The 111388-nt window shown below is 66.3% G+C and carries 116 protein-coding genes, 1 tRNA gene and 1 pseudogene (1 of these 118 cut by a window edge); 66 read left to right on the top strand and 52 right to left on the bottom strand.

From position 1 onward, the window contains the following. Positions 1-494, top strand: partial view of a chromate efflux transporter gene (chrA, locus tag NMQ09_RS07145; protein WP_255193909.1) — the 3' portion only. It extends 931 nt beyond the left edge of the window; the window shows 494 of its 1425 coding nt (coding positions 932-1425); the start codon falls outside the window, past its left edge; the stop codon is at positions 492-494. A gap of 45 nt (positions 495-539) precedes the next feature. Beyond that, positions 540-1721: a threonine synthase gene (gene thrC / locus NMQ09_RS07140; protein ID WP_255193908.1), complete on the top strand. Its 1182-nt coding sequence runs from the start codon at positions 540-542 to the stop codon at positions 1719-1721. Positions 1722-1773: 52 nt separating this feature from the next. Here thrC and NMQ09_RS07135 read toward each other — a convergent pair whose 3' ends face one another. Both NMQ09_RS07135 and NMQ09_RS07130 read right to left on the bottom strand, forming a co-directional pair. Beyond that, complete coding sequence (locus NMQ09_RS07135) at positions 1774-1983, bottom strand: hypothetical protein (protein WP_255193907.1); 210 nt, start codon at positions 1981-1983, stop codon at positions 1774-1776. A gap of 86 nt (positions 1984-2069) precedes the next feature. Beyond that, complete coding sequence (locus NMQ09_RS07130) at positions 2070-2504, bottom strand: universal stress protein (protein WP_255193906.1); 435 nt, start codon at positions 2502-2504, stop codon at positions 2070-2072. Between the two features lie 167 nt (positions 2505-2671). Between NMQ09_RS07130 and NMQ09_RS07125 the strand changes: the two genes are divergently transcribed. The 3 genes from NMQ09_RS07125 to NMQ09_RS07115 all read left to right on the top strand — a co-directional run bounded on the left by NMQ09_RS07125 (position 2672) and on the right by NMQ09_RS07115 (position 4859). Continuing rightward, positions 2672-2881 (top strand): hypothetical protein, encoded by a 210-nt coding sequence (locus tag NMQ09_RS07125; protein WP_255193905.1) that lies wholly within the window; start codon positions 2672-2674, stop codon positions 2879-2881. Positions 2882-2971: 90 nt separating this feature from the next. Then, the gene (locus tag NMQ09_RS07120; protein WP_255193904.1) at positions 2972-3847 is read left to right on the top strand and encodes an ABC transporter permease; all 876 of its coding nucleotides are present in this window, start codon (positions 2972-2974) and stop codon (positions 3845-3847) included. Between the two features lie 4 nt (positions 3848-3851). After that, on the top strand, positions 3852-4859 hold the full coding sequence (locus NMQ09_RS07115; RefSeq protein ID WP_255193903.1) for an ABC transporter ATP-binding protein: 1008 nt from the start codon (positions 3852-3854) through the stop codon (positions 4857-4859). Positions 4860-4989: 130 nt separating this feature from the next. Here the strand turns inward: NMQ09_RS07115 and NMQ09_RS07110 are convergent, their stop codons facing one another. The 5 genes from NMQ09_RS07110 to NMQ09_RS07090 form a co-directional block, all read right to left on the bottom strand. Further along, a complete protein-coding gene (locus NMQ09_RS07110; RefSeq protein WP_255193902.1) occupies positions 4990-5580 on the bottom strand; it encodes a 50S ribosomal protein L15e in 591 nt (196 codons plus the stop codon). Between the two features lie 201 nt (positions 5581-5781). Then, complete coding sequence (locus NMQ09_RS07105) at positions 5782-7488, bottom strand: DUF7519 family protein (protein WP_255193901.1); 1707 nt, start codon at positions 7486-7488, stop codon at positions 5782-5784. Further along, the gene (locus NMQ09_RS07100) at positions 7485-8738 is read right to left on the bottom strand and encodes a DUF58 domain-containing protein (RefSeq protein WP_255193900.1); all 1254 of its coding nucleotides are present in this window, start codon (positions 8736-8738) and stop codon (positions 7485-7487) included. The genes NMQ09_RS07105 and NMQ09_RS07100 overlap by 4 nt, the downstream gene beginning before the upstream one ends. Further along, positions 8735-9445: a DUF7269 family protein gene (locus NMQ09_RS07095; protein WP_255193899.1), complete on the bottom strand. Its 711-nt coding sequence runs from the start codon at positions 9443-9445 to the stop codon at positions 8735-8737. The genes NMQ09_RS07100 and NMQ09_RS07095 overlap by 4 nt, the downstream gene beginning before the upstream one ends. After that, entirely contained in the window at positions 9442-10554 is a 1113-nt protein-coding gene (locus tag NMQ09_RS07090; RefSeq protein ID WP_255193898.1) for a DUF4129 domain-containing protein, read from the bottom strand. The genes NMQ09_RS07095 and NMQ09_RS07090 overlap by 4 nt, the downstream gene beginning before the upstream one ends. A 117-nt stretch (positions 10555-10671) precedes the next feature. On the opposite strand from NMQ09_RS07090, the gene NMQ09_RS07085 reads away from it, so the two are divergent. Further along, complete coding sequence (locus NMQ09_RS07085; protein ID WP_255193897.1) at positions 10672-11709, top strand: M48 family metalloprotease; 1038 nt, start codon at positions 10672-10674, stop codon at positions 11707-11709. Positions 11710-11732: 23 nt separating this feature from the next. Here the strand turns inward: NMQ09_RS07085 and NMQ09_RS07080 are convergent, their stop codons facing one another. The 3 genes from NMQ09_RS07080 to NMQ09_RS07070 form a co-directional block, all read right to left on the bottom strand. Beyond that, positions 11733-12971, bottom strand: coding sequence for a trans-sulfuration enzyme family protein (locus NMQ09_RS07080; protein WP_255193896.1), 1239 nt, complete (start codon positions 12969-12971; stop codon positions 11733-11735). Between the two features lie 355 nt (positions 12972-13326). After that, positions 13327-14223 (bottom strand): serine/threonine-protein kinase RIO2, encoded by an 897-nt coding sequence (locus tag NMQ09_RS07075; RefSeq protein WP_255193895.1) that lies wholly within the window; start codon positions 14221-14223, stop codon positions 13327-13329. Between the two features lie 265 nt (positions 14224-14488). Then, a complete protein-coding gene (locus NMQ09_RS07070) occupies positions 14489-15832 on the bottom strand; it encodes an ISH6 family transposase (protein ID WP_255191950.1) in 1344 nt (447 codons plus the stop codon). A 179-nt stretch (positions 15833-16011) separates the two neighbouring features. Between NMQ09_RS07070 and NMQ09_RS07065 the strand changes: the two genes are divergently transcribed. From NMQ09_RS07065 to NMQ09_RS07055, 3 genes are all read left to right on the top strand, one after another. After that, positions 16012-16299, top strand: coding sequence for an AbrB/MazE/SpoVT family DNA-binding domain-containing protein (locus NMQ09_RS07065; protein WP_255193894.1), 288 nt, complete (start codon positions 16012-16014; stop codon positions 16297-16299). Then, positions 16296-16709: a putative toxin-antitoxin system toxin component, PIN family gene (locus tag NMQ09_RS07060; protein WP_255193893.1), complete on the top strand. Its 414-nt coding sequence runs from the start codon at positions 16296-16298 to the stop codon at positions 16707-16709. The genes NMQ09_RS07065 and NMQ09_RS07060 overlap by 4 nt, the downstream gene beginning before the upstream one ends. Before the next feature lie 111 nt (positions 16710-16820). Further along, complete coding sequence (locus NMQ09_RS07055; protein ID WP_255193892.1) at positions 16821-17042, top strand: hypothetical protein; 222 nt, start codon at positions 16821-16823, stop codon at positions 17040-17042. Between the two features lie 217 nt (positions 17043-17259). Here NMQ09_RS07055 and NMQ09_RS07050 read toward each other — a convergent pair whose 3' ends face one another. Beyond that, positions 17260-18258: a transposase gene (locus tag NMQ09_RS07050; RefSeq protein ID WP_255193891.1), complete on the bottom strand. Its 999-nt coding sequence runs from the start codon at positions 18256-18258 to the stop codon at positions 17260-17262. A 182-nt stretch (positions 18259-18440) separates the two neighbouring features. Continuing rightward, positions 18441-21062 carry a GLUG motif-containing protein gene (locus NMQ09_RS07045; protein ID WP_255193890.1) on the bottom strand — a complete coding sequence of 874 codons (2622 nt, stop codon included), beginning with the start codon at positions 21060-21062 and terminating at the stop codon, positions 18441-18443. Positions 21063-21442: 380 nt separating this feature from the next. Between NMQ09_RS07045 and NMQ09_RS07040 the strand changes: the two genes are divergently transcribed. The 5 genes from NMQ09_RS07040 to NMQ09_RS07020 all read left to right on the top strand — a co-directional run bounded on the left by NMQ09_RS07040 (position 21443) and on the right by NMQ09_RS07020 (position 25794). Next, entirely contained in the window at positions 21443-22171 is a 729-nt protein-coding gene (locus tag NMQ09_RS07040; protein ID WP_255193889.1) for a protein sorting system archaetidylserine decarboxylase, read from the top strand. Continuing rightward, positions 22164-23168, top strand: a complete 1005-nt coding sequence (locus tag NMQ09_RS07035; protein ID WP_255193888.1) for a hypothetical protein — start codon at positions 22164-22166, stop codon at positions 23166-23168. Before NMQ09_RS07040 ends, NMQ09_RS07035 begins: the two co-directional genes overlap by 8 nt. Positions 23169-23267: 99 nt before the next feature. Beyond that, the gene (locus NMQ09_RS07030) at positions 23268-24254 is read left to right on the top strand and encodes a metal-dependent hydrolase (RefSeq protein WP_255193887.1); all 987 of its coding nucleotides are present in this window, start codon (positions 23268-23270) and stop codon (positions 24252-24254) included. Positions 24255-24400: 146 nt separating this feature from the next. Then, complete coding sequence (locus tag NMQ09_RS07025) at positions 24401-24763, top strand: hypothetical protein (protein WP_255193886.1); 363 nt, start codon at positions 24401-24403, stop codon at positions 24761-24763. A 53-nt stretch (positions 24764-24816) separates the two neighbouring features. Beyond that, entirely contained in the window at positions 24817-25794 is a 978-nt protein-coding gene (locus NMQ09_RS07020) for a DUF5787 family protein (RefSeq protein WP_255193885.1), read from the top strand. 28 nt (positions 25795-25822) lie between these two features. Here the strand turns inward: NMQ09_RS07020 and NMQ09_RS07015 are convergent, their stop codons facing one another. From NMQ09_RS07015 to NMQ09_RS07005, 3 genes are all read right to left on the bottom strand, one after another. Next, positions 25823-26647 (bottom strand): MBL fold metallo-hydrolase, encoded by an 825-nt coding sequence (locus NMQ09_RS07015; protein ID WP_255193884.1) that lies wholly within the window; start codon positions 26645-26647, stop codon positions 25823-25825. A 105-nt stretch (positions 26648-26752) separates the two neighbouring features. Next, the gene (locus NMQ09_RS07010) at positions 26753-27124 is read right to left on the bottom strand and encodes a DUF2237 family protein (RefSeq protein WP_255193883.1); all 372 of its coding nucleotides are present in this window, start codon (positions 27122-27124) and stop codon (positions 26753-26755) included. Positions 27125-27192: 68 nt separating this feature from the next. After that, a complete protein-coding gene (locus NMQ09_RS07005; RefSeq protein WP_255193882.1) occupies positions 27193-28593 on the bottom strand; it encodes an ATP-binding protein in 1401 nt (466 codons plus the stop codon). A gap of 169 nt (positions 28594-28762) precedes the next feature. Between NMQ09_RS07005 and NMQ09_RS07000 the strand changes: the two genes are divergently transcribed. The 3 genes from NMQ09_RS07000 to NMQ09_RS06990 all read left to right on the top strand — a co-directional run bounded on the left by NMQ09_RS07000 (position 28763) and on the right by NMQ09_RS06990 (position 30047). Beyond that, positions 28763-29131 (top strand): universal stress protein, encoded by a 369-nt coding sequence (locus NMQ09_RS07000; protein ID WP_255193881.1) that lies wholly within the window; start codon positions 28763-28765, stop codon positions 29129-29131. Positions 29132-29133: 2 nt separating this feature from the next. Next, complete coding sequence (locus NMQ09_RS06995) at positions 29134-29700, top strand: GNAT family N-acetyltransferase (RefSeq protein WP_255193880.1); 567 nt, start codon at positions 29134-29136, stop codon at positions 29698-29700. An 80-nt stretch (positions 29701-29780) separates the two neighbouring features. Beyond that, complete coding sequence (locus tag NMQ09_RS06990) at positions 29781-30047, top strand: hypothetical protein (RefSeq protein WP_255193879.1); 267 nt, start codon at positions 29781-29783, stop codon at positions 30045-30047. A 37-nt stretch (positions 30048-30084) separates the two neighbouring features. On the opposite strand, the gene NMQ09_RS06985 is transcribed toward NMQ09_RS06990, so the two are convergent. Further along, complete coding sequence (locus NMQ09_RS06985) at positions 30085-30633, bottom strand: SprT family zinc-dependent metalloprotease (RefSeq protein ID WP_255193878.1); 549 nt, start codon at positions 30631-30633, stop codon at positions 30085-30087. A 128-nt stretch (positions 30634-30761) separates the two neighbouring features. Here NMQ09_RS06985 and NMQ09_RS06980 point away from each other — a divergent pair, with 128 nt between their 5' ends. Then, positions 30762-31682 carry a purine nucleoside permease gene (locus NMQ09_RS06980; protein ID WP_255193877.1) on the top strand — a complete coding sequence of 307 codons (921 nt, stop codon included), beginning with the start codon at positions 30762-30764 and terminating at the stop codon, positions 31680-31682. Positions 31683-31792: 110 nt separating this feature from the next. Here NMQ09_RS06980 and NMQ09_RS06975 read toward each other — a convergent pair whose 3' ends face one another. The 4 genes from NMQ09_RS06975 to trpC are packed head-to-tail and all read right to left on the bottom strand — an operon-like array spanning position 31793 to position 35521. Further along, entirely contained in the window at positions 31793-32587 is a 795-nt protein-coding gene (locus NMQ09_RS06975) for a 2-amino-3,7-dideoxy-D-threo-hept-6-ulosonate synthase (protein WP_255193876.1), read from the bottom strand. 26 nt (positions 32588-32613) lie between these two features. Then, positions 32614-33438, bottom strand: coding sequence for a tryptophan synthase subunit alpha (trpA, locus tag NMQ09_RS06970; protein ID WP_255193875.1), 825 nt, complete (start codon positions 33436-33438; stop codon positions 32614-32616). After that, positions 33435-34718 (bottom strand): tryptophan synthase subunit beta, encoded by a 1284-nt coding sequence (trpB, locus tag NMQ09_RS06965; RefSeq protein WP_255193874.1) that lies wholly within the window; start codon positions 34716-34718, stop codon positions 33435-33437. The genes trpA and trpB overlap by 4 nt, the downstream gene beginning before the upstream one ends. After that, positions 34715-35521 carry an indole-3-glycerol phosphate synthase gene (gene trpC, locus NMQ09_RS06960; protein WP_255193873.1) on the bottom strand — a complete coding sequence of 269 codons (807 nt, stop codon included), beginning with the start codon at positions 35519-35521 and terminating at the stop codon, positions 34715-34717. The genes trpB and trpC overlap by 4 nt, the downstream gene beginning before the upstream one ends. Positions 35522-35616: 95 nt before the next feature. On the opposite strand from trpC, the gene NMQ09_RS06955 reads away from it, so the two are divergent. After that, the gene (locus NMQ09_RS06955) at positions 35617-36087 is read left to right on the top strand and encodes an MGMT family protein (RefSeq protein ID WP_255193871.1); all 471 of its coding nucleotides are present in this window, start codon (positions 35617-35619) and stop codon (positions 36085-36087) included. A 338-nt stretch (positions 36088-36425) separates the two neighbouring features. Continuing rightward, positions 36426-37181, top strand: coding sequence for a hypothetical protein (locus tag NMQ09_RS06950; RefSeq protein ID WP_255193868.1), 756 nt, complete (start codon positions 36426-36428; stop codon positions 37179-37181). 225 nt (positions 37182-37406) lie between these two features. Here the strand turns inward: NMQ09_RS06950 and NMQ09_RS06945 are convergent, their stop codons facing one another. The 3 genes from NMQ09_RS06945 to lonB form a co-directional block, all read right to left on the bottom strand. After that, the gene (locus NMQ09_RS06945; RefSeq protein ID WP_255193866.1) at positions 37407-37754 is read right to left on the bottom strand and encodes a hypothetical protein; all 348 of its coding nucleotides are present in this window, start codon (positions 37752-37754) and stop codon (positions 37407-37409) included. 133 nt (positions 37755-37887) lie between these two features. Then, positions 37888-38835 carry a CPBP family intramembrane glutamic endopeptidase gene (locus tag NMQ09_RS06940; RefSeq protein WP_255193864.1) on the bottom strand — a complete coding sequence of 316 codons (948 nt, stop codon included), beginning with the start codon at positions 38833-38835 and terminating at the stop codon, positions 37888-37890. Next, positions 38836-41025 (bottom strand): ATP-dependent protease LonB, encoded by a 2190-nt coding sequence (gene lonB / locus NMQ09_RS06935; RefSeq protein ID WP_255193861.1) that lies wholly within the window; start codon positions 41023-41025, stop codon positions 38836-38838. Positions 41026-41189: 164 nt separating this feature from the next. Here lonB and NMQ09_RS06930 point away from each other — a divergent pair, with 164 nt between their 5' ends. Both NMQ09_RS06930 and NMQ09_RS06925 read left to right on the top strand, forming a co-directional pair. Continuing rightward, positions 41190-41726 carry a nicotinamide-nucleotide adenylyltransferase gene (locus NMQ09_RS06930; protein WP_255193859.1) on the top strand — a complete coding sequence of 179 codons (537 nt, stop codon included), beginning with the start codon at positions 41190-41192 and terminating at the stop codon, positions 41724-41726. Between the two features lies 1 nt (position 41727). After that, positions 41728-42543, top strand: coding sequence for an SAM hydrolase/SAM-dependent halogenase family protein (locus NMQ09_RS06925; protein WP_255193857.1), 816 nt, complete (start codon positions 41728-41730; stop codon positions 42541-42543). 33 nt (positions 42544-42576) lie between these two features. Here NMQ09_RS06925 and NMQ09_RS06920 read toward each other — a convergent pair whose 3' ends face one another. Together NMQ09_RS06920 and thsA are read right to left on the bottom strand one after the other, a co-directional pair. Beyond that, positions 42577-42951, bottom strand: coding sequence for a HalOD1 output domain-containing protein (locus tag NMQ09_RS06920; protein ID WP_255193855.1), 375 nt, complete (start codon positions 42949-42951; stop codon positions 42577-42579). Positions 42952-43067: 116 nt separating this feature from the next. Continuing rightward, complete coding sequence (thsA, locus tag NMQ09_RS06915) at positions 43068-44627, bottom strand: thermosome subunit alpha (protein WP_255194565.1); 1560 nt, start codon at positions 44625-44627, stop codon at positions 43068-43070. A gap of 179 nt (positions 44628-44806) precedes the next feature. On the opposite strand from thsA, the gene NMQ09_RS06910 reads away from it, so the two are divergent. The 5 genes from NMQ09_RS06910 to NMQ09_RS06890 all read left to right on the top strand — a co-directional run bounded on the left by NMQ09_RS06910 (position 44807) and on the right by NMQ09_RS06890 (position 49172). After that, positions 44807-45628 (top strand): amidohydrolase family protein, encoded by an 822-nt coding sequence (locus NMQ09_RS06910; RefSeq protein WP_255193853.1) that lies wholly within the window; start codon positions 44807-44809, stop codon positions 45626-45628. Positions 45629-45757: 129 nt separating this feature from the next. After that, a complete protein-coding gene (locus tag NMQ09_RS06905) occupies positions 45758-46645 on the top strand; it encodes a basic amino acid ABC transporter substrate-binding protein (protein ID WP_255193851.1) in 888 nt (295 codons plus the stop codon). A gap of 4 nt (positions 46646-46649) precedes the next feature. Beyond that, positions 46650-47384 carry an amino acid ABC transporter permease gene (locus NMQ09_RS06900; RefSeq protein ID WP_425607267.1) on the top strand — a complete coding sequence of 245 codons (735 nt, stop codon included), beginning with the start codon at positions 46650-46652 and terminating at the stop codon, positions 47382-47384. Further along, positions 47384-48178: an amino acid ABC transporter ATP-binding protein gene (locus NMQ09_RS06895; protein ID WP_303842905.1), complete on the top strand. Its 795-nt coding sequence runs from the start codon at positions 47384-47386 to the stop codon at positions 48176-48178. The genes NMQ09_RS06900 and NMQ09_RS06895 overlap by 1 nt, the downstream gene beginning before the upstream one ends. Next, positions 48168-49172: an amino acid ABC transporter permease gene (locus NMQ09_RS06890; protein WP_255193847.1), complete on the top strand. Its 1005-nt coding sequence runs from the start codon at positions 48168-48170 to the stop codon at positions 49170-49172. The genes NMQ09_RS06895 and NMQ09_RS06890 overlap by 11 nt, the downstream gene beginning before the upstream one ends. Positions 49173-49278: 106 nt before the next feature. Here NMQ09_RS06890 and NMQ09_RS06885 read toward each other — a convergent pair whose 3' ends face one another. Then, the gene (locus NMQ09_RS06885; RefSeq protein ID WP_255193845.1) at positions 49279-50640 is read right to left on the bottom strand and encodes an adenylosuccinate synthase; all 1362 of its coding nucleotides are present in this window, start codon (positions 50638-50640) and stop codon (positions 49279-49281) included. Between the two features lie 227 nt (positions 50641-50867). Here NMQ09_RS06885 and NMQ09_RS06880 point away from each other — a divergent pair, with 227 nt between their 5' ends. After that, positions 50868-51173 (top strand): hypothetical protein, encoded by a 306-nt coding sequence (locus NMQ09_RS06880; RefSeq protein WP_255193844.1) that lies wholly within the window; start codon positions 50868-50870, stop codon positions 51171-51173. 273 nt (positions 51174-51446) lie between these two features. Here NMQ09_RS06880 and NMQ09_RS06875 read toward each other — a convergent pair whose 3' ends face one another. From NMQ09_RS06875 to NMQ09_RS06860, 4 genes are all read right to left on the bottom strand, one after another. Then, the gene (locus NMQ09_RS06875) at positions 51447-53897 is read right to left on the bottom strand and encodes a DUF7527 domain-containing protein (protein WP_255193841.1); all 2451 of its coding nucleotides are present in this window, start codon (positions 53895-53897) and stop codon (positions 51447-51449) included. 289 nt (positions 53898-54186) lie between these two features. Then, on the bottom strand, positions 54187-54465 hold the full coding sequence (locus tag NMQ09_RS06870; protein ID WP_255193839.1) for a UPF0058 family protein: 279 nt from the start codon (positions 54463-54465) through the stop codon (positions 54187-54189). A 73-nt stretch (positions 54466-54538) separates the two neighbouring features. Beyond that, positions 54539-55180: a DUF998 domain-containing protein gene (locus NMQ09_RS06865; protein WP_255193837.1), complete on the bottom strand. Its 642-nt coding sequence runs from the start codon at positions 55178-55180 to the stop codon at positions 54539-54541. Continuing rightward, positions 55177-56658, bottom strand: a complete 1482-nt coding sequence (locus NMQ09_RS06860; RefSeq protein WP_255193834.1) for a hypothetical protein — start codon at positions 56656-56658, stop codon at positions 55177-55179. The genes NMQ09_RS06865 and NMQ09_RS06860 overlap by 4 nt, the downstream gene beginning before the upstream one ends. A gap of 88 nt (positions 56659-56746) precedes the next feature. On the opposite strand from NMQ09_RS06860, the gene NMQ09_RS06855 reads away from it, so the two are divergent. The 4 genes from NMQ09_RS06855 to NMQ09_RS06840 all read left to right on the top strand — a co-directional run bounded on the left by NMQ09_RS06855 (position 56747) and on the right by NMQ09_RS06840 (position 59373). Further along, complete coding sequence (locus NMQ09_RS06855; RefSeq protein WP_255193832.1) at positions 56747-57097, top strand: VOC family protein; 351 nt, start codon at positions 56747-56749, stop codon at positions 57095-57097. 116 nt (positions 57098-57213) lie between these two features. Continuing rightward, positions 57214-58029, top strand: a complete 816-nt coding sequence (locus tag NMQ09_RS06850; RefSeq protein ID WP_255193830.1) for a proteasome subunit alpha — start codon at positions 57214-57216, stop codon at positions 58027-58029. A 2-nt stretch (positions 58030-58031) separates the two neighbouring features. Then, positions 58032-58787, top strand: a complete 756-nt coding sequence (locus NMQ09_RS06845; protein WP_255193828.1) for an archaeal proteasome endopeptidase complex subunit alpha — start codon at positions 58032-58034, stop codon at positions 58785-58787. 112 nt (positions 58788-58899) lie between these two features. Beyond that, positions 58900-59373: a hypothetical protein gene (locus NMQ09_RS06840; protein WP_255193826.1), complete on the top strand. Its 474-nt coding sequence runs from the start codon at positions 58900-58902 to the stop codon at positions 59371-59373. 7 nt (positions 59374-59380) lie between these two features. Here the strand turns inward: NMQ09_RS06840 and NMQ09_RS06835 are convergent, their stop codons facing one another. The 5 genes from NMQ09_RS06835 to NMQ09_RS06815 all read right to left on the bottom strand — a co-directional run bounded on the left by NMQ09_RS06835 (position 59381) and on the right by NMQ09_RS06815 (position 64065). After that, entirely contained in the window at positions 59381-60202 is an 822-nt protein-coding gene (locus NMQ09_RS06835) for a helix-turn-helix transcriptional regulator (RefSeq protein ID WP_255193824.1), read from the bottom strand. A gap of 46 nt (positions 60203-60248) precedes the next feature. Beyond that, entirely contained in the window at positions 60249-61274 is a 1026-nt protein-coding gene (locus tag NMQ09_RS06830; protein WP_255193822.1) for a DUF7351 domain-containing protein, read from the bottom strand. A gap of 120 nt (positions 61275-61394) precedes the next feature. After that, positions 61395-62168, bottom strand: coding sequence for an ABC transporter permease (locus NMQ09_RS06825; protein WP_255193820.1), 774 nt, complete (start codon positions 62166-62168; stop codon positions 61395-61397). Next, positions 62165-63109, bottom strand: a complete 945-nt coding sequence (locus NMQ09_RS06820) for an ABC transporter ATP-binding protein (RefSeq protein WP_255193819.1) — start codon at positions 63107-63109, stop codon at positions 62165-62167. The genes NMQ09_RS06825 and NMQ09_RS06820 overlap by 4 nt, the downstream gene beginning before the upstream one ends. Before the next feature lie 71 nt (positions 63110-63180). After that, positions 63181-64065 (bottom strand): DUF7351 domain-containing protein, encoded by an 885-nt coding sequence (locus NMQ09_RS06815; RefSeq protein ID WP_255193818.1) that lies wholly within the window; start codon positions 64063-64065, stop codon positions 63181-63183. Positions 64066-64183: 118 nt separating this feature from the next. Here NMQ09_RS06815 and NMQ09_RS06810 point away from each other — a divergent pair, with 118 nt between their 5' ends. Further along, positions 64184-65275 carry a geranylgeranyl reductase family protein gene (locus tag NMQ09_RS06810; RefSeq protein WP_255193817.1) on the top strand — a complete coding sequence of 364 codons (1092 nt, stop codon included), beginning with the start codon at positions 64184-64186 and terminating at the stop codon, positions 65273-65275. A gap of 30 nt (positions 65276-65305) precedes the next feature. Here the strand turns inward: NMQ09_RS06810 and NMQ09_RS06805 are convergent, their stop codons facing one another. From NMQ09_RS06805 to NMQ09_RS06790, 4 genes are all read right to left on the bottom strand, one after another. Continuing rightward, positions 65306-65743: a PIN domain-containing protein gene (locus NMQ09_RS06805; RefSeq protein WP_255193816.1), complete on the bottom strand. Its 438-nt coding sequence runs from the start codon at positions 65741-65743 to the stop codon at positions 65306-65308. Next, a complete protein-coding gene (locus tag NMQ09_RS06800) occupies positions 65740-66045 on the bottom strand; it encodes an AbrB/MazE/SpoVT family DNA-binding domain-containing protein (RefSeq protein ID WP_255193815.1) in 306 nt (101 codons plus the stop codon). The genes NMQ09_RS06805 and NMQ09_RS06800 overlap by 4 nt, the downstream gene beginning before the upstream one ends. A gap of 62 nt (positions 66046-66107) precedes the next feature. Further along, complete coding sequence (gene thiL / locus NMQ09_RS06795; RefSeq protein WP_255193813.1) at positions 66108-66977, bottom strand: thiamine-phosphate kinase; 870 nt, start codon at positions 66975-66977, stop codon at positions 66108-66110. 162 nt (positions 66978-67139) lie between these two features. Further along, a complete protein-coding gene (locus NMQ09_RS06790) occupies positions 67140-68096 on the bottom strand; it encodes a sensor histidine kinase (RefSeq protein ID WP_255193811.1) in 957 nt (318 codons plus the stop codon). Between the two features lie 177 nt (positions 68097-68273). Between NMQ09_RS06790 and NMQ09_RS06785 the strand changes: the two genes are divergently transcribed. From NMQ09_RS06785 to NMQ09_RS06735, 11 genes and pseudogenes are all read left to right on the top strand, one after another. Beyond that, a complete protein-coding gene (locus NMQ09_RS06785) occupies positions 68274-69113 on the top strand; it encodes a lipoate--protein ligase family protein (protein WP_255193809.1) in 840 nt (279 codons plus the stop codon). A 115-nt stretch (positions 69114-69228) separates the two neighbouring features. After that, positions 69229-69870, top strand: a pseudogene (locus NMQ09_RS06780) (hypothetical protein); the annotation flags it as partial. Positions 69871-70450: 580 nt separating this feature from the next. After that, the gene (locus tag NMQ09_RS06775; RefSeq protein WP_255193807.1) at positions 70451-71440 is read left to right on the top strand and encodes a phosphate/phosphite/phosphonate ABC transporter substrate-binding protein; all 990 of its coding nucleotides are present in this window, start codon (positions 70451-70453) and stop codon (positions 71438-71440) included. A 39-nt stretch (positions 71441-71479) separates the two neighbouring features. Further along, entirely contained in the window at positions 71480-72283 is an 804-nt protein-coding gene (locus NMQ09_RS06770) for a phosphonate ABC transporter ATP-binding protein (protein ID WP_255193805.1), read from the top strand. After that, complete coding sequence (gene phnE / locus NMQ09_RS06765; protein ID WP_255193803.1) at positions 72280-73386, top strand: phosphonate ABC transporter, permease protein PhnE; 1107 nt, start codon at positions 72280-72282, stop codon at positions 73384-73386. The genes NMQ09_RS06770 and phnE overlap by 4 nt, the downstream gene beginning before the upstream one ends. A gap of 93 nt (positions 73387-73479) precedes the next feature. Next, positions 73480-73980: a P-loop nucleotide/nucleoside kinase family protein gene (locus NMQ09_RS06760; RefSeq protein ID WP_255193802.1), complete on the top strand. Its 501-nt coding sequence runs from the start codon at positions 73480-73482 to the stop codon at positions 73978-73980. 64 nt (positions 73981-74044) lie between these two features. Then, positions 74045-75208, top strand: a complete 1164-nt coding sequence (locus NMQ09_RS06755) for an HD domain-containing protein (protein WP_255193800.1) — start codon at positions 74045-74047, stop codon at positions 75206-75208. A gap of 84 nt (positions 75209-75292) precedes the next feature. Next, positions 75293-76162, top strand: coding sequence for a deoxyribonuclease IV (locus tag NMQ09_RS06750; RefSeq protein WP_255193798.1), 870 nt, complete (start codon positions 75293-75295; stop codon positions 76160-76162). An 87-nt stretch (positions 76163-76249) separates the two neighbouring features. After that, on the top strand, positions 76250-76516 hold the full coding sequence (locus tag NMQ09_RS06745; protein WP_255193796.1) for an eL43 family ribosomal protein: 267 nt from the start codon (positions 76250-76252) through the stop codon (positions 76514-76516). 11 nt (positions 76517-76527) lie between these two features. Beyond that, positions 76528-76662, top strand: a complete 135-nt coding sequence (locus NMQ09_RS06740) for a DNA-directed RNA polymerase subunit P (RefSeq protein WP_255193794.1) — start codon at positions 76528-76530, stop codon at positions 76660-76662. A 9-nt stretch (positions 76663-76671) separates the two neighbouring features. Beyond that, positions 76672-76935 carry a KEOPS complex subunit Pcc1 gene (locus NMQ09_RS06735; protein WP_255193792.1) on the top strand — a complete coding sequence of 88 codons (264 nt, stop codon included), beginning with the start codon at positions 76672-76674 and terminating at the stop codon, positions 76933-76935. A gap of 66 nt (positions 76936-77001) precedes the next feature. On the opposite strand, the gene NMQ09_RS06730 is transcribed toward NMQ09_RS06735, so the two are convergent. The 4 genes from NMQ09_RS06730 to mct all read right to left on the bottom strand — a co-directional run bounded on the left by NMQ09_RS06730 (position 77002) and on the right by mct (position 80111). Further along, entirely contained in the window at positions 77002-77577 is a 576-nt protein-coding gene (locus tag NMQ09_RS06730) for a CBS domain-containing protein (protein WP_255193790.1), read from the bottom strand. 126 nt (positions 77578-77703) lie between these two features. Next, entirely contained in the window at positions 77704-78462 is a 759-nt protein-coding gene (locus NMQ09_RS06725) for a GTP cyclohydrolase III (RefSeq protein WP_255193788.1), read from the bottom strand. A 78-nt stretch (positions 78463-78540) separates the two neighbouring features. Further along, positions 78541-78861 (bottom strand): DUF5785 family protein, encoded by a 321-nt coding sequence (locus NMQ09_RS06720; protein WP_255193786.1) that lies wholly within the window; start codon positions 78859-78861, stop codon positions 78541-78543. Between the two features lie 68 nt (positions 78862-78929). Next, the gene (gene mct, locus NMQ09_RS06715; RefSeq protein WP_255193784.1) at positions 78930-80111 is read right to left on the bottom strand and encodes a succinyl-CoA:mesaconate CoA-transferase; all 1182 of its coding nucleotides are present in this window, start codon (positions 80109-80111) and stop codon (positions 78930-78932) included. 160 nt (positions 80112-80271) lie between these two features. On the opposite strand from mct, the gene glmS reads away from it, so the two are divergent. Genes glmS through citE form a run of 5 tightly spaced genes read left to right on the top strand, consistent with a single transcriptional unit; the run spans position 80272 to position 85650 of the window. After that, positions 80272-80727 carry a methylaspartate mutase subunit S gene (gene glmS / locus NMQ09_RS06710; protein ID WP_255193782.1) on the top strand — a complete coding sequence of 152 codons (456 nt, stop codon included), beginning with the start codon at positions 80272-80274 and terminating at the stop codon, positions 80725-80727. 9 nt (positions 80728-80736) lie between these two features. Next, positions 80737-82200 (top strand): methylaspartate mutase subunit E, encoded by a 1464-nt coding sequence (locus NMQ09_RS06705; RefSeq protein ID WP_255193779.1) that lies wholly within the window; start codon positions 80737-80739, stop codon positions 82198-82200. Beyond that, positions 82190-83464: a methylaspartate ammonia-lyase gene (locus tag NMQ09_RS06700; RefSeq protein ID WP_255193777.1), complete on the top strand. Its 1275-nt coding sequence runs from the start codon at positions 82190-82192 to the stop codon at positions 83462-83464. Before NMQ09_RS06705 ends, NMQ09_RS06700 begins: the two co-directional genes overlap by 11 nt. Further along, positions 83457-84557, top strand: coding sequence for a 2-methylfumaryl-CoA hydratase (gene mch, locus NMQ09_RS06695; RefSeq protein WP_255193775.1), 1101 nt, complete (start codon positions 83457-83459; stop codon positions 84555-84557). Before NMQ09_RS06700 ends, mch begins: the two co-directional genes overlap by 8 nt. Before the next feature lie 52 nt (positions 84558-84609). After that, positions 84610-85650: an L-malyl-CoA/beta-methylmalyl-CoA lyase gene (citE, locus tag NMQ09_RS06690; RefSeq protein ID WP_255193772.1), complete on the top strand. Its 1041-nt coding sequence runs from the start codon at positions 84610-84612 to the stop codon at positions 85648-85650. Positions 85651-85758: 108 nt separating this feature from the next. Here citE and NMQ09_RS06685 read toward each other — a convergent pair whose 3' ends face one another. The 3 genes from NMQ09_RS06685 to NMQ09_RS06675 form a co-directional block, all read right to left on the bottom strand. After that, entirely contained in the window at positions 85759-86772 is a 1014-nt protein-coding gene (locus NMQ09_RS06685) for an aldo/keto reductase (protein ID WP_255193770.1), read from the bottom strand. Between the two features lie 516 nt (positions 86773-87288). After that, positions 87289-87372 (bottom strand) — tRNA-Ser (locus NMQ09_RS06680). Between the two features lie 41 nt (positions 87373-87413). Further along, entirely contained in the window at positions 87414-88154 is a 741-nt protein-coding gene (locus NMQ09_RS06675) for a hypothetical protein (RefSeq protein WP_255193768.1), read from the bottom strand. Positions 88155-88237: 83 nt separating this feature from the next. Here NMQ09_RS06675 and NMQ09_RS06670 point away from each other — a divergent pair, with 83 nt between their 5' ends. Continuing rightward, positions 88238-88459: a hypothetical protein gene (locus tag NMQ09_RS06670; RefSeq protein ID WP_255193766.1), complete on the top strand. Its 222-nt coding sequence runs from the start codon at positions 88238-88240 to the stop codon at positions 88457-88459. A gap of 9 nt (positions 88460-88468) precedes the next feature. Here NMQ09_RS06670 and NMQ09_RS06665 read toward each other — a convergent pair whose 3' ends face one another. Genes NMQ09_RS06665 through NMQ09_RS06650 form a run of 4 tightly spaced genes read right to left on the bottom strand, consistent with a single transcriptional unit; the run spans position 88469 to position 90856 of the window. Next, on the bottom strand, positions 88469-89098 hold the full coding sequence (locus NMQ09_RS06665; RefSeq protein ID WP_255193764.1) for a uracil-DNA glycosylase: 630 nt from the start codon (positions 89096-89098) through the stop codon (positions 88469-88471). A gap of 45 nt (positions 89099-89143) precedes the next feature. Further along, positions 89144-89392: a DUF7976 family protein gene (locus NMQ09_RS06660; protein ID WP_255193762.1), complete on the bottom strand. Its 249-nt coding sequence runs from the start codon at positions 89390-89392 to the stop codon at positions 89144-89146. Further along, entirely contained in the window at positions 89389-90477 is a 1089-nt protein-coding gene (locus NMQ09_RS06655; RefSeq protein WP_255193760.1) for an Mrp/NBP35 family ATP-binding protein, read from the bottom strand. Before NMQ09_RS06655 ends, NMQ09_RS06660 begins: the two co-directional genes overlap by 4 nt. Positions 90478-90532: 55 nt before the next feature. Further along, positions 90533-90856, bottom strand: a complete 324-nt coding sequence (locus tag NMQ09_RS06650; protein WP_255193758.1) for a DUF7969 family protein — start codon at positions 90854-90856, stop codon at positions 90533-90535. 245 nt (positions 90857-91101) lie between these two features. Between NMQ09_RS06650 and gap the strand changes: the two genes are divergently transcribed. The 13 genes from gap to NMQ09_RS06585 all read left to right on the top strand — a co-directional run bounded on the left by gap (position 91102) and on the right by NMQ09_RS06585 (position 104959). Further along, entirely contained in the window at positions 91102-92175 is a 1074-nt protein-coding gene (gap, locus tag NMQ09_RS06645) for a type I glyceraldehyde-3-phosphate dehydrogenase (protein ID WP_255193756.1), read from the top strand. Positions 92176-92227: 52 nt separating this feature from the next. Next, complete coding sequence (locus NMQ09_RS06640; RefSeq protein ID WP_255193755.1) at positions 92228-93436, top strand: phosphoglycerate kinase; 1209 nt, start codon at positions 92228-92230, stop codon at positions 93434-93436. A gap of 76 nt (positions 93437-93512) precedes the next feature. Then, positions 93513-94466, top strand: coding sequence for a bifunctional 2-dehydro-3-deoxygluconokinase/2-dehydro-3-deoxygalactonokinase (gene kdgK1, locus NMQ09_RS06635; protein ID WP_255193753.1), 954 nt, complete (start codon positions 93513-93515; stop codon positions 94464-94466). Positions 94467-94732: 266 nt separating this feature from the next. Then, complete coding sequence (locus tag NMQ09_RS06630; protein WP_255193751.1) at positions 94733-94948, top strand: DUF8015 family protein; 216 nt, start codon at positions 94733-94735, stop codon at positions 94946-94948. A gap of 47 nt (positions 94949-94995) precedes the next feature. Beyond that, positions 94996-95997, top strand: a complete 1002-nt coding sequence (locus NMQ09_RS06625; RefSeq protein WP_255193749.1) for an ornithine cyclodeaminase family protein — start codon at positions 94996-94998, stop codon at positions 95995-95997. 72 nt (positions 95998-96069) lie between these two features. Then, on the top strand, positions 96070-96405 hold the full coding sequence (locus NMQ09_RS06620) for a hypothetical protein (protein WP_255193747.1): 336 nt from the start codon (positions 96070-96072) through the stop codon (positions 96403-96405). Positions 96406-96588: 183 nt separating this feature from the next. Continuing rightward, positions 96589-97605 (top strand): DHH family phosphoesterase, encoded by a 1017-nt coding sequence (locus NMQ09_RS06615; protein ID WP_255193745.1) that lies wholly within the window; start codon positions 96589-96591, stop codon positions 97603-97605. Positions 97606-97741: 136 nt separating this feature from the next. Further along, complete coding sequence (locus NMQ09_RS06610) at positions 97742-98413, top strand: type 1 glutamine amidotransferase domain-containing protein (protein ID WP_255193743.1); 672 nt, start codon at positions 97742-97744, stop codon at positions 98411-98413. A gap of 280 nt (positions 98414-98693) precedes the next feature. After that, entirely contained in the window at positions 98694-100331 is a 1638-nt protein-coding gene (locus tag NMQ09_RS06605) for a globin-coupled sensor protein (protein WP_255193741.1), read from the top strand. Positions 100332-100544: 213 nt separating this feature from the next. Continuing rightward, a complete protein-coding gene (locus NMQ09_RS06600) occupies positions 100545-101402 on the top strand; it encodes an HVO_0234 family beta-propeller protein (RefSeq protein WP_255193739.1) in 858 nt (285 codons plus the stop codon). 62 nt (positions 101403-101464) lie between these two features. After that, positions 101465-101986 carry a hypothetical protein gene (locus NMQ09_RS06595; RefSeq protein ID WP_255193737.1) on the top strand — a complete coding sequence of 174 codons (522 nt, stop codon included), beginning with the start codon at positions 101465-101467 and terminating at the stop codon, positions 101984-101986. An 81-nt stretch (positions 101987-102067) separates the two neighbouring features. Continuing rightward, positions 102068-102919 (top strand): ribose-phosphate diphosphokinase, encoded by an 852-nt coding sequence (locus NMQ09_RS06590; RefSeq protein ID WP_255193735.1) that lies wholly within the window; start codon positions 102068-102070, stop codon positions 102917-102919. A gap of 237 nt (positions 102920-103156) precedes the next feature. Continuing rightward, positions 103157-104959, top strand: a complete 1803-nt coding sequence (locus NMQ09_RS06585) for a site-2 protease family protein (protein ID WP_255193733.1) — start codon at positions 103157-103159, stop codon at positions 104957-104959. A 154-nt stretch (positions 104960-105113) separates the two neighbouring features. Here NMQ09_RS06585 and ileS read toward each other — a convergent pair whose 3' ends face one another. Continuing rightward, complete coding sequence (ileS, locus tag NMQ09_RS06580) at positions 105114-108317, bottom strand: isoleucine--tRNA ligase (protein ID WP_255193731.1); 3204 nt, start codon at positions 108315-108317, stop codon at positions 105114-105116. Positions 108318-108784: 467 nt separating this feature from the next. After that, positions 108785-109006, bottom strand: coding sequence for a DUF8151 family protein (locus NMQ09_RS06575; RefSeq protein WP_255193729.1), 222 nt, complete (start codon positions 109004-109006; stop codon positions 108785-108787). A gap of 100 nt (positions 109007-109106) precedes the next feature. Here NMQ09_RS06575 and NMQ09_RS06570 point away from each other — a divergent pair, with 100 nt between their 5' ends. The 3 genes from NMQ09_RS06570 (at position 109107) to NMQ09_RS06560 (ending at position 111361) form a co-directional block, all read left to right on the top strand. Next, positions 109107-109736 (top strand): uracil-DNA glycosylase, encoded by a 630-nt coding sequence (locus NMQ09_RS06570; protein ID WP_425607260.1) that lies wholly within the window; start codon positions 109107-109109, stop codon positions 109734-109736. Positions 109737-109821: 85 nt separating this feature from the next. Further along, positions 109822-110526: a 5,6-dimethylbenzimidazole synthase gene (gene bluB, locus NMQ09_RS06565; protein WP_255193725.1), complete on the top strand. Its 705-nt coding sequence runs from the start codon at positions 109822-109824 to the stop codon at positions 110524-110526. 25 nt (positions 110527-110551) lie between these two features. Continuing rightward, positions 110552-111361, top strand: a complete 810-nt coding sequence (locus NMQ09_RS06560) for a homing endonuclease associated repeat-containing protein (RefSeq protein ID WP_255193723.1) — start codon at positions 110552-110554, stop codon at positions 111359-111361. Positions 111362-111388 lie beyond the last annotated feature (27 nt).

Genomic DNA, 111388 nt, shown 5'->3' with positions numbered 1-111388 from the left:
AGTTCGGCTGGCTCACCGGCAGAGAGTTCGTCGACGGGATCGCCATCGGCCAGCTCTCTCCCGGCCCCGTCGTGATGACGACGGCGTTCGTCGGTTACGCGCTCATGCTCGAGGTCTCCGGCGGGATCCTCTGGATCGCCGTCCTCGGCGCGTTCGTGGCGACGGTCGGCGCGTTCGGGCCATCGTTCGTCTTCATCGTCGCCTTCTTCCCCTTTTTCGCGCAGGTCCGGGAGAACGAACTCGTCCAGTCGGCGCTCGTGGGCGTCAACGCCGCCGTCGTCGGCGCGATCCTCGGTGCGACGGTCGTCCTGGCGACGGAGTCGTTCGTCGTCGAGGAGCCGGGTATTCCACTCGCCGTGGGCGAGACGGTCGTCGACCTCTTCACCGTTGCGCTCGCCGTCGTCACCTACTGGCTGTTCGTCCGCGGCGTCCACGCCGCCTCACTCATCCTCGGCGGCGGCCTGGTCGGTATCGGCGCGTTCTTCCTCCTGTGACGACGCTCCACAGGGCTTACCTCGCCGCGGCGAGATCGAGCAGCCGTGACTCGACGGGTACGCTGTTACGACTGTGAGTCGACGTTCGAACTCGAGGCGCGAAAACGCTGCACCTGCGGCGAACCTCTCTGGTTCGACGTCGACGCGAGCGGGTTCGAGTGGCCCACCGACGGAACCGCCGGCGTCTGGCGGTACGCGGACGTGCTGCCAGTGGCCGACTCCGTGGGAATCTCGGAAGCCGCCGGCGCGACGCCGCTGGTTCGCTCGCCACGGCTGGACGGCTACGCCGGCTGCAGGCTCCACCTGAAACTCGAGGGACAGAACCCCACCGGCAGCTTCAAAGACCGCGGCAGCGCAGTCGGCGTCAGCTACGCGGTCGACGTCGGCCGGGAGTGGATCGGCACCGTCTCGCACGGCAACATGGCGCTGAGCGTGGCCGCCCACGCCGCGAGCGCCAGCCTCGAGTGTGCCGTGTTCGTTCCCGAGGACACCCCCGAGGAGCGACTCGAGTTGATCGCCCGCCACGATCCACACCTCCTGCAGGTCGTCGGGGACTACGGGCGGCTCTATCAGGAGACACTCGCGCTCGAGTCCGCCGTCGAGTTCGTCAACTCCGACACGCCGCTTCGCGTCGCCGGCCAGAAGACGGTCGCCTACGAGATTCTCGAGGCGTTCGCGCCGTCGGTTCCGGACGCGATCGCCCTCCCGGTCAGCAGCGGCGGCCAGGCGAGCGGCGTCTGGAAGGCCTTGCTCGAACTCGAGGCGGCGGGCCTGATCGACGACGTTCCGCGGCTGTACCTCGTCCAGGCGGCTGCATGCGACCCCATCGCGACGGCCTTCCGGAACGGAACGTCGACAGTGACATCGGTCGACGGCAACGAGACGATCGCCGTCTCGATCGCCAACGCCGACCCGCCGAGCGGTACGCGTGCGCTAACGGCCGCCCGCGAAACCGGCGGTGCGGTCGTCTCCGTTCCCGACGACGAGATTCGAGACGCGATGTGGCGGCTCTCGACGACCGCCGGCCTGTCGGTCGAACCCTCGAGCGCCGTCGCCGTCGCGGGCCTCCGGCGTCTCGCACGCGACGGCGAACTCGACGCCGACGAGGACGTCGTCGCCATCTTGACGGGCTCGGGATACAAGGAGCGATTCGAGGCCGACTCCGAAAGTCGACGGATCGAACTCGACGCCCTCGAGCGAGCACTCGAGACACTCGTCGGCGCGTGAACGGCTCGAGGTGAAGACTTGGGGACCGGCACGTCGGTGCCCTGACAGCGACTCACCGGTAGACGTAGAGCACGAAAAGCGTCAGGGCCACGCCGCCGAGGACGCTGGCGACGACCGCGAACGCGAGGCCGATCGTCTGGTCGATTCGCAGGAGAAACAGGAGGACGACGACGAACGCAGCCCAGAGAAACGCGATTGCGACCCCGAGGCGGTACCACTTCCGTTGCACCGACGTGATCGCTCCGCTCGTGGAATCTGACATCACCCGTTCGGGACGTTCTCGCCGAACGGTGGTATACGCTTCGTCGAATCCAGTCCTCGAAACGCGGGTGAACGACCCGTCCTCGCTCACCGAACGATCGTTACCGGAACCGGCGACCGACGGGCGACCCGCTCGGCGACACTCCCCAGGAGAATCCGACTCGCACCCGTCCGGCCGTGGCTGCCGATGACGACGTGGTCGACGTCGTGTTCGTCGGCGTACTCGATGATCGTCCGCGAGACGCCCCCGAGGACGTGGTCCGTCTCGATCTCGACGCCTGCGTCCGCGGCGCGTTTGCTGGCCTCCTCGAGCAGGTTCTTCGCCCGGTTCTCGTGGTTCTCGCGGATCTGCTCGTAGTTTGCCATCGCGCCACCCTCGATTCCCGTCGCCGCGTAGAAGTCACTGGGATCGATGACGTTCAGCGCCGTGATCTGGGCGTCGGCGTGTTCCTCGAGTGCGAACTCGAGTGCTTTCGTCGCCTGGTCTGAGTCGTCGATCGGCACCAGTACGTGGGTTGCCATACCGTTCTTTCGCAGGCCCACGAAATAAGTCTCCACCCCGAAGGGTTCCCAGGACGACCGCCTCTTCCAGCTCAAGTGTGATTTTGTACCGATCGGTTATCACCGATGACGGCTCGAATCCGGGCGTGCGCTGAATTCGAACCGGGCGGCGGCCTCGCGGTCGTGCGGTGCACCGCCGTCCACCTACCCCCGCACCGCCTGCTCGCCACCCAGAACTCGACTCAAGCGTCGTCGAAGACGACGCTGACTTCACCTCCTGGAGGCAAGACGGGTTCTCCTCGGACATCTACGGGCTCACGTGTACGCCACACACCGAGCTCCTGAGCACGGCGAGCGGAAACTGGTCGGTCGAAGACAGCAGCCTCGGTGGCTGTTGATTCGCCACCGGCAAGACCCGGCTACGAGAGTGTCGAGCGTTAGATTTTTATTGAGTGCTGTTGTATTAGTGATAGATATAATTAACACCAATGTGGACTGCCCTGGCAACGCACGAATTCCGTCGATTTCGCCACGCCCGAGGAACGTGGCTGTATATCGGCCTCTGTGCAGCGTACACCGTCGTCTGGCTCCTCGAACCGCGGAGCGAGACTGAATCGATCGACGCGATCGGATCGAGCGTCGCGGTCGGGAGCCTCCAGGCGTCCCTCGGCGTGCTCGTGATGCTCGGCGGCCTCGTCGCAGGCTTCGGAGCGATCGTCGGGGACCGCGAATCCGGAACGATGACCGTCGTCGCCGGCATGCCCCACACTCGCCAAGACATCGTCATCGGCAAACTCGCCGGGCGGGCGGCCGTCATTGGAGTCGGAATTGCGATCGCTGTCGGCTGTGCGATCGCTGGCGAGCTCCTGCTCTACAGCTCGGTTTCGTTCCTGCAGCTCCTCGCCGTGGTCGCAGTGACTGGCTGGTACGCGCTGTGCTGGGTCGCGATCGGAATCGCCATCTCGACGCTCGCCCGGAGCAGTACCGAGGCGCTCGTCGGTACCGTCGGAACCGCCCTGTTCGCTCTTCAGTGGGGTTCGGTCTCCTGGATCGCGTATGGGTGGTTCGGCTCGACCGGGTCGATCTCGGGACACTACCTCTTCGCCCGCCGGCTCGCGCCGCGAGAGGCATACCACGTCGTCACGAACTGGATCCTGGGCGTCGGAAACGGTGACGACGTCTTCCTGCCGATGCTCACTCAGCGGGAGACGGACGTGGACGTCATTGGCGTCTTCGTCGTCGATGCGAGCGGGTCTGCCCCGGTATACCTCTCGGAGTGGCTCTCGCTGCTCGTCCTTGGGCTGTGGGCGATCGTCCCGCTGACGGTCGCGATACTGCGCGTGAGAACGACCGACCTGGCCTAATCCCATGACACAATCACGAACTCAAACTCAGAACCGGGAACCCCGGACCAACTCGACGGAGAGCCCGATCGTCATCAACAGGCTCGAGAAGCGCTACGGCGAGATAACTGCCGTCTCGGGGCTCGACCTCGAGGTCCGCGAGAACGAGATCTACGGTCTGCTCGGGCCGAACGGTGCGGGGAAATCGACCGTGCTGAACGTGCTCGCAGGATCGGTTCGAGCGGACGCCGGTTCGATTCGGCTGTGCGGCGGCGATCCGATCGCGGACGCCGCAGACATCCATCGCCGTGTCGGAATCCTCCCTGACCAGTACGGCGTTTACGACCGGCTCTCCGCCGCCGACCACGTTCGCTACGCGCTCGACGCCAGACGCACCGACGGAGATCCGTACGCCCTTCTTGAACGCGTCGGGCTCGGTTCGGTCGGGTCGAATCCCGCAGGATCCTTCTCGAAAGGGATGCGACAGCGACTCGTCCTCGCGATGGCTCTCGCCGGCTCGCCTGACGTGCTCTTGCTGGACGAGCCCTTCAGCGGACTCGATCCCGTCGGCGTCCGTCGGGTCTTCGACGTCGTTCACGAGCGGCGTCGCGAAGGGACGACCGTTCTCCTCTCGAGCCACGATGTGGCGCGCGTCAACCGGTTGTGCGACCGAATCGGCATCGTCACCAACGGGCGGATGCTGGTGGAAGGAACCCCCGAACGAGTGTTAGAGCGGTGCCCGATCGAGGCGGTCCTCGAGGTTACTTTCGAGGTGCCTGTGACGAACGCGACCGTCCGCGCCCTCTCGCGGCTCGACGGCGTCGACGTTACCGGCTCCGACCGCCGCCTCTCGGTCCGGGCTCGGTCCGTGGACGCCCGCGAAGCAGTCGAGTCGCGGCTGGCGTCGCTTGACGTCGGCGTCGACGCCGTTGTCGAGTCAGAACCTACGTTGGAGGACGCCTTCGTCCAGTACGTCGCCGATCCAACCGCGACCGAGAGCCGTTCGGCTGGAACGAGGTATAGTAACAACTGAAACGGGTTACACACTGCTCGTCATCAAGCGGCAGGTGTGCAATGTCTTTCAGCGGCTACTCTAGCGCCGCGGCAGGGAGAGCGGCTCGCTCTGCGACGCGAGCAGGGCTGATGGAAAACGGAGGGGAGTGTTACTTCGCGCGGCCCTGCCCGCCCGTGTTGCTCGGGCGGACCTTCTCGGCACCCTTGCCGCGGTTGTCGAGGCCGCGGTTTTGCTTGCCCGCGCTGGTGAGTCCGCGGAAGGCGCGGTTCGTCTGCGTATCCTCACAGATCCAGTTGAGGTCGTCGTCGTTCTGGATGGCAGGGTGGTTCGGATCCACGAGGATCACTTCGAACCACTTCTGGCTGCCGTCCTCGCCGACCCAGTAGCTGTTGAGCACCCGCAGGTTGGGATGTTTGCGCGAGGCGCGCTCCTCGGCGATGCGCTGGATGTTCTTCCGGCGGCCGATGCGGTTGACGCCCTGGCGCTTCGTCCGGCGACCTGCCTTGTGTCGCTGCTTGCGCGCGGTCCCCTTGCGGACGGCGACGCGAGCGAGGACGATGCCCTGCTTGGCCTTGTAGCCCAGCTCGCGAGCCTTGTCCAGTCGGGTCGGGCGCTCGATGCGCTCGATTGCGCCCTGTTTGCGCCACTTCTGTTTTCGTTGCCACTGCAACTCCCCGAGCTTACCGTCGCCGGGGGTCTTCCATGCCTCCTTGATGTGGGAGTAGAAGCTTCGTGCCATAGTTGTCCGCGGGCGTTTCCGGTTCAATCTACGATGCGTAGATCACATCCCTGCCTGTGGCGATTGCCGAACAGGTGCCCGCTGGTGCCCGCCGTCCAGCGAGTTACTCGAGTCTACCCAACTCTCGAGTATAAGGACTTCGAACCGGAGCCGAGCGCAGCCGGCCGAGAGACCGAGTCGTGGTGACCCCACTCGTGTCGATCACGGACTCCCCGGCGGGAGTCGAGGCATCCCTCGACGGTCGGCGCCGAGTTCGTACCACACCAGGATGGCGACGAACGCGAGCGGGCCCACCACCACGAGCACGGCGGGGCCGTAGAACGCGGCCGCCCCTGCGGAGACGGCGATCGCCACCAGGAGGGCCGGATGCTCGGCCGTCGACCGAAGCCGCTCGAAGAGCCACTCGAGCGGCAGGAGCCGGCGCCAGTCGACCCCTCGAGTCAGAGCCAGCGCGAAGGTGACGACGGCGACGAGCGTGAGGGCGACCGGCGCGACGGCCTGCCAGCGTTCGTCCGGCGGCGAGACGGTACCCAGTCCGTAGAGCGCGGCGGCCGCGACGGCGACGCCGGCGACGCCGGTCACAACGCTCCCGGTCGCGTGGATCGTCTCGACCTCGCGCGTGTCGACGCCCGCCCCGAGTTGCCGACGGAGGGTGAGCGCGTTCTCACCGACGTCCCAGACGACGATGGCCGCGGCGACGCCGGCGAAGACGAGAAGTGGGGCGAGACCAGACAGGGCCCCGACGATCGTCGCGGTGAACAGCGCCGCGCCACCGAGGCCGAGCGACCACCGTCGCCAGCCCGACTCGAGCGACGGCCTCGACTCGAGCACCCATCTGTGGGTGAGGACGGTGAGGCCGACGAACGTCGCCCCGAGCACGCCGACCAACGTCGGGATCACGAGGGTCGGTTCGGCCGACGGGCGGACGACACCGACGCTGGCGATGACGAGCGGTACGACCGCCCCGCCGGCGCCGAACGCGAGCGTCTGGAGCGGATACCGCCCGAGCCAGGGCCGAACGACGGGACCGACGATCCGGCCGACAGAGACCAGCGCCAGCCCGAACGCGATGAACGCCACTAATGCGTGTCCCACCCCGGACGTCAGCGCGAGCGCGATCGCCTCGCCGATCGGTCCCAGTACGCCCAGCGCCGCGTTGAACAACCCTCCCGTTCCCGGTACGAACCACAGCACGACCTGGAACACGTACGCGATCGTGACGGCCTCCGGAAGGGCTTTCACGCGCTCGAGGATCGTCTCGAGCGTCGGCAGGTCGTCACCTTCGGAGGTGTACGGCTCGAGGAGGAACGCCGCGACCCCGAACAGGAACACGGCAAGAAGCACCAGCAGCTGCAGCGAGACGAACGCCACTGCGGGCGTCGCCGTCGCGAGCGTGAACAGTTCACGACCGACGAACGCCACTGCTTCGACCTCGCCGTACAACACGAGAAACAGCACGACGACGACGAACGCCGCCGTGATTGCAGAGTCGCGCGCCGTCCGGACCACCGCTGAGGCGTACCTCGAACCCGGCTCGAGGGCGACTGCGGTCGCGCCGACAGCGAGGAACGTGAGAGCGGCGAGCGCACTTCCGAGGACGACGGTGACGGTTACCGGGCCACCGGCCGACGCCCCGGCGAGCCCGTTGCCGACGGCGACCGCCCAGAGCCCGGCGGCGAGCGCGCCGACGAGTCCACAGCTCCCGGCCGCCCGTCGCCGGAGTACTGGCGAGGTGACCGCCCGGACGCTCGCGGCGGCGACGACGCCGGAAAGCGCCGCGACGATCGTCGGGACGACCCGACCCGTTCCGACGCCGATCGCCAGCGCCGCCACGACGGCCACGAGGACGACGATGGGGCCGAGATCGCCCCGTCCGTCGCTCGTCGGGTCGACGCTCGAGCCGGTCATCGTGACCACCCGTGTGACCCCCGTTCGGCTGCGACCTGCAACGGTTCGTCCGGCGCCCACTCGAGCACCCTGACGCCGGCGGCCCTGAGCGTCGAGAGCCGCCGTTCGGTGGCGATCCGCTCGACGGTGCTCCCCGGCGAGTCGGCGTCGGCGACGGTCGGACAGAGCAGGGTCACCTCGTGGCCGTAGGCGCGGAATCGGCGGATCGAGCGAACCGGCTCGTCGTCGAGTAGCGGCGAGACGACGACGAGCTGTTTCTCGTCACCGAGCTGTCGACAGAATCGCCCCACGTGACCGTCACCCGCCGCGAGCCATCCCTCCCGGACGAACGAGTCACACCACTCGCCCTCGAGCAGTCGATCGGCTCTGGCGGCGTGATCCCGGCCGGTCCGCGGAAGCAGGTAGTGCCCGGGTCTGCCGTAGAGGGCGACTCCGACGCGATTGTTCTCGCGAAGTAGCGCGGCGACGAGCCGTCGACCGGCGTGTTTCGAGAGCTCGACGCCGTCGGCCTCCGCCGGATCGCGGACCACCGCGTTGACGTGGCGAACGTCGACGACGACGACGACGGTCGCCGCCCGTTCCTCGCGGAACTCGACGGTCGTCAGCTCGCCGGTCTTCGCCAGCCGATTCCAGTCGACGCGATTCTTCGAATCAGTTGGCTGGTAGGATCGTACCGAGTAGAACTCGACTCCCTCGCCGCCCGTCTCTGACTCGACGCGACCGCTGTACTGGATCGTCTGCCCGGCCAGTGGCACTCCCTCGAGCCCCTCGGCCGGCTCGATCTCGTCGGCCACCGAGAACCGTTCGCGACCCGTCTCGCTTCCGCTGACGTTTCGCGCCACGACCGTGACGTCGCCAAAGGCGTGTTCGCCGCGGCGTGCACGGACGGTGTACGCGACGGACGCCGTCTCACCGGGGCCGAGGCTGACTGCGCCACGCGGCTCGTCCGCGACGACCGCGAGTTCGGCGGGCGGTTCGTCGGCGACGCGAACGTCGGGGAGCGGTTCGTCCCCCTCGTTCGTGACCAGGACGACGACGTCGACGTCGTCGCCCGGCGACGGCAACGCGGGCTCGAGAACCCGCTCGACCGAGAGGTCGACGGCGGGCGGCCGGGTGACGTGGCCGTAGCCGGCGTACATCAGGCCGACGAGTGACGAGAGAAAGATCGCCGTGTTTCCGGCGAGAACGCCGACTCCGACCGCGACCAGCGCGACGGCGAGACCGACCTGCCAGCGCCCGGTCGCCGTCATCGCGCCACCTCCCGCTCGAGGACGTCGCCTCCGTCTCCCGGATCGAGGTCGGGCCGTCGGGCAGTCCCGTTCCCGTGATCGTCGGCTACCGAATCGGTGGACCGATCGCCGTCTACGGAACCTCCAGAGTCGGGCCCACCGGCTGCGAGTCGCTCGAGTTCGGCGATAGTCGCCTCGAGACTGCGACTCGTCCAGTCGCCGTGTGCCCAGTCACGAAGTCGAATCCGAAGTGGAGGCTCGAGGTGTCCAGCGAGATAGGCCGCCGCTCTCGGATCGTCGGTCCAGGAGCCGTCGCGGGTTCGGTCGGCGGCCTCCTCTCTCGTGAGTCCCTGACGATCGGCGAGCACGGCGATCACGATCTCGCGAACGCGCCGCCTGGCCCGATACTGGTGGTACGATCGACGTCGATCGGTCGACGTCGGTTCGAGGACGGCCGATCGCTCGAGCGTCCGGTCGATCGACTCGGCCACCGTCTCGTGATCCCGCCTCGAGCGAGTCCCCGGTGACGGCAGGCCGTCGTTCGGCCCCCGTTGGGCGGCCCGAACGAGTTCGGCCACCCCGACGAGCGTCGCGACGGCGGCCAGCCCATAGACGACGGTATCGCGGCCGACGACCGTGAGCGTCGGCAGCGAGGGATCGAACGCCGGGACGGCGACGGCGAACCCGAGTGCGAGCACGCCGACGAGCGCGGCGAGGAGGCGTCTCACTCCCCGTCACCCCCGTCGTCGCGTTCGCGTTCGATCCGCTCGAGGGCGTCCCGAGCTCGCCGGGTTCGGTCGGCCGACGGTGGATAGCCGCCGTATCTGACCTCACGAAAGACCTCGGTGAGCCGCGAGACGGGGTCGACGGGGAGTCCAGCGTCGATCGCCGCCCGCGCGTACTCGCCAGGCGTCCGACCGCGACGGCGACGGACGGGGACGAGGTCGATCATCTCGGCCCACGCTTCCTCGACGGTTGGTGGGCCCGTATCGGGCGCATCGACGGCGTCGTCGCCGGTAGACGCACGGGATCGACGTGTCCGGGAGGCGTTCGCGTCCGATCGGGACGACCGGGGGCCGATCCCCGACAACACCGAGTGGAGGCCGGAGACCGAACTCGAGAGACCGATCCTGGGCCAGCTGACCGTCAGCAGCGAGGGGAGCCCGGCCAGCGTTGCACCGAGGCCACGACCCACGCCGGACGCAACGAGACTGAGACTCGTTCCGACGACGCGGGAGCCGCCGGCGACGGCGTCGAGGAACGAAGGGAGCGTCCTCGAGGCGCCGATCGCCACCACCATCGTCGCCTGCGGGATGAGTCCCAGTCGGAACCAAAGCCGGGGGAGAGCACCGCTCGGTATCTCGCTCTCGGGGACGCCGAGCCGGGCTGGCTCGGTGGCTCGCCAGACGGAGACGGCGCCCAGAACGCCGACGACGACGCCAATGCCCAGAACGCCGAGCGTCAGCAGTGATCCGAGGAGGTGATTGAACTGGCCCGACGAACTCGAGGCAGGTTCGTCGCTGGCGTCTCGATCTGGAGACGAGGAGTCAGACGCCGCTTCGGGCTCGTCGTCGGCCGGCTCCTCTGCTGGGTCGTCCGACCACCCCTCCCCACTTACCGCGTCGACCACTCCGTCGAGCCCGCGCTCGAGGGGAGCGTCATCGCCTGACGACCCGTCCCCGGCGTCTCGGTCGAGCGCGTCGCCGTAGTGGTCACTGCCGACGGCGTCTCGGTCGGGCGCGTCGCCGTAGCCTGCAGCGGGGAAGAACGCAGCCGCGACGACGATCGCGAGGACACAACAGCCGATCAGGGCGGCATTGCGAAGGTCGTATCCCACGTTCCGGTACAGTATTCGTTAGAATAAATGTGTTACTCTTGAGTCAGGATCTCGATCGAACTGACGGGATGGGGCGCAGCGAAACTCACTTGTGGTTACACTTTGTATCTACCGCAGATGGCAGGAGACGATCTCACGGCTCGCATGGGCGCCACGCTGGCACTCGTGCTCGCGATCGACCTCGCGTTCGCCCTCGTGCTGGTCGCCCTGCTCGAGCCGTGGCTCGCCCCCCTCCTCGCTGCCCTCGGTATCGGCTCGACGCTCGGTCGGTACGCCCTGCTGATCGCTCTGGTCCTCACTGGACTCGTCTGGGTCCAGCTCCGGTACACCCGACAGGAGCTGCTCGCGGAGGCCGACGCCGAACCGATCACGGCCGAGAGCCACCCCGACCTCCACGCCCGCGTCACCCGCCTCTCGACGCTCGCCGACCTGCGCGTCCCGACGGTCGCCGTCGCCGACACCGACGTCCCCAACAGCTTCGCCGTCGGCGGCCTGCGGTCGGGCACCGTCGTCGTCAGCGAGGGGTTGCTCGAGACGCTCACTGACGACGAACTCGACGCCGTCCTCGCCCACGAACTCGTCCACCTCGCCAACCGCGACGCGGTCGTGATGACCCTCGCGTCGTTTCTCCCCGCGCTCGTGGCGGACGAGTACTCGCCGCTCGAGGAGGCACTCCCCGACGGCACGAAGCCGCTGTTCTGGGGCGCGCTCGCGGTCGGCTGTTACGTCCTCGCCGCGACAGCACTCGGGGTGCCGATCGCCAGCCTCGAGGGACTGGCCCAGTTCGGAATCGCGGTGGCCGTAACCGTCCTGCTCGGCGGCGTCGCGCTTGGGCTGCTCGCTACCCCCGTCGTCTTCCTCAGTCGGGGGCTCTCGCGCCAGCGCGAGTTCGTCGCCGACCGCGACGGCGCCCGGCTCGCCGGTGATCCTGCCGCGCTCGCGAGCGCGCTGGCAACGCTCGACGAGGTCGCCACGCCCCCGAGCGAGGACGCCCGGGTTCGATACCGCGGGCTCGACGGGATGTGTCTGCTCCCTCACGGCTTCGACGACGGAGTCGTCGCCGACGATGGGTTTCACGTCGAGACGCGCTCACATCCCCCGACTGACGAACGGATCGCGCGGCTCCGGGAGCTGGCGGCGAGTCTAGAATCGTAACGGCAGTCTCTCAGCAGACTGGATCAGTCGTCGTCTGCAACGACCGTCTGCCGGTCCAGCGCCTCGAACCCGCGCTCCAGATCGGCCAACAGATCCTCGACTCCCTCGACGCCGACGGAGACCCGAAAGAGCGTGTCGGTGATCCCCAGCTCCTCGCGCTCCTCGCGGGGCAGGGGCTCGTGGGTCATCTTCGCCGGCAGCTCGATGAGGCTCTCGACGCCGCCGACCGAGACGGCCAGGGTGAACTCCTCGAGCGCCTCGACGAACCGCGTTGCGTCCTCGAGCTCGCCCTCGAGTTCGAACGAGAGGATGCCGCCGAAGCCGTCCATCTGCTCACAGGCGAGGTCGTGATCCGGGTGACTCTCGAGGCCGGGGTAGTAGACGGCAGCGACTTCCTCGCGGGTCTCGAGGAACTCGGCGATCGCCATCGCGTTCGCCTCGTGCTGGCGCATCCGCATGGGGAGGGTCTTCAGCCCGCGGAGGGTGAGGTAGCTGTCGAACGGCGAGAGCATGTCGCCGGTACCGACCTGCTGCTGGAAGCAGATCTCCTCTGCGAGCTCGTCGTCGTCGGTGACGACCGCGCCACAGACCGCGTCGGAGTGCCCGTTGAGGTACTTCGTCGCACTGTGGGCGACGACGTCCGCGCCCAGCTCGAGTGGCTGCTGGAAGTACGGGCTCGCGAAGGTGTTGTCGACGCCGAACGTCGCGTCGTGGGCGTCGGCGATCTCGGCGATCGCTTCGATGTCACAGAGGTCGAGTTTGGGGTTCGTCGGCGACTCCATCCAGACGACCGCCGTCTCGTCGGTCGTCGCCGCCTCGACGTTGGCGGTGTCGGTGGCGTCGACGTAGGACACCTCGACGCCGAGTCGCGCCGCGAAGACGCCATCGAGCATTCGCTTGGTCCCAGCGTAGAGGTCGTCGAACGCCACGACGTGATCGCCGGGTTCGACGCTCGAGAGCAGCGTCGTGAAGATGGCTGCTGTCCCCGATGAGAAGGCCATTCCGTGCGCACCGCCCTCGAGCGCCGCGAGGCGCTTCTCGAGGGCGTGACGCGTCGGGTTCGACAGCCGCGAGTAGACGAACTCGCCCGCGTCCGGGTCGATGTCCTCTAAGCTCATGTCGGCATCGAGCCCCGGCAGGGCGAACGTCGATGCCAGGTGGATCGGCGAGGTGACGTCGCCCGCCTCGCTCCCCCGTCGGAAGGGGGTCTCGCCCTCGGTCACCGCGAGCGTCTCGAGTGTGCGATCGTGATCGCGCTCCATGTCTGGGGGCGAGGGTCGATAGGGAGTAATAACTTTCCATGCACCGGTAATAATCACCGGGGCCGAGTATTATTCTCAACTATTGCCGCAGACCGCGGTTCACCACGTCGCGTTCCCGACGATCGATCGACACCACACGTCTCACGCAGTGGCCGGCTCGACAACCCCCCAGCCGTCGCTCGAGGGGGCAAGCGGCCGCTACGGACGGGACGGCCGTCGCCGACGAACACAGATTCCGTATACCGCCATGCGATTTATTCCGTGTGCGACACACCACCGCTGCTCGCGTGCACGACGTGGGGAACAAGTCGGCTCACTCGCCGGATCGCGCCGTTTTCGGACCGTTGGCGGCGGCTTACTCGAGGGAGTCGAACGAGCCGTCCTCGATCGCCGTCGCCACCTGCTCGACGTCGAGGTCGGGGACGTCGCGAGGGTACTTTCGCCGGAAGTAGCCGACGAGGTTGGTCACGTCGCGTCGCAGGAACTCCACAGCGTTCTCGTGATCGGTCGGGACCGCCTGGGGCCAGTCGAAGATCGTGATGCCCGCCTCGCTCACGAAGACGTTGTACTCGCTCATGTCGGCGTGGACGTACCCCTCCTCGTACGCACGCGTGAGTTCTCGCAAGAGTAACTCGAGAACGCCGACGATCTGTTCGTCCTCGAGTTTCGTCCGCGAGAGCTCGACGCCGTCCATCTTCTCCATGACGATGGCGTGGCGATTCTGGTCGATCGGCTGAGGGACGGCCACGTCGGGGTACAGCGCCTCGAGGATCTCGTGCTCGCGCTCGGCGGCCTTGCGCGCGGTGTACATCCAGGAGACGTGGCGCTTCTCCGAGGTGTAATCCCGTTCTTTGTGTACCTCGCGGAAGTTCGTATAGCCCTCGCGGTGGTACTTCAGCGCCAGCGGTTTGTACGAGCGAACCTCGTAGACGTCGCTCTCCTTGCCGACGCCCAGTGGCGAACCGAACTCGGCGATCGTATCCCGCTCGACGAGTGCGCGCAGGGCGAGAGCATCGTAGCCCTCGAACTGGAGGGTGTAGCCCTCGTACTGGATCGTCTTCTTCTCGATCAGCCCCCGCTTGAGACAGCGCTCGAGGCGGTACGCCACCTCCTCGGGCGTGAGTCCCGTGAATTTCGGGAGCTTCTCCCGCTGGACCCACTCCGAGAAGCGCATCCCCTGTTCGACGCCCGAAAGCAGGTAGAAGTCCTCCGTCTCGAGTTCCGGCAGCATGCCGGCGACGTTCCGCACCATGGCGAGCCGTAACCGCCGTGCACGTATAAGGGTCCTGACGGCCGGCAGGCTCGGTTTCACTCGAGTGGCATTCGTTTGGCGCTCACGCGCCCCCGCCGAATTCATAAATCCTATTCTGCGATATAGAACTTGGTGACCTGTGGTCCCTAACTTGACTGTTTAGCGTTCTACAAATCACTAGTTTGCTAACATGATCTTGAATCAGATCCGTGAGTAGCTGTCGTAGGATCGTGAACCGTATTTATTGGTCCCGTCACAAACTCGTCTAGAGTTCGCCTCTGGTAGCGTCAACTGACACCTCCATTGTGATGGCTGTTTTGGCTGATCGCTCGAGCAGTTCGTCGGCGAACGCCGCGAACTGCTCAGGATCGGCATATCTCACGAGATTAAGCCAGAGGAGCGATTCTAGGCCGGATTCTGTCCATCGCATCCACTGGTTTTTACACCGTTTCGAGATTTCTCCCATGGCTCGTTCAACCACGTTCGATGTCCACGGTATCTCTTGTCCCTCGAGCGCGAGTTCGGCGAATGTCACGGTTGCTTGTGCCCATTTTCGGAGGTACGCCGCTGCTTTTGGAGAGTCCTGTTGCTCTAAGCGCCACGCCTCCTTCGTGAGGTTTTCGAGCGTTTGGTCGATCCGCTCGCGGATCGCCAAACGCTCATTCTTCGGTGCGTGAAGCGCAACTGAGTTCTTCAGATGAAACAGGTCGTTAGTGACGTCTGAGGCGATCTCTTTCCGCTTTTCAAGTGGGAAAGTACCGTCCTTCCACAGCTTGTACTTGAGCGTTCGACCAACGTGAACAAGATCGAGCTGGTGAGATCGATAACTGGCTTCGAACGCATCAACGAGGGAGTTTTCGCTGTCACTGACGACCGCAGCGTCGTCAGTGACCGCTTCCTTTTCCTTGAGATCTTCTGCTGTCTCAGCCCACGGTTCGTCCACATTGACGTCTAAGAGCGTGGTTTCCGTGTCGTCACCCTCGGTGATCTGTCCGAGGGTGACGTTGACGTCGTGGTGCGTGCAGTGGTCCTGCTGGCTATGACACTTCGTTCCGTCAGGAACGACAGTGTCTGCGTTCGTCCCAGGAAGCCGATCACGAACGAAGTCACCGAGTTTGCTGCCGTACTCACGGACTCGGCGGTTGATCGTCGTTCTCGAAGGCATCGGAGTGAAGCCGTCGCCGTGGGCGACGGCATCACGAAAGCTGAGCGACGTAGCGAGTTCGGTACTCTGGAGCGAAATATCCTCTTGATAGATGCGCTGCCCGTCGAATTCGATGAGATCTTCGAGAGGGCGGAAGTAGGTAGGATCGTCACCGGTGGCAGCGGTGTCTTTGACGTGATGAAGGGAAAATTCGTGCTCTCCTGCGGTTGTCACAGCTGTTCGTGTTGTGGTTCCGGCGCGCTGGAAACGGCGATCGCCGTTTCCGCGCGCGTGCTTCTCCCCACAGTACGCCTCGACGAGGCGCTCGTCGAGGCTTTTGACAAGCTCCTCGAGGATCGTCGCCTCGAGGTGAAGCTCTGTGAAAGATTCAGCGAGAGTGGCAAGCGGTAGCGTTTTGTCTAAGTCGATGCTAACCGTGACTTGCGCGTCGATTGTGGCGTGCATGGGTCACTTCGGGCTGGATACCAGAGGTGACCCTGTTTCCACAGGAGTCAGTTACGACTCTAGACGAGTTTGGGACACGACCTATTTATTGCCCAGAATGGAGACAACAAACCGACCTCATCAAAGAAAGCTGTTCTGGGGACCGGTAGAGCAGCATATCCACCGATGGATTCAAGACTGTGCGTAAGGAATTCTTACGTGGTATGAGCACGGATGATCCCGAAGTTACGACGGTTACCTCGAAGGGCCAGATCACGATCCCAAGCCGTCTTCGTAAGCAGTTCGGCCTCGAAAAGGGAACGAAGTTGATGGTCGTACCGACCGACTACGGACTCGTCCTGAAAAAGATCGATCTTCCGTCGGTCGAAGAATTCCAGAAACGAGTCGAACAACGTGCTGGAACGGTCGAACTTTCGATGGAGGACGTCGATCAGTTGGTCCACGAAGCGCGGGGCGCTGATGAATGAAGGCAGTTCTAGACACGAACGTCCTTATCTCCTCGGTAATCTCGAAAGGCACTCCTCACAACGTAGTCGTGGCGGGGTTTGAGGGCGAGTATCAGATCGTCGTTTCCGTGGCTACGCTCACGGAGTTTCGAGAGACACTACTCAAATATCCTGATCGGTTTCATATGGATGAGGAAGACGTTCAAAAGGAAGTCGAGACTATCCGCTATTTTGCCGAGTTCGTAGAGCCCGAAAAAGACATCAGAGCGGTTGAAGAAGACCCAGATGATGATAAATTTCTGGAGGCAGCGGTAGCTGGGAACGTTGATTACCTCGTTTCCGGTGACCAACACTTACTTGACTTCGGCTCTTTTCGCGGTATCGAGATCGTCACGCCCCGAGTGTTCTACGACTACCTCCACAATCAGTAAAGATGGCTCACTTTGCACTCACTCGCTCGCACGTCGTTCGCTAATGTGAATAGCTCAAAGAAGCTTTTCAGTTTGAGCCACTTTTATGGGTTGATTTCATGAACATAGCGTATGGCCGCGAATCGGCGCAAGCTCTTGGCGCTCTCGGGTGCAGTACTTGCCAGCCTGTCAGGTTGTCTCGCGGATTTCCCACCTGGTTTAGAGAACGGGAATGAGAAGGAATCAAACCCCGCTTCGTCTGAACACCGAGATGATCCAGATGTCGATGCCAATACCATGGACACGCTCGTTGCGGGGAACACCGAGTTCGCGTTCGACATCATCCGTCTTTAGCTAATACTCAGAGTAATACCGAATAACACCGTTTTGGAGGTGGGTTTCGTCAGTATACGACCGCTGCGGGGCGAAAAAGCAGTCTCTGCATTATCTGTACTGTTGACTCTCAGCCGCATCAGCGGTTCAGCCGCTAGATTCGTTCGACTAATACCATTAAGCATAATTCCGCCACAGAGTATAACCAGCAGTCTTAGAGGGTGTCATACAATTCATCTCATACCACGAGCTTGGTTCGGCCCGGATTTTCGCCCTGTTCGTAGTTCGTGATTGCGACGATCACTCGGAGACACAATCCAAGGAACGCTTGTACTCGCGCATGGACGCGGCCTCGGGCGCGCAGCGTCCCGAGGCCGCAGTCTGAACACGCTCCAAACGTTCGCTCAACTTGCGTTCGTCGCTTGTATGTCTCAGCGAGGATCGAACGCTTGAGCGTCACATCCTCGGTGAATTCGCTGATTCGGTTTTCGACGCGGTATTCGATATCGAGCGGTTCGCTGGTGTTTCGTGGGTTGTACGGGGCGATCGGCACGACTCCTGCTTCCAGCAGGAAGTCGTGCCAATCGAGGATGTCGTAGCCACTGTCTCCAAGCATCCAGATCGGCTGTTTGACGGCGAGCGCGTCACGTGTGACGCGCATCGCCGTCTCCTTCGAGGCCTGTTTCGCCTGCGTAAACTCCGCTGCAATCGGAATCTTTGGCCCTGCCGAAACAATCGTGAGACCGAACCCGTAGTAGTAGGCTTCGGCCGTTGGATCGTAGTTCCACGACGCGTCATCGTTCCACGCAAGGGCTTCGAGATCGGTTGAATCGATCCGGAAGGTAGAGTCGAGCAGGCCGCAGGTAGCGGCCTGCTCGACGAGGCGACTGAACACGTCGTCAACGACCAGTCCGAGGTCAGTGAGGAAGCGATCGACCGCGTCTCTCGACGGCGGTCGATCGAACCCACAGCTGAGCCAGACGGCCGTGTTTTGGAGTTCTCGGGTGACAGGACGAGGCCCGTAGATTCCCTTGTAGTAGCAGTGAAGAAAGCCTTTGAACAGTTCTGGCGGGTGATGATCTCGTGTTCGCCCCCGACGAGCGGGGGCGAACACGTCATACTCGCTGAGAAAGTCAAAGTCGAGGTACTCAAAGAGCGGAAGTGTCTCGACAGCCACGAGATTAAAGAACTCGTCTATCCAAGGCTCATCTTGCAGGGTTTGAGTGCTGCTGGACACGGCTTCTCAACCCTGCCCTTTCGTGTGCGACGTATTCTATGACACCCTCGTCTTAGCTAAAGACGAATGGTCCTCCCGGGTAACACCCGCGCAGATCGTGATTTCGCCTCGTGGGTCGGTGCCGATGGGGCCCGGTGCAGCAGCCAACCGGGACCGTCTCACTGTGGTGAGACGCCGGTCGATCAGTCGACTGGGTCGCCGCTTCGCCAGGCGTCGATCACGTCTCGCAGCAGGTCGGTGTCGATCACGCCGCTACGCCAGTCGTCGATGGCGTCCCGAAGGCCGTCGGTTTCGACGACGTCGTCGTCGTTCGTATACTCACCAAGTTGCGGCTCGCCGGAACCAGGTCCGACGGTCAGCGTCCCGCTGGCCTGGTCGGTGTCCGTGGCGACGGTATAGGTGTACTCGCCCTCGAGTCCGTCGGTGTCGATGGCGTCCTCTCCGTCGAACGTGATCGTCTCGTTCTCGATCAACCCGAGTTCGACCTCGGTCGTCGCCACGGAGTCGTCCTCGAGGCGGAGTTCGACCGTGCTGGTGATCTCGAGGGGTTCCGGATTCTCCACCGTTGCGGTGACGGGCACGGCGTCACCAGCGTCGACCGTCGTCTCCTCGGGATCGAGGGACGTGACGCCGATGATGTCGACCTCCCACGCCAGTGTCGGGTAGTCGTCGGGGATCGTCGCCCAGGTCGATGGGGCGTTGAAGTCGAGCCCCTCCGCGTTGTCGGTGGCGTTCTCGCCCGTCAGCTGGGCGGTGTCGAGTTCGGTGGCGCCGTCGTCTCCGAGGCCGACGCCGTCGAGGGACGGGTTGTCGACCGTCTCACCGTCCCAGTAGACGCCCTCGAGTGAGCCATCGTTCTCACCTGCGAACCCGCCGACTGGATCGCCACCACTGACGCTCCCGATCGAGTACGAGGATTCGATGGTCCCGTTGTTCACGGCGACGGCGCCGCCGACGGACTCGGTTCCGGAGACGTCACCGGTCGCATAGGTGTGGGTCACGGTACCGTCGACGTTCGAACCGACGAGACCGCCAGCGTGCTCCTCTCCGAAAACGATCGCACTCGTGTACGACTCTTCGATCGTGGATTCCTCGTTGTGCCCGACGAGTCCGCCAGCCACTTTGACCTCGCTGAAGACGAGCCCGCTGCTCGTAGACTCGAGGATCTCACCTCCTTCTGCGTTCACGCCGGTGACCCCTCCTACGTAGTCGTCTCCGATGACCGTGGCGTCGGCTGTAGACGCCTCGACGGTGCCCTCATTCCTGCCGACGAGGCCTCCCACGAACGCCTCACCGGTCACCGTCACCGCCTCCATCGTGACGTTTCGAATCGTCCCCTCGTTAGCTCCGAACAGACCGACGTTAAACTCGTCCTCTCGATCGATGTACAGTCCGTCGATCACGTACCCATTCCCGTCGAACGCTCCTTCGAACGGGGTCGAACCGTCCGATCCGATGGGATCGAATCCGGCCCCGTCGTCTGCGTTCTCGCTCGCGATATCGTCGTAGCCGTCGGTTTCCGAATCGAGGTCGCCGATCAACGTATAGTTCGCCTCGAGTTCGTATCGAGCGTTCTCGAGGTGGTGCCAGGTTTCGATCTCGTAGGGAGTGGCTTCGCTCCCGTCGCCGCCGGCGAAGCGCTCCTCGTAGCCAGGTGCCGGCTCCTGTGGGTTTTGGCTGAGGAAGGGATACGAGACGACGGTGCCCTCATCGATGACGTCCCACGTTCCTGGGAACGAGAGATTCATGTTGGCAGTCGCCTCCGAACCGGTCATCTCGTAGGTGGTGAGTCCGTAACGGTCCGGAACCCCGCTCGAGGAGTGCTGACCGGTCGTTTCGCGGTCCCAGTAGGAATCGGTCACGTGGCCAATCTCGTGTCTCCCAATGAGCCCACCGAAGTCGGTTCCGTTGCCGGTGACGGTGCCAGTCGCGTACGACTGATCCACGTTGCCAAAGTTCCCCCCAATAAGCCCCCCGGAGTCGGTTCCGTTGCCGGTGACGGTGCCAGTCGCGTACGACTGATCCACGTTGCCAAAGTTCCCCCCAATAAGCCCCCCGAATTCGGTTCCGTTGCCGGTGACGGTGCCAGTCGCGTACGACTGATCCACGTTGCCAAAGTTCCGCCCAATAAGCCCGCCGACCCAAAACGATTGGCCAGTGACGGTGCCAGTCGCGTACGACTGATCCACGTCGGCATAGTTCTCTCCGACGAGCCCACCGACGCGGTCTCCGTTGCCAGTGACGGTGCCGGTCGCGTACGACTCGCGCACCTCGCCGTCGTGGTCGTGGTATCCGGCGAGTGCACCAACGCGTGAGTCACCCTCGATCGATACCGACTCGAGGCCGACGCGTTCGACGGTTCCCTCGGTGACCCCGAACAGACCGACGAGGAACGACTCGCTTCGGTCGATGGTGAGTCCCTCGATGGTGTGACCGTCGCCGTCGAAGGTGCCCGCGAAGCGTTCGTCCTCGTCGCCGATCGGGGAGAAGCCGTCTCCGCCGTTCCAGGTTGCCGTCGCGCTCGCGTCGACGTCTGCCCCGAGGACGTAGTCGGCCTCGAGGTCACCTGCGACCGCCTGCAACTCCGTGACGTTCGTGACGACGTACGGATCGTCGGCGGAGCCGTCGCCCGCCATGTGCTCGAGGATATCCTCGTAGTCGTCCGGATCGGGGGCGCCGTCGGCCTCGTCGGCCACGACGACTCCCGGGGCGACCGTCAGTCCGACCGCTACCAGAGCCAGTACGGTGACGATGGCAGCGGTGAACCCCAGTGCTCGAGTGATATCCGGCGTTCGATCATTCAAACCGACCGAACGCGACGATCTCGATTCGACTGTACGAACCCTCTCGTTCATGTGACCATCATTGATTCAAGTAGTTATAGTGTTGTTCTGTAATAGAATACTGTATTAAAATTTACAACGGACAAGCGTCGCGAAGCCGAAGTCGTCGGATGAGTGAGCCGGTTTGACAGGCAGAGCAGCCCAACACCTCGAGTTCGTTGTACGGCTCGAATACAGCCGGCTCCGACGGGAACGGCCCGCTGACGATTCAGCAGCGTCGCCAGCGCCGAAGCGGTGGTCGGCGCTCGGCGTAGTCCGACCCGTGTGTAGCCGCCGACAACCAGCACTCGGTTGCAAACTATCCCGAAACGGCCAAAGGACCACCCCACGTCTCTCGCGACATGAAGTTCGCGCCCGGGGCCTGGCGGTACGCCATCGTCCCGTTGCTCGCCGCGCCGTTCGCCCTCATCTTCAGCGTCACGGCGAGCGTCCTCGCACTCGCCCTCGGAGCGTTCGTCCTCCTCTTTTTTCGCGATCCCGAGCGGACGCCACCGCCCACCGGCGTCGTCTCGCCGGCTGACGGGACGGTCTCCGTTCGCCGTGAAGAAGAGGAGCAGGTCCGCCTCGGCGTCTTCATGAACGTCTGGCACGTCCACGTCGTCCGGGCACCGTTCGATGGCGTAGTCGAGTCGGTCGAGCACGTTCCGGGTGCACACAAGCCAGCGTTCTCGAAAGACTCCGACCGAAACGAACGGGTCCACGTCCGCTTCGCGCCCGAAGATCCGGCGGACGGTCCCGGGAGCGAGCACGACGTTACCGACGCACTCACGGGTCCTCGAGAAGTCACGCTCGTCGCAGGGGCGTTCGCCCGTCGCATTTACCCGTACGTCGAACCGGGAGACGAACTCGAGCGCGGCGATCGGATCGGTCACATCGCGTTCGGAAGCCGCGTCGACGTCTGTGTTCCACGCACGGTCAACTGTGAAGAGTTCGCGGTCGACCTCGGCGAGTCGGTGACGGCCGGTGAGACGGTCGTTCTCGAGACCGCCCGTCCATCCGTCGGTTCGGTCGACGACGGTAGTGACGAAACGACTTTGCCCGACGACGATGAATCCAGAAAGCGTGACTGACGTCGAACTGACCCGTCGCCAGCTACTCGCGGGAGCCGTCGGTGGCGGGGCGACTGTCGGAAGCGGTGTGGCGATCTACAACGTCTTTCTCGGCTACGACCGCTTCACGGGAACGAACCTGACGATCCAGGACCTCGACTCGGTCGTCTCCGGCGGACTTTCCCCATCGGGCGAGCACGTCGCAACCGCCGAGGACTACCGGATCGAACAGCACGACGGAGTCATCTCGGTCCGGGACGACGAGCGGATCGCCGAGTTCGACCCGGCCGCCGACGATCCTGTCGACGCCGCCACCGTCGACGACGACCTCGAGCTCGAGGGCGGGCCGCTCGAGGAACTCGTCGCCGACCTCGCGGCGCTCGAAGCGGGGGAGGTTCGGTTCGTCTACGACCAGTCCCCGGCGTTCTTCGACCGGCTCGAGTCCGAATCGACGCGACCGTTCACGGCGTCGGCGCTTCGGGGCCGACGGATCGCGGCGGTCGACCCCGGCCTCGTCGAGACGTTCGCGGGCGTCGATCCGGCCGACACCCGGGCGCTCGTCACGGGGCTGGCCGAAGGCTTCCGCGAGTACTCCTCGTACGACGTGGCCCGGTACGTGGCGGGATCGATCGAGGACAACGTCATCTTCGGGCGTCGTGACCTTCGCCGTCACTTCGAGTCGCCGGCGGACTTCGAAGCGCTCGTGGCCGGGGAGAACGACGGGCTCTTTTGCACCGAGTTGACCCGTCGTGCGATGGAAGCGTTTCACGCCATCCCCGCTCCCGAGCAGACCCACCCGGTGTTCACGGGATACGTCTGTGACTACCGGCACAAACACTACTACCTGCTCCTCGCGAGCGTCCGCCGGGTCGACGGCGAACTCGTGATCCCGGTCACGTTTCTCGATTACATGTACTCGACGCTGTACGACGACTTCCGCGTCCGGTGGGCCCTCGGTGAGGGGATCGAAGCGTACGACAGTCGTCACCGCGCCGACGAAATTCGCTGGTACGGCTGAACCGTGTCGGCGGGAGCGGCCGAGACCGGGTCGCCATCCGACCGCCGACCCCGGCCGATCGATAACTACAGAACACTCGAGTGAGGACACCCGGCATCGATGTACCTCGGACACGCACTGCTCGCGTTCGCGCTCGCGGCGCCCGTCGCGCGGTGGGCCGGCCTCGAGCGTCGGCGAGCACTCCTGGTCGGCGTGGTCGCGGGCGTGTACGGAATGGTTCCCGACATCGACATGTGGCACACGGTCTACGTGATCGCGCGGGCCGGGCCGACGAACGTCTTCCCCACGACGGAGTACGTCTGGCCGGAGTCGTGGATCGTCCACCGGACGTTGACTCACTCGCTGCTCACCGGCGGGCTCGCCGTGCTCGTCGTCTTCGGATTTTCAGACGCCTACCGCCGCCGGACGACGACACCGCTCTGGAGCGCCGCTCTGCCGGCGATCGGCTCGATGCTGCTGATTGGGCTCCTCGTGGCGGTCGCGCTCTCGACCGACGAACTGCTCGGGCTCGTGACGATGGGGCTCTTCCTTGGCGCCTCACTCGCGGTCGCGTGGTGGGCGCTTCGGCGGGGACTAACCCCGCTCGAGGTCAGTGGGGCCGCCGCGGTCGGAATCCTCTCACATCCCTTCGGCGACGTCTGGATGGGGCATCCGCCGGCGTTCCTCTACCCGCTGTCGTCCGAGCCGCCGATCGACCGGCTCTACTTCTCGGCCGAGCCGACGTACAACCTGCTCGTCGCGTTCGGCATCGAAGTCACACTCGGCATCGTGGCGGCGCTCGTCGCCGTCCGGCTGACTGGGCGCACCGTTCGCGAAACGATGCATCCGGTCGCACTCGCCGGATTCGGCTACGCCGGCGCCGTCTCGTTCGTCCCGCCGCCGACGTTCCAGCTGGCGTACGGGTTCGCCGCCGGCGTCGTCGCCGTGGGGTCGATTCTCGGCGCCGTCGCCACCGTCCACCGGGTTCCGAATCTCCACGCGCGACCTCGAGACGCGATCGCCGTCTGGGGCGTCACCGCGCTCGTGGCCGCGTGCTGCTGTCTACTGGGGTACGCAGCGGCGTACTCGGTGATGAGTCCGGCCTGAGTCGGACGACGCATCGCAGCGACGTCCACGGTGATCGCGGGAACCGTCCGTGAACGTACTGAAGCGAATTTCTGTACGGCCGCGTACAGAAGTGTTTTTCAGATTACACTTATTGGCGTACCACCCCTCCGTTCACTCGAAGGCCGATGGACCCGATCACCCCACCCCCGTCTCCCCCCGGATCGAAGAACGAACGGAGCCTCGCTACCGAAGCAGCCGTCTCGCTGCTGACGACCGTCTCGCTCGTCGCCGGCATCCTCGGTGCGGCTACAGTGGCCAACGCACTCCCGTGGCCGTCGCCGGTGCTCGTTCCGGTCGCTCTCCTCGTGGGCTTCGGACTCGCGCTCGCGATTCCCCTCGCCACGAGTCGAGTCGGTCGACTGCTCCTCGCTCGACTCGAACAACCCACCCGTGACGCCCCTCGAGCGGACGATGAGCCGCCCGAACGACTCGACCGCCGCCGGTTCGACGGGGTGGATCACGGCCACCTCGGCGGACCGGATCGCTAAATCGGCGTCGTCGAACCCGCGCGCTTTTCACCCGCTCGGCCCTCTCTCCTGCCGTGAGCGAGTTCGCGTTCGAACTCGAGCTGTGTGCCACACTCGAGGAGCGTCGCGACGGAATCCTCGCCCGGCAACTCGGCGCGAGCGTCGCGAACCCGGGCGGGCGGATCCTCGACGTGATCTGCGTCGAGCCGGGTCCCGAGTTCGACGAGCGCGTCGCGATCACGGACGCCTCGATTCCCGACGCGGCGATCGAGTCGGCCGTCGGCCCCGGCCGGGCCCGGTACTGGAAGGACGCCTTCGACTGTCACCCCGAGGCGGCCCGCCGGGCCACCGAGCGCGCCCTCGAGATCGGCTTCTTCGAGGCCGAGCGACGCAACGGCCGCGAGTACGTCCGACAGGTCGCGCGCTACCCGGAGTGGTTCGGCCGACTCGTCGGGATCGAGAACAAACCCGACCTCGGCCGGCCGGGCGACCTCGAGTTCCAGCTGCGAACCGACGTCAGCCTCGCGCTCGTCGACGAGGCGATCCTCGCGACCGAGAGCTACGTGACGAGAGCGCACCTCAACCGCATTCCCGACGAGGTGGGCGTCTGGCGGATCCACCGCGACGGCGACGGTCCCCTCGAGATCGACGTCGTTCGCGAACCGACGCCGCTTCCCGTCGACGAGCCCGGAGTCGAACCGCTCGAGGACCACCCCGTCCGAACTGACATCGCCGTCGTCTCGCCGGCGGAAAAAGCGCGTGCCCGCCGCCGGCTGGCCGAACGCGCCTACGGGAAGGGGTGGCGAACGTTCGCGTTTCCTGGCTGTCGGGCCTGCACCCCCGACGACTCGAGCGGCGCGACGCTGCCGTTCTGTGCGTGGAAGGGGCGGGTCGTCGACGCGGGCGCCGAGTGCGGGCCGGACTGTGACGGGTACGAGCCCGGCGATAGCCCCGACGTCGATCTCGAGGCCGAGCGCGATCGCCAAACGCTGTGGGTCGCCGATCCGGCGGGGAAAAAACGGCGGCAGTCTGGCCTCGATCGGTTCAGCTGAGAAAACGCACGCCGGGGGCTACACCCGATCAGAGTACGTACTCCTCGCCGTCAACGGCGAGTGGCTCCTCGAACGCCTCGTCGGCCGGGTAGTAGTGGGCGACGTGGACCAGCCTGACCTCGCTCGCGTTCAGCTCCTCGGCGAGCGAGAGCGCCCCTTCTCGAGTCATGTGTTTTCGGCCGAACGTCCGCGGCGTGCCCTCGGCGTCCTCGTGGCGGCCGCCGGCTGGGTGGTACGAACAGAGGTGGGCAGGGACGATCGCGTCGGCGAGCAGCAGGTCGGGGTCGGCGAGCGCCTCCCGGGATGGCTCGGGGATGGCGTAGCTCGTGTCGCCCGTGATCGACAGCTTCGCGCCCGTCTCCGGCTCCTCGATCGTCAGCCCGTAGCAGACGAGCGGCGGGTGATCGACCGGCACCAGCGTCACGTCGAACCCGCAAACCCGGGTCAGCTCGAGCGGCGTCGTCGGGTGGACCGCCACCGCGTCGAGGTAGTGGTAGTCTTCGGCCACGGTCTCGGCGACGCTCTGGCCGGTCTCGGGGTCGGTCTCGTCGGCCGCGAGCACCTCGAGCGTGTCGACGAGTCGGAAGACGTTGCCTAGCCCGTCGAGGTGGTCGAAGTGAACGTGTGTGATGATCGCGGCGTCCGGCAGGGGAACCTCGTCGCGGAGGAACTGGTACCGAAAGTCGGGGCTGGCGTCGACGAGGAGGGCTTCGCCCGTTCGCTCGTTCTCGACGTGGACCGAAAAGCGCGTGCGCTCGAGGCCTCGTTCGCGGGCGGCCGTACAGGTGTCACAGTCACAGCCGACGGTCGGCGTCCCCGTCGTGTCACCGGTGCCGAGCAGCGTGACGCGCATCCTCACCCGTCACCCCGTGGTGCTCCTCCCACGTCCTCGCGACGGCGCGACTCGTTCATGTCGGCCCCGTTGGGTGGCAGATCATAAGGGTGTTACTCGAGCCCACTACCCGCCGTCGTACTCGTGTTCGCGGAGGACGTCCGGCTCGACGTCGCGCAACACCGCCTCGTGGGTCGCCTCGAGCACGATTGGTGGTGCGCGCCCTGCCTCGACAGCCTCGAGCCACCGTTCGAGACAGAGACACCAGCGGTCGTCCGGCTCGAGTCCAGGGAAGTCGAACTCGGGACGGGGCGTGATGAGGTCGTTGCCCCGCGCCCGGGAGAACGCGAGGAACTCCTCGGTCATCACGGCACAGAGCTCGTGGCGACCCCGGTCCGAGTCGACGCGTCGGCAGCAGCCGTCGCGCAGGTACCCCGTCGTCGGATCGGTGCTGCAGGGCTCGAGTTCGGTCCCGAAGACGTTCCGGTCGGCGGTCATGGGCTCGAGTGGGGACGGTGTGGGCAAAAGGGTGGCGACGTGGGCGGGCGCGGTGAGCCGCCGTGCGGTCAGTGGTCGTGCGAGTGATCGTGGTCGTGGTCGTGCCCGTCGCCACTCGCCGCACCGAGGTCGCCGCCGGCGACGAGCGCCTCGTGGTCGCCCTCGATCATATCCATGTTCTTTAAGTTGTCTCGCTCCTCGAAGTCAGCGACGGCCTCGAGGAGGTCTTCCTGGGTGAGCGTCGTCCGATCTTCGGTGAGCGCCTCGAGGACGGCTTCCCGGAGCACCATCCGAAGGTCGCTGCCGGTGAGCCCCTCGGTGGCCTCGGCGATGGCGGCGGGGTCGAACTCCTCGATGTCCATCGTCCGGGTGATGATCCGGAGGATGTCCGCGCGCATGATGCCGTCCGGTTTGGGGAAGTTGACGATCTCGTCGAAGCGTCGCCAGGCGGCGGCGTCGAGCTGGTCGGGGTGGTTGGTCGCGCCGATGAGTAAGACGTCGTCCTGGATCAGCGAGACGTCGTCGATGCTCTTGAGCAGGGTGTTGACGGCGCGTTTGAGTGCGGCGTGTTCGTCGCTGCGTCGCGTTTTGGCGACGAAGTCGAACTCGTCGATGAAGAGGATACACGGCGAGAGCCGTTTGGCGACCTCGAACGTCTTGTCGACGTTCTTCGCCGTCTCTCCGAGGTACTGGGAGGTGATCATCGAGAGCTTGACCTCGACGAACGGGAGATCCATGTCCCGGGCCAGCGCCCGCGCGGTCGACGTCTTGCCGGTGCCCGGCGGCCCGACGAACAGCAGCTTGCCGATCTCGCGCAGCCCGATGTCGGCCAAGTAGTCGCGGTGTTCGATCGCCTTCGCGATCTTCTCGATCTCGAGTTCCTGGTCGTCGGTCAACACGAGGTCGTCGAGCGTGATCTCGACCTCCTCGGGCGCCCGAACCTCGACTAAGTCGAGCATCTCCTGGTCGTCCTCGTCGTCACCGAAGTACTCCTCGAGGAGGCCGTCGATCCAGACGCGGTCGGCCTGGATGGGGCGGTTCGCCTCACGCGCAACCTCGTAGTCGAGGTCGAACGCTTCGTGGTCCTCGAAGTGCTTCGCGAGCGTCGGGTTGGCCATCAGTCGCTCCTCGTCGGCGCGCTCTGTGAACCAGCGTTCGGCTAGCTCGCGTTCGGTGAGCTTGATTGCTCCCGAGAACTCGTCCCGATCGGTGAACATCAGCCCGGAGACGGCCTCCCAGGGCTGGTCGATGCCGGTCGCCTGTCGAGCCGTGCCAGTCGTCGCCGAGAGGGGGCGTTCGATGCCGCGCCGTCGGGATCGGTCGTCGTTCGGTCCGTCGTTCCCGCCGGTTCCGGTCCAGTAGACGCGGCGAATTGCCGGCGGCAAGTCGTTCTCGTCCAGCGATCTGTCGTCGGAGTAGACGCTCGTTGTGAGCAGAAATTCGACGACGTCGAGCGTCTCGTCACTCATTCCACGGAACTTTTCGCCACACCGTCTTAACGTCGTCGTCCCACGCAAGGGATGGTCGCTGTTGACACAGTTCGAGCGCCGATCGCGGAGGCGGGCGTGGGCACGACCGGCGCGGACTCCCGTCTCTGACCGGCGCAATTATTTTCCTCCGTCGGCTCACACTCGGCCTATGGACGTCTTACTCGGAATCGTCGGCAGCGACGAATCGATGCGAGCGCTACGGGAGACGATCGACCGGACACAGGAGGCGGGCGACGACCTCACGGTCGCGATCGTCGAGAAGCCAGAGACGGGACGGTCCCCGACCGAGATCCGCGACGAGGCCGAAACGCTGCTCGAGGAGGCCGGGATCGACGCCGCGTTCGAGACGCTCGAGGGCGATCCAGGCAGCGCCCTCGTCGAGTTCGCCGAGCGAGGCGAGTTCGACCAGCTGGTAATCGGCGGCGGCAAACAGAGTCCGATGGGGAAGATTCGGATCGGGCCGATCACGGAGTTCGTCCTGTTGAACGCGACGACGTCGGTCAAACTGGTTCGATGACGATGACGGCGACGCGCCTCTACCCCGACGACACGGCCGGCCCGTTCCCGTCACCGCCCACGCGATTCACCGACGGTGAAGGGCGCTCGATCGAGGTCCGCTCGCTCGAGGAGGGTGACGAGCGACAGGTCGACGCCCTCGTCGAGATGTACGACGAGTTCGATCCCGCAGACCGCGCACAGGGCATCCCGCCGACCGGCGAGAAGCGGATCCGCGACTGGCTCGAGCCGATCTTCGCCGGCGGCGTCAACGTCGTCGCCCTCGAGGACGACGCCGTCGCCGGCCACGCCACGCTCGTCCCCGACGCCGACGATCCGGACGCGATCGACGACCTCGGCGACGTCGAGTGGGAGCTCGCGATCTTCGTCCACCAGCGCTACCAGCAAGCCGGCATCGGCACCCAGCTGCTCGAGCACCTCCTCGGCTACGCGAGCGACCGCGGGATCGAACACGTCTGGCTCACGGTCGAGCGGTGGAACGGTCCCGCCATCGCCCTGTACGAGAACGTCGGGTTCGAACTCTGTGGCACCGAGAGCTTCGAACAGGAGATGGCCATTCGAATCGGGTAGTCGAATCGCGGCTGCGTGAACCGATACCTCCCGTCGAGGCACCCAACACCGTTAACCGCCGTGGGGTCGTCTCTCACGACATGAGTTGGCACTGCCGCCTGTACGGCCATCAGTGGCGACATCCCGGCGAGTACGAGGTACTCCTCGTGGACGATCGCGTGCCGGCGTACCCGTTCCAGTGTGCCGTCTGTGAGACCGAGATGCTCCGAGGCGCCGACGGTTCTGAGCTCCATCCGGAAACGATCTCGACGACCCCGGAGCCGGACCTCGAGTCCGAAGCCGAGCCGGAACTCGAGTCCGAAACTGACCCAGAACTCGACGCCGGAGGCGAGCTGGAGGGCGAGTGAATCGGCCGTCAAAGCTCCTTCCACAGCGAAACTCCGGTCACCACCGGTTGTCCAGCGCCGACTTCGTGCCACCGTACCCGCTCGCACACGTCCACGTCCGTCCGCTGTCGACGTGTTCGACCTCGTAGTCGCCACCACAGGAGCCACAGCGGTAGCGTTCCGGCGTGCGAACGGGCTTTGACGCCCGGTGGCGGCCGGCGCGCCAGTCGCAGTCGAGACACCGCAGGACGTACCGCGGCCGGGCGAACGCCTCGCAGTGACGCGGCGCGTCGATCCGCGCCGCCTGCTCGCGAAACCGCGGGCCGTGCCCCGACTCGCCGAAGCGCTGGAACTCCCAGGCGTGGACGAGCTCGTGACGGACCACCGCTGCGAACGCCTCCGGGTCGTAGGCCTCGTACGCCTGCCGAGTGAGGACGATCGTCGCGATCTCGCGCTCGGCGTCCCACCGGCAGGCACCCGCCCGCCGCCGGGCACGGCTCGAGACGGCCCACTCGACGCGCTCGAGGTCGACGTCGATGTCGACCGATCGGGCGTGGACGCGCGCCTCAGCAATGATCGCCTCCTCGACCGGGACGTCGGCGGTCACGGTCGGGCGATCGAACGGGGCCGAAGTAACCGTTTCGGCTCCGCCGAACAACTGCGCCGATCGCTCGAGACAGCAACCCGCCCCCGCAGACCGAGGATACTTCTCGCCGTCGCGCGGAGGCACGACCGATGACGGACCTCGACCTTCCGGAACCACGATCGCCCGAGCCCCACGACCCCGTCCGCCCGTCGGCACTCGTCCTCCCAGCGGTCGCGTTCGACCCACCGCTCGACGAACGGCGGCCGTGGCTCGAGCGCAACGAGTTCGTCGACGCCCTCGCGGTGCCCGGTGCCGACTCACCGGTCTACCTGACCGAAACGGGCGTCGCCGTCACGACGACCGGACTCGGCAAGCGCGAGGCGGCGACGACCGTCACCAGCCTGCTGACGAACCCGGGGATCGACCTCGAGTCGGCGTACGTCGTCTCTGCGGGCATCGCGGGTGCGTCGCCGGCGACGGCGGCGCTCGGCTCCGTGTTCGTCGCCGACGCGATCCTCGACTGGGATCGAAAACACCGCTGGGGACGCGACGGAGACCACTCGTGGATCGACGTCCTCACCTACCAGCCCGAGAACGCCGTCACCCACCTGAACGGCGAACTCGTCGACGCCGCAGTCGCCGCCGCGGACGGGGTCGGCCTGTCCGTAGACGAGACCGCCCGCGAGTACCAGCGACGGTATCCGGACGCGGGCGACGACGCGCCTGCCGTCGCCGTCGGGACGACGGTCACTGGCGACGAGTTCTGGCACGGCGCGGGCGTCGCCCGCCAGGTCGAGTGGCTCTGTGAGGCCTACGACGTCGCCCCCTACGCGACGACCCAGATGGAAGACGCCGCGACGGCGACCGCCCTCGAGCGATTCGGACTCCTCGAGCGCTACCTGAGCGTCCGCGCCGTCGCGAACTACGATCGACCCGCGCCGGACCAGTCGGTCGACGAGAGCTTCGAGGGCGTCCCCGAAAGTCTCGAACTGGCCGTCGAAAACGCCGCGAACGTCGGCTCGGCGGTGGTCGAGCACCTCATCGAGCGCGATCCGCTCGGGATTCGGTGAGTCGGTCGGCGAGAATTGCGAGAACGGTAGCCATACGGATCATTGTAACGTGTTACCGGTGATCGCTCGAACGGGCGGCGATCACCGGTAACGAATCACAATAGACCGTATCAGGCCTCGAGCGCGAGCCCGGCCTCGGCGAGCGCCTCGTCGGTCTCGAGGTCGTCGTGGACGACGCCGGAAACGGCGCGGGCGATCGCTTCGGGCTCTTCGTGCTGGAAGATCGACCGTCCCATCGAGACGCCCGCGCCGCCGGCGTCCATCGCGCCGCGGACCATCTCGATCGTCTCGCGGTCGGTGCCCCGGGAGCCGCCGGCGATCACGACCGGCAGACGGGTGGAGTCGACGACGTACTCGAAGCTCTCGGCGTCGCCGCTGTAGCCGGTCTTGACGACGTGGGCGCCGACTTCCTCGGCGAGACGGACGGCGTGACCGAGCGCCTCGGGGTCGTCACCCTCGACGTCGGGGCCACGGGCGTAGGCCATCGCGAGGACGGGGATGCCGTACCGGGCGGCGTCGGCGGTAATCTCGGAGAGCCAGGTGAGCTGTTCGGGTTCGTAGTTCGAGCCGACGTTGATGTGAAAGGAGACGGCGTCGGCGCCGACCTGGATGGCCTCCTCGACCGTGCCGGTCATGCGCTTGTCGTTCGAGTCCGGGCCGATCGAGGTCGAGGCGTTGAGGTGGACGATGTAGCCCTTCTCGTTCTTGTTCGGGTGGACGCGCGGGGCGATTCCTTTCTGTGTCAGTACGGCGTCCGCGCCGCCGCGTGTCACCGCGTCGATCGTCGATTCGATGTCGCGCAGTCCCGTGACTGCTCCGAGCGTGATGCCGTGGTCCATCGGGACGATGAGGTACTTTCCGTCGGTTCCGATCCGGTCGAGTCGTGCGTCGAGTCCTGCGTTCATGATGAGAGAGGGTAGCAAGCTTCCAGTTAAGGCTGTTCTGGTTCGGGCATCGTTGTCCCACGGTCGGCGCCGCGTTTGAGTTCGCGCGCTTTCGCCTCGAGGGCGGCCGCCGGCTCGTCGCCCTCGGCGATCAGGTCGATCAGGGCGCTGCCGACGATGACGCCGTCGGCGCCCGCCTGGACGATTTCGGCGGCGTGGTCGCCCTCGCTGACGCCGAAGCCGACCGCCTTGGGCACCTCGTCGTACTCGGCGAGGCGCTCGAGGCTGTCGTGGGTCGCCGTCGAGACGTCCGCGCGCGCGCCGGTCGTGCCGAGTCGCGCCTGGACGTAGACGAAGCCGGAGGCCTGGGACATGATCGTCTCGAGGCGCTCGCCGTCGGTCGTCGGCGCGACGATGAACACGAGGTCGAGGCCGTGGGTGTCACAGGCCGCGCGCAGCGGTCCCGACTCCTCGGCGGGAAGATCCGGGATGATGAGCCCCGCGAGGCCGGCCTCGGCGGCCCGTTCGACGAACGGATCCGGGTCCGCACCCGTCCCATACTGGAGGATCATATTGTAGTACGTCATCACCAGCAGCGGCGCCTCGACGTCGAGGTCCTCGACCAGCTCGAAAACGCCCTCCGGCGTCGTCCCGGCCTCGAGCGCGCGGTTGATCGCCGCCTGGATCGTCGGCCCCTCCGCGATCGGTTCGGAGAAGGGCAGGCCGAGTTCGATCAGGTCCGCCCCGCCACGATCGAGCGCCTCGACGTACGCTTTGGTGTCCTCGAGCGAGGGGTCGCCCGCGGTGAGGTAGGTGATGAGCGCAGGGTGGTTCTTTCGGATCGCCCGCTCGATCTCGCTCTCACGGGTCATTGGTCGAACACCTCCACGTCCGGCGCGGCCTCGAGGTCGCGTTTCTCGGTCTCCTCGAGGACGGTCTCGAGGTCCTTGTCGCCCCGGCCGGAGACGTTGACGACGACCAGGTCGCCAAGCTCCTCGTGCCGTTCCTCAAGGAAGCCGAGCGCGTGGCTCGACTCGAGCGCCGGGATGATCCCCTCGAGCCGCGAGAGCCGGTGGAAGGCGTTCAGCGCGGCGTCGTCGTCGACGCTGACGGGCGTGACGCGGCCGGACTCGACGAGGTGGGAGAGTTCGGGGCCGACGCCCGCGTAGTCGAGGCCGGCGCTCACGCTGTGTGACTCCATGATCTGGCCCTCGTTGCTCTGGAGCAGCTTCGTCATCGCGCCGTGGAGGACGCCGTCGGTACCCGTCGAGAGCGTCGCCGAGTTTGGCGCGAGACCCGCCTCTTCGTCGATCTCGAGGCTCGAGCCGCCGGCCTCGACGGCGTAGAGCGCCACGTGCTCTCGCGGGCCCTGCCCGCTCGAGTCATCCGCGGAGCATGGCTCCGCGCTCTCCACATCGTCGACGAACGCGTGGAACGCCCCCATCGTGTTCGAGCCGCCACCGGCGCAGGCGACGACGCTGTCGGGCAGCCGACCCGCCTGCGCTTGCACCTGCTCGCGGGCTTCCTCGCCGATGACGGCCTGGAAGTCCCGGACCAGCGTCGGGAACGGGTGGGGGCCGACGACGCTCCCGATGACGTAGTGGGTCGTCTCGACGGTCGTCGCCCAGTCGCGCATCGTCTCGTTGATCGCCTCTTTCAACGTGCCCCGACCCGCGTCGACGGGGTTGACCGCGGCGCCGTTCATCCGCATTCGGTAGACGTTCGGCCGCTGGCGGTTGACGTCGGTGCGGCCCATGTAGATCTCACAGGGCATCTCGAGGTGGGCGGCGGCCATCGCGGTCGCCGTCCCGTGCTGGCCCGCACCGGTCTCGGCGATGATCCGCTCTTTGCCCATGTACTTCGCGAGCAGGACCTGGCCGAGCGCGTTGTTCAGTTTGTGTGCGCCGCCGTGGACGAGGTCCTCGCGCTTGAGGTAGATCTCCCGGCCGTAGCGCTCGCTCAGTCGGTCCGCGCGCTGGAGCGGCGTCGGCCGCCCGCCAAACTCGCGCATCCGTTCGCGGAACTCGTCCATGAAGCCGTCCTCGTTTCCGAGGACGTACCGCTCGTAGGCGTCCTCGAGCTCCTGGACGGCCGGCATCAGCGCTTCCGGTACGTACTGTCCGCCGTAGTTGCCGAACGTGCTCTCGCTCATGTGTTCTCCGTCACCCGTGTGTCGTCGCTCGCCGTTGCAACGGCCTCGACCAGCCGCCGCGTGTTCGCCTCGACGTCGCCCTCGCCGCCGTGGTCCATGATCGCGCTCCCGACCAGCAGGCCGTCGGCGCCCGCCTCGCGCATCCGCCGGACGTCCTCGGGCGTCGAGATGCCGCTCTCGGCGAGCAGCGTCACGTCGTCGGGGACGTGGGGGGCCACCCGCTCGAAGGTGTCGAGGTCGACCTCGAGTCTCGTCAGATCCCGGTTGTTCACCCCGACGAGCTCCGCGCCCGCCTCGAGCGCCGTCTCGAGTTCGTCGACATCGTGGACCTCCACGAGCGGCTGGAATCCACGCTCGCGGGCGGCCTCGAGCAGCGACTCGAGTTCGTCCTCGACGAAGGCGACGATCAGGAGCAGCAGGTCGGCCTCGACGACGTCCAGGTGTTCCTCGCGCAGGACGAAGTCCTTGCGAAGGACGGGAACGTCGACCGCCTCGCGCACGCGGGTCAGCGCCTCCGGCGAGCCGCCGAAGTGCGTCGGCTCGGTGAGGACGGAGATGGCGGTTGCGCCGCCTGCGACCATCGCCCGGGCGAGGTCGACCGGATCGTCCTGACGCGTCCCGTCGGTCGTCGGGCTCGTCGGCTTTACCTCCGCGATCACCGGCGCGCGGCCGTCGTCGGCCGCGGCGGCGAGCACCTCCCGAACCGGTCGGGCGTCGACGGAGACGCGCTCACCTCCCGCTCGCTTCCGGGCGGCCTCGAGGATCGACGCCACCGCAGGCGCGACCGCACCATCTGAGTTCATTGTTGTACATCGACGTACTCATATGTACAAAAACCTTGCGCCATCGGCGCGCGAACTGGCGAACGTTCAAGTCGCCGCCGACCCTCCGGCCGGACATGGAAGCGGCATCGGAAGCAGGGATCTACGCGAGGGAATCGACGTACCTCGAGCGATTCGTTCAGCTCGGCATCGCGAGCGGGCGCGTCCTTTCCGTCTCGTTTCCCGAACACGCCGAGGCCGACGCGGCGAACGATCACCCCCTTCTCGATCGTATCTTCGAGTATCTCGAGGGCGTGACCGAGGTCGACTTCGAGGACGTGCAGATCGCGCTCACCGTCCCGACCGACCAGCGGGCGGTCCTCGAGGCGGTTCGGTCGATTCCCTACGGCGAGCAGGTGAGCGTGACGGCGCTCGCCCGAATGACGCCCGAACTCGATCCGGAGGACGACGACGACCTGATCCTCGTTCGGACGGCGCTCGACGAGAACCCCACCCCGCTGCTCATCCCCGACCACCGCGTCCGCGACGGACCCAGCGCGGCGCCGCCCGCGGTCGAACAGAAGCTCCGCTCGCTCGAGGGGCTCTGATCGGCGCTGTTTAATCGCTAGGCGGCGTCGAGTTGAGTCGTTAGAGTCACTCCTCTCACCTACTTTCGATCGAAGAGCGACAGGTGCGGTCGGTTCCGATCGCTGACAGCTGCTATCGCCTGTCGAACCGGCCGACAGAAACGACATTCGTCGGAACCAACACTATTATCCATGGGCTAAATAACATTTGACTAATGATCGGTGCAGTTCTCGAATTTAGTCTTCTCGTCTCGGTTTTTGTACTACTACTTTACGCGGTTGTCGTCAGAACTGGAACCGTAACCACACTCCGTCTCGTGGCCCACCGACACGGACTCAACCGAACGACGCTGGCCGGTGTGGTGATCATCTGCGCGAGTGCGATCGGCCTGACGGTCGCCGGCGGCTCACCGGCGATCGAGCGGTATGGGATCACCGCATACGAAGTCGGTCTCGTCTTGCTGATCGCTGGCGGCACACTCGCCGGGATCGCCGCCGGGAGATACGGCGAGTACCGACAGTTCACTGCTGGTACCGCATCGACAGTCCGGGATAGCTTCGACGGTGATATCGTCACACTGACTGGGACTGTCGCCGGCACTGCCGGGTCGCTTTTGCAAACGCCGTACAGTAACACGCCATGTGTAGCCTACGATGCTCGACTCGAGACGAACCTCCGGGCCGAAACGGATGCCCATACGTTCTGGACCGTCGACGATCGGTCGACCGACCACCAGCAGTTTCTGCTCGAAGACGACACTGGAACGATCGCGATCGATCCAACCGATTCACGACTTACGCTCCCGACATGTGCACAATCGGATGCTCAGGAGTCGGTGTCGATGGCCCACCGACTCCGCTACGGACGTGCCAACCCGATCGACGAACGGCACAGCAGGTACACCGAACACTGTCTACAACCGGGAGACACGGTCGGCGTTCTCGGCCGAGTTACCGGTTCCGGATCGGAACGAACCGTCGACGCGACTGCGATCTTTAGCGCTTCAACGTATGGTGAGACACTGACCCGAACAGTCAGCTGGAACGGCGCCGTCGGTGTTGTCCTCTTTGTTGTGGGATTTCTCATCATGATCGTCACTTCCGGGGTCGTGTGACCGGCGTCGAACAGCAGTACCGTCTCACTTAATGGTATCGACGACACACATCAGATCCCGCTGATCATACCGGGGATGAAAATCCGCGGATGTTCACCCGCTATAGTAACCGTTGAAAGTCGTTGCACACCCGGTCACGACCGTTGGCGGGCAGCCTCGCCGACGAGGCCGAGGCTGCCGCTCGGCTGTGACCGGGTATAAATCGTTTCAACGAGTACTATAGTATCAATCGGCGACCCAGACGGCGTAGACGTAGAGGACGATGCCGACGATGACGCCAATAGAGGCGATGTCGTTGAGTATCCGGTTGGGGAAAACGAACCACGCCAGCTGGGCGGCCCCGCCGATGGCGAGGCTGACGCCCGCGGCGAGGATCGGCGACCGTTCGCCGTCCGCCTGCCGGACCAGGAGTCCACCGAGGCCGATCGCGATGAGGCCGAACAGCACCTGCGAGGCGAACAGCGCCAGTGGGTTGCCGGCGACGCCACCGTAGATAACCAGGCCGAAGTACAGTACGACCGCGAACAGCAACATCCGGTGGACCGACTCCGGAAGTTCCTCGAGACCACTCATGTCACCGACGACGGGGTCGTCTCCCTTATAATAGTCGTTAAACGTCAGTGCACACCCGATCACGAACGTCCGCGGCCAGCCTCGGCCTCGTTGCGAAGGCTGACCGGTCGGTTGTGATCGGGTGTCGCTCGTTTCAACGACCACTATCGCTTCTGAGGGTTTCCGTCCACTCGAGGCCGAGCCCCTCGTGGACGACGAACTCGAGGGCGTTGATCAGGTAGTGAGCGACGATCACGACCAGCAAGCTCTCGGTGAGAATGAACGCCGCCGCGAGGGCGAACCCGAGCGTCCCGGTGACGACGATCCCGACCCGTCCCTGCATCCCGTGGCCGACGCCGAAGGCGATCGAGGAGCCGACTGCGAGCAGCCACGGCGAGAGGTCGAAGCCCACCGAGAGCGCGCCGATCAGCGCCGCCCGGAAGAGCAGTTCCTCGAAGACCGCGATGATCGGCAAGACGACGAGCAAGAGGACGAGCCAGCCGCCGGCCGACTCGGGCGCGAGCAGCTCCCGCAGCGTCTCGTCGGGGTCGAATCCGAGTCGCTTCGCGCTCGCCGAACCGAGTTCGTTCGCGACGTAGAGGACGAGGCCGAGGACGGTACCGACGACGAGGCCGGCGACGAGGTACTCGCGCGTGAACGCGATCCCGAGCGCTGCGGCCGGAATTCCCGTGTAGACGATCGCGCCGAGCAGCAGCCCCGCGAAGAGCCCCTGGGAGATCGCGACGTTCGCGAGTAACTCGCCAGTCGACAGCGATTCCGGTGGCCCGGGTTCAGCCGGGGCCCGCTCGCGTTCGTCTCCGCCGGTCGGTTCGACGGGCGTCTCGAGTTCGGAGCTCGGGTCCACAGCCGGCTCACGGTCGCTCGAGTCGGCTCGATCTTCCACCGGTCCGCAGCCGGGATGAAGTGGGGCGTCGGTGCCGTCCTCGAGGGGCGAACCGACGCCGTCGTGTCCTGGCGACTCGTCCGCGTGCTCGACAGTCGATCGGTCGGCGTCGAAGGCGGTCTGGGTGAGATACGACAGCGCCAGAAGGAGTGCGAGGACGACGCCCGTCAGTCCGGCGAACGTCCCCCACTGCGGCATTTACTGTGGGCTCGGGCTCTGGCCACCGGTTCCGCTGGCGACCTGCTGGTCGAACGCCGATCCGGTGATCTGCTTGAGCCGGGCGAGCAGCGAGTCCTTCTCGGGCTCGCCGATCAGGGCGACCTCGAGCACTTCGCTGATGTTCGAGACCGGGATGATCTCGATCATTTCGTCGTACTCGTCTTCGATCATCACGTCCTGTTCGTTGGTCTTCGGGATGATGACCTTCTCACAGCCGGCTTTCGCGGCCGCTTCGATCTTGTGGGTGACGCCGCCGACGGGGAGGACGTCCCCGCGGACCGACAGCGAGCCGGTCATCGCGATCGACTGATCGACCGGGATGTCCTCGAGTGCCGAAATGACCGCCGTTGCGACGGTGATCGAGGCGGAGTCGCCGTCGACACCTTGCTGGCCGGCCTGGACGAACTGGATGTGAACGTCCTTCTCCGAGAGGTCGACGTCGGAGAATTTCTTGATGATCGCCGAGACGTTCTGGACCGACTCCTCGGCCATCTCCTTGAGCTGCCCGGTGGCGATCACTTTTCCGCCACCCTGGGCTGGCGCGATTTCGGCCATCACCGGGAGCATAATACCGGAGTCCTCTCCCATGACGGCGAGGCCGTTGACGCGGCCCTCGACGCCGTCTTCGGTGACCTGCAGCTCGTAGTCCTTGCGCCGTTCGATGTAGTCGTCGGCGAGTTGCTGTTCTATCGAGCGCGAGCGGTTTTTCGCCTGCAGGACGTGGTCGCGAGTCGTGAACTCGGCGTCTTCCGCGCGGGCGATGTCACCCGCGACGCGGACGAGTCCGCCGAGGTTGCGGAAGTGGAGCGTGAGGTGCTCTTTTCGGCCGGCACGGCGTTTGGCCTCGAGAAGTACCTCCTCGACTGCCTCGCGCGTGAAGTGGGGCAGGCGACCGTCTCGCTCGACTTCCTGGGCGATAAAGCGGGCGTACTTGCGGCGCATCTCGGGGGTGTCCTCGATGGTGTCCTCCATGTACACCTCGTAGCCGTAGCCCTTGATCCGCGAGCGCAGCGCGGGGTGCATGTTCTCCATCGCGTCTAAGTTCCCTGCAGCGATCATGATGAAGTCACAGGGGACGGGCTCGGTCTGGACCATCGCACCCGAGGAGCGCTCTGACTGGCCCGTGATGGCGAACTCGCCCTCCTGGATCGCCGTCATCAGCTTCTGCTGGGTGCGGACGTCGAGCGTGTTGATCTCGTCGACGAACAGCACGCCCTTGTTGGACTTGTGGATCGAGCCGGGTTCGACGCGGTCGTGACTCGGCGTCTCCATACCGCCGGACTGGAACGGGTCGTGGCGGACGTCGCCGAGCAGTGCACCCGCGTGGGCGCCGGTGGCGTCCTCGAACGGCGCGGTGCGCTGATCGCCGTTGTTGACGATCATGTTCGGCACCATCGCGTCGGTGCCGCGAGAGGTGTACCGGAAGATGAGCCAGATGACACCCGCCGCGATGATACCCAGAAGGATGGTGCCGACGAGAATCGAGTAGACGATGACGATCGCGATGATGATCCACATCAGAATCGATCGCATCTGGTTGCGCTTTCTGGCCTCTTCTTTGTGCGCTTCGATAATCTGTTCGCCCTTGCCGGCGGGAACCGTCCGGACTTTCGGCGCGTTGCCGTCGTCGGGGTTGTGGTAGACGAGGACGTCCTGGAGGTCCTCTTTCGGCAGGAGCTGGCTCATCGCCTTCGCCAGCATCGACTTACCCGTCCCGGGCGAGCCGATCATCATCACGTGGCGGCGCTGTTTTGCAGCCTTGATGATGATGTCCCGTGCCTCGTCCTGTCCGATCACCTGGTCGACGAGCCGATCGGGGACCTCGATGTCCTCGGTCGAGTCGATCTTGAGCCCACCGACGAGATCATCCTCGGCGGCCTCCTCGTCGATCTCGACGCCGGGATCGACCTCGACCTCGCTCCCGAGGTCCTCGACGGTCTCGATGTCGTCTTCCTCCTCGTCAACGCCGCTCTCGAAGTCGTCGTCGCGCCCGTCCTCGTCCCACTCATCGGGATCGTCGAGGGACTCGCTGGGGCGATCGACGACGTCGTCCCGGCCGTCCTCCTCGAGGACCGACCGGGCGTCTCCCGCTCGCTCCGTCTGCTCCTCGTCGGGAGCATCCTGGCTCGAGTCTTCGGGAGGGTCGTTAACGTTCGTGTCGTTACTCATAGAACTGTGTTCAGTACTCGAACCGAAGGGACTGCGATTGATATACTTTCTCCCTCACGACCGACGCCAGGCCGTCGGCTCGAGCGTCAGATCCTGTGAATTCGGCAATTCCGGCCGCCAGCCGACCTCGCCAGTCTTAAGGGGCAGAACGGCAAGATACGAGCATGAGCCGGGGCTTTTACATCGGTCGCTTCCAGCCGTACCACAACGGCCACCACAGCATGGTCGAACGGATCGCCGAGGACGTCGACGAACTCGTCCTCGGGATCGGAAGCGCCGGCGACTCACACTCGGTGAAAAACCCGTTCACCGCTGGCGAACGGATCATGATGATCACGAAAGCACTCGTCGACTTCGACCTCGTCACCTACGCCGTCCCGATCGAGGACTTAGAGCGCAACTCGGTGTGGGTGAGTCACGTCCAGAGCATGAGCCCCGACTTCGACGTCGCCTACTCGAACAACCCGCTCGTCATCCAGCTCTTTCGCGAGGCCGGCGTTCCAGTCCGCCAGTCGCCGATGTTCAACCGCGAGGTGCTCGAGGGGACCGAGGTCCGCGAGCGAATGATCCGCGACGAGGACTGGCAGCGACTCGTCCCCGAGGCCGTCGTCGAGGTCGTCGACGAGATCGGCGGCATCGAACGCATCCAGATGGTGAGCGAGAGCGACTCGAACGGCCAGTACGACGCGAACGACCGGTGAGATGCTCACGCTCGCCTCGGACTTCGGCACCCCCTATCCGGCCGCCATGCGCGGCGTCATCCTCCGACGAACCGACGCCCGCCTGGTCGACGTCGCGCACGACCTCCCCCGCGGCGATATCCGTGCCGCGGCGTTCTGGCTCCGCGAGCTGTTGCCGTACTTCCCGCCAGCGGTCCACCTCGTCGTCGTCGATCCCGGCGTCGGCACCGACCGAAACGCGCTCGTCGTCCGGGCCGGCAACCACGCCCTCGTCGGACCGGACAACGGCGTGCTGTTCCCGGTAGCCCGAGAACTCGCCGTCGACGCCCCGCTTGAGGCGTTCCTCGTCGACGACGACCACGACGACCTCCGTCCCGAGCGGACTGGCCGCTCGCGTGGGCAAAAGAGCACCACCTTCCACGGCCGAGACGTCTTCGCCCCCGCGGCCGCCGACGTTCACGAAACCGGTGTCGACTCCCTCGAGACGCTCCCGTACCTCTCTCTGACCGACGACTGGGTCGACCTCGAGCTCCCCGAGGCGACGGTCGACGGCGAGCGCGCAGTCGGCGAAGTGCTGGTCGTCGACGGCTTCGGTAACGTGATCACGAACGTTTCCGGCACCTACCTCGAGGGGCGAGAGGTCGTCGTCGCCAACGGCGAGTGCGTCCCGGTCGGCGAGACGTTCGCCGCCGTCGAGCCCAGCGAGCGGCTGGCGACCGTGGGCAGTCACGGCAACGTCGAACTCGACGTCAATCAGGGACGGGGCGAGGCGGCGTTCGGCCTGGAGGCCGGCGACGCGGTCGTGCTCGAGTTCGGTGACGACGGGCGCTGCGAGTGAGGTCCGACCTCACTCCGCTGTGACCGTACCGCGTCAGGTCGGCGCCGCGTGGTCGTCTCCGGACGATCGCTCGACCGGTTCGACGACGAGCTCGCCGGTATCGTGGACGGTCACGGTACACTGGGCGAAGGTGAACGACACCGTTGCGCCGGATTCGGTCCCGGCCTGCCAGTGATCGAAGAGCGACTCTAACGCGTCGGGATCGACGGCGGCCGTGAGGTCGTCGAGCTCGAGCGGATCAACCCCCTGAATCGACGAGACCACGAGTAGCAGTGTCGTACTCACCGGTTCGCACACAGCGTCGTCGACCCACGAGTGGTAGGTCCCCGCGCAGTCGTCGTAGTACACTGGCCGCCCGGCAGCGTCGTCGACGCGTCGTCCGCCTCCAGTCGGCCCGTCAGTGGCCATAGCACCTGGAAATGTTCCGTGATAGCACATAACAGTAACAGCCGATACGGGTCGGCGCGACGGAACAGACTGACGAACCCGACGAAAAAACGGCGGTGAACGGACTCGGGCGGGCGTTACTCGGCGGCGATGACGTCGTCGATGCGGACGATCATCGTCGCGGCCTCGGTGGCGCTCTCGACGGCCTCGCGCTTGACGTCCGCGGGGTCGACGACGCCGTACTCGACGGGGTCGTCGATCGTAACGTCCTCGCCCTGGGTGATCAGCCCGGCGCGACCCTCGGCTTCGTGGGCGGCACGAAGGTCCACGAGCGCGTCGATGGGGTCCTGGCCGGTGTTGCCCGCGAGCGTGCGCGGAACGACGTCCAGCGCGTCGGCGAAGGCGTTGACGGCGAGCTGTTTGCGGCCCTCGATGCCGGCGGCCGCCGAGCGGATCTCGTCGGCGATGGCGATCTCGGTCGCGCCCGCGCCAGGGACAACCTCGCCGGACTCGAGCGCCGTCGCGACGACGTCTAAGGCGTCGCCGATGGCGCGCTCGAGTTCGCTGACGACGTGTGCGGTGCCACCACGGACGAAGACGGTGACGGCCTCTGCCGCGGCGCCGCCCTCGACGAACGCGAGGTCGTCGCCGCCGAACGTCTCGGTGCGGATGCGGTCGGCGTGGCCGAAGTCCTCGGCCTCGAGGTCGGCGAGTGCGCCGACGCGGCTGGCGCCGGTCGCCGAAGCGATCTTGCGGGCGTCCTTGTTGCCGAGGTCCGCGAAGGTGAGGACGCCTTCCTTGGCGAGGTAGGCGGCGACACGGTCGTCGACGTCGTCGGTCGTGAACAGCACGTCGACGCCGGAGTCGGCGATCGTCTCGGCGTAGCCGCGTAGTTCCTGCTCTTCGGCGTCGAGGGCAGCGTTGAGCTGATCGATCGAGTCGATCGTGTACTCGGCGTCGACCTCACCGGTGCGGACCTCGAGTTCGACGTCGAGGATGGCGATCGAGGCGTCCTCGACCTCGCTCGGCATCTCGTCGTGGGCCGGCTCCTCGTCGATGACGATGCCGGGGACGAGCTCGGTGGCGCTCGAGGAGGCACCGACCTGGGTGTGGACGGAGACGTCGTCACGTGCGACGCCGTCGTCGCTCTCGACGTGGCGAATCGCCTCGACGACGGTCTCGGCGAGTTCGGCGGGGGTCAGTCCGCCGGTGCCCTTGCCCGTCATGCTCGACTCGGCGACCTGCTCTAAGAGCGCGTCGTCGACGTCGGCCTCGAGCACCTGCTCGGCGACGGCCTCGAGTGCGATCCGGGCGGCCTCGTGGTAGCCCTCGACGATCGTCGTCGCGTGGACGTCCTGTTCGAGGAGGTCCTCGGCCTCTGCGAGGAGGTTCCCCGCGATCACGGCGGCCGTGGTCGTCCCGTCGCCGACCTCCTCTTCCTGGGATTCGGAGACCTCGACGATCATCTGCGCGGCGGGGTGCTCGATGTCCATCTCGTTCAGGATTGTCGCACCGTCGTTCGTAATGACGACGTCCCCGCTCGAGTCGACGAGCATCTTGTCCATACCACGCGGGCCGAGCGTCGTTCGTACCGACTCGGCGACCGCTTTTCCGGCCATGATGTTCGACGACTGCGCGTCACGGCCCTGTGTTCGCTGGCTGTCCTCGCTCAGGATGAACAGGGGCTGTCCGCCCATGCGTCGCTGTTGTGCCATTGTTGAAACCTCACTAAATGTATCGTCAGCACTTCTATATAAGTGTTTCTCTCCAGACTCGCCTCCCTCTGGCGATTCCGCGCGGGTCGATGGAACCCAACAGTCGGGGCGGGCGACGGTGGCCGGTAACGAGATATGGCTCGCATCGTAACCTCGAACGGATGCTCGAGCTGGAACACGGGTTTCGCGTCGTCGACGTCAACGCGCGACTGACGCCCGCACCGGGGAAACGGGGACGGGGGCTGGCCATCTCGCCGGACCGCCTCGAGCGTGAACTCCACCAGGCAGGAATCGTGACGGCCGTCGTCTCGCCGGAACCGGCACCCGAGACGAGCTACGTCGGTCCCAACAACGGCGTCGCCCGATTGAGCGTCGAACGACCGTTCGTCGCGTTCGCCCGTATCAACGGCACCCGGTCGCCCGAACGGGATCCGACCAGCCGTCTCCGGAACGCCGTCACGCGACGCCAGGAGTGGCACACCACACCCCGAGACGTCGAACGATACGCGTACGACGACCGCTTTCACGGCTTTACGCTCGATCCCGCCGTCGACGGACTCCCGGACGAGGAGGTCCTCGCCGTCCTTGAGGACGTCGACCTTCCGCTGCTGGTCACCGGCGGGATCGATGCCCCGCCCGAAACGCTCGCGGAGACGATTCTCGACCGATCGTTCCCCGTCGTCGTCGCCCACTTCGGCGGTCATCCCCTCGATCGAGACCTGATGCACGAGATGATCGACCGCCTCGAGCACGTCGACGACTGTTACCTCGACACCAGCTTCGTCCGGTACCGCGAACCGCTCGAGCGCGCCCTCCTCGAACACCCCGACCGGGTCTTCTTCGGCAGCGGCGCACCCGCCTGCCACCCGAACGTCGCCGTCATGGAACTGCTCACGCTCGACGTCTCCGAGGACAAACTCATCCGGGCGTTCTCGAAGAACGTCGCGCGCGTGATCGACGTGCTCGCGCCGGAGTCGGGCTGAGACGCCGACGGTGGAACGAACCACCGTCCCCGCCTGCCGACCTTGCGACCAGTTCGAAATCCGTACGTTCCCGATAATAACATATTAACTCCCCGGGAAATTAAGCCACTGGAAAGGGTACAAAACCCCATGACGGACGCGAACAGCAGCACGCTAACCCGGAGAGACGCACTTCAGTACAGCGGGAGTGTCGCACTCCTGGCGCTCACGGCCGGCTACCTCCAGACCGACGCGGAAGATGCAGAGGGCGTCGTCGTCGGGACCGAAGCAGGCTTTCCACCGTTCGAAATGATCGAGGACGGTGAGATCGTCGGATTCGACGTCGACCTGACCGAAGCAGTACTGGAGGAGGCCGAGGGGTACGAACTCGAGGAGTGGCGGGACATGGAGTTCGGATCGCTGATCCCGGCCCTGCAGGACGGCAGCATCGACCTGATCGCCGCGGCCATGACGATCACGGAGGAACGCGAGGAGCAGATCGCCTTCTCCGACCCCTACTTCAGCGCCGACCAGTCGGTGCTGGTCGCCGAGGGGGTCGACTTCCAGCCGGAGTCGCTCGAGGACTTCGACGGCCAGGCCGTCGGCGCGCAGGTCGGCACCACCGGCGAGGGGGTCGTCGAGGAGGAGCTGATCGAGGAGGGACGTATCGACGACGCCGACTACTCCTCGTATGACAGCTACGTCCTGGCGGTCGAGGACTTAGAGCGCGGGATCGTCGACGCCATCGTCATCGACGAGCCGGTCGGCGAGACGTTCGCCGACGAGCGGGCCGTCGAGGTGGCGTTCGTCCACGAGACGGGCGAAGAGTTCGGCCTGGGAGTTCGCCAGGAGGACGAGGAGTTACTCGAGGCGATAAACGAGGGACTCGCGGCGATCGAGGAGGACAGCACGTACGACGAACTCGTCTCGGAGTGGTTCGGGGAGGAAGTCGAAGACGACGAGGACGACGAGGTCGACGCAGACGGCGACGACGAGGGCGACGAAACCAACGAACTCGTCTCGGAGTGGTCCGGCTGACGTGATCGGACTCACGTCGACGGCGCTCCCGCTCGAGACGATCGAACCCGTCGCCGCCGTCGCCGCCGAGGACTGGGAGTTCGTCCTTCGCAACCGCGAGTACTTACTCTACGGGGCGCTCATTACCGTCGCGCTGACGGCGACGAGCATCGTCCTGGGGTTCGCCCTCGGGTTCCCGGCGGGGGCGATCGAACGCTACGGCGGGCGGTACTCGAGTGCGTTCGTCCGAAAGGCCGGCGTAGTGATCCGTGGGACGCCGATCCTCGTGATCATGGTCTTCACGTTCTTCGTGTTTCCGCTCGAGTGGCTGTTCGTCCTGCCGGTGAGCGAGCCGTTCCAGGCGGCGATACTCGCGCTGGGTGTCCGAAGCGCCGCCTACCAGTCCCAGATCTTTCGGGGCGCGCTCCAGAGCATCGACCCCGGTCAGTTCGAGGCCGCACAGTCGATCGGCCTCTCGAAGTGGAAGGCCATCCGGTACGTGCTGGTCCCGCAGGCGTTGCGCCGGAGTGTCCCCGGCTTCCAGAACGAGTTCACGATCGTGTTAAAGGACACGAGCATCGCTTTCGCGATTGGCCTCGGCGAACTGCTTCGACGCTCCCACGACCTGATGACCCAGCAGACCACCGCCGCGCTGGAGCTGTTCCTCTTTGCCAGCCTGATCTACTTCGTCCTGACCGTCTCGACGAACCGCACGCTGGATTTCGTCAACGACCGGTACGCAATCCCGGGTGAGGGGTGATGACGGCACGACCCACGGACGACCGGATGCGAACCGACGACCGACCGCACGCCGACGGGGAGCCGCTGTTGCGTATCGAGGACGTCTGGAAGTCTTACGGGGACGAACAGGTCTTCCGGGGGATCGACCTCACGGTCGACCGGGGCGACGTCGAGGTGCTGGTCGGCCCGTCGGGCAGCGGCAAGTCGACGCTGCTGCGGTGTATCAACCGCCTCACGGAGATCGATCGCGGCACCATCTACCTCGACGGCGTCCCCGTGACCGACGACGGGACGGACGTCGACGAACTGCGCCAGCAGGTCGGAATGGTCTTCCAGGACATCAACCTCTTCGCCCACCTCACGGCGCGAGAGAACGTCACGCTGGGACTGCGTCGGGTGCGCGGGTTCGGCAAGCGAGAGGCCCGCGAGCGCGCCGACCGCGAACTCGAGAAGGTCGGGCTGGCCGACCAGACGGAGTCGTACCCGGCACAGCTGTCGGGCGGGCAGAAACAGCGCGTCGGGATCGCCCGGGCGCTCGCGATGGACCCGAAGCTCATGCTGTTCGACGAACCGACGAGCGCGCTCGATCCCGAACTCTCGAACAGCGTCCTCGAGGTGATGGAACGACTCGTCGAGGAGGGGATGACGATGATCGTGGTCACCCACGAGATGCGCTTCGCCAGATCGGCCGCCGACAGCGTCACGTTCCTCGAGGGCGGGCGAGTCGTCGAGCGCGGCCCACCAGCGCGGATGTTCGGGGAACCGGAGCGGGAGCGAACCCGCGAGTTCTTCCAGACGATCCATGGCCAGTGAGATCGACGTGAGACGGCTGCGACTGCCCGAGATTCCTGCCAGGAGACTGTTCGTCGGGCTGGCCGCGGTCGCGTTCTGGGTGTGGCTGCTCGCCCAGTGGACGAACGACTGGGTCCTCTCGCGGCTCGGGGTCGGTCCCGGTGCCGGCGAGCAGCCGCTCGAGCGCGAACCGATCGACGGGCTCGCGGTGGATATCGTCGCCTCGGCGGACGTATACGGCCCTCTTGCGGGGGTCGTCGAGTGGATCGGCTCGTTCGTCGGCATGATTGCCGTCGCGGTCGACATCGCACCCGCGCTCGCCGCCGGCGCGTGGTATACGATCGTTCTCACCGTCGTGAGCATCCTCCTCGGGCTCCTCATCGCCGTTCCGCTCGCGGTCGTCCGGGTCTACGGCGGTCCGCTACGGTGGCCCGCCCTCGGGTACATCGAACTCATCCGGGGGACGCCGCTGCTCGTCCAGCTGTTCGTGCTCTACTTCGGGCTCCCGCTGGCCGTCTGGCTCCACGGCGTCGAGACGGTCGGCCAGGGTCCGATCCCCGACCAGGCGTTTATCATCGCGATAATCGGGTTTACGATCAACAGCTCTGCCTACCAGGCCGAGTACATCCGTGGCGCCCTCGAGAGCGTCGACCGGGGACAGCTCACCGCCGCCCGCTCGGTCGGACTCTCACAGTTCGAGGGGATCCGCTACGTCGTCTTGCCCCAGACGCTGCGCTATGCGATTCCGGCGTGGACGAACGAGCTGGTGTACCTGATCAAGTACTCCTCGCTCGCAGCGTTCATCACGGTCCCCGAACTCTACTTCCGGGCTTCCCGGATCGCCTCGCGGACCTTCGAGTACACAGCGATCTACGCGAGCCTCGCGATCGTCTACATCGCGATCGTCCTGACCGCCACGGCCATCATGAGCCGTATCGAGACTCGAGTCGCCATCCCCGGGCTGGGACAGGCCGAGGGACGCCACCAGGGGCAGACCGAAGGAGAGCGAACGTGATCGCGTGAGAGCGCGAAGGGTGGAAGGACTGAACGCGAGAACCGCGGGTTCGGATCCGCCGCCGCAGGCGACGAAACCGGCCGTTCGCGGACGAGGTTCCGAGTGGCTACTCGAAGGGATCCTCGACGACGACCGTCTCCTCGCGACCGGGCCCGACGCCGACGGCGTAGACGGGGACGTCGAGTTCGGCCTCGAGGTACTCGAGATACGTTCGAGCGTTCTCGGGGAGGGCCTCGTAGCCCTCGGCGGCGACCTCGGCCCAGTCGACCTCGGGCCAGCCGTCGAAGGTGCGGAAGGTGGCCTCACACTCGCCCCACTGCTCGGTCGTGGGTGGCATCGTCAGGAGCTCCTCGCCCTCGCGCTCGTAGGCGTGGCCGACGTTCACTTCGTCGAGACCCGCCAGCACGTCGAGGTGGTTGACGACGAGGCCCGTGAAGCCGCTCGCGCGCGCGGCGTGACGCAACATGGGGATGTCGAGCCACCCGACGCGGCGCGGTCGGCCGGTGACGGTGCCGTACTCACCGCCTTCGTCACGGATGTACGTCGCGAGTGCTTCTTCCTCGCCCTCGGCCGCCTCGGAGTCGTAGCCGGGGGTCTGGCCCTCGACACCGCCGAGTTCCGTGGGGAGCGGGCCGGTGCCGACCCGCGAGAGGTACGCCTTGACGATGCCGATCACTTCACCCTGGCCGACGACCGTGGGGCCGAGGCCGCTGCCGACGCAGGCGCCACCCGCCGTCGGGTTCGAGGAGGTAACGTAGGGGTAGATGCCGTGGTCGATGTCGATCGAGGTCCCCTGTGCGCCCTCGAGCATCACGTTGTCGCCCGCGTCGATTCGCTCTTGGAGGTAGGTGCCGCAGTCGACGGCCATCCCCTCGTCGGCGATGCGCTCGCCGTATTCGCGGTAGGTCTCGTAGAGGTGTTCGACGTCGAACTCCTCACCGGTTTCGACGCCGAAGACGTCCTCGGCGAGAGCCCGCTTCTGGGGGACCACGTACTCGAGACGCTCCCGGAGGGTGTCGGGATCGAGCAGGTCGCCGATGCGGATGCCACGGCGTCCGGCCTTGTCCTCGTAGGTCGGGCCGATGCCGCGCTTCGTCGTTCCGGCGGCGAGGTCGTCCTTTTCGTCCTCTTCGATCCCGTCGAGAACGCGGTGGTAGGGGAGAATCACGTGCGCGCGCTCGGCGACGCGGACGTCCGGCTCGAGGCCGCGCTCGCGCAACGCGTCGATCTCGGAAAAGAGCGTCTCGGGGTTGACGACGCAGCCGTTGCCGAGCACGCCGACTTTGTCCCGGACCGCGCCGGAGGGCACGAGGGAGAGCTTGTACTTCTCACCGTCGCTGACGACGGTGTGACCGGCGTTGTCGCCGCCCTGATAGCGGACGACGACGTCGGCGGCGTCGCCGTAGAGGTCGACGACGCCACCTTTGCCTTCGTCGCCGAGTTGTGACCCGACGATTGTGACGATCATGACAGCGTCGGGTTCTTCCCCGGCCGATAAACCGATTACGGTCTGGGCAGTCGTTCGGGACGGTCGGTGCGCACGACCGTGCGTAGCCCACCGGGCTACCGCTGCCGGCATACGATGACCGAACCAGAAGCGTTAACTACTGACATAACCCACATTCGGGTTACCAGTGATTCTCTCACCCGCAGAGGGCAACCTTTAAAAGGAACAAAGACAAGTTAACAAATGCCATGATAGACAGACTTGAGAAGGAAGTTGATATGCTGGAACGCCATCTGCAGGTTCTGAGGATGGTGATCGAGAACGAGCCGATCGGAATCGTGAAGATGTCGAACGAGACGGGCTACCCCCACCACAAAGTTCGGTACTCGCTGCGCGTTCTCGAGGAGGAAAACCTCATCGAGCCCTCCAGCCAGGGTGCGATCAAGACCGACCGCACGGCCGAATTCGTCGACGAACTCGACGGCAAGATCGACGAGATCATCGACAAGCTCGAGGGAATGAAGATCGAAGACGTCGCAGAAATCGAAGGCTAACACGGTTTCACCATCCTGCCGTCTCTTGCTCGGAACCGACACGCCAGGAGCTGTGGCTGAGTGATACGGATTGCTGTAGCGAGTTATCCGCCCAGCCGCCCCACGGTCGCGGTTGCGCCGGAACTGACGGACAGCGGTCTGTATGACTGGCTCGCTTCGCGCACCGCGAGGACGGCTCGAGGGGGTCGGGACGCGTGAAAACGAACTCCGCCGTAGAAGCCAGTCCGCGAACGATCCAGAACGCGACCGGCCCGTCAGCTCACGGCTACCGGACTAGAGTTCCGGAACGGTCACGTGGAAGCCGCCCGAGCGCGCCTCCACCAGACACAGGTGGTAGCCCTGTTTTCGCGAGAGGTTGACGTAACTCAGCTTCGACCCGCGGCGCAGGAACCCGGCGCTGGTCGCCTGTTCGGTGACCTCGAGCGCGCCCGGCTCGAAGAAACTCGAGGTGACGACCAGCGCCGCCGCGAGGTCGGGGTAGTTCGCCTTCACCGCCGAGGCCGACGCCTCGAGCTCCTCGAGCAGCTCGCGGCTCGCCGGCTCGCGCGAGTCGTTCAGGACAAGCACGACGAGCGGGTTCCCCATCTTGTCGTAGGCGACGACGTCGAAGCGAACCTCGTCGGGAACGTCCTCGGTGTCGTCCTCTGCGAGCGAGATCGGCGCGTCGAATTCGGCACGGTCGATGCGTGGGATCGCGTCGTACAGATCGCCCAGGTCGTCGCCGCGCCCGGTGTCGCGGATCTCGTAGACGAGCGTGTTGATGAGCCACTCGACCGTCTGGTACTCCATCGTCGCCGGCAAGAACGCCTCGTAGGCCTCCCCGTCGACGACCGCGTCCGCGTCCTCGAACTCCGTGTGGTGTTCGAGCCGCAAGTTCGAGTCGACCTCGCTCGCGTCTGCCTCGCCGGCGTGAGCCGACGCGAGTGTCGCTCGGCTCTTCGAGTCGTACCGGACGAAGAGGTTCGTCCCCTCGAGCGCCTGGGTCGCCGACAGCTGTGTGCCCCCTCCCGTGCCCGCACCGCCGGACGAGCGGGCGCGCTCGAGTTCCGCCTCGAGTTCGTCGATCCGCGACTGGAGCCGTTCGATCGTCGCCGACTGATCCTGATTCGCCGACTTGAGGCGGTCGCGCTCCTCGAGGAGTTCATCACGCTGTGCGCTCAGCGTTTCACACCGGTTCTCGAGCGTCTCGATACGCTGTGTGAACTGTTCGACGCGTTCGGAACGCCCCGACCCTGGCGACTCCGACCCCGCCTGTGTGCGTGAGTCGACGGCCGCCGATCGCCGACGCGCGTCCGTCGCCGCTGGTCGAGCATCGGAGCGGTCCGCTTCGCGCGCGTTCGATGCCTGCGTTCGAGTAGCGTCCGACGCCGCTCGCGTCCTTGCGCTCGACTGTGACGCCTCGGTCGTCGATGACGACTGCCGCTTCTCAGTCGAGGACCGACGGGACGAGCGACGACGCGACTCGGCGTCTCTGTCGCTCGTGTTGTCCGGATCGATCGACGGGATGCGTCTGGTCTCCCGCCAGCGCGCTTCCTGTTTGAGTTGTTCCTCGAGGTCTGAATCGGCGTCCGTCGACTCCGCTACATCCGCACTCTCGGCGGACTCGACGGGCGACTCGGCGGACTCGATCGGCGACCCGTCGGAAGCGTCTGCCGCCGATGAGTCGTCGGACTCGCTCTCGGTCGCCACAACGGGTTCCTCGGTCGACTCACGCACGTGGTCGAGCGGATCGTCCGCCGCGTCGGCAGCCGGCTGGGCGTCAGTGGCGGACACCGACTCGTCGTCCGCCTCGAAGGCAGCCGCCCGCTCGTCCGCGTCACCGACGGCTTCCAACGAGTCGGTGATTCCCGGCGCCGACGGATCATCCGGTCGGTCGTCCGCGGTGGTAATCCCAGGTTCGTCGTCGTCAGCCACCGCTTCACTCGGTGCCGGCGACCCCTCACTCGAGTCCGAAGCTGATTCGTCGCCACTCGAGTCCACGTCGAGTGGTTCGATACCCGAGTTTACGTCGAGTGGTTCGATACCCGAATCCACGTCGAGTGCGTCGTCAGCCGGCGCGGGGTCCGTCGGTGGGCTCGAGTTGGCAGCCGACTCGTCGTCGCTGTCGGCAGCCGATGAGTCGACGTCGGCCGCCGCCGTCGACGCCGTCGATGGCTCGTCCCCCACGTCGGGCCCTGGGTCGGCGAGCTCGCGGAGGTCGGTGACGTCGACGTCGACGTCGATCACCTCGTAGATCCCGACCTCGTCGGCGGCTCGTTCGAACGCCTCGTCGTCGGTGATGAGGCGTTCGGCGTTGCCGATGTAGGCGGCGGCCATCCGCCGGCCGCCGTAGTAGACGAGGTAGTAATCGCCGCTCAGAACTTTCTCGCTCAGTTCGACGTAGCCCGTGAACGAGCCGTCGGTGAGCGTCTCGTCGACCTCCTCGAGTGGCGTCTCGTTGGTGTAGTACTTCGCTCTCGTCTCTCCGCCCCTCGTCTCCATCGCGGCGAGCAACGGAAGCGCCGGGTCGGGGGCCTCGTAGAGCGTTCCAGCGCCGTCCGTGACGTCCTCGAGGTCGCCACCGAAGACGCCGACGGTGCGGCCATTGAGCACGAACAGCCACGCGCCGTTCGCGTGGATCGCTCCCGAGAAACCCCGATCGGCGAGATCAGAGAGCCCGTCTGTGCCGCCACTGAACGGGCGAGAATCCCAGCGTTCGACGCGCTCTTGCGTGCGCGAGTCCATAATCCAACAAGCCGGATACGGACCAAATACGTTTCGCCTAGCAGTCCGTCGAACCTGAACGTATCAGTGGAACCGATCGCAGGTGCCCGGCTCGACGTACCGGCCGACGTTCGATGGCGCCCTAGTGGCGAGCCCAGCCTGAACTGCTGGGTGAAATCGATGGCTGTCATCCGATTTCACTCATCAGTCGACGCTGGGTGCGGTACTAGTGCGTTGCCAAGCCTGATCTGTCGGGTCGAATCCGTCGCCGAAAGCCAGTTCGACCCTGCAGTCGACGCTTGGCGGAGTACTAGATCTTCGATTCGGCGTCGTCGGCGAGCTCTTCCATTCGTTTGCCGATCCGGCCGGCGCTCGAGAACTCGTCCTCGCTCATCGCGTTCGCGAGCGCGTTGCCCAGGACGAAAACGGCGTGTTTGTGCTCGCTCTTCGATTTGTGGACGTGGGAGGGGTCGACGTCGAGTTCGCGGTACGGTTCGAAGAGCCCATCCTCGACCTCGTCGCGGTCGGCGAAGTACTCCATGATGATTACGAGTTGCTCGTGAAGCTCGAGAAGTTCGTCCTTGTGCATGGGCGTCAGTATGAAGGGTCGCGAGTTAAGGTTTGTGTGGGCAGCAATCGCAAAATCCGGCCCGTACTGGCTTCTACCGCGAACGCGTGCCACTTTCGGCCGCGGACAGGGTTCGACGCGCTCGCAGGACCGTCCAGCCTCCAAAGAGCGCCGCGGCGAGGAACTCGGGAACGGCGAACCACGCCATGGGCCGGGTGGCGATCGACGTGAGATACCAGAGCCAGCCACCCCACACGACCACGTGTGCGAGCCCGAACAGGACCGTGAGTCGACCCCAGTTGCGCTCGCCAGCCCGGATCGCGCCCGCCCCGAGCACCAGCTGTGCGATCGGCACCGAGCCGAACGTGAGCGCCGCCGCCGGAACGTGCAGGTCGGTCTCGAGGTACCACTCGGTGTGCTCGAGGAAGAAGACGCCGACGAAGGCCATCCCAACGAGCCCGGCCGCGAAAAGGGCGGTTCCGACTCGCTCGAGTACGTTTCGCGCCGCCGTCCACAGGAGCCAGATGAAAGGGAGCCCGATCATGCCGCCGGCGACCAGCCCGCCGTTGAACAGCCAGAACGTCTCCGCGCCGTACCGCCCCATGTCAGAGAGCGCCCGTTCGGACCAGGTGAACGTCTCCGGCAGGGCGAGGAAGGTCGCGAGGGCGATCGACCCGAGCGTGATGACGGCGGCGGCGATCCCACAGCCGGCCGCGGCGCGTCGACGGTCACTCACGGGGCGGCCCCTCGCGGTGCGGTGGCGGCCGGGACGGGACCGTCGGGTTCGACGGCCGGCGCAGCGACCGACGACGCGCGCTCGTCCCGGTCGGGGTCGACGACGACGCGGACGTCCGACCGGCCGGCCGACTCGACCGCCGCCGACTCGACGAACGCGTCGGGGCCCGCGAGGATCGCGACCGTCCGGTCGTCGACGCTCGAGAGGCCGTACGCGTAGCCGTCGGCGTACCACGTCGCGGTCTCGCGCTCGGCGACCGGTACGTCGCCGTCGATCGATTCGCCATCGACAGTGACGCTCGTCGCTCGCGAGTCGAGGTAGTCGGTCACCGCGGCGTCGAACGCCTCGGCGTCCTCGGCCGTCTCGAAGCGGATCGACCAGGCGTAGCCATCGAGGTCCACGTCGTCGTGGCTGGCGCGCACGAGCCGGTCGTACGCCCAGGCGCTCGTCACGTCCCGGCTCTCGGCCGCCTCGAGCTCCGTTCCGAGCACCTGCTTCGTGACGAACGCCCCCTTGGTGTCGGTGTCCGCGAGGCGCCAGTTCGTGTCGCCGGCCGCAAGCCGAACCCCGAACGGCTCGAGTTCGGTCTCGGAACCGCGGTCGCCCGCCATGACCGCTCGCATCGTCACCGGTGGGTCCTCGTACAGTGCCCAGTGCTCGGCCGGCGAGTCGTAGCGTTCGTCGACGTACTGGTAGCCGTAGTAGTACGGCCCCCAGACCAGCTTCGTCCCCGGCGAGGCGTCCGGGTAGAGGCGCTCGAGGAGCGCTCCTTCGGGTTCGACGTCGGCGTCGTACGCGTCGGTGTACGCCGTCGATCCGTAGACGGCCCCGGCTTCCATCACGCTGACGGAGGCGAGGTCGGCGTCGGTCGTCCCCTGGTGAGCGGACGGCACGCTGTCGTGGAACGCCTGTGGAACTCGCTGCTGGAACTGGGCGGCGTGAACGAGTTCGTGGACGAGCACCCGCTCGACCTCGGCGGGGTCGGCGTCGTCGCCGGGCATCACGTAGACGGCGTTCATCGCGCTGGCGACCCCGCCGACGCCGAGCTCGTCGCCCGTGTCGTCCGGGTCGGGCAGCGAGACGTTCATCACGGCGTAGAAACTCGAGGGGTTTCGTTCGACGCCGCGCGGCGTCCCGAGGGGCTCCTGCACGTAGACGACGGGCGGCCGTAGCTCGACCTCGAGGAGTTCCTGCACCCGCTCGAACGTCCGGTTCTCGTCGAACGGCAGCTCGCCGCCGCGAACCTCGAGGCCGGCTGACGAGTCGTCGAGTTCGTCTGCCTCGTCCTCGGCTCGCTCGTCGCGGTCGTCGTCGGAGCCCTGTTCAGAGTTCCCATCAGCCGTCGGCTCCGCGTCGGCGGCCGCACCGTCGGCTCGCACGTCTGGTTCGTCGACGTCAGCCGAGTCAGCGACGGGAGCGCCACAGCCGGCGAGGACGACGAGGAAAGCGAGGACCAGTGAAAGCGACGCTCGGCGCATACCGCTCGTTCGTTTAGGAAAGCCGATAAATCCACCGAGGTCGATTTCGAGGTCAATCCTTTTGAGCCGACGCGACACACGTTCGGGCATGTCCGGAATCGTCTTCTTCGCGACGGAAGCGCTCGAGGAGGTCGTCGACTTTTACTGCACCGACGTCGGCGCGTCGGTCTGGCTCGAGCAGCCCGACTGTACGATCCTGCAATACGACAACCTGCTGTTCGGCTTTTGCGACCGGGAGGAGGCCGACACCGACGGAATTCTCACGTTCGTGGTCGAGACGAGCGCCGACGTCGACGACGCCTACGGGACGCTGGCCGCGTACGCGACCGACGACCCGCACGAGAACGACCGGTACCAGATCTACCAGTTCTTCGCCGAGGACCCCGAGGGTCGGACAGTCGAATTCCAGACGTTCTTACACGAGACGGAGCCGATATAGTCACCAGCCAATACGTCCGAGAACCGCGTGCTGGGATGCGATCGACTTCGTACGCCCTCGCGGCTAAAATATATTTTAGCTAACATATACGTCCCCGGAGGCCCTCTCAGCAGTCGATGCGACACCGATACGACGACTTGACCGAGGGTGGTCCGACGGGAACGGCTACCGACCGGACTCGAGGCCGACCGTCTACGGGCGGCTCGCGATTCGACCAGCGACGCGTCCCGGCGCGGTCCGACGCCGACGAAACCGGAACGCCGGTGACGACCGGGACGACGATTCTCGCGCTGACTGGCGCCGACGGGGTCGTCCTCGCCGCCGACACCCGGGCGAGTCTGGCCGGACGGTTCGTCACGAACCGTTCGGTGCAGAAGGTCGAGCCGATCGACGACCGGACGGCGCTCGCGTTCTCCGGGAGCGTGGGTGACGCCCAGTCGTTCCTCCGGCGGTTGCGGCTCGAGGCGAAGCGGTACGAGCTTCACCACGGCGGGCCGATGCCGGTCGAGACGGTGGCGACGGTCGCCGGCAACCTCCTCCGTGGTGGTCCCTACCAAGTGCTCGACCCCGTGCTCGCCGGGTTCGATACGGAACCGGCCGTCTACGACGTCGATCTCGGCGGAGGCGTGTTGCGAACGGAGTACGCCGCGAGCGGCAGCGGGATGCAACTCGCCTACGGCGTCCTCGAGGACGCCTACGACGCCGAGGCGTCAGTCGAGACCCTTCGCACCGTCGCGGCGACGACCGTCCGGAGCGCGGCGGCGCGCGACACCGCGAGCGGCGACGGGCTGACGATCGCGACGATCACCGCCGACGGGATCGACCTGGAGCGGTTCGACGACCTCGAGGCCGGCCCGCCGCTCGAGGCGGCGACCGACGGACCGAACCGGGGAGGAACGCAGGAGCGAACGGACGACGAGGGGGTGTACTGACGATGGATCGCACGCGCCAGCAGGCCTACGACCGCGGGCAGACGATCTTCTCGCCGGACGGACGGCTCTACCAGGTCGAGTACGCCCGTGAGGCCGTCGCCCGCGGCTCGCCGAGCGTCGGCGTCCGGACCGCCGACGGGGTCGTTCTCGCTGCCCGAAAGCGGGTTCGATCGCCGCTGCTCGAGCCGACGAGCGTCGAGAAGATCCACCGGATCGACGAGGGGCTCGCGGTCGCCTCCGCGGGCCACGCCGCCGACGCCCGGACGCTCGTCGACCTCGCTCGAGAGACGAGCCAGCGCCACCGATTACGCTACGGCGAACCGATCACCGCCAGTTCGCTCGCGACGGCCGTGGCGGACCACGTCCAGGAGCACACCCAGACCGGCGGCTCCCGACCGTTCGGCACGGCGTTGCTCGTCGCTGGCGTCGACGGCATCCAGCCCGACGACCCCGGTCGGCCGGGGCTCTACGAGGTCGATCCGAGCGGTACGGCCACCGGCTGGCGAGCCGGCGCGATCGGCGAGTCCTCGGCCGACCTGCGCCGAGTCCTCGAGGACCGACTCGCCGGCGGACGTGACGGCTCGGCGTCGATCGACGCCGATCGGGGCGTTCACGTCGCGCTCGAGGCGCTCGCGGCATCGACTGACGAACCCTTGTCGGCGGCCGACCTCGACGTCTGTACCGTCTCCGTGGCCCCGCCAGCGGTCGACCGACTCTCGACGGCGACGATCGACGACGCGCTCGAGGCCGCGAGCTGACGGGGTGGCACTCGCCGGCGAGCCGTCACGGGGACGGGTTCCAGTTTCAGCCTATAATCACCCTGCGTATGTCCCACGGAGGTTCTCGTGAACGGTCCTCGAGGAGCACCGTATGGCCGAATCGACTCGAGTGCGGTCGACGAACGCGCCCGTCTCGGTCGCCGACGTATCACGACTGTTGCCGTGGGTTCGCGTGGTGTTCGGCACGATCGGCATCCTGTCTCCCCGACTGCTCGGGCGCTGGTACGGACTGTCCGCCGACGGATCGAACGCGGTCGCCCTTCGCTACGCCTGTATCCGGGCGGTCGGCCTCGGAATCGGCCAGCTGACGGCGTCGAAGCGACGCGACTGGGACCGCGTGGCGCTCGTGGTCGACGCCCTGGACACGGTCATGGTGGCCCACGCGGGCCTTCGAGGGCACATTTCGAAGCGCAGCGCGCTGGTGATGCTGAGCGGAACCGTCTCGGGACTGGTGGTCGGGCTCCTGTCGGCACGAGCGCGGAGTCCGGCCCGCGGCCGCGGCAGGTCGGGCTTCGAGGAGGCCGACGACCGTCGTGGGCCGGCGAGAGCGTCGCGCTCGCGGTGAGCGGGCGTCACTCGGGGAGCGGTTCGGACGTAGGCGGTCGGGCCTCGGCTTCGAACGACGCGTACACCGCCGCTGCCCAGTCACGGACCGCCGGGGCGTCGGTGTCGATCACCGCCTGGACTGTCCCGCTGTCGCGCTCGTAACAGCTGATGGCGACCCGGTCGTCGAGGAGCCCAATGCCGTACGGCGGGAGGTCGTCGTGCTCGAGCACGGTGAAGTTCTCCTGGGCCACCATCTCGGAGCTTCGCTCTGGATACGTCGAAAAGAAGTACGTGTGACAGCTCGGCCGGTCGATCAGCGTGATCTCTGTGCCGCCCTCGATCAGCCGACAGAGAACGCCCAGACAGGGCTCCATCAACGCGACCTCGGGACGGAGAAACCGGAACTCGGTCGTCGTCCGGAGGAGCGACTCGAACCGGTTCACCGGACGGTACGGTGCGTCGGGTTCGGCGACGGTGACGGTCATCGCCGACCACGTGTCGATCGTGAACTCGGTCACCGCGTCCGGCAACCAGTGCCAGACGTCGCGTAGCTTCCGTTCGGTTTCCACCCGTTCGATCAGCTCCTCCATCCCCAACGCGATGACCTCTCCCAGTCGCGTCGCCTCGTACCGGTAGCCGTCCTTGCGGATCCAGTTGCGGGCCTCGAACTCCCTGAGCGTTCGTCGGATCGTCGACGACGAGACGCCGGTCAGCTCACAGAGTTCGGACCGGCTTCGCGGACGGTCCGTCATCGCGACGAGCGTCGGAACCCGGTGGTCGGACCGCGCGAGATACGCGACGTCGGCGATCGGTTCGTCGGTTCGTGAAGGAGCGATATCGCGCGCCATGGTAAGACAATGCATGCTAGCGCAATAAAACACGCTGACGCCCGGTTCACGGCGTTCGGTCGGCCGATCTCGATGCAGGAGTCGCCGAGTCGAAACCGGACGACGGTGAGCCGTTCGTTCGCTGGACCTCGAGTACGCGCAGCGCGGCGTCGACGTACAGCGCGAGCGCCCCCCCGTCGAGTTCGGTCACGACGCGGACGCAGAGCGGGTCCTCCGACAGCACCGTTTCGGCCCACTCGTGGCCGACGTTCCAGATGCGACGGTCGCGAATCGCCTCGCCGTGGTCGTGGTAAAAGGAAACGACGGCGGGGTACTCGAGCAGCGAGAGGGTGATTGGACAGCGCAGGTCGTACCCGCATCGCTGACACTCGAACGACGCCTGGACGTGGTCGGCCAGCGAGTCGGGGAGCGCGTCGGCCACCGGCTCGGCCGGCGCGGTCGCGCGGGCGACGACGTCGCCGCTGCACTCCGGACAGACGCCGTCGCGCATGAGCGCCAGCCGGTGACGGTGGTGGCGGTCGAACGCTTCGAGGAAGCGGTCGCCGTGGGCCTCGAGCCCCGACGGCGGAAAGCCGAGACGCAACAGCGTCCGTCCGCAGTCCCGACAACCGACGCTGACGACGTTGTCGTTCGAGCGCGCCTCGAGCGCCTCGGCGTCGCAGAACGGACATCGCTCCTCGAGGGCGACGCCGTCGTGGTCGACCCGACGGGTGTAGGCGCCGGCCGCGATCGCCCGCGCGAGCGTCAGCCCGGCGTAGGTGAACGCGTAGCCGTCGTCGGTCTTCCGGAGGTACGGGCCGACGAGTTGCTCGAGATGGTAGGAAAAGCCCGCGGTGGTCTCCACGTCCGACGCCGCGAACAGTTCGGAGAACGTCGCCCGCGGCTCGCCGGCGTCGTGGCGCTCGAGCATCGTCTCGAGGACGCCCATTCGGACCTCGTTCCCGAGTGCCTGGAAGGCGTCGCTGGGTTTCGAAACCGCCGTCACGTCGGGCCCGTCGGTCAGGGAGCTCCGCTCGTCGGACCTCGAGTCGGCCGTCTCCCCGTCACCGTCGTGGTCATCGTTGGCGGACATTCGAATCCGGGTTCGGCCTCGAGGACAATGTATCGTTCCCCCGGCTCGGGAGAAGCGTGGACGTCCCCTGCGAGCGACGACGTGGGAGCGAAGCGACCACCGAAGATCCGACGCCGACGATCAGTCGGTGTGGGGGATCGACCGCGCGCCGAAGGCGAACGCGACGACGGCCACCGCAGCGAGGATCAACAGGTTCGCAATCGCGGGATCGACGCCCGCGATCGCTGGCGTCTCCGCGCCGGGGTAGGTCGCCGCCCGCACGCCGCGGGCGAAGTAGGTCAGTGGCGAGAGGTTCACCAGCGGGGCGAACCAGCCGGGTAGTTGCTCGAGCGTGACGAACGTCTCGGAGAGAAAGAGCAGCGGGAGGGCGATGGTGTTGCTGGCGGCGACGGCGCCGTCCCGGGAGTCGGTGTAGCTGCCGAGCATGGCGCCGAAGCCACAGAAGCAGACGGAGCCGACGACGACGTAGGCAACCAAAAGTGGCGAGAAGACCATCTCGGCGCCCGTCAGCGCGAGGACGAGCACCAGGATGAGCAGGCTCGCGATGCCGATGATCGCCGTGTTGACGACGGTCTGGGCGAACAGCCACTCGGTCTTCGACAGCGGCGTGGTCGCCAGTTTCTCGAAGCGACTTCCCTCGCGGTGGCGGGCCACCTCGCTCCCCAGCCGGGAGAGCGGCGTGAAGAGCACGACGGTCGCGAGGTAGCCGGGGACGTAGTAGCCCGGCGGCTCGGCGAACAGCCCCTCGCCGGTCGGGTCGGTCCGTACGAGTGCGCCGAAGATGACGATCAGGATGATGGGGAAAAAGAACGTGAAGAAGACGGCCGTCCGCCGCCGGAGGAACGACGACCAGTCCGCCCGCGCCTCGGCACGAATGCGTGCGTATCGGCTCATCGGTCACCTCCGGTGGCGGCGAGCTGGCGTCCCGCCTGCCGGCGCGTTCGCTCGAGTTCCGCGTCGTCGGCCAGCTCGAGGTAGACGTCCTCTAAGTCGGGTTCGGCCCACGACAGCCCGGTGTAGGTGACGTTGCGGTCCTCGAGGTAGGCGACCACCGAGCCGATCTCCGCGGGCGGGACGGCGCGCACGACGACGCCGTCGGGAGTCGGCGTGGTGGCGTACTCGAGGTCGTCGAAGACGGCGGGGTCGGCGTCCGTCTCGACGGTGAGCCGGCTGGGCCCGCCGTGGTCGGCGACGAGCGCCGCGGGCGTCCCAAGGGCGACGAGCTCGCCGGCGGCGAGCAGCCCGACGCGGTCGGCTAAGCGCTCGGCCTCGGCCATGTCGTGGGTGGTGAGAAAGACCGTCGTGCCGGCCTCGGCGAGCGCCTCGATCAGCCGCCAGACGGTTCGTCGGCCGGCGGGGTCGATGCCGGTCGTCGGCTCGTCGAGAAAGAGCACGTCGGGGTCGTTGACGAGCGCGGAGCCGACGCAGACCCGGCGCTGCTGGCCGCCGGAGAGCTCCTCGTACCAGGTATCCCCGCTGTCGGCGAGCCCCACGTCCGCGAGGACGGTCTCGGGGTCGCGTGCGTCCTCGTAGAGGCCGGCGTAGTAGGTGAGCAGTTCGCGGGCAGTGAGACGCGCCGGCGGCGCGAAGTTCTGGGGGAGGACGCCGAGGCGGTCCCGGTCGACGGCCGACGGTCGGTCCTCGAGCACCCGGGCCGTTCCCGCATCCGGCTCGACCGTTCCGGTGAGCGACCGAACGAGCGTCGTCTTCCCGGCCCCGTTGGGGCCGATGAGCCCGAACACCTCGCCCTGGTCGACCGACAGCGAGACGCCGGCGAGCGCCACGGTGTCGCCGTACGTCTTTCGAAGCCCCTCCGCGGCGACTACGGCTTTCATGCACGCGGCTATCGGCCGGTCCGGCGTAAGCCGTTCGGTTCCCCGTGCCGACGCTCGAGGTGCCAGGCCGGTCACTCCTCGGGACGTTCCGCCACGTCGACCACCCCGACGTCCTCGTCGAAGGTGACCGAGACGGTGGCCTCCTCGAGCGGGAACGCTTCGCTGATCCGGACCGGGTCCGTCGACTCGACCGTCGTGTGCGCGTCGGTCACGCAGTGTTCGATCGACCAGTAGACCCGGTCGCGCTCCCAGCCGTGTCGATGGAGCACCGACAGGACGTCCTCGCGGTGGATGGCGACCGAGCCGAACGAGACGTGGCCGACGTACGAACAGACCCGACAGCGAAACTTCGGGAGGACGTCGACGGCCAGCGAGTCCGGCGGCTCGAACGTCACGGAGGCGTCCATCGCGCCCGCACACGCCGGACAGATACCGTCGGCGACGAGCGCCGCCTGTCTGGTCGACCACCGGTCGAACGCCTCGATCGCAGCCTCGGGCGGTCGGCTCGTCACCCCGGCCGGGGGAAAGGAGACGGTCAGCACGTCCTCTCCGCAGGCCGCACACTCGATCGCAAAGCGTTCGTCCCCGTAGGACGCCACCAGCGCTGTCTCCCCGCACGCATAACACGTCCCGGGCGCGTCGGTTCGGGAGATCGAAGGGGAATCGGTGTAGGTTCCGGCGAGGATAGCGTGTGCGAGCTTTCGACCCGGATCTCGGAGCCGGTAGCCCTCGTCCGTCCGCTCGAGGAAGTGACCGACGAGTCGTTGCAGGTGGTAGTTGAACCGCCCGCTGTCGTCGACGTCGGCCGCCTCGTACAGCTCGGAGAACGACAGCGGCTGGTGCTCGTATCGCTCGAGGAGGATCCGGAGCACCGCCGTTCGCACCTCGTCGCCGACGAGGGCGAACGCCTCCGGCGGCGAGAGGGTGTCGGCCTCCGGGTTCGGTTCGTCAGCCATGGCTGGATACCGAGTGGTCGCCGCCGGCATAAAAGCCCTGGGTGACGGCCGCTAAAAGCCCTGGATGACGGCCGGAACACTCGAGAGACTCTTTACCCCCGGCGGAGACGTGACGGGTATGTACGATTTCGTCGTCGTGGGCGTCGGTCCGCCGGGGGCGCGATTCGCCCGGCGAGCTGCCGAAGAGGGGTACGACGTCCTCGCACTCGAGAAGGGGCGAATCGGCGAGCCGCTGGCCTGTTCGGGCCACGTCAGCACCGACGTCTGGTCGTTCGCCGGCGCGGACGCTCGAGCGACGCTCTTACAGAACGAGATCTACGGGGCGCGATTTCACGTCCGTGGACCTGGAAGTCGGGCGTACCCGTTCTACAAACGCGAGGTCGTCTCGAACGTCATCGACCGCGTGGGCCTCGACCGCCACCTCGCAGAGCTCGCCAGCGAGGCGGGGGCGGACGTCAGGGACGGCCACACCGTCACCGCGATCACGGAGTACGCCGACCACGTCGAGGTGACGGCGAAGGGGCCCAACGGGAGCGAGGTGCACGAAGCGAAGATGATCGCGGGCTGTGACGGGCCGCGCTCCCGAGTACGCGACGCCCTCTCGCTGCCCGAACCGGCCGAGTTGCTCCACGGCGTGCTCGCCTTCGCCGAGGAGCCCGATCACGAGGACTTCGTGGACGTCCACCTCACCCCGCCGCGCTTTTTCGCGTGGCGCATCCCCCGCGGCGAGGCGGGCGTCGAGTACGGCCTGGCCGCGCCGCCGGGCGTCGAGGTCAACCGCCACTTCGAGGAGCTGATCGACGGCTACGAGGTCGACGTCTCCCACCGGTGTTCGGGCGCGATCCCCATCGGTCCGCCCGACCGCGTCACCACCCGCCGGGGCTTTCTGATCGGCGACGCCGCCGCCCAGACCAAGCCGTTCACCGGCGGCGGCATCCTCTACGGGATGACGAGCGCCGACCACGCCGCCCGCGAGATCGATCCCGATCGGCCGACGACGCTCGCCGCTTACGAACACGCCTGGCGAACGGATCTGAAACGGGACATCGAACTCGGCCACCAGATCCGACGGGCCTACTCGCTCCCCGAACCGATCCAGCGGGTCGGCCTGCGGGCGCTCTCGGGCGAGATCGGCGTCCACATGGATCGGCCGAGTTCCTTCTTCTCGAGGGAGCACCTCCGGACGATGGTCTCGCGGTTCGCGCCCTGATTGCGACGTCCGTCCCTGAATCGGTGAGTGCTAGACGCCTTCGTCCCGGAACCGAACCACGTCGACGTCGACCGGGAGCGCGTCGAAGTCGTCGTCGGCCCCGGCGACGAGTGTCGCGTCGTTCTCGTGGGCGAGCGAGACGGCATGTGCGTCCGCCAACGAGACGTGACCGTCAGCTTTCACCTCGGCAGCGAGCAGCCAGTCGGCCCGTTCGATGCGAAGTCCCCACCGCTCGAGCGCTCGGACGTCCCGATCGGCGGTCCGAAGGGAGTCGGCGGTCGGCTCGTCGTCGACACCCTCGAAGCGCGCCACGAGGTAAAACACCTCGGCGGCGTTGGTCTCGGCGAGCAACCCCTCGACGGCGCCGTTCCGGACGTCCACGAGGAATCCCTCGACGACGTCGCGACCGGGCTCGTCGTAGAGGTACGCGACGATCGCCTCGGCGTCGAACACGTACCGGTCGGTCATTCGCCCTTGGTTCCTGACGGCCGAAGCCGACCGGCGCGTTCGTCAGCAGCCTCGCGTTCCTCACGTTTTAGCTCCCGGACCGTTTCGAGCACCTCGCCCCGGTCGTGATCCTCACTGGCGTGGATCCCGCCGAGTTCCTCGAGCGACGGGACGGGCTCGATGACGATACGCTCGTCTTCCTCGTAGACGAACACCTCGCCAGGCGTGTCGATCCCGAACTTCTCCCGAAGGGGCTTCGGAATCGTCGCCTGCCCCTTCTGCGAGACGCGTACGATTTCCGGCTCTGTCGTACTACTCACCATTCTGGGTTGTACCTACGCACTCGACGTATAACTAACTGCCGACCAGCGGACGTTCCCGGAGCCTAGCCGTGGGTGTACCCCTCGTCGGCCAGCGGCTCGCCGTCCATCGTCACGCCCTCCTCGACGACCTCGCCGACGACCGAGAGCGGAACGTCGGCCCCTTCGCGAGCCGCCTCGAGCGACCCCGGCGGGAGCGTACAGACGAGTTCGAAGTCCTCGCCGAAGGTCGTCGCGAGCTCGAGGGCCGTCTCGTCGTCGGCGAGTTCCCGAACGGTCTCGTCGATCGGGACCCGACTCGGGTCGACGGCGAAGCCACAGTCGGACGCCTCGGCCAGCTGGTGCAGCGAGCGGGCGAGCCCGTCGCTCGAGTCCATCATCGCCGTGGCGTGCGGAGCGAGCGCGAGCCCGGCCTCGACGCGCGGCTCGAAGCGAAACAGCTCGTTCGCGCGCTCGAGTGCGCCGCGGTCGAACAGCTCGAGGGCGGCCGCGCTGCGTCCGAGCGTGCCGGTGACACAGAGGACGTCACCCGGCCGCGCACCGCTCCGGGGGACGGGATCGTCGGTCCGTCCGAGCGCCGTGGTGACGACGGTGAACTCCCGGTGTTCGTCGAGGTCGCCGCCGACGTAGGCCGCGCCGACGCGCTCACAGATGTCGCGCGCGCCGCGAACGAACGCGAGCAGCTCCTCGGCGTCGAACGCGGTGTCGGCGTAGACGGCGACGGCGGCGGTCGCCTCGGCACCCATCGCCGCCACGTCCGAGAGCGACGCGCCGACGGCCCGCCAGCCCGCCGTGTACCGGGTCGTGCCGTCGGGAAAGTCCGTCGTCTCGTGGAGCATGTCCGTCGTCAGCACCAGCCCGTCGACGACGGCGGCGTCGTCGCCGGCCGGTCCGAGTTCCCGCTCGAGGAGCGCCAGCGCGGCCCGTTCGTCCATACCACCTCTTCCGGGGCGAACCCGAAAAGCGAACCGGAACCGGACGCTTCGGACGGTGACGGCCACGAGTGACGTCGGACGGGCGGCGTCCCACACCCAGTCGCTGGGTAACCCCGGTGGCGATCGGTCGGTTTCACGCAGTCGTCGACCCGTGGCCAAGTTCTAGTTCGCGATGGAATCGAGCCGTTTCGTCACGTGCGATTGCGTCTCCATCAGGGCGGCCTGTGAGCCCGTTTGGAAGTGAAACGAAACGGTGGTTCCGCTGGCGGATTCGGTCTCGAACTGGACGTAGCCATCGTGAAGACGGCACATCCACGTGACGAGCCAGAGGCCGACGCTGCTCGCGTGGACGAGTGCCGTCTCCTCGCCCGTCTGGAGTGACTGGAGTTCGTCGGGTGGAATACCCGGCCCGTCGTCTGTCACCTGCAGCCGGACGTTCCCGTTCGTTCGATCGACGGAGACCGACAGGCCGGGCGCGTCGTCGTTGTGCTCGACTGCGTTCTCGAGTACTTCCTGGATCGCGTACCGGATCGAATCGTCCGCCTCGATCCACGCCTGCTCCGGCAGGTCGGCCGTAATCGACACCTCGGGAAACGTCGACCGGATGCGTTCCAGTTCGTCCTCGACGATGGGAACGAGGTCGACGGTGCCGTCGGTCGATCGAGTCGGGTCGACTTTCTCGATCACCTTCAGTTTCTCGCTGATGTCGATGATTCGTTCGGCGGTCTGGCTGACGGTTTCTAAGTGCAGCTGTGCCGTCCGCTCTGTCGTCCGTTCCGAGGCGATCTCGGCGTAGCCGTGGATCACGTTGAGGTCGTTTCGAATGTTGTGGCGGAAGACGCGGTGTAACACCTGCAGTTGCTGATTCGCCGTCTCTAGCGTCTCCTGGATGGACTCCATCTGCTGGCGGTGGAGACGTGAGACGCTGTAGATCAGTATCGTCGACAGTCCGATGAAGATCCACCCTTTGAACACCCCCACGAGCGTCGGTGCGTGTTCTGGGCCGAACAGGCGAACCAGCAGCAAGTCGGTGCTCGGAATCCACACGATGCCGAAGACGAAGTACGCAGCCGAGATATTCGCCGGTGAGAGCCTGAGAAGTGTTCTGAAGGAAGTCATTTTCGAACACTAGCGACCCAATGCCCATAACGATGGCGTCTGGAAATTGGTTGCGGAAATATTAGACGCGACGGGGTCGAATCGCCGCCGAGTCGGGCACACGGGCGGCGGAACGGCGACCGGCGACCGCCAGCGACCGTCGCAATCGCTTTCCCCCTCGCCCGCAACCTTTCGGGCATGACCGACCTCGGAGACCGCGAGTGGCGGCTGATTCGTGACGAGCCACGCGACGGAGCGATCCAGATGGCACTCGAGGAAGTCGCCGGGGAAACGGCACTCGAAGACGGCGTGCGAACGGTCCGGGTCTACGACTGGGAGCCGAGCACGCTCTCGCTGGGCTACCGTCAGGCGGCCGACTCCGTCGACTGGGACTTCTGCGATCGCGAAGGGATCGACGTCACCCGCCGACAGACCGGCGGCGGCGGGATCTACCACGATCGGTACGCCGACATCTCCTACACGATCGTCGCGCCCGCCGCGGAGGTCCCTGGCGACCTGATGGACTGTTACGCGCTGTTCTGCGAGCCGATCCTCGAGGCCTTCTCCCGAATGGGCGTCGACGCCCGCTTCGCCGACGAGAAACAGCCGTCGATCCACCAGCCCTCGTGTTACCTTCGGGATATCCACCCGGCCCACGACGTCGTGGTGCCGGCCGACGACGACTCGACGCGCAAGCTCAGCGGCAACGCCCAGTATCGCCAGCGCGACGTCGTCATCCAGCACGGCTCGCTCAGCTACGACCGCGAGCCAGAACGTCACCTCGGCGTCTTCGCCGACCACGGCCTCGGGACCGACACGTTCACTGACCGGGTGACGAGCATCCGTGACGAGTCGGGGCTCGACCGCGCCGACGCCGTCGAGCACGTCGGCGACGCGCTGGCCGACTGGTGCGGTGCCGAATCAGGGACCTGGCGCGAGGACGAACTCGAGGCCGCCCGCGACCTCGCAGCGCGCAAGTACGGGACCGACGCGTGGGTTCGGGATCGAGAGGTGCTCGACGAGGCCTCGAACCGATGACGCCGGCGTGTCGTCACACGCGCCCGTCGCGTCGGCTCCGTCCAGGGCCGACACCCCGTTCACGAGCGCGCCGCTGAGGGAAACGTCCTTGCCATCGCGTTCGCTGACAGTCAGTATGGCTGACCGAACCGACGCCGGTGGCGACACCGACTCGTCCCGGCTCCTCGAGCAAGTCGAAGCGCTCGAGACCGAAGTAGCGACGCTGAAGCGAGCCGTTCGCGGGGGCGACGAGCTCCAGCGGATCCAGTTCGAAACCGTCGCAGGTCGACTCCAGGAACTGCTCGCGGCGACTACCGGCGGCCACGGCGCCATCGACACACGCTCGGGCGAACGGATCACGCCGCTCGATCCGGACCCCGAGCGGATCGACCTCGGGGACGTCGCACACGCGCTCTCGAACTGCAGCCGATTCGCCGGCCATGGCGTCCGATTTTACAGCGTCGCTCGCCACGCGGTACACGTCAGTCGCGAGGTCGAAGCACGCGACGGGACTCTCACAGCCCAGCGGTGGGGGCTACTCCACGACGCGAGCGAGGCGTACGTCTCGGACGTTCCCGCACCGGTCAAGCGATCGCTCCCGGGGTACACTCACGCCGAAAAGCGGTTCCAGGCGGCCGTCTGCGAGGCGTTCGACCTCGAGCCCACGGTCGAAGACGAACGGCTGGTCGACGCCGCCGACGCCGAAATTGCCCGGTACGAACTGTCGATTCTCTTTCCGGTTCGTCGTAGCGAGCCGGAACTCGAGTGTGAACACGACGGACCACGGCTCGAGTGTGAACACGACGGACCACGGCTCGAGTGTGAACACGACGGACCACGGCTCGAGTGTGAACACGACGGACCACGGCTCGAGTGTGAACACGACGGACCACGGCTCGAGTGTGAACACGACGGACCACGGCTCGAGTGTGAACACGACGGACCACGGCTCGAGTGTGGACACGACGAGCTCGAGGGGGCCGTCACCGCCGAGGAGCAGTTCCTCCGCCGGGCGCGGGCACTCGAGCTGTGGTGAACGCTCGGTCCAGCCTGCCGACGAGGCGTGCCACGGTTTCCATCGAAACGGCACCTGGATACCGGGTCCGTCTCACCAAGAGTCCATACGAGTCCATACTGAACCGTACCCAGGGACAGGGATACATATCCATCAATCAGAAATTATTTGATCATGCCCTATTATCGGTTAACTGATGCCTCGAGATAGCAGCAGTTCACGACGGAGATTTTTGGCCAAGACCGGTGCAGTAGGGACGATTGCGCTGGCAGGATGTCTTGGAGGGGGCGACGACGGCAACGGTAGTGGTGAGAGCGATGACGCAGACACCATCACCTGGGTGATGAATCCGGCAGAGGACACGATCGACATCGAGATCCAGTACCAGCCGCTGTTCTCGCTGATCGAAGACGAGTTCGACGTCGAAATCGAGGGGGTCCCGACGCAGAGTTACTCCGGGACGATGGAACAGCTCGACCGTGCCAGCGAGGGGGACAGGGTCTTCGCCGACACGTCGCCGGGTGCGGTCCCACAGCTCGGCCCCGAGGAGATCGACGTCGTCGGGATGCGGGAAGCGTTCGGTGCGGAACGCTACTTCGGGACGCTCGTGACGACGGCCGACAGCGGGATCACCGAGGTCTCGGAGCTCGAAGGCGAAGTGATCGCCACGGCCGACATTGGGTCGGTCTCGGGCGGGATGGCCCCGCTGTGGATGCTCAAGGAGCACGGACTCGACATCGGCAACGCAGCCCAGGGCGGGGGTGCCGAAGACTTCGAATGGCGAAGCGGCGTCGCACACGACCGCGCCATCGAAGAGCTCATCAACGACGACACCATCGCGGCGGCGGGCGCCGGCGAGTTCGCGTCCGTCCCGCACGTCCCCTACGAGCAGATCGAAGCGGAGTTCCCGGACCTCTACGAGATCTCCCCGGAGGTCGACCGCGCCGGATCGCGCGAGCCAGAGCTGCGACTGCTGGAGACCTCGCCACCGATCCCGCGGGCGCCGATCGTCGTCAACGCCGCCTGGGAAGAGGATCTCCGGTACGACATCGAGGAGTTCATGCGTGACGCCGATTCGTCGGATTTCGAGCACGACGCGTTCGACCTGGCCGACGCGCTCAATCTCGATCTCCCCGACGACATGCTCGAGGAGTACAACGAGGGGACCCTCGACACCGACGACTACGATCTGGACGAGAGTCAGGAAGCAGACTGGCAGGAGTTCGACGACCACACGCTCTGGTTCAGCGGCGTTGCCGCGGCGGACCACGAAGACTACGACCCGGTTCGGCAGTTCGCCGAGGACCTCGGCATCGCTTTCGACGAGATCTAGAACTGTCCGAACGAAGCGACTGCAAACCAACACTAATAGATGAGTAAAATTGTCGTCGACAATCTCAGGAAAACCTACGGCGATACTGTCGCCCTCGATAACGTCTCGTTCGACGTCCCGGCAGGGGAGTTCGTCATTATTCTCGGCGTCTCCGGCTCGGGGAAATCGACGCTCTTGCGGTGTATGGCCGCCCTCACCGAACCGACAGATGGGCAGGTGTTGATCGATGGTGAACCGATGACGAGGACGCGGCCGGAAGTGGCGATGATATTTCAGCAACACAACATCATCGGCGACATGACGGCCTACTCGAACGCGCTTTCCGGCGGGATCAACCGGAGTGGCTTCGTCGAGAGCGTGTTCCAGCTCCAGGACGACGCCGAAAAGCAGCGTGCACTCGAGGCGCTCGACACGGTCGGCTTACTGGAGGAAGCCGAGCAGAAAGCCCGACGGATGAGCGGTGGGCAACAACAGCGCGTCGGGATCGCCCGTGCGCTCACCCAGCTGCCGGAGGTGCTGTTGGCCGACGAACCGGTCGCGAGCCTCGATCCGGGCAGTGCACAGGACGTGATGGGATACCTCCAGCGGGCAGCGAACGAGCAGGACCTGACGACGTTTACGAGTCTGCATCAGGTCAACATCGCTCGAAAGTACGGCCAGCGGTTCATCGGCCTCCACGACGGCCAGAAGGTCTTCGACGGCTATCGTGAGGACCTCACTATCGACGTGATCGACGAAATCTACGGCGAGATCGACACTGACGGGATGTTCGTCACAGATGGAAACGAACCGCAGGAACCGACACACGAGCGTTCCGATAGCGGAACGGGGGCGACACTGTGAGCGATTCACGCGACGAACGCCAGACTGACACGGAACGGATCGCCGACGGCGGCGTCGACGACGCTCGACGGCTCGAGTCCGCGAGCGCGAGCGTAAACGAACAGTTCGAGAACATCCGTCGAACCCGTCGCCGCCGGGCGGTCGGCTGGGTCGCACTCGTCGCCGGGCTGGCGTTCGTCACCCTGCAGGGGCTCGCTGCGACGGAGTTTTTCAGCGAGCGGACGCGGTTCACCTGGAATCACTTCTCCGACAGGATGGATGATTACTTCCCGACGACGGACCAGTACGGGGTCCCGTTCCTCGACGTCGGCACCTACTGGGAGTTCATCGTGAACAACGACCTGGTGTACGATCCCGAAGTCGGCGAGCTGCTCTTCCAGTTCCCGCCGTACCTCGGCGACGTCTACGCGTTTTTCTTCGAGGAACTCGGGATGTTCACGATCTTCGGCGAAGCCGGGACGACCCTCGCGATGGGGCTGGTCGGGACCATCCTGGGCTTCCCGCTCGCGTTGCTGTTCAGCATCCTCGGCTCCGAACGGGTGACGCCGTTCCCGATCAACTTCGTCTTCCGGGCGGTCATGTCGTTCATCCGGGCGATTCCGGCGATCATCTGGGCGCTCATCTTCGTCGCGCTGGTGGGCCTCGGTGCGGCCGCAGCCACGCTCGCGATCGCGTTGAACACGATCGGAAACCTCGGCCGACTGTTCGTCGAAGATCTCGAGGAACTCGAGGAGGGGCCGATCGAAGCCATGCAGACGACCGGCGCGGGCAAGTCCCAGATCGTCTTCTTCGGGATGTTGAGCCAGGTGCGGACCTCGTTCATCGCCTGGACGCTCTACATCTTCGAGATCAACGTCCGGTCGGCCGTGACCGTCGGCGTCATCGGTGCCGGCGGGCTCGGGGCGGTCGTCGCCGCCCAGGAGAACCTCCGGCAGTTCAGCAACATGATGGCGACGCTGTTCGTCATCTTCGTGCTCATCTTCCTCGTCGAACTGTTCAGTCAGCGGCTGCGTGCCCGGCTCCGGTCGGACGAGGAAAAACGGAGCATCCGCGAACTCGTCCTCGGGTTCCCAAAGCGGATGGCAGAGTCGTTCGTCCGGTAACGACCGGCCACCGTTTCCGGCCACGCTTCTCGTGACGGCCGTACGCTGTCACGAAATCGGTTCGATTTAGTAGGTTCCCGTACACGAACGACCGTGAATCGCCCAACGCTGATCGTCTACTGTGGGCTGCCAGGCGTGGGGAAGTCCGCCGCGTCCGCCTACACCGCAGAACAGTTGTCCACCGAACGGTACCGCAGCGACCAGGTGCGCAAACGGCTGTTCCCCGACCCGGAGTACACCGACGAAGAGACCGTCGCGACCTACGAGGAGCTACTCGCCTGTGCGCGATCCGAACTCGAGGCCGGCGCGGACGTCGTCCTCGACGCGACGTTCCGCTCGAAACGGTTTCGCGACCGAGCGGCCGCGCTCGCGAGTGAGGTCGACGCCGCCGTGGTGTACGTCCACGTGACCTGTGACGTCGACGTCGTCCGGGAACGCCTCGAGAACCGCACCGAGACCATCAGTGACGCCGAATTCGAACAACACCTGCAGCTCAAACGAGCGTTCGAGCCGATCGAACGCGACCACGTCGTGATCGACAACTCCGGCTCGCTCGAGGAGACCTACCGCCAGATCGATCGCGAAGTCCTGTGACGGCGGCGCCGTGGCCGCACCCGGGACCACCGCGGCTAAGGGCCCGCCCGAGAGTGTAGACGCCATGACGACGATCAAGGACAGCGTCCACGACTACATCGAACTCGAGCCCACCGCGGAGGCGCTTTTGGACACCGCGCCGATGCAACGGCTCCGGTACGTCCGCCAGCTGAGTACGGTCCAGTTCGTCTACCCGTCTGCGAACCACACCCGGTTCGAGCACAGTCTGGGCGTCTATCACCTCGCCGACGAGGCCGTCGAGCGGTTGCCGATCGACGACGAGCTCGCGCGCCGGCTCCGGGCGGCCGCACTCGTCCACGACGTCGGTCACGGCCCGTTCGGCCACCAGACCGAGGCGGCCATCGAACGCCACCTCGGTCGCCACCACGACGAGATCGGCTGGCTGCTCGAGGAGACCGACCTCGGGGCCGTCCTCGAAGACCACGGTCTCGACCCCGAGGCCGTCGCGGCGACGGTCGACGGCCGCGGGCCCCTGGGCGAACTCGTCGCCGGCTCGCTCGACGTCGACCGGATGGACTACCTCGTGCGGGACGCCCACCACACCGGCGTCCCGTACGGCACGATCGACCACGCGCGGCTGCTGTACTCCCTCGAGATCGTCGACGGCGAACTCGCGCTCGAGGCCGGCAACGTGGCGACGGCCGAGAGCGCCCTGATCGCCCGGACGCTGATGAACGCGACGGTCTACCGCCACCACGTCTCCCGGATCGCAGGGTCGATGCTCGACAGGGCGAGCGAACGGCTGCTCGCCGACGGCGTCGTCGACCCCGAACGGTTCGCGCGCCTGACCGACGCCGAACTGCTGGCGACGCTGACCGAGTACGAGCGGACGGCGGAACTGGCGACCCGGATCCGGGAGCGGACCCTGTACAAACGGGCGCTGTGGGTGCGACGGGAGGACGTCCCCACGCGTTTCAGGGGACTCGACTACGACCGCACGCGGACACTCGAGCGCGAGATCGCCGAGCTCGCTGACGTTTCACCCGAAACCGTGATCCTCGACAGTCCGGGCGATCCCAGCGCCCCCGAATCACGGGCCAGAGTGGTCGTCGACGGGGAACTGCAGCGACTCGAAGACCGATCCTCGCTCGTCGCGGGGCTCGACGCCTGCGCCCGCGAGATCTGGCGCCTCGGTGTCTACGCGCCCGAAGACGTCCTCGAGCCGGTTCGCGAGGCGGCGGCGACGGTGCTCGAGGTCGACGGATAGCCCGTCGAGACGCCAGTTCGTGCCGGCACGCGATCGCCGGATTGGTTCGAAGTACCTTTCATCGCTCGGCACTGACACCGGCCCATGAAAGTCGGCGCACACGTTTCGATCTCCGGCTCGCGGGTCTCCTCCGACACGGAGACGCCGCCGTACGACGACATCCGCAACGCCGTTCACCGCCAGGTGGCCTTCGGCGGCAACTGCGGACAGATCTTCACCACCTCGCCGCAGGTCTGGGCGACCCGCGACATCGAGACCGAGGAAGCCGAGGGCTTCCGCGAGGAGTCTGACGAATACCTCGAGGGACCGTGGGTGATCCACTCGGCCTACCTGGTCAACCTCTGTACGCCGAAAGACGACCTCCGGGAGAAGTCACTCGCCTCGCTGCAGGCCGAACTCGACGCCGCCGACCGGCTCGGGATTCCGTACGTCAACACCCACCTCGGCGCGCACACCGGCGCGGGCGTCGACGGCGGCCTCGACAACGCCGCGAGCGCGATCGACGAACTCGACGTCCCCGAGGGTGTGCGGCTGCTCATCGAGTCCGACGCCGGCAGCGGGACCAAACTCGGCGGGGAGTTCTCGGAACTCGCGGGAATTATCGACCGGACCGAGACCGACATCGGCATCTGCATCGACACCGCCCACACGCTCGTCGCGGGCAACGACCTCACCACGCCCGAGGCCGTCGACGAGACGGTTTCCCGGTTCGACGACGAAGTCGGCCTCGAGTACCTCGAGTACATCCACTTAAACGACTCGAAACACGACGTCGGCACCCACAAGGACGAACACGCCCACATCGGCGAGGGCTACATCGGCGAGGATGGGATGCGCGCGATCGTCAACCACCCCGACCTGCGCGCGCTACCGTTCGCCCTCGAGACGCCCACCGAGGACGGGCGCGGCTTCGCGTGGAACATCCAGAAAGTGAAGGAGCTCCGCGAGGAGTAGTCGGCCGCTGGAACCGGCGGTGTGGGCGGCGGTCGACGGACGAAACTCAACAGCTTTTTACGGTCGCTTCGGTTACGTAGCGGTACTATGGCCAAGCAAGGAAAGCGAACGGTCGGGAGCGCTGGCCGCTTTGGCGCACGCTACGGCCGCGTCTCGCGACGACGCGTCTCGGAGATCGAAGCGGACATGCACAACGCCCAGGTCGACGGCGACGACGTCAAACGCGTCGGCACCGGTATCTGGCGCAACGAGGAGACGGGCGAACTCTTCACCGGCGGCGCCTACCGCCCCGAGACGCCCGCGGGCGCGACCGTGCGCCGCTCGATCCGCGCCGCTCTCGGCGAAGACGAGTAACCCCACCGACCATGAGCTACAAGTGTTCCCGCTGTAAGCGCGACGTCGAACTGGACGAGTACGGCGGCGTCCGCTGTCCCTACTGCGGACACCGCGTGCTCCTGAAAGAGCGCAGCCGGGACGTAAAGGAAGTCGACGCCAACTAGCCGGAGTCCGTGTTTTTCCACGACGCGACGCTCGAGTTCGTCTACGACGACGAGACGACCGCGCGCGTCGTCGCCGACAGCGTTGCGAGAGAGGTCGGCGAGATCGACGACGAGCGCTCGCGGACGACGATCGAGCGGGACGGCAAGACGGTGACGCTCGCGATCGACGCGCGGGACGTGACCGCCCTCCGGGCGGCGCTCAACACCTGGGTTACGTTGCTCGACGTCGCCGAGGGAAGCGAGTCGCTCGGGCGGGAGTACGCCGGATCCTGACCGCGTCCCCAGTGACGCTGATGGAGATAGGCCGGCGGGCACACGATGAGAAGGAATCGGCGTCGTTCAGACGGCTCGGCAGTCCGAGCAGAGGAGCTGTCCGTTCGACTCCCAGAGCGAGTCGGCGAGCGAGCCACAGGCCTCACAGACGCTCTGGGTCGTGTACTCGTCGCCGCCGTTGGGGAGCAGTTCGGCGTCAGTTTCGGGACTCGAGTGCGTCCCGACCGCCGGCTCATCGGCCGACGCCGCGGCCACCGCTCCGAACGAGCCGGCGGCGGCGATCACGTCACGCTGGGTGATCACGCCCAGGAGGCCGTCGTCGTCCTCGACGACCAGGTTGCGGACGTTCTCTCGCGTCATCGTGTTGGCGGCGTCTCCGAGCGACCGATCGGCGTCGATCGTCAGGGCGGGTGCGGACATGAGTTCCTCGAGGGTCGTTTCGTCGGCGTCCAGCCCGTTCTCGACGAGTCCGAGGACGTCCCACTCGGTGACGATCCCGACGACGTCCGAGCCGCGAACGACCAGCACGCAGCCGACGCGTTCTGCACGCATCAGTTGAACGGCGTCGAGGACCGTGTCGGACTCGCTCGCTGCCACGTACGCTTTCGTCAAGACGTCCCTGACCGACAGTTCCGATTCCATGTGTGAATAATTCGCAGGGACGGTCTAAAAGCTACCCCCGGCAGGCTTTTCAAATCGGCCGACGAAGGTACGATTTCTGTGCAGACGGCTGCCGGCATCGTTCGTTCCGATCGACGAACGGGACGACTATGCGAGCTCTACTCGCGAGCCGTCCGCGCGGCAGGTCTCGAGCGCGTGCTTGGCGGCCATTCCGGCGACGTGGGCGGTCTCGCCGTGTCCAGCGCCCACCTGGAGTTTTACGTCGACCGTCTCCTCGACGTGGGCGATGGCGTCCTCGTACGCCGCGCGACCGAGGTCAGGACAGACGGCGATGACGTTGTCGCCGCCGACGAAAAACGAGAGGCTGTCGTGGGCCTGGCGCATGTACTTCATGAGTGCGGCGTAGCCCTGTTCGATCTCGATGAACGTATCGAAGGCGTTGAGTTCGTCGGTGTACGTCCCGGTCGCGTTGACGACGTCGAAGTGAGCGATCGTGACGTCCTCGTCGGTGCGGTGGGGAGCCTCGACGACGCGGCCATCGAGGACTTCCCGTCGGTGTTTGTCCTGTGCGCTGCCGGCGTCCTGTACGAGCGCGGTGGCGTCGGAAAGCGCCTGGACGGGGGTCGTCCCGGTCGCGACGCCGAGGCTGAGCGTCACGGGGTAGCGGTTGCCGACTGACTCCTGGAGCAGCGCGTGGTCCGCCATGTCGAGGCCGTTGGTCACGGCGATGATGTTGTCGAATCGGGTGAAGAAGGTGTAGCCGTCGCGGTTACCGACGAACTGAGAGATGTCGGCGTACAGCCGCGACTGGAGTGTCTGGAGGTCGGCCTCGCGTCGTGGCTGGGGCGTTACCGTCCACGGGCCGTAGTTGTCGATCTGAACGAGCGTAACCTGCGTGTTCGTCACGGTACTCGAGCGTTTCGGCCCGCTTCGTATAAGTGATACGTAATCCAGATTCGTGATGAGGGCGTGACGCCCGAGGGCTCACGCCGGCTTCTTCTCGGGGTCCGGTCCGACCGGGTGGTAGTCCCAGAACTCACCCTCGCGCATCGCCGCGCCGACCGCTTTGTGCATGTCGACGATCGTCTCGAACTCCGCTTCCTCGACGTAGGCGAAGATATCGCTCAGCGCGACGACCTTCTGGTGATTGACCCGAATCGGGTCGTCGCCGTACTCGGCGACGAACTCGTCCCGGGAAAGCGGGAAGTCCTCTTCCTCGTCGACCTTCTTGGCGATGATCGCCATATCGTACTTGCGCTTGCCCTCGCTCCCCTCCTCGCCGTCGGGATCGTGTGGCCAGTCCATACCACGAGAAGGGAGTGGCCGGCGCAAAAACGTTACCTTCTCCGCGGATTCGGCCGGCGCGTCCGGAGTCAGTCGTCCGCCGTCGTCTCGGCGTCCGCGGTCGCCTCCTCGAGGACCTCATCCTGGTGTTCGCCGAGCAGCGGCGCCCGACCTCGCACGCGCGGGGGCGTCTCCGTCATCTTGATCGGATTGCCGGCGATCTCGACCTCGCGGTCGGCGCCCGGCTGTTCGACCGGGACGATCATCTCGCGGTCGTGGACGTGCGGATCATCGAAGATGTCCTCGGTGTTCTGGACGGGGGCGACCGGGACCTGACCCTCGAGCGCGTCACAGATCTCTGCGGCGGTTCGCTCGGCGGTCCACGCGCCGATCTCCTCGCGGAGGTTCTCGCGGTGTGCGAGGCGACTCTCGCGGTCGGGGTACTCCTCGGCGAGGTCTGGTCGGCCGATCTCCTCACAGAGCGCGGTCCAGTGGTTCGTCCCGAAGCCGGCGATGACGACGTGGCCGTCGGCGGCCTCGAAGGCGTCGAACGGAAAGAGCGTCGGGTGGGAGTTGCCCTGCCGGGTCGGCGCTTCGCCCGTGTACGACTGCTGGTAGATCGCGCGCTCGGTCATGCTGATCATCGAGTCGTACAGCGCCGTGTCGACGTACTGTCCCTCGCCGGTCTGTTCGCGGTAGTAGACCGCGCTCAGGATGCCGATGCAGTTCAACGTCGCGGTGAACAGGTCACCGATGCCGGGGCCGACTTTCGTCGGTGGGCCGTCTGCCTGGCCCGTGATCTCCATGACGCCACCGAGCGCCTGGGCGATAAGGTCGTAGGACGGCTGGCCCTGTCGGTGGGTCTCGCCGGTCCGTGGGTCGCCGAAGCCGCGAATCGAGGAGTAGATCAGTTCGGGATTGTGCTCACGCAGCGTCTCATAGCCGAGGTCGAACTTCTCCATCGTGCCCGCGCGGTAGTTCTCGACGACGACGTCCGCCTTCTCGACCAGCGAGAGAAAGGCCTCGCGATCCTCGTCGTCGCCGAGGTCGAGCTCGATGCTGCGTTTGCCGCGATTGACGCTCTGGAAGTAGCCGCCGTAGGCTTCCTCGTCGGGATCGTCGGCGAACGGTGGGTTCGGGCGGATGAAGTCGCCGCCAGGTCGCTCGATCTTTACGACGTCTGCGCCCATGTCCGCGAGCAACATCGTGCAGTACGGTCCGGCGAGCACCTGCGTCAGATCGAGGACGCGTAAGGTAGAGAGCGCTCCCATAGCCTCTCGATGTATGGACCGCCTCAAAAACCTTTACGATAGATCATGATGATGTTCACACGTACCACTCGAGGTGTGAAACCATCCCTCACTGAGAGAGTGGAAGGCTGTATAAGGAGTATTATCATGAAAAACCATTAGAGTTAAGTCCCTATTCCTCATGGTCGATCATACAATGCCCAGAACGGTCGTTCTCGGTGTGATCGGCTCCGACGCGCACGTCGTCGGAATCACGATCCTCGAGCAAGCGTTCAGTGCAGCCGGCTTCGACGTCGTGAACCTCGGTGTCCAGACCTCCCAGGAGGAGTTCGCCGAGGCCGCAGTAGCACACGACGCCGAGGCTGTACTGGTCTCCTCGCTCTACGGTCACGCCGAGCAGGACTGTCAGGGCTTTCACGACGTCCTCGACTCCTACGGCATCGACGCGATCACCTACATCGGCGGCAACCTCGCGGTCGGCCAGGACGACTTCGAGGAGACCCGTGCGACGTTCGAAGCACTCGGGTTCGACCGGGTCTTCGACTCCGAGACCGACCCCGAAGAGGCGATCGCGGCGCTCGAGCGAGACCTGCAGGTGACGACGACGGAGCGAGAGCGTGCCACGATCACGTCCTAGACGAGCTAGATGATACGAGACGAACGCATTCCTTCCGACGAGCTACGGCGTATCGACGACGAAATCCGATCCGACTGGCCGACTGGCGCGGACGTCGGCTTCGACGAGGCGATCGCCTATCACGAGTCGCTCCCGCGCGAGAAGCGATTCGCGGAAGTCCTCGAGTCGGCCGACAACCCGCTGTTGCAGCCACGGGCGGGCGTCCCACGGCTCGAGAGCCAGATCGAGCTCCTCGAGTATCTCCACCGCGAGGGCGAGGCCGATCTCCTCCCCACGACGATCGACTCCTACACCAGGGACAACGAGTACGGGAAAGCCCAGACCGGCCTCGAGAAGGCCCGCGAGACGAACGAGGACACCCTGAACGGCTTTCCGGCCGTCAACCACGGCGTCGACGGCTGCCGGGACCTGATTGAGGCGATCGACGCCCCGATCGAGGTCCGCCACGGCACGCCCGACGCCCGCCTGCTCGCGGCGATCACGTTCGCGGGCGGCTTCCAGAGCTTCGAGGGTGGGCCAATTTCGTACAACATCCCGTACACGAAAGAACACGGCCTCGCCGAGACGATCGAACACTGGCAGTTCGTCGACCGGCTGGCCGGCGCCTACACCGAACGCGGCGTCCGGATCAACCGCGAGCCCTTCGGCCCCCTCACAGGGACGCTCGTTCCGCCGTCGATCGCGATCGCGATCGGGATCGTCGAGGGCCAGCTCGCGGCCACCCAGGGCGTTCGGTCGGTCACGCTGGGCTACGGCCAGGTCGGCAACGTCGTCCAGGACGTCGCCGCCCTGCGCGCCCTGCGGAAACTCGCCAACGAGTATCTGCCCGACGAGGTCGTCGTCACGACGGTCTTCCACGAGTGGATGGGCGGCTTCCCGCCGGACGAGGCCCGCGCCAACGGCGTCATCAGCCTCGGCGGCATGACGGCGGCGATCGCTCGCCCCGACAAGGTCATCACCAAATCTCCCCAGGAGTTCCAGGGCGTGCCGACGATGGAGGCGAACGCCGCCGGCTTGCGAACGACGAGACAGATCATCGATATGGCGATCGAGCAGAACATCGACATCGACGGCGTCGACGAGGAACAGGAGCTGATCGAACGCGAGACCCACTGCCTGATGGAGACGATTCTCGACCACGGCGACGGCGACGTCGCGTGGGGCACCATCAAGGCCTTCGAGTCGGGCGCGCTCGACGTCCCCTTCGCCCCCAGCGACAGCGCACAGGGCTCGGTGCTCCCGGCTCGAGACGACGACGGTCGGGTTCGCATCTTCGAGTGGGCCGACCTCGAGATGGACGACGAGATCAAGGAGATCCACAAGGCTCGCCTCTCCCAGCGAGCCGAAACCGAGGGACGCGAACAGTCGTTCCGAATGGTCGCCGACGACGTCGACGCGATCAGCGACGGGAAACTGATCGGCCGACCCAGCGGCCGTGGCCGCGGCGCCGGAGGTGTTGGCAATGCGGATTGAGGGCGTCCACGCCACGCCCGGCTTCTCGGGCTTTTACTTCGACGATCAGCGCGCGATCAAGGGGGGCGCGAGCCAGGACGGCTTCGCCTACGTGGGCGAGCCCGTCACCGACGGCTTCGACTCGATCCGCCAGGCCGGGGAGGCCCTGCTCGTCGAACTCGAACTCGCCGACGGCACCGTGGTCCGTGGCGACTGTGCTGCGGTCCAGTATTCGGGCGCCGGCGGACGCGATCCACTGTTCCAGGCCGAGGAGTACGCCCCCGTCGTCGAGGGGCCGGTCGCCGAGGAACTCGTCGGGCGCGATGCAGCGGACTTCCTCGAGAACGCCGAACTGCTCGAGGAGCTGGACGTCGAGGGCGATCGCTTACACACGGCGATCCGCTACGGCGTCTCCCAGGCGTTGCTCGCCGCGGCCGCTGAAGCTGAGGGGACGACCCGGACGGACGTTCTGGCCGACGAACTCGGGACCGAACCCGCCACCGAACCCATCCCCGTGTTCGGCCAGAGTGGCGACGACCGCTACGTCAACGCCGAGAAGATGTTCGTCAAAGGCGTCCCCGTTCTGCCCCACGGACTGATCAACGCCGAGGAGAAGATCGGTTCGGACGGCGAGACGCTGCTCGAGTACGTCGAGTGGCTGGTCTCCCGCTCTGCGGAACTCGGCCCCGACGGCTACGAGCCCCGTCTCCACATCGACGTCTACGGCATGATCGGCGAGATCTTCAGTGCGCCGTACGACCGCCCCGAGGTCGTCGACTACTTCGCCGCACTCGAGGACGCCGCTGGCCCCCTGCCGATCCAGATCGAGGGCCCGATGGACGTCGGCGATCGCGAGGCACAGATCGAGGCGATGTGTGAACTACGTGATGGCCTCGCCGAGGCCGGCGTCGGCGTCGACCTCGTCGCCGACGAGTGGTGTAACACCTTCGCGGACGTGCAAGCGTTCGTCGACGCGGGCGCCGCCGACGTGGTCCAGGTGAAGACGCCGGACCTCGGGGGCATCCAGCGCAGCGCCCGAGCCGTCCAGTACTGTGACGGAACCGACACCCGCGCCTACCTCGGCGGCACTTGCAACGAGACCGAGACGTCCGCACGCGCCTGCGCTCACGTCGCGCTCGCGACGAACGCCGCACAGGTGCTCGCGAAACCCGGCATGGGCTTCGACGAAGGCTACATGATCGTCGAAAACGAGATGCGCCGCACGGTCGCTCGCCGCGCACGCGAGCGACGCGAGATCGAAGACGAGGTGACTGCAGATGACTGATTGGACAGATCCAGATACGTTCACACAGGCGCTTGAACAGGCCGAGACCAAAGCGAAGGGCAACTGCTTCGAGGACTTCGAGGAGGGCCAGGTGATCGACCACGACCCCGGTCTGACGCTCACCCGCCACGGCAACGAAGCGTGGATGAGCCAGACGCTCAACCACGACCCCGCCTACTGGCGCCAGGACGCCGCCGAGGCGCGTGGCTTCGAGGAACCTCCCGTCCACCCCGACTACCTCACCGCCGCCACCCTCGGCATCACCGTCGAGGACTTGAGCGAGAAAGGCGGCTACTTCCTCGGACGCACCGACGTCCGGTTCCCGACCGACGCGGTCTACACGGGAACCGAACTCCACGTCGAAAGCGAGGTCGTCAACAAGGCCTCCTCGAGTTCCCGCCCGAACTACGGCATCGTCTCCTGGCGAACCCGCGGGAAGGACGCCGAAACCGGCGAAGTACTGTGTTCGTACGAGCGCACGAACATGATCCCGCGGCGAAAGCCCCTCGAAACTGATGGAGGTGCAGTCGAGAACGCCGACGAAGAGGAAGACGAGGGGCTCCCCGCGGAGTTCATCAATCCCGACGGCGGCTACTTCGAAGACTTCGTCGAGGCGTTAGAGGAAGCAGCGGGTCGAGACGCCGCCGTCGCTTACCGCCACGAGCGCGGGCGCAGCCAGGACGACGTCACCGTCGCCTACCTGCCGCTGTCGACGCTCAACACGGCGAAACAACATCACAACCTCGACGTGATGGCCGACTCGCCCTCGGGCGACATCGTCACGTACGGCGACGTGACCCGCTCGACCGCACTGGGTCACGCGCGTTCCGACGAACAGACCTACCGCGAGGTCGGCTTCGACGACGAGACGTTCCACACCTTCGTCACGCCCGGCGACACCGTCTACGCCTTTACTCGAGTACTCGACGCGGAAGACAGCGTCGAGGAAACCTCGACTGGCTCTCGGACGTCGTCCGAGAACGACGGCGACGTCGCCGGCACCGTCCGCTTCGAGCACATCGCGTTCAACCAGAACGACGAGCCCGTCTACTCCGGAATCCGGACGGCGAAGATCTGTAAGCGAGGGAACTGAACCGACCGATAAACGCAACGATTACACATTACCTATCGAACCTACGAAATACATGACCGACGTTACACTCTGCCGAACCTTCCAGACCGCACCGGCCGCCGTCCCGAAAGACGACACGGCGAAATACCTCCGCTCGGGCCTCACCGCCGAGGGCTTCCAGGCGCCCGACTGGCTCGTCCCCGACATGGAAGACGGGACGGCCCCCGACATGAAAGAGACGGGCCTCGAGAACACGATCGAACTCGTCCCCGAACACGAGTTCCCCGGCGAGATCTGGCCCCGCGTCGAGTGGAGCTACGAGGACGAGGCGTTTCGCGCCCGCGGGCGCGACCAGATCGACCGACTCGTCGCCGAGATCGGTGACGAGATCGACGGCGTCGTCGTCCCCAAGGTCGGCCGCCTCGAGGACGTCGAACGCGCCGCCGAAGCGATCGCAGAAGCCGAGGCCGAACACGGCCACCCCGACGGCTCGATCGGCATGTCGATCATCGTCGAGACCGGTCGCGCACGCTCCGATCTCCGCGAGATTGCGAAGTTCGGCGCCGACTCCCGGCTCACCGCGCTCGTCTTCGGTCCCGTCGACTACGCCGCCGAACTCGGCGCGCGCGACCTCGGCGACGGTCGCCCACGCTGGGATGGGCTCCTGGAACGCCTCTCGAACGAAGCTAGCGCCGCCGGCCTGCTCGCCATCGGCGGCCCCTTCGACGATCTGTTCAAAGAGCGCGCCGGACTGACCTACTACAACGCCGACGGCTACGCCGACCAGGTCGAACACGAGGCCCACCTCGGACTGGACGGCTCCTGGTCGCTCTATCCGAAACAGACGATCCAGGCGAACACGATCCACATGCCGACGCCCACGGAACTCGAGCGCGACGTGAGCAAGATCGAACGCTTCAACGCAGCCAAACGCGAGGGTACCGGCGCGGTCACCTTAGACGGCCAGATGGTCGACGAGGCGACGTTCAAGGTGTTCCGCAACTCGATCCAGCAGGTGCGCACGATCCACGGTCGACGGCCCGAACAGGCCGAAGAGCGCTACGACGGAGCCCTGCTCGAGCGCGCGCTCGACCTCGAGCTGTCGTACCGATAGGAACGAGTCGGCCCCGTTTTTCTCGAATCCGAGGTCCCGAACGCGAGGCAGTCGCGCACTCGAGGACGATGTCGCGAACGCGAGCACGCCCGGCCGTCCCCTCCGTGGTTACAACCCCTGGTAGGGGCCCGCCTTCGCCGCCGTCAACCGCTCGACCTGTTCCGCGGAGAGTTCGATCGACGCGGCCGCGAGGTTCTCCTCGAGTTGTTCGACCGTCCGCGCCCCGATGATCGGCGCGCTGACGCCGTCGCGGTGGAGCAGCCACGCGAGCGCCACCTGCGCGGGGGAGGCGTCGACTTCCGCGGCGACCGCGTCGAGTTCGTCGTGTACGTCGAAGTTCTCCTCGGTGAGGTACGACTCCCGGAACCGGCTCGACTCGGCCACCCGCGAGTCCGTCGGCAGGTCCGCCTCGCGGGAGTACTTCCCGGTCAGAAACCCCTGCCCGAGGGGACTCCACGGACAGATCGCGAGCCCGCGCTCGCGCGCGAACTCGAGGTAGTCGCCCTCGATCTCGCGGTCGACGAGGTTGTACCGCGGCTGGAGGACGGTGAACGGCTCCCAGCCGTTGGCCTCGGCGATGGCGTTCGCCTCCGCCACCTTCCAGGCGTTCGGCCGCATCGTCGACGCGCCGAGGTAGTGGACCATGCCGGACTCGACGAATCCGTTCAGCGTCTTCAGTAGCTCCCGGGTCGGCGTCTCGTCGTCCCAGCGGTGGATGTAGAGGACGTCGACGTAGTCGGTGTCGAGGCGCTCGAGGAGCGCCTCGAGGCGGTGGCGGAGGTTCTTCCGGTTCGTCCCCACGCTGTTCGGATCGCCATCGCGGATCCGCCAGTAGATCTTCGAGGCGATCGTATATCGCTCCCGCTCGCGCTCGTCGAGCCAGTCGCCGATCCACCGTTCACTGTCGCCGCCGCCGTAGACGTCGGCCGTGTCGATGTACCGACCGCCAGCGTCGGCGTAAGCGTCGAGCAGTTCGTGCGCGCGCTCCTCGGTGATCTCGAGGTTCCCCGCCTCGGTGGTGCGGCCAAAGCGCCAGGTCCCGAACTGGAGCTCGCTCGTGTGTATGCCGGTGCGACCGAGTGGCTCGAAATCGAGGTCGGCGTTCTCGAGTGACTGTGTCATCGACTAGTGGTTGCCGGCTGACGCGGAAAAACGTACAGGATGCGGCGATCACGACGTGTCGTCTCCGCTCGCCGGGGACTGAGTACGGTGCGGATGGGATTTGAACCACGGGAAGACGGTCGGCCTCACGCCGTTCGGCCGCTGCGACTTCCCTGATTCAAATCCCACCGACCTCGCTGTCGCTCACGAATTGTTCGCGACTGAGCGGAGCGAAGCTCCGCGAGGTCCAAAAGAGCGCTCGCGCTCTTTTGAAGACAGCAACGGTGAGGATGGGATTTGAACCACGCCCGAGAACCTGCGCGAAGCGCAGAACCTCGGTCTGATTCAAATCCCGTGTTCCCGCTTTGCTCCTCACGTCCGTTCGTCACAAAAGCGGTGAGGATGGGATTTGAACCACGGGAAGACGGTCGGCCTCACTCCGTTCGGCCGTTGCGACTTCCCTGATTCAAATCCCACCGTTCCCGTTTTCCGCTCGAGCGACTCCTCGCTTCGCTCGTCGTGTGTGCTCGCGGAAAACGGTGAGGATGGGATTTGAACCCATGAGGCTTTCCAGCCACCTGCTCTCAAGGCAGGCGCGTTAGGCCGCTCTGCCACCTCACCTCGAGTGTGAGTTTTCCACCGACTCAAAAAGCATTGTCGGTCTATTCGCGACCGAGCGTCGGGCCGTCTTCGACGGTCAGGCCGAGGTCGTCGACGACCAGTGCGGTCGCTTCGGGGATCGGCCGGCCGGCCGCCCGGCGGGCCTCGAGGCCGGCGATCGTCGCACAGAGGCCGGTTTCGGTCGTGATCGTCGGGATCGCCGGGGCGAAGCCGACGTCCAGCCCGGCCGACTCGCCGCGGCGGGCGAGCGTCTCGAGCGCTGGCGGCTCGTAGGCGTCCGTAAAGTCGATCGGGTCGGCGAAGGCGGCGAAGTACACCGAGCCGTCGCCGGCCGGGCCGAGCACCACCTCGGTTCGGCGAACGGACATCGCCGCGCCGTCGATCTCGGTGCGAGCCACCAGCGGGGCCGTCGGCTCGAGGACGCCCACGCTCGCCGCGTCCTCGCGATTCAGGAGGTGGGTGACGGTGTTGCCGACCCGTGCGGCTCGCGTCGAGCCGACCTGACGCTCGAGGCGGAATTCGGCGTCCTCGCCGAGCGTGTCCTGTACCAGGTCGCGCACCTCGGCTTCGGGGTCGCCGTCGTCGAACGCGTCGGGCAGCGTCTCCTCGTCGCGGTAGTTGACGAGGAGGTCACCGCCGCTCGAGCGGGCGGCGTGGAGCACGTCCATCGTCGCGGCCTCGGCGAGTCGTGTCACCTCGGCCGTCGACAGGGGCGTCTCCTCTGTGAGCGACGACAGGACGAGTCCCTCGCGGGGCGGGGGTACCGGAACGACGACGATCATACCTCACAGTGGGCGCGTGAGTGTCTTGAACGCGGCGCTTGGCGACGAGTACGTTTATGTGCCACACAGACCAGGTGAGCGATATGGACGAACGACGACTCCTCGGACTGCTCGGAACGCTCGTCATCGCCGCGACCGCCGTCGTCGGGCTCGTGGCGTTCGTCACGAACTACGGACTCGATCCCGCCGACCCCGCCCTGCTGGTCCCGACGGTCGCGACCCTCGCCGTCGCGGCTGGCTTCGTGCTCGTTCTCAGCGGCCTCGGCTCGAACGCGAGCGGCGGCGTTCGAAGCTCCTACTGGTAACGACGCCGGTCACCGCTCCTGGCGGCCTTTCGTCTGTCGGTAGTCCGACGCCATCAGCGCCGCGAACGACTCGAGCCACGACTGGATCTGCTCGTCGCTTTGTTCGTGGGGATCGATCATGGGAACGAGTTCGAAGCCGCGCCCGCGGATCGCGGTTCCGTGCTGTGCGACCACGTCGAGGTCGTCGACGGGCGCCGTGGTGTACTCCTCCCCAATCTCGTGGAGGGCGCGTTCGCCGATCGGGACGATGATCTCGGGGTTGATCATCCGGATCTCGGCGTTGAGAAACGGCTCGCAGTTTTCGATCTCGTCGTCGGTCGGCCGCCGGTCGGGGTCCCGACAGCGCGTGAGATTCGTCAGGTAGACGTTGACGAGTTCCGGCCAGTCGGGATCGGAGTCGACGCGACAGAGGCCGAGGCGCTCGAGGAGCCGCCGGAACGGCGCTCCGTCGTCGCCCGCGAACGGGACGCCAGCGGCGTCCGCGCCGGGGCCGGGTCGCTCGCCGACGAACAGGAAGTCGGCGCCGACGTCGCCGTAGCCGTGGACGACCTGTGTGCGCGGCTCACAGAGCGCCGGACAGTTCCGGCAGGCTTCGTCCATGCCGAACGGGTTCTCACGGGAGTGTTGGTTCGCGTCCACATCCGTCCTTGGCGTCCGAACGCAAAAGGGGTACGCTCGAGTCGCTCAGCGCTCGAGGCCGCCGCGCTCTTTGACCTCGAGGATAAATTTGACGTTTCGGACGATCTCCTCGGGCGAGGTCTCCTCGGCGTCGTCGTAGAGGTCGCTCACGCGATAGAGGATGTTCGCGAGCTGTTTTCGCTCGGAGCTGTCGCCACGGACCTCGTCGGCGATTTCCCGGAGGAGCGCGACGCGCTCGGGGTCGGGCTCGAACTCCGGATCGTCGGGGTCGTCTCCGTCCGTCGCGTCGCTCATACGTCCTCGAGTTCTGCCGGTGGCATTCGATCTTCGACCGTCGAGGAGACGGCCTGGCGGTGAACGACGCCGGTGTTGTTCGCGATCGCCTCGGTCACCTCGCGCAGCGCCTCGCCGGTGTCGCTCTCCTCGTCGAGGACGGCCGGGTCGCCCTCGTCGCCGCCTTCCCGGACTCGAGGATCGAGCGGGATCGAGCCGAGAAACGGCAGGTCGTGGACGTCGGCGAACGCCTCGCCGCCGCCGGCGCCGAAGATGTCGTGGTGTTTCCCGCAGTCGTCACAGACGAACGTCGCCATGTTCTCGACGATGCCGAGGACGACGGTCTCGTGGCGGGCGAACATCTGCAGCCCCTTGCGGGCGTCGTCGAGCGCGACGTCCTGGGGCGTCGTCACGATCACCGCGCCCGTGACGGGGATCGTCTGGAGCATCGTCAGCTGCGTGTCGCCCGTCCCCGGCGGGAGGTCGATCACGAGATAATCGAGGTGACCCCACTCGACGTCCTCGGTGAGCTGGGTGATCACCTTGTGCACCATCGGTCCCCGCCAGATGACCGGGTCGTCGTCGCCGACGAGGAAGGCCATGCTCATCAGTTTCACGCCGTACTTCTCCGGCGGGATCAGCGTCTCCTCGGCCGTCGCCATCGGCGGTTCGTCGGCGTCGACCATCCGCGGCACGTTCGGCCCGTAGATGTCCGCGTCGAACAGCCCGACGCGGGCGCCCAGTTGTGAGAGGCCGGCGGCGAGGTTCACCGCGACGGTCGACTTGCCGACACCGCCCTTCCCGGAGGCGACGGCGATGACGTTCTTGACGTTGGGCAACACCGTCCCCTCGGCCGCCCCGGCGTCGTCCCGACCGGGAACGCTCGCGGAGAGTTCGGGGTCGACTCCCTCTTCCATGAGCACCGATCGCACGTCTCCCGCCATCGCCGTCTCCGTCGGCGAGTAGGGTGCTCCCAGTGCGAGGTCGATCGCGACCTCGTCACCGTCGATCGAGACGTCGTTGACGAGCCCGAGCGAGACGATGTCGTCCCCGAGCTCTGGATCCTCGACCGCCCGCAGCCGGTCACGTACGGCGGCTTCGTCCATGCCTGAGCATGGCGGGTCGGGCGCGAAAAGCGTTGTGGGTGCCGGAGCCGGTCGCTCAGGGCCGAAAATCGAACCGGGGCCCGCCGTACGTCGGCGGGTCCGGCTCGAGTTCGACCCCGCGTTCGAAGCGAACGAAGTTGAGGTAGAACGGGCGGCCACAGCCCTCGACCGGCTCACCCTCGAGGTCGGTCGTCGGGCCGTCCTCGCCACAGCGGAAGGCGACGCCGTCGGCCGCCTCGAGGTCGTCGTTTCCCGGCTCGGCGTACTCCCAGCCCGGCTGGGGGATGGTGGTGACGGATTTGTCCGCGAGGTCGGGACGACGCTCGAGGCGCGTGACCGCGTTGCAGTGGGGGCAGGTGTAGCTGACGGTGACGGTCATCGACCATGGTAGGGGGTCAGCCGACCTAAGAACTGTGCCCTGCTGGCGACGGCGTCGCGTCGGCGCACCGTCGGGTGGCGGTAGGGTCAAGCCGTAGGTGTCGTTCGTTACTGGTCGGTACACATTCGATTGGTGATAGTAACCCAACTGCGGACTATATCTGGAGCCGACCGGAACGATGCCTGTCGTTTTCATCCCCGTTGTCCGGGACAACAAATTTAACTCTCGGCGTAGACCCCTCAGTTATGAGACATCACGTCTACAGCGGTGGCGCGGGATCGAGCGAGCCGCTTCGAATCGGGCTCAACGGCTTCGGACGGGTGGGCCGGAGCATTCTTCGCGCGTCGCTGACCGACGACGACGTCGAGATCGTCGCCATCAACGACGTGATGGACGACGACGACATGGAGTACCTGCTCCGGTACGACTCGGTCCACGGGCGGCTCAGCGGGGTGTCACGTGAGGGAAGTACCCTCTACGTCGGCGGCCAGGAGATCCAGCTGTGCTCCGAGCCCGAGCCGTCCGAACTACCGTGGGACGACTTCGACGTCGACGTCGCCTTCGAGGCGACCGGCCTCTTTCGCACCCACGACGAGGCGGCCCAGCACCTCGAGGCTGGCGCCGACAGGGTCGTCATCTCGGCCCCGCCGAAAGGCGAGCGGGAGGTCCCGATGTTCGTCTACGGCGTCAATCACGAGACCTACGACGGGGAGGCCGTCGTCTCGAACTCCTCGTGTACGACGAACTCCGTCGCGCCGGTTCTGCAGGTGCTCGAGGAGGAGTTCGGCATCGTTTCGGGCCTGCTCCTGACCGTCCACGCCTACACGGGGAGCCAGGGCCTCGTCGACGGACCGATGGAGAAGCGTCGTCGCGGCCGCGCCGCCGCCGAGAACATCGTCCCGACCACGACCGGGGCGGCGATCGCGGCCACCGAAGTACTGCCCGAACTCGAGGACAAACTCGACGGGATGGCGATGCGCGTCCCGGTCCCGAACGGCTCGATCACCGACCTCACGCTCAACCTCGAGGCCGACATCACGCGAGAGGAGGTCGCCGACGCCCTCCGCGAGGCGGCCGACAACAGCCTCGCCGGCGTCCTCGGCTACACCGACGAGGAGATCGTCTCGCGGGATATCGTCGGCTTGCCGCTTGCCTCCTACGTCGACCTCGATTCCCTGATGGTCGTCGCCAACGACATGGTGAAAGTGCTCGCGTGGTACGACAACGAGTACGGCTTCTCGATGCAGATGCTGGCGCTCGCGAAGTACGTCGCCGCCGAAACCGAGGCCATCGACCACGACGAGGCGGTCGTGCGCTGATACTGACGTCGTCTGACTCGGCTTCCAACCGACTGGACTGATCTACCCACTCATGCCCACGTTTCGAACCATCGACGACCTCGAGCCCGGACAGCGGCTGCTCGTCCGCATCGACGTCAACGCCCCCATCGAGGACGCGGTCGTCCAGGACGACCGCCGGTTCGCCCGCCACGCCGAAACGATCGCCGAACTGCTCGCCGAAGACCACGCGATCGCCCTGCTCGCCCACCAGGGTCGGCCCGGGAAGGACACGTTCGTCTCGCTCGAACGCCACGCCGAGCTCCTCGCCGACCACCTCGGTCACGCGGTCGACTTCGTCGCTGACACCTGCGGCGAAGACGCGCTCGCGGCGATCGACGCCCTCGAGCCGGGCGACGTCCTCCTCCTCGAGAACGTCCGTATGTGTGAGGGAGAGCTCCCTGAAGCGGACCCCGAGGTCAAAGCCGAGACGGAACTCGTCCGAACGCTCGCCCCCGAGTTCGACGCCTACGTCGGCGACGCGTACTCGGCGGCCCACCGGTCTCACGCCTCGATCGTCGGTTTCCCCCTCGTGCTGGACGCCTACGCGGGGCGCGTGATGGAAGCAGAGTACACGGCGAACACCGCCCTCCAGGACCGGCCGTTCGACGGTCCGGTCACACTGGTGTTGGGCGGCACGAAAGCTGAGGACACGATTCCGGTCGTCGAACGCCTCTGTGACACCGTCGACCGGTTCTGTCTCGGCGGCGTCGTCGGCGAACTCTTCTTGCGCGCCGACGGCCACGACGTCGGCTACGACGTCGAGGGAACCGACCTGTTCGATCACCAGTGGGACGACCACCGGGAGGCGATCGAGCGTATCCTCGAGTCCTGTGGCGACCGCCTCGTTCTGCCGACCGATCTCGCCTACGACGACGACGGCGAGCGCGCGGAGACGTCCCTCGAGGGCGTGACGAAAGAACGGCCCTTCCTCGACGTCGGCGCCGAGACGGCCGATCGCTACGCCGACCTCGTCGCCGACTCCGCCGCCGTCTTCGTGAAGGGCGCACTCGGCGTCTTCGAGGACGACCGGTTCGCCCACGGCACCGTCACGGTGCTCTCGGCGATCGCCGACGCCGACTGCTTCTCGGTCGTCGGTGGGGGCGATACCGCTCACTCGATCGAACTGTACGACCTCGAGGAGGAGGACTTCTCGCGCGTCTCGCTCGCCGGCGGGGCGTACGTCCGCGCGCTCACCGGCGAGCCTCTCGTCGGGATCGAGGTGCTCGAGCACGAGGACTGAGCTAACGGTCACGGTCGTCGAATCGCCACCCTGCTCTCCCCGCTCTATTATGCCGGCGGTCGTGGACGGCTGACGCATGACGGAGCTCGTTACGTTCGGCGAGACGATGCTCAGGCTGTCGCCCCCGCGTCACGAACGCCTCGAGACCGCGGCCACACTCGAGGTCCATCCCGGAGGTGCCGAGAGCAACGCGGCGGTCGCCGCCAGTCGTCTCGGAACGGCTGCAACGTGGCTCTCGAAGCTCCCTGACTCCCCGCTCGGTCGCCGGGTGACTTCCGGCCTGCGGCGGCACGGCCTCGAGGTCGACGTCGTCTGGTCCGACGCGGGCCGGCAGGGCACCTACTACCTCGAGCTCGCGGGCGATCCACGGGGAATCGACGTCGTGTACGATCGAGCCGACGCCGCGGTGACGACCGCGACCGCCGACGAGCTGTCCACCGAGCCGATTCGAGACGCCGAACTATTCTTGACCAGCGGAATCACACCGGCGCTGTCGTCGACGCTCGAGCGAACGGTGGGTGAGCTGCTCACAATCGCACGCGAGGCGGGCGTCGAGACCGCGTTCGACGTGAACTACCGGCGGAAGCTGTGGTCCCCGAAGACAGCCCGTGAGACGCTCGAGGGCTACTTCCCCCTGATCGACGTCCTCGTCACGCCGCTCCGTGACGCCCGTGCCGTCCTCGACGAGCGCGGCGACGCGAGCGAGATCGCCACGGAGCTCACCGACGAGTGGAACTTCGAGACGGTGGTGGTGACGTGTGGCGCGGACGGCGCCGTGGCCTGCCGGGACGGATCGCTCGTCGACCGACCGGCGTTCGAGACGGAGACGATCGCCCCGATTGGGACGGGAGACGCCTTCGTCGGCGGCTTCCTCTCGAGCCGACTCGACGGCGCCGACCTCGGAGCGGCGCTCGAGTACGGGGCTGCAGTTGCCGCACTCAAGCGGACGATTCCGGGAGACGTCGCGGTCGTCGAACCGGAAGCCGTCGACCGAATCGTGGCGGGTGACCACTCGACGATTTCCAGGTGACGTACCCGCGCCGCCGTCCGTCGAGTGGCATTGCCACTGACGTCGACCAGGGCATCTCGATGGTGAAACCGGGACGCTCGCGTCTCGACGGCCCATGTGGCCATAATACGAGTTCGATACTCCATATATTTCTACCAGGACGTTTGGAATAATTCACTCATAAGTTATGGGAATTCACGCCCCAAAGTATGGGTCATAGACGAATCCAATATCAGCCTATTATAGGAAAGGCTTATATACTAATCTCCCATAGTATGAGATAGATTATGGCTGGATATTACGACATTGTACTTGGGCTCGTTCCGGTTGCACTGCTAGGGATCACTGCAGCGCTCACTGTCGTCGGCGTCTCGCTGACGAGTGCCGTCCCGATCGGTGCGTTCGTCGCGCTGGGAATCATCGGCCACTCGATGTTCGTCAATTCACCGGTCGATCAGCGCGACGAGAGCGGTCCCTCCCACACCCCAGCCAGAGCGGACTAACTGCCCACTTCTCCTCCCTTTTTCACTCAGTCGGTCGTTGGTTCGGTATGACCGAGACGCTGTTTCTCACCAGTGCAGACGTCACCGACCTCGTATCGCCTCCCGACTACGTCGACGCGGTTCGGGAGGGCTACCGCCAGCGCGGTGAGGGTGGGGCTGCCAAACCTCGCCAGCAGTTCTTCCGGGCGGATCCCGACGGCCTGTTCACGAGCTACGCCGCCATCCTGCCCGAAACCGGAGCGATGGGTGGCTACACGTACTCCGCCGGGTTCGGTGCGGGCGACGCCTGGTTCGTGACGCCGCTTTTCGACGCCGAGTCGGGCGAGCCACTGGCCATCATCGACGGCGCGAGCATGAACCCCTTCAAAACCGGCGCGGCGGGGGCCGTCGCCGTCGACGAGCTGGCCCGCGAGGACGCCGAAACGATCGGGATCATCGGCACCGGCCCCCAGGCCCGCGGCCAGCTGATCACGACCGCGACCGTCCGCGACTGGCGCGACGTTCGCGTCTACTCGCCGACGCGCGAGCACCGCGAATCGTTCGCCGCCGAGTTCGACGCCGACCTCGAGGCCAACGTCTCCGCCGTCGACTCGAGTGCCGAGGCCGTCACCGGCGCGGACGTGGTGATCACGGCGACGACCGCGAGCGAGCCAGTCGTCGACGGCGACCTGCTCGAGCCCGGGACGCACGTGACGGCGATGGGGCAGTATCACCCCGAGAAGCGGGAGCTCGACGTGCCGACGATCGAGCGGGCGACGTACGTTCCGGACCTCACAGAACGGGTCACGCAAGATGCAGGGGCGTTCATCGCGGCGCTCGAGGCGGGTGCGATCGAGGCAGACCACGTCCACGCCGAACTCGGCGAGGTCGTCGCCGGGATCGCGCCGGGTCGGACGAGCGACGACGAACTGACCGTCTTCGACAGCGGTGGAACGGGCATCGAGACGGTCGCGGCGGCGCACCTGCTCTACGAACGGGCGCTCGAGGCGGGCGTCGGGACGGAGATTTCGTTCGCACCGGCCAGCGAGGCGCTGACCGGGCGGTTGTGAGCCGGTCGGGACCGAACGGTCGTGAGGCAGCCGGGACCGAACCGATAAGCGATCGCGGTTCCAACGCCGAGTATGCTCCGCGAGAGACGCCGGTCCGTCGTCGGAATCGTCGCGTCGGTGGTGGCCGTCCTGTACCTGCTCGGTGGCTTCCTCTGGGTGACCTCGTACGAAGGCACGTCCGCGTTCGTCGTGGGCTTTTTCGCGATCCACGTCGGGCTGGCGATCGTCGGCACGGCTGGCACGCTGTTCGGCCGTGGCGTGCCGGCGATCGTCGCCGGCTTCGTGAGCTTTTCGCTCGCGTTCTGGCAGGCGAGCTTCTGGCTGGCAATCGTCCCGGCCGCGTTCGTCCTCGCCGGGGCAGGGTTTATCGTCGCGGACGCCGAGGCCGAGGAGCCCTCGAGGGCGTGACTCTTGCAGCCCCCCACTCAGAACGACTGATGTGACCGCGTCGATGCAACGGCGGGACAGTTCACCGTTACAGCGGGAAACGGTCCCACGAGCCAGTGGCAGCCACCAGGCAACCTGCCATTACTCGGTTACGGCTCTGAAAACCGCCGCTGGGTTCAAGCGGATCGCCTCCCTATACCGAATATGTCCCGCGCGGCGGAACTCGAATCCGTCCTCGAGGACGCCGGATCACTGGCGGTCGTCACCCACGACAACCCCGATCCGGATAGCCTCGCCAGCGCCGTCGCCCTCGAGAGGATCGCCGACGCCTGCGGGGTCGAGGAGATCGTGATCGTCTACGGCGGGGAGATCTCCCACCAGCAAAACCGTGCGTTCGTCAACCTGCTCGAGGTCGCTGCCCGACGCATCGACGAGGTCGATCTCGAGGCGTACGACTGTATCGCGTTCGTCGATCACTCACGGACAGGGGCCAACACGGAGGTGCCTCGATCGATCGACCCCGACGTCGTCGTCGATCACCACCCCAACGGGGCCGTCGATGCCGCGTTCGCCGACGTTCGCGTCGAGTACGGGGCGACGTCGACGATCTTCGTCGAGTACCTCACCGACCTCGAGGTGGCGATGACGAGACGGGTCGCCTCGGCGTTGCTGTTCGCGCTCCATCGCGAGCGACTCGATTTCATCCGCGAGCCCACGAAACGGGAGTACGAGGCCGCCCTCGCGGTCTATCCGGCCGCAGACCTAGAGTTGCTCGAGCGGCTGTACGGCACCGCGTTCACGTCGGCGACGATCGACGCGATCGGGCGTGCGATCGCGACCCGAGACCGACGCGGCTCCTCGTTGGTCGCCTCCGTGGGGCGAACCACGGAGACCGACGCGCTCCCACAAGCGGCCGACTACCTCCTCAACGTCGAAGGTGTCGACACCGTCCTCGCCTACGGCATCGTCGACGGCACGATTCGGATGAGCGGCCGGTCGATCGATCCGCGGATCCACATGGGCGAGACGCTGAAAGCGGCGTTCGAGTCGTTCGGCTCCGTCGGCGGCCACCACGACATGGCCGGCGGCCGCATCGACCTCGGCCTGTTCGCCGACCAGGGCGACGACGAGGCGGACTTACTCGAGTTCGTCGGAACGCGGATCGAGCGGCGCTTTTTCGACGCGCTCAACCTGAACGGCGAGTTCGACGACGAGAGCTGATACGGCCGGAGAAAACGGTTCACTGAGTGTTGTCCAGGAGTATGAGAACGGCGACTGCGTTGGCGCTCGGACCGACGGTCCTCCCGTCACGAGACGGCTCCACACTTTAGTGGATGGTCAGGGTACGGTGTGACGTATGCCCGCTGCACTGTTCGTCGTCAGCGAGGAAGGCTACTGGGGAGAAGAGTGTATCGTGCCCCTCGAGCGACTCACCGAGGCGGGCGTCGAGGTGACGGTCGCGACGCCGACCGGTTCGCCGCCCGTGATCGACGAGCGGTCGGTCGATCCGGCCCAGGTCGGTGCGAAAGAAGCCGAGCGCCTCCGGACGGTTCACGAGACGGACGACCGACTGACCGATCCGATCCCGATCGCCGAGGCTCGCGCCGACGACTACGACACCGTCGTCTTTCCCGGTGGGCACGGCACCGTCTGGGACGTCAACCAGGACCGTCACGCTCGCGAACTGCTGCGCCAGACCCTGGAGGGCGACGGCACGGCGCTCGTGATCTGTCACGCCGTCGGGCTCCTCGCGTTCGCCCGGGACCGCCACGGGGCGTTCCTCGTCACCGGCCGCGCGGTTACCGGCTTCCCGAACGAGTGGGAAGCAGACATCGTCGACGAGACCGACCGACTGCCAGACGGGCGGAAACTCCCCTACTGGGTCGAAGACGAGGTGAAAGCGGCGGGCGGCGAGTGGGACGCCGAACTCGACGCCGACGTGAGCGTCACCGTCGACGGCGACCTGATCACCGCCCGAGGACCGGGCTCTTCGCGTGTGGCTGCAGAGACGTTGCTCGAGGAGCTGTAGTACTCGTTTCGGCGACCACTGTCGTCCACTCGAATCGCTCGATTGTTGGATCCAGGTGCCGTTCGAGTTGGCCGAAAATGCAGCGGTCTCTCACCAGAGACGATCGGTACCTCTTCAATATCCGTGGCGATATCGGCAATTCCACCCGTTTACGCGCGGTTGTAGTTAGAATTCACGTTCTGAAAGTGGGTCCATACTCTTCTGGATAAAAAGTAACAACTGAATCCTAAATGGTGTCTATAAACATTTAAGGTATCTTGGTGTTATCTCGTGTCATACTATGACAATACGACCGGACGACGCCTTCGGCCACGAGGGGTTGAACGCGCACGTCGACGCCGATGCACTCCTCGACGACATCGCACTCGACGCCGAAGAGATCGCGTGGCGGAAGGAATTCATCCAGTTCGACGAGGAGGACGAGCGTCGACTCTCGGATCTCGAGTCGCTGTTCCGGGATCGCCAGAACGAGATCGCCGATCGGTTCTACGAGAACCTGACGAGCTACGATGGCTCGCTCGAGATCATGGGCCGGTCGCCGAAGGGGATCGAGGCGTTGAAACAGACCCAGCGTGCGTACCTCGTCTCGCTCGCGACGGGTGCCTACGGCGAGGAGTACTTCCGGAATCGGGCTCGGATCGGGAAACTGCACGAGCTGATGAACATGCCGATGAAGTACTACGTCGGCCAGTACGGCGTCTACTACGATCTCATCCTCTCTGAAATCGACGAGCGGGTCCAACGCCAGACGGTCGACGCGATCGAAGCGTGGGCCGACGAGGAACTGGGATCGAAGGAGTCGACATCGGGGTTCGTCGATCGGTTCCTCGGCGGGGGAGCCGGGGGTGACGAGGCCGACGGGCTCGACGAGACGCTCGAGGAGACGGTCCGGGAGTCGATTCACGACGGAATGGCCGACATTCTCGCCGTGCTCCGGATCGTCAACCTCGATCTGCAGGTCGCCACGGACACGTACTTCGAGAGCTACAGCCGAGAGCTCGATCAGGCGGTCGAGCGACGGAACGCCCTTGCCACTTCGGTTCAGCGCGACGTGTACGCGCCGATCGAGGAGCTCGACGACGCGTCGTCGTCGGTCGCTCGAAGCGCACAGACGATCAACGACCTCGCAGCGAGTCAGGCCGACGACATGGACACGATCGCCGACGAGGTCGAGTCGCTGAGTGCGAACGTTCAGGAGATCGCCGCAACCGCCGAGTCGGTCGACCAGGTGAGCACCGACGCCGAATCCCTGGCGGACAGCGGGGTCGAACAGGCGAACGCGGCGCTCGAGGAGCTAGAGGCGGTCCAGTCGGTGGCAGCCGAACTCACCGAGACCGTCTCCCGCCTCGAGGAGCGAACGGCAGCCATCGACGAGGTGATCGATCGCGTCGACAAACTCACCGAGCGGACGAAGGTGCTGGGGACGAACGCCTCCGTCGAAGCCAAGCGCGGTGAGAACGCCCAGGGGACGCTCGAGGTCATCGCGAGCGAGGTGCAGTCGTTCGCCGGCCAGACCCAGACGGATCTGGAGGCCGTCGAGCGGGAGGTCGAGGAGATCAAGGCGGTGGCGACCGAGACCGTCGACCGGGTCGAGGAGACGACCGACCGGCTGGCGACGGGCGTCGACCGAGTCGACGACGCGGTGCTTGACTTCGAAGCCATCCACGACGCGACCGAGCACACGTCGGAGGGGATCGACGACGTCGCGACCGCGGCGGCCGACCAGGCGAGCAGCGCCGAGGCAATCTACCGAACGATTCAGCAGTCGGCGCAGAAGGCCGACCGCGTCTCCGGAGAAACGGAGTCGGTCGCCGCGGCGACCGAAGAACAGACGGTAAAGCTCTCGGAGATCGCCCGCTCCGTGGGAACGCTCACCTCCATCGACGACGTCGAGCGCCGGCCCGTGTACGAACGGTAACACGAAATCGGCGGTCGCCGTGACGACGCGACCGGCGCTCGCGGCGACGCCGACTCGAGCAGCACAGCGCACGCCGCGACGGCAGATCGCTGTCGACGTTGCGTGTGAGTCTGAACCGCTGTCGACGTTGGGTGTGGGTCCGGATCGCTGTCGACGGTGCGTGTGGCCCCGGCCGACGGAACGCTTTCGAGGCACGAGGACGACGCCACCGGTATGGATTCGATCGAAGAAAAACGCGTCTACGACGAGCGAGACGGGGCGACCGCGGTGTACGTCGCCAGTGCGACCGGGCTCTGTCGGGTCCGCGTCTCCGACGACGCCGTCGGAGCGTTCGGGCTCGTCGAGCGCTGTGCCAGCCGAGACGTCGCCGCGAGAGCCGGCGAACTGGCGGTCGCGACGGACGAGGACGTGCTCGTGACCGAACGGCCGGCAGCTCCGAACGGCGTCGAAACCGACGTGGCGCTCGAGGAGACCGGATTCGGCCCCGCAGTCGCCGTCGGCTACGACGACGACGTGCTCGTGGCCGCCGCCCCCGACGGACGCGTGGCCCGGTGGGAAGCAGACGAGTGGGTGTTCCTCGAGCGACGCTCGAGCGCAGACGTCAGGGCGATCGACGGCGACCTGGTCGCCACGGCTGACGGGGTCGTTCGTCACTGGGGCGGGTCGCTCGAGCCCGCCGGTCTCTCGGCCGTTCGCGACGTCTCGGTGGCGGGCGTGCCGCTCGCAGCGACCGACGACGGCCTGTACAAGCTGGGTAACGGCTGGATGCGAGAGCGTTCGGGCCCGTTCGACGTCGTCGCAGCCGACCCCCGATCGAGCCCCGGCGAACTCGAGCGTGCCCACGCAGCCGCCGGCAACACGCTGTACGAGCACGACGACGGCGAGTGGCTCGAGTGCGAGCGCGCGGACGCCGCGATCGTCGGCGTCGGTTACGGCGAGACGATCTACGCCGTGACCGAGGACGGCACGTTCCTCGCGGTCGGCGATGCCGGGTGGCGATCGCACTCGCTTGGCGTCGTCGACGCGTCGGGACTCTCCGTCTCGAGGGCGCGCGAGACCGACCGCGTCTGACGAGCGGCTGTCGATCGTCTTGCGGGAGAGTTATCATCCACGATGCCCATTCGCCCAACTGAATGAGTGAACTGACGCGACGAGGGCTGCTCGCAGGGGCGGGTGCGGTGACCGCGGTGACGGTCGCCGGCTGTCTCGGCGAAGACGACGACCCGAGCACCGGCGCCGACGGCCTCGACGGGACGGACGCAACCGGTGACGGCGACGCAGAAGCCGAGACCGAAGCGGGCGGTGACGACTCCGCCGGAACCGTCCTCGGCGAGATCGTGGTCGAGAATCTGGACGACGGCTCGCACGTGGTCGACGTCCTCGTCGAGCTCGACGGGGAGATCGAACACTGGTCGACACACGACCTCGAGGCGGGCGGAGAAGGGGTAACAATCGAACCCGACTGGCCAGCGGACGCGGGCGAGTTTCGGCTGACAGTCCGGCTCGACGAGGAGGAGTTCACCGAGGTTACGCCCGCACAGTGGAACGACCCCAGCTGTCTCGCCGTCCTCGTGCTGGTCGGTCGCGATGGCGGACTCAGGATCACGGGCGACACCGCGAGCGGCGCCTGTGAGCGCGACGCCGGTGGCGAGTGATCGGGAGCCGACGCCGTCGGCCGATCGACGAGCCGGCTGCCAAACGAAAACGGGTTTAGTCCCCGGACTGTGGCTTCGAGCATGATCGTCACCGGATCCGCGTCGCAGGCACTCGCTGCGGCGCTCGCACGCGAACTCGAGGAACCGCTGGCTCCCGTCTCCTACGACCGATTTCCTGACGGGGAACTGCTCGCGGCGGTACCGGGATTCGACGCCGACCGCGCCGTAATCGTCGCCTCGACCGTCTCGAGCGAGGCCCACCTCGAACTGCTCCAGCTCCAGGACGCGGTCCGGGAGGCCGGCGCCGAGGAGGTCGTCACCGTGCTCCCGTACATGGGCTACGGCCGCCAGGACAAGGCGTTCGATCGAGGCCAGCCGATCTCCGCGCGGGCGGTCGCACGAGCCATCTCGACCGGTGCAGACCGGGTGCTCACCGTCAATCCGCACGAGGCAGCCGTCTGTGACTTCTTCGAGCCGGTCGCGGAGACGATCGACGCGGCGGGACGCCTCGCCGAGCCGCTCCCCGACGACCTCGCGGAGCCGGTGTTCCTCTCGCCCGACGCCGGCGCGATCGAGCTGGCGGAGACGGTCCGGGACGCCTACGGCGAGGGCGACGTCGACTACTTCGAGAAGGTCCGCCACTCGGGCACCGAGGTGGAGATCACCCCGAGCGACGTCGCCGTCGAGGAACGAGACGTCGTCGTCGTCGACGACATTATCGCGACCGGCTCGACGATGAGCGAGGCCATCGCCGTCCTCGGCGAGCGAGGCGTTTCCCGCGTCTTCGTCTCTTGCGTCCACCCGCTGCTCGTCCGGGACGCCTACGCGAAACTCTCGAGCGCCGGCGTCGAGGCCATCTACGGCACCGACACGATCGAGCGGCCGGCGAGTGCGGTCTCGGTCGCCCCCACGGTCGCCACCCACCTCGAGTGAGTGCGTCCTCGCCGCGCTGACTGTCGTCGGATCGTCGAATCGTTCGCCGGACGCCGTTCGTTGATCGGACGATTGATGTTGGTTCATTTCTACTGACGTGATAGCAACGATGAACGAAGGCGGTACTCACGATCGACGCTCGGATCGCTCGCCGCATCGTTTCGCGAACTGGCGGGCCGGTATCGACGATCGAACGGCGTTCGTCGGCCGTACCCCGGCGAGTCGAGCCGTCGACTGATGCTGGGAACGTTGCTCTGGATCGGCGTCGGCGTCGTGGCCTTCTCCGTCGTCGGCTGGGTGCTCGAGGCTCGTGGTCGGCTGCCCGACTGGATCGACGCGACGGGGCCACTGGTCACACTCGAGACTCGAAGCGGACTCGGGGTGCTCGACGGACTCGCAGGGCCCCGGTACCGTCGGCCGTGGCGAGCGTGGACCAACGGCGGCGTGATCGTCTCGCTCTCGCTGGTAGTGGGGACGTTCGCGCTCGTCCTGATCGCAGGCTACGCCGCGACGACGACCGATGCCGCGAGCGAGGTGGCCCAGCCTCGAAACGCGCTGGCGATCCCCGGCGTCAACGACTTCCTGCCGCTGTCGGCGGCGCCAGAGATCGTCTTCGGCCTCTTCGTTGGCCTGTTCGTCCACGAGTTCGGCCACGGCCTGCTCGCCCGCATCGAAGACGTCGGCGTCGAGTCGGCGGGCCTGATCTTTCTGACTGTCGTTCCCTTCGGAGCGTTCGTCGGACTCAGTGAGGCGGACGAGCGCGCCGCCTCGACGCGGAGTCGAAACCGGATCTACGCGGCGGGCATCGCGAACAACCTCGCGCTGGCGGCTCTCACGCTCGCCTTGCTCGTCGCGCTCGTCTCGACGTCGATCGTCGCGATCCCCGGCTTCGCGGTCGGCGGCGTCGCGCCCGGCACGCCCGCCGAGGAGGCCGGCCTCGAGCGTGGCGACGTGATCACCGCCGTCGACGGCGCCCCCATCGACGGCGACGACGACCTCCGTTCGGCTCTCGCCGGTGCCAACCGAACGGTCGACCTCGCGGTCGAAGGCGACCGGGACGGCACCGAGACGGTGTCCCTCGAGCGGTCGGTCGTCGTGGCCGGCTCGCTGGCAGCCGACAACTCAGTCGACGCCGGCCCGGCCTCGCTCGAACCCGGCGACGTGATCACCGCCGTCGACGGGTCGCCCGTCCACACCGAACGCGAGTTCGCCGACGCACTCGCGAACGACACGCACGCGACCCTCAAGACGGACGACGGCGAGACGACGATCGTCGCCGGGGTCGCCGTCGCGGCGGTGGCCGACGACGGACCGCTCGCAGCCGCCGGCGCCTCCGAACCGGACGACTCCGAATCGCTCGTCCTCACACACCTCGACGGCGAGCGACTCGTCGGTGCCGACGACCTCTTCGACGCCCTCGCCGCGTCCGACCCGGGCGAGACCGTCACGCTCGAGGCGATCGTCGACGGCGAACGTCGAACGTACGACGTGACCCTCGGCGAGCGCGACGGCGCGGCGTTCGTCGGCGTCACGCCCATCGCGGGGACGGCCGGGATCACGGTGACCGACTTCGGGGCAGCTGCCCATCCGAGCGACCAGCACCTCGCGATCCTCCGCGGTGAACCCGCCGCCGACGGCCTCGGCTCGTCGGCACTCGAGCGCGTGCTGGCGATCGCCTTCCTCCCGTTCGCAGGCGCGATCGGGGGCCTCTCGACGGCGAACTTCGCCGGCTTCGTCGGCACCACCGCCAACGTCTACGCCGTCACGGGGGCACTCTCGTCTCTCGGCAGCGGCGTCTTCGTCATCGCGAACCTGCTGTACTGGACGTGGTGGCTCAGCCTGTTGCTCGGCGTCTTCAACTGCATCCCGTTTTACCCACTCGACGGGGCGAAGCTCCTGCGGACGTCCCTCGAGGGCGGTTGCTCGCGGCTCTCGATTCCCCGTCCGGAGACGGTCGGCACCGTCGGGATGACGCTCGCCAGCGTGCTCGTCCTCGTCGCGATCGGGCTCGTGTTCGTGGGACCGGTGCTGTTCGGCTGAGCGGTCCGAGGGCGACTCCCGATCGGCGGCGCAGGATTCGACCTCGCGTCGACAAACTCACGATCCGGCCCGTGACGACTCACGCCGGTGACCTCGCCACCGTCGACGTCGATACGGAAAATTGCCTCGCTGGCTTCTGACGCTCTCGAGGGGCTCAGGCCGTCGACTCGGCCAGCGGCGAGATGGCGAGTTCGACGTCGATGCCTTCGACGTCCCACTCCTTGCGGTGGCCGTCCTCGACGGTCCCGAGCTCGTCGGCACGCACTTCCTCGCGGATCAGGTCCTCGCGCTCGGCGACCAGCTCGGCGATCCGGTCGTCGTCGACCTCGAGCTCGAGTGCGATCCGCTCTTCGACGTCTAAGTCGAGCTCTTTGCGCATCTCCTGGACGCGGCGGATGACCTCTCGGGCGTAGCCCTCGCTCTCGATGTCGTCGGTGAGCGAGGCGTCGACGTAGACGACGCCGCGGTCGTCGCCGTTCAGGCCGAAGGCGGTGCCGGCGACGCTGTCGGGCGTCTCGGTGACGAACGAGACCATCTCCGCCTCGAGTTCGACCGGCTCGGCGAGCGCGTCGTTTACGGCCGCCTCGAGCGACTCGAGGGTCGGCTCTTCGATCCGGGTCTCGTTGAGCGCGGTCATGACCTCGCCGGCGCGCCCACCGAATGCGGGGCCGAGTTTGCTCATGTCGGCTTCGGCGCTGTAGGCGAGTTCGCCCCACTGCTGGTCGGGGGAGACGAGTTCGACCTCGCGGGCGTTGAGGCGGTCTTTCAGGAGCGCCTCGTGGCGGGACACGGCGTCGACGACGCGTTCGTCGTCGGCGGCGACGACCACCCGCGGGACGGGCCAGCGCAGCTTTCGCCCGGCCTGCTGGCGGGCGTTCGCGCCGGCTTCCTCGATGGCGCGCAGGAACGAGACGTCTACCTCGAGTTCCTCGTCTTCCCAGTACGATTCGACAGCGGGCCAGTCTTCCATGTGGACCGTCGGATGGCGTGACTCGCCGGTGAGCGTGCCGTAGATCTCCTCGCTGACGAAGGGCGCAAAGGGTGCGAGCAGGACGACGACCTCGCGCAGGACGTGGGCCATCGTCGTGTAGGTGGCCCGTTTGCTCGGGCTGTCGCTCTCCTCCCACATGCGTTCGCGAACCGCCTGGACGTAAAAGCGCGAGACGTCCTCGACGAGGAAGTCGAGGAGGGCCTCGAGCGCTTTGTCCTGGCGGAATTCATCCATCGCCTCGGTCATCTCAACCTTCGTCGACTGCAGGCGAGCGAGCACCCACTCGTCGACGAGTTCGAGGTGGTCATCCACCGCCTCGAGGTCCGCCTCGGCGGGGTCGAAGCCGTCGAGGTCCATGTACGGCAGCGGGAAGCGGAAGACGTTCCACAGCGTCCGGAGGTGGTTCTCCATCGTCCGCATGCCGTCCCACGAGAAGCGCATGTCGTCGCCCTGTGGGTTCGCAGCGAGCAGGAACATGCGCATGGCGTCGGCGCCGTGGCGGGAAATGGCCTCGCCGGGTTCGACGACGTTGCCGACCGACTTGGACATCTTCCGACCGTCCTCGTCCAGTGCGTGGCCGTGCATGAGCACCTTGTCGTAGGGGACCTCGCCCATCGCAGCGGTGCCCATCCCCAGCTGGGACCAGAACCAGCCGCGAGTCTGGTCGTGAGCTTCGAGGATGAAGTCGGCGGGCCAGAGCTCGTCGAAGCGGCTGTCGTCTTCGGGGTAGTTGAGCGTGCCCCAGGAGGCGACCGAAGAGTCGAGCCAGACGTCGAAGACGTCGGGGATGCGGCTGTAGGTCGTCCCGTCCTCGGTGATCGTCAGCCCGTCGACGGTGTCCTTGTGGATGTCGACCGTCTCGGGGTCAATCTCCTGGTCGACGCGCTCGGCGAGCTCTTCTCGCGTGCCGACGACGATCACGTCGTCCATGTCGCCGGTCCAGCTTTCAGGAATCCAGATCGGGATCGGGATGCCCCAGTAGCGCTGCCGGGAGACGTTCCAGTCGGGAGCGTCCTCGACGAAATCCCGGAAGCGGCTGTCACGCGCCCAGTCGGGATACCACTCGCTGTCCTCGATGTTCTCGAGGAGTTCGTCTTTGACGTCCGTGATCGTGATGAACCACTGGTCGGTGACGACCTGGATAATGCCCGTGTCACAGCGCCAGCAGTGGCCGTAGCTGTGGGTAGTGGTCACGGAGGCGAGCATCGCACCCTCGTCCTCGAGGTCGGCGATGATCTCCTCGTCTGCGTCCTTGACGAACTGACCGGCGTACTTGCCACCGGCCTCGGTGTAGGTGCCGTCGTCGCCGACGGGACAGAACGCCTCGAAACCGAGCTCCTGACCGCGCTCGAAGTCCTCCTCACCGTGGCCGGGTGCGGAGTGGACCAGCCCGGTGCCGTCGCCGTGGGTGTCGACGTAGTCGCCGGCGTAGACCTCGAGGGTGCCCTCGCCGTCGACGTGGTCGGGGACCTGCTCGGCGAGTGGGTGCTCGTAGGACCAGCCGATGAGGTCCTCGCCAGTAAGTTCTTCGACGACCTCGTACTCCTCGTAGCGTCCTTCCTTGAGGACCTCCTCGTGTTTGGCCTCGGAGACGTAGAGCAGTTCCTCTTCGCCGTTTTTCTCCGCACGGACGCCGACGTACTCGCCCTCGGGATCGACGGCGACGAACGTGTTCGCCGGGATCGTCCACGGCGTGGTCGTCCAGATGACGATCGATCCCTCGCGCTCTGTGAGGTCGAATTTGACGTAAACCGAGGGGTCCTCGACGTCCTCGTACTCGACCTCGTTGTTCGCCAGCCCGGTCTCACACCGGGGACACCACGAGATCGACCGCTTGCCCTGCTCGACGAGGCCGCGGTCGGCCGCCTTGGCAAAGCCCCACCAGGCGGCCTCCATGTACTCCGGATCCAGCGTCCTGTAGGGGTCGTCCCAGTCCATCCAGACGCCGAAGGACTTGAAATCCTCCTGCATGGCCTCGAGGTTCTCCTCGGCGAACTCCTTGCAGGCTGCGATGAACGCGTCCTCGCCGAAGTCCTCGATGTCCTTTTTGTTCTCGAAGCCGAGTTCTTCCTCGACTTTCGTCTCGATGGGCAGCCCGTGCATGTCGTAGCCCGGCCGATCGGTGACGTCGTACCCCTGCATTCGGAGATACCGGATGTAGACGTCCTTGAGCGTCTTGTTCCAGGTCGTTCCCAGGTGGGCCGCCCCGGAGGTGTACGGCGGGCCGTCGACGAAGAAGTACGGCTCGGCGTCCGCCCGATGCTGTACGGTCCGCTCGTAGGCGTCGACGTCCTCCCAGTACTCGAAAACCGCCGCCTCGAGCGCGTGCGGGTCGTACTGGTCGTCGACCTCGTCGAACCTGCTCATACGTACCGTGATTCACTCCGGTAGTAAAGAGGAATCGGTCCGACGGACACGACTCCCAGCGTATAGTACTCGTTGAAACGAATTACACCCGGTCACAGCCGAGCGGCCAGCCTCGGCCTCGTTACCGAGGCTGTCCGTTCTACTGCGAGCAGTGTGTAACCCGTTTCAGTTGAGACTACAGACTGGCGGCCAGTCGAGCACGGTAGCGACGCTGCGTCCGAAATGACGGCGCCTCAACAGTAACGGATTGCTCAAAATCGCTATTAGTCGGGCTACGAAGTATCGAATGGGGGACGGACGTGGTGGATGTAACGGGAGCCGATGCAGTGGGGGGTTGGAACGCAACGGTTTCAGGGGGATCGTTGCAGGTGGCGTCAGTTCCGGACGAGACACGCAGGTCACGGCCGTCGTGACCACCGAACGTCCTCAGCGTCCCCACGGACGTGGTCGAACCGATCCCGAGCGCGTCAGACGAATCGAGAGAGAACTTTTCCGTAGCCGACGCCGTAGAGCCCCGCGTACAGCATGACGAGGCCTGCACCGGCGAGCCACAGCGCCGCCATCGAGTCGCCAGCACCGAAGTACTGGAGGCTCGCGTACTCGGCGGCGAGCCCGCCGACGGTCAGGACGGCGGCGATCAACACGTAGAGGAGCACCGAGAACAACTCGGCGAACAGTTCCGATTGCATTGTGGGCCCTACGCGCTCCAACGATCCTAAACCTGTCCCTTCCAGAACGACCCAACTGGGTTCCGTGACGCATACCTGCGCTGCCCTCGAAACGACACCTGTGCCCGAGTTTCCGACGACCCGCCACGTCGTTGCACCCGACTGTGCCCGCTGTCCGGCGCTCGTCGAGTCCCGCGAACGCATCTCCTGGGGGACCGGCGACCCCGACGCGGACGTCCTGGTCGTCGGCGAGGCCCCCGGCTACGGGGACCCGACAGCCGATCGATGGCGAGGCGGCAACTGGACGGGAAAAGCGTACACCTCACGCCACTCCGGCCGCCGGATCCGGACGATGCTCGAGCGGGTCGGCTACGCCGACGACGCCTACTACACGAACGCGGTGAAGTGTTTCCCAGCCTATCCGGACGAGCCGACGACCAACCGCGAGCCCACGGACGAGGAGCGAACGACCTGTCGTCGCCACCTGCTCGCCGAACTCGAGGTGGTCGACCCGGCCGTCGTCCTCACGACGGGAAAACACGCCACGACGACCGTGCTCGAGGCGGAGGATCGGACGCTCGAGAGCTTTCTCGACGCGGTGCTCGAACCGGTCCGGTGTGACCGACTCGACGTCTGGCTCGTGCCGATCCTCCATCCCTCGTATCAGGACGTCTGGCTCGGCCGGCTGGGCTACGAGTCCGAGAGCTACCTCGAGGCGGTCGAAGCGACGCTCGAGGCCTGTCTCGGGTAGTCGATCGGCGGTTTCGCGCACCGACTGCGGTGTTTTGGACTCCCGTACAGAAACGCTCTTCAAATAGAGTTTCGCAAACACCACTATGGTTGCGTTTAGCGACGACGAGATTCGGGCGGTCTACGAGACGATCTACGCTCGCCGGGACGTTCGTCGGTTTCGTGGCGAGCCAATTCCCGACGACGCGCTCGAGCGAATCGTCGACGCCGCCCACCACGCCCCGAGCGTCGGCTTCTCTCAGCCCTGGGATTTCGTCGTGATCCGCGACGAAGGGACGAAAGCCGAAATCGCGGCGATCGCCTCCCGGGCGATCGAGGCCGCGTCGGTCGCCTACGAGGAATCCAGACGCGAAGCGTTCGGACGGCTGAAACTCGAGGGGATCGAGGACGCGCCGGTGAACGTCTGTGTGACCTGCGATCCGACCCGCGGGGAGCCCCACGTGCTCGGTCGAAGCTCGATGCGCCGGACGGACGTCTACTCGACGTGCCTCGCGGTCCAGAACCTCTGGCTCGCCGCCCGCGCCGAGGGGATCGGCGTCGGCTGGGTGAGTTTTCTCTACCCGTCGGAAGTCAGGGAGGTGCTGGGGATACCGCCACACGTCAAGCCGATCGCCTATCTCTGCGTCGGCTACCCCGAGACGTTTCCCGACGAGCCGATCCTCCAGACCGAAGGCTGGCGCGACCGACTCGACCTCGAAGAGCTCGTCCATCTCGAGCGGTGGGCTGGCGCGGAGACGCACCCCCGCAAGGAACTCGGCGTCGACGAACGCGAGTCGAACCCGTCTGCCTAAGGGCGTCTCGGCCCTACGGTGGCGTATGTACCACGACGACGTCGACGACGAGGAGGAAGAACGACGGCGCGCCGACGCCACCCCGATCAATCTCGGCGGTGGCAAGAGCGACGAGGTGCTCGACGCGATCCGCGCCATCGACGAGGAGCTGATCGGCCGGCCGCCGACGCCGCGAGACTGGCGCGACCGGGAGACGCCGGCGACCGAATCCGAGGTACTCGAGCGCTTCGACGGCAGCTGGGACGACGCCCTGGTCGCAGCCGGCCGCTTCAGGGCGAGTCACCGCGCCGGTCACGTCGACATCCTCGAGCAACTCGAGGCCGTCGAAGAGACGAACGAGGCGCTCGCCGAGGAGGGCGTCGACCGCCATCCCACGCTGTTCGAGGTCGTCGATCACACCGGAATCGACCCCGACGAGTTCCTGCTGGTCTTCGACACGTGGTTCCACGTCGTCCGGGGCACCTTCGGCGAGCAGCAACTCGAGCCCGAACACATCACCGAAGAAGAGGTGATCAGGGACGTCGAGCGGATCGCCCGCAAACTCAGTCGGCCGCCGTCGATCACCGACGTGGACGAGTGGGGTGCTTACCCCCGGGTCACCTACCACCAGACGGTGGGACTGATCGACGACATGTACGAGCTGATGGACGACGAGTTGCTGCCGACGAAAGCCGAACTGATCGAGGAGCTCGAGCTACTGGCCAGCGAACTGGATGGCTCGCCGACGATGGTCGACGTCAACGAGCACAGCCAGTATCCCTACAAGGTGTTTTTCATCCACTGGGACACCTGGTCGGACATTCTCGAGGACGTCGACCTGTCCGGTGACAACTGAGACGGAGAGACGCTGCTCGCAGTGTGT

The organism is Natronobeatus ordinarius, from assembly GCF_024362485.1.
Classification (GTDB): domain Archaea; phylum Halobacteriota; class Halobacteria; order Halobacteriales; family Natrialbaceae; genus Natronobeatus; species Natronobeatus ordinarius.
Note: the sequence above shows the minus strand (reverse complement) of the source record. Positions and strands in the feature narration are given on the sequence as shown.

Excerpts from the sequence above, each read along its gene's own strand:
- NMQ09_RS07135 (WP_255193907.1), bottom strand. The coding sequence starts at position 1,983 with ATGTCAGATTCCACGAGCGGAGCGATCACGTCGGTGCAACGGAAGTGG.
- NMQ09_RS07130 (WP_255193906.1), bottom strand. The coding sequence starts at position 2,504 with ATGGCAACCCACGTACTGGTGCCGATCGACGACTCAGACCAGGCGACG.
- NMQ09_RS07120 (WP_255193904.1), top strand. The coding sequence starts at position 2,972 with ATGTGGACTGCCCTGGCAACGCACGAATTCCGTCGATTTCGCCACGCC.
- NMQ09_RS07115 (WP_255193903.1), top strand. The coding sequence starts at position 3,852 with ATGACACAATCACGAACTCAAACTCAGAACCGGGAACCCCGGACCAAC.
- NMQ09_RS07110 (WP_255193902.1), bottom strand. The coding sequence starts at position 5,580 with ATGGCACGAAGCTTCTACTCCCACATCAAGGAGGCATGGAAGACCCCC.
- NMQ09_RS07105 (WP_255193901.1), bottom strand. The coding sequence starts at position 7,488 with ATGACCGGCTCGAGCGTCGACCCGACGAGCGACGGACGGGGCGATCTC.
- NMQ09_RS07100 (WP_255193900.1), bottom strand. The coding sequence starts at position 8,738 with ATGACGGCGACCGGGCGCTGGCAGGTCGGTCTCGCCGTCGCGCTGGTC.
- NMQ09_RS07085 (WP_255193897.1), top strand. The coding sequence starts at position 10,672 with ATGGCAGGAGACGATCTCACGGCTCGCATGGGCGCCACGCTGGCACTC.
- NMQ09_RS07080 (WP_255193896.1), bottom strand. The coding sequence starts at position 12,971 with ATGGAGCGCGATCACGATCGCACACTCGAGACGCTCGCGGTGACCGAG.
- NMQ09_RS07075 (WP_255193895.1), bottom strand. The coding sequence starts at position 14,223 with ATGGTGCGGAACGTCGCCGGCATGCTGCCGGAACTCGAGACGGAGGAC.
- NMQ09_RS07070 (WP_255191950.1), bottom strand. The coding sequence starts at position 15,832 with ATGCACGCCACAATCGACGCGCAAGTCACGGTTAGCATCGACTTAGAC.
- NMQ09_RS07060 (WP_255193893.1), top strand. The coding sequence starts at position 16,296 with ATGAAGGCAGTTCTAGACACGAACGTCCTTATCTCCTCGGTAATCTCG.
- NMQ09_RS07055 (WP_255193892.1), top strand. The coding sequence starts at position 16,821 with ATGGCCGCGAATCGGCGCAAGCTCTTGGCGCTCTCGGGTGCAGTACTT.
- NMQ09_RS07040 (WP_255193889.1), top strand. The coding sequence starts at position 21,443 with ATGAAGTTCGCGCCCGGGGCCTGGCGGTACGCCATCGTCCCGTTGCTC.
- NMQ09_RS07030 (WP_255193887.1), top strand. The coding sequence starts at position 23,268 with ATGTACCTCGGACACGCACTGCTCGCGTTCGCGCTCGCGGCGCCCGTC.
- NMQ09_RS07025 (WP_255193886.1), top strand. The coding sequence starts at position 24,401 with ATGGACCCGATCACCCCACCCCCGTCTCCCCCCGGATCGAAGAACGAA.
- NMQ09_RS07015 (WP_255193884.1), bottom strand. The coding sequence starts at position 26,647 with ATGCGCGTCACGCTGCTCGGCACCGGTGACACGACGGGGACGCCGACC.
- NMQ09_RS07010 (WP_255193883.1), bottom strand. The coding sequence starts at position 27,124 with ATGACCGCCGACCGGAACGTCTTCGGGACCGAACTCGAGCCCTGCAGC.
- NMQ09_RS07005 (WP_255193882.1), bottom strand. The coding sequence starts at position 28,593 with ATGAGTGACGAGACGCTCGACGTCGTCGAATTTCTGCTCACAACGAGC.
- NMQ09_RS07000 (WP_255193881.1), top strand. The coding sequence starts at position 28,763 with ATGGACGTCTTACTCGGAATCGTCGGCAGCGACGAATCGATGCGAGCG.
- NMQ09_RS06995 (WP_255193880.1), top strand. The coding sequence starts at position 29,134 with ATGACGGCGACGCGCCTCTACCCCGACGACACGGCCGGCCCGTTCCCG.
- NMQ09_RS06990 (WP_255193879.1), top strand. The coding sequence starts at position 29,781 with ATGAGTTGGCACTGCCGCCTGTACGGCCATCAGTGGCGACATCCCGGC.
- NMQ09_RS06980 (WP_255193877.1), top strand. The coding sequence starts at position 30,762 with ATGACGGACCTCGACCTTCCGGAACCACGATCGCCCGAGCCCCACGAC.
- NMQ09_RS06975 (WP_255193876.1), bottom strand. The coding sequence starts at position 32,587 with ATGAACGCAGGACTCGACGCACGACTCGACCGGATCGGAACCGACGGA.
- trpA (WP_255193875.1), bottom strand. The coding sequence starts at position 33,438 with ATGACCCGTGAGAGCGAGATCGAGCGGGCGATCCGAAAGAACCACCCT.
- trpB (WP_255193874.1), bottom strand. The coding sequence starts at position 34,718 with ATGAGCGAGAGCACGTTCGGCAACTACGGCGGACAGTACGTACCGGAA.
- trpC (WP_255193873.1), bottom strand. The coding sequence starts at position 35,521 with ATGAACTCAGATGGTGCGGTCGCGCCTGCGGTGGCGTCGATCCTCGAG.
- NMQ09_RS06955 (WP_255193871.1), top strand. The coding sequence starts at position 35,617 with ATGGAAGCGGCATCGGAAGCAGGGATCTACGCGAGGGAATCGACGTAC.
- NMQ09_RS06945 (WP_255193866.1), bottom strand. The coding sequence starts at position 37,754 with ATGAGTGGTCTCGAGGAACTTCCGGAGTCGGTCCACCGGATGTTGCTG.
- NMQ09_RS06940 (WP_255193864.1), bottom strand. The coding sequence starts at position 38,835 with ATGCCGCAGTGGGGGACGTTCGCCGGACTGACGGGCGTCGTCCTCGCA.
- lonB (WP_255193861.1), bottom strand. The coding sequence starts at position 41,025 with ATGAGTAACGACACGAACGTTAACGACCCTCCCGAAGACTCGAGCCAG.
- NMQ09_RS06930 (WP_255193859.1), top strand. The coding sequence starts at position 41,190 with ATGAGCCGGGGCTTTTACATCGGTCGCTTCCAGCCGTACCACAACGGC.
- NMQ09_RS06925 (WP_255193857.1), top strand. The coding sequence starts at position 41,728 with ATGCTCACGCTCGCCTCGGACTTCGGCACCCCCTATCCGGCCGCCATG.
- NMQ09_RS06920 (WP_255193855.1), bottom strand. The coding sequence starts at position 42,951 with ATGGCCACTGACGGGCCGACTGGAGGCGGACGACGCGTCGACGACGCT.
- thsA (WP_255194565.1), bottom strand. The coding sequence starts at position 44,627 with ATGGGCGGACAGCCCCTGTTCATCCTGAGCGAGGACAGCCAGCGAACA.
- NMQ09_RS06910 (WP_255193853.1), top strand. The coding sequence starts at position 44,807 with ATGCTCGAGCTGGAACACGGGTTTCGCGTCGTCGACGTCAACGCGCGA.
- NMQ09_RS06905 (WP_255193851.1), top strand. The coding sequence starts at position 45,758 with ATGACGGACGCGAACAGCAGCACGCTAACCCGGAGAGACGCACTTCAG.
- NMQ09_RS06895 (WP_303842905.1), top strand. The coding sequence starts at position 47,384 with ATGACGGCACGACCCACGGACGACCGGATGCGAACCGACGACCGACCG.
- NMQ09_RS06890 (WP_255193847.1), top strand. The coding sequence starts at position 48,168 with ATGGCCAGTGAGATCGACGTGAGACGGCTGCGACTGCCCGAGATTCCT.
- NMQ09_RS06885 (WP_255193845.1), bottom strand. The coding sequence starts at position 50,640 with ATGATCGTCACAATCGTCGGGTCACAACTCGGCGACGAAGGCAAAGGT.
- NMQ09_RS06880 (WP_255193844.1), top strand. The coding sequence starts at position 50,868 with ATGATAGACAGACTTGAGAAGGAAGTTGATATGCTGGAACGCCATCTG.
- NMQ09_RS06875 (WP_255193841.1), bottom strand. The coding sequence starts at position 53,897 with ATGGACTCGCGCACGCAAGAGCGCGTCGAACGCTGGGATTCTCGCCCG.
- NMQ09_RS06870 (WP_255193839.1), bottom strand. The coding sequence starts at position 54,465 with ATGCACAAGGACGAACTTCTCGAGCTTCACGAGCAACTCGTAATCATC.
- NMQ09_RS06860 (WP_255193834.1), bottom strand. The coding sequence starts at position 56,658 with ATGCGCCGAGCGTCGCTTTCACTGGTCCTCGCTTTCCTCGTCGTCCTC.
- NMQ09_RS06855 (WP_255193832.1), top strand. The coding sequence starts at position 56,747 with ATGTCCGGAATCGTCTTCTTCGCGACGGAAGCGCTCGAGGAGGTCGTC.
- NMQ09_RS06850 (WP_255193830.1), top strand. The coding sequence starts at position 57,214 with ATGCGACACCGATACGACGACTTGACCGAGGGTGGTCCGACGGGAACG.
- NMQ09_RS06845 (WP_255193828.1), top strand. The coding sequence starts at position 58,032 with ATGGATCGCACGCGCCAGCAGGCCTACGACCGCGGGCAGACGATCTTC.
- NMQ09_RS06840 (WP_255193826.1), top strand. The coding sequence starts at position 58,900 with ATGGCCGAATCGACTCGAGTGCGGTCGACGAACGCGCCCGTCTCGGTC.
- NMQ09_RS06835 (WP_255193824.1), bottom strand. The coding sequence starts at position 60,202 with ATGGCGCGCGATATCGCTCCTTCACGAACCGACGAACCGATCGCCGAC.
- NMQ09_RS06830 (WP_255193822.1), bottom strand. The coding sequence starts at position 61,274 with ATGTCCGCCAACGATGACCACGACGGTGACGGGGAGACGGCCGACTCG.
- NMQ09_RS06825 (WP_255193820.1), bottom strand. The coding sequence starts at position 62,168 with ATGAGCCGATACGCACGCATTCGTGCCGAGGCGCGGGCGGACTGGTCG.
- NMQ09_RS06820 (WP_255193819.1), bottom strand. The coding sequence starts at position 63,109 with ATGAAAGCCGTAGTCGCCGCGGAGGGGCTTCGAAAGACGTACGGCGAC.
- NMQ09_RS06815 (WP_255193818.1), bottom strand. The coding sequence starts at position 64,065 with ATGGCTGACGAACCGAACCCGGAGGCCGACACCCTCTCGCCGCCGGAG.
- NMQ09_RS06810 (WP_255193817.1), top strand. The coding sequence starts at position 64,184 with ATGTACGATTTCGTCGTCGTGGGCGTCGGTCCGCCGGGGGCGCGATTC.
- NMQ09_RS06805 (WP_255193816.1), bottom strand. The coding sequence starts at position 65,743 with ATGACCGACCGGTACGTGTTCGACGCCGAGGCGATCGTCGCGTACCTC.
- NMQ09_RS06800 (WP_255193815.1), bottom strand. The coding sequence starts at position 66,045 with ATGGTGAGTAGTACGACAGAGCCGGAAATCGTACGCGTCTCGCAGAAG.
- thiL (WP_255193813.1), bottom strand. The coding sequence starts at position 66,977 with ATGGACGAACGGGCCGCGCTGGCGCTCCTCGAGCGGGAACTCGGACCG.
- NMQ09_RS06790 (WP_255193811.1), bottom strand. The coding sequence starts at position 68,096 with ATGACTTCCTTCAGAACACTTCTCAGGCTCTCACCGGCGAATATCTCG.
- NMQ09_RS06785 (WP_255193809.1), top strand. The coding sequence starts at position 68,274 with ATGACCGACCTCGGAGACCGCGAGTGGCGGCTGATTCGTGACGAGCCA.
- NMQ09_RS06775 (WP_255193807.1), top strand. The coding sequence starts at position 70,451 with ATGAATCCGGCAGAGGACACGATCGACATCGAGATCCAGTACCAGCCG.
- NMQ09_RS06770 (WP_255193805.1), top strand. The coding sequence starts at position 71,480 with ATGAGTAAAATTGTCGTCGACAATCTCAGGAAAACCTACGGCGATACT.
- NMQ09_RS06755 (WP_255193800.1), top strand. The coding sequence starts at position 74,045 with ATGACGACGATCAAGGACAGCGTCCACGACTACATCGAACTCGAGCCC.
- NMQ09_RS06750 (WP_255193798.1), top strand. The coding sequence starts at position 75,293 with ATGAAAGTCGGCGCACACGTTTCGATCTCCGGCTCGCGGGTCTCCTCC.
- NMQ09_RS06745 (WP_255193796.1), top strand. The coding sequence starts at position 76,250 with ATGGCCAAGCAAGGAAAGCGAACGGTCGGGAGCGCTGGCCGCTTTGGC.
- NMQ09_RS06740 (WP_255193794.1), top strand. The coding sequence starts at position 76,528 with ATGAGCTACAAGTGTTCCCGCTGTAAGCGCGACGTCGAACTGGACGAG.
- NMQ09_RS06730 (WP_255193790.1), bottom strand. The coding sequence starts at position 77,577 with ATGGAATCGGAACTGTCGGTCAGGGACGTCTTGACGAAAGCGTACGTG.
- NMQ09_RS06720 (WP_255193786.1), bottom strand. The coding sequence starts at position 78,861 with ATGGACTGGCCACACGATCCCGACGGCGAGGAGGGGAGCGAGGGCAAG.
- mct (WP_255193784.1), bottom strand. The coding sequence starts at position 80,111 with ATGGGAGCGCTCTCTACCTTACGCGTCCTCGATCTGACGCAGGTGCTC.
- glmS (WP_255193782.1), top strand. The coding sequence starts at position 80,272 with ATGGTCGATCATACAATGCCCAGAACGGTCGTTCTCGGTGTGATCGGC.
- NMQ09_RS06705 (WP_255193779.1), top strand. The coding sequence starts at position 80,737 with ATGATACGAGACGAACGCATTCCTTCCGACGAGCTACGGCGTATCGAC.
- NMQ09_RS06700 (WP_255193777.1), top strand. The coding sequence starts at position 82,190 with ATGCGGATTGAGGGCGTCCACGCCACGCCCGGCTTCTCGGGCTTTTAC.
- mch (WP_255193775.1), top strand. The coding sequence starts at position 83,457 with ATGACTGATTGGACAGATCCAGATACGTTCACACAGGCGCTTGAACAG.
- citE (WP_255193772.1), top strand. The coding sequence starts at position 84,610 with ATGACCGACGTTACACTCTGCCGAACCTTCCAGACCGCACCGGCCGCC.
- NMQ09_RS06685 (WP_255193770.1), bottom strand. The coding sequence starts at position 86,772 with ATGACACAGTCACTCGAGAACGCCGACCTCGATTTCGAGCCACTCGGT.
- NMQ09_RS06675 (WP_255193768.1), bottom strand. The coding sequence starts at position 88,154 with ATGATCGTCGTCGTTCCGGTACCCCCGCCCCGCGAGGGACTCGTCCTG.
- NMQ09_RS06670 (WP_255193766.1), top strand. The coding sequence starts at position 88,238 with ATGGACGAACGACGACTCCTCGGACTGCTCGGAACGCTCGTCATCGCC.
- NMQ09_RS06660 (WP_255193762.1), bottom strand. The coding sequence starts at position 89,392 with ATGAGCGACGCGACGGACGGAGACGACCCCGACGATCCGGAGTTCGAG.
- NMQ09_RS06655 (WP_255193760.1), bottom strand. The coding sequence starts at position 90,477 with ATGGACGAAGCCGCCGTACGTGACCGGCTGCGGGCGGTCGAGGATCCA.
- NMQ09_RS06650 (WP_255193758.1), bottom strand. The coding sequence starts at position 90,856 with ATGACCGTCACCGTCAGCTACACCTGCCCCCACTGCAACGCGGTCACG.
- gap (WP_255193756.1), top strand. The coding sequence starts at position 91,102 with ATGAGACATCACGTCTACAGCGGTGGCGCGGGATCGAGCGAGCCGCTT.
- NMQ09_RS06640 (WP_255193755.1), top strand. The coding sequence starts at position 92,228 with ATGCCCACGTTTCGAACCATCGACGACCTCGAGCCCGGACAGCGGCTG.
- kdgK1 (WP_255193753.1), top strand. The coding sequence starts at position 93,513 with ATGACGGAGCTCGTTACGTTCGGCGAGACGATGCTCAGGCTGTCGCCC.
- NMQ09_RS06630 (WP_255193751.1), top strand. The coding sequence starts at position 94,733 with ATGGCTGGATATTACGACATTGTACTTGGGCTCGTTCCGGTTGCACTG.
- NMQ09_RS06625 (WP_255193749.1), top strand. The coding sequence starts at position 94,996 with ATGACCGAGACGCTGTTTCTCACCAGTGCAGACGTCACCGACCTCGTA.
- NMQ09_RS06620 (WP_255193747.1), top strand. The coding sequence starts at position 96,070 with ATGCTCCGCGAGAGACGCCGGTCCGTCGTCGGAATCGTCGCGTCGGTG.
- NMQ09_RS06615 (WP_255193745.1), top strand. The coding sequence starts at position 96,589 with ATGTCCCGCGCGGCGGAACTCGAATCCGTCCTCGAGGACGCCGGATCA.
- NMQ09_RS06610 (WP_255193743.1), top strand. The coding sequence starts at position 97,742 with ATGCCCGCTGCACTGTTCGTCGTCAGCGAGGAAGGCTACTGGGGAGAA.
- NMQ09_RS06605 (WP_255193741.1), top strand. The coding sequence starts at position 98,694 with ATGACAATACGACCGGACGACGCCTTCGGCCACGAGGGGTTGAACGCG.
- NMQ09_RS06600 (WP_255193739.1), top strand. The coding sequence starts at position 100,545 with ATGGATTCGATCGAAGAAAAACGCGTCTACGACGAGCGAGACGGGGCG.
- NMQ09_RS06595 (WP_255193737.1), top strand. The coding sequence starts at position 101,465 with ATGAGTGAACTGACGCGACGAGGGCTGCTCGCAGGGGCGGGTGCGGTG.
- NMQ09_RS06590 (WP_255193735.1), top strand. The coding sequence starts at position 102,068 with ATGATCGTCACCGGATCCGCGTCGCAGGCACTCGCTGCGGCGCTCGCA.
- NMQ09_RS06585 (WP_255193733.1), top strand. The coding sequence starts at position 103,157 with ATGCTGGGAACGTTGCTCTGGATCGGCGTCGGCGTCGTGGCCTTCTCC.
- ileS (WP_255193731.1), bottom strand. The coding sequence starts at position 108,317 with ATGAGCAGGTTCGACGAGGTCGACGACCAGTACGACCCGCACGCGCTC.
- NMQ09_RS06575 (WP_255193729.1), bottom strand. The coding sequence starts at position 109,006 with ATGCAATCGGAACTGTTCGCCGAGTTGTTCTCGGTGCTCCTCTACGTG.
- bluB (WP_255193725.1), top strand. The coding sequence starts at position 109,822 with ATGGTTGCGTTTAGCGACGACGAGATTCGGGCGGTCTACGAGACGATC.
- NMQ09_RS06560 (WP_255193723.1), top strand. The coding sequence starts at position 110,552 with ATGTACCACGACGACGTCGACGACGAGGAGGAAGAACGACGGCGCGCC.